This is a genomic window from Streptomyces sp. NPDC002032 (genome assembly GCF_042890765.1).
Taxonomy (GTDB): Bacteria; Actinomycetota; Actinomycetes; order Streptomycetales; family Streptomycetaceae; genus Streptomyces.
Genome location: NZ_JBIASM010000003.1, coordinates 592206 through 704722, shown reverse-complemented (window position 1 = coordinate 704722; position 112517 = coordinate 592206). Strand labels below are relative to the sequence as shown.

The window sequence follows — 112517 nt, the reverse complement described above, 5'->3', positions numbered from 1 at the left end:
CCAAGATCCTTCCGATCGAGGACATGCCCTTCCTTGAGGACGGCACGCCGGTCGACATCATCCTGAACCCGCTGGGTGTCCCGTCCCGAATGAACCCGGGACAGGTCCTGGAAATCCACCTCGGCTGGCTCGCCAGCCGCGGCTGGGACGTCTCCGGCCTCGGCGAGGAGTGGGCCGAGCGTCTGAAGGTCATCGGGGCCGACCGTGTCGAGCCCGGTACCAACGTCGCCACCCCGGTGTTCGACGGTGCCCGTGAGGACGAGCTCGCCGGCCTGTTCGAGCACACCATCCCGAACCGCGACGGCGACCGCCTGGTCCTCCCGTCCGGCAAGGCGCGCCTGTTCGACGGCCGCTCCGGTGAGCCGTTCCCGGACCCGATCTCGATCGGGTACATGTACATCCTCAAGCTCCACCACCTGGTCGACGACAAGCTCCACGCCCGGTCGACCGGTCCGTACTCGATGATCACGCAGCAGCCGCTGGGTGGTAAGGCACAGTTCGGTGGCCAGCGCTTCGGTGAGATGGAGGTGTGGGCGCTGGAGGCTTATGGCGCCGCTTACGCCCTCCAGGAGCTGCTGACCATCAAGTCCGATGACGTCACCGGCCGCGTGAAGGTCTACGAGGCCATCGTCAAGGGCGAGAACATCCCCGAGCCGGGCATTCCCGAGTCCTTCAAGGTGCTCATCAAGGAAATGCAGTCGCTCTGCCTCAACGTGGAGGTGCTGTCCTCGGACGGCATGTCCATCGAGATGCGCGACACCGACGAGGACGTCTTCCGCGCGGCGGAGGAGCTCGGTATCGACCTGTCCCGGCGTGAGCCGAGCAGCGTCGAAGAGGTCTGACGGGCCTGACGGGGGGCTCGCTCAAGAGCCCCCCGTCATCCCCGGGACCGTTCAGACCATGATTGAGACTCGACCCCGAAAGAGGGATTGACGCACAGTGCTCGACGTCAACTTCTTCGACGAGCTGCGGATCGGCCTTGCCACCGCGGACGACATCCGAACCTGGTCCCACGGCGAGGTCAAGAAGCCGGAGACCATCAACTACCGCACGCTCAAGCCCGAGAAGGACGGACTCTTCTGCGAGAAGATCTTCGGTCCGACCCGGGACTGGGAGTGCTACTGCGGCAAGTACAAGCGTGTCCGCTTCAAGGGCATCATCTGCGAGCGCTGCGGCGTCGAGGTCACCCGCGCCAAGGTGCGTCGTGAGCGGATGGGCCACATCGAGCTTGCCGCTCCCGTCACCCACATCTGGTACTTCAAGGGCGTCCCGTCGCGCCTGGGCTACCTGCTGGACCTCGCGCCGAAGGACCTCGAGAAGGTCATCTACTTCGCCGCGTACATGATCACGTTCGTCGACGACGAGCGCCGCACCCGCGACCTCCCGTCGCTGGAGGCGCACGTCTCCGTCGAGCGCCAGCAGATCGAGAACCGCCGTGACGCGGACCTCGAAGGCCGTGCCAAGAAGCTCGAGACCGACCTGGCCGAGCTCGAGGCCGAGGGCGCGAAGGCCGACGTACGCCGCAAGGTGCGCGAAGGTGCCGAGCGCGAGATGAAGCAGCTGCGTGACCGCGCCCAGCGCGAGATCGACCGCCTCGACGAGGTGTGGGCCCGCTTCAAGAACCTCAAGGTCCAGGACCTGGAGGGCGACGAGCTGCTCTACCGCGAGCTGCGTGACCGCTTCGGCACGTACTTCGACGGCTGCATGGGCGCCGCCGCGCTGCAGAAGCGCCTGGAGTCCTTCGACCTCGACGAGGAGGCCGAGCGCCTCCGCGAGATCATCCGTACCGGCAAGGGCCAGAAGAAGACCCGTGCGCTCAAGCGCCTCAAGGTCGTCTCCGCGTTCCTGCAGACCAGCAACAAGCCCAAGGGCATGGTTCTGGACTGCGTGCCGGTGATCCCGCCGGACCTGCGTCCGATGGTGCAGCTGGACGGTGGCCGCTTCGCGACCTCCGACCTGAACGACCTGTACCGCCGCGTGATCAACCGCAACAACCGCCTGAAGCGCCTTCTCGACCTCGGTGCCCCCGAGATCATCGTGAACAACGAGAAGCGCATGCTCCAGGAGGCCGTCGACGCCCTCTTCGACAACGGTCGTCGTGGTCGTCCGGTGACCGGTCCCGGCAACCGTCCGCTGAAGTCCCTGAGCGACATGCTCAAGGGCAAGCAGGGTCGATTCCGTCAGAACCTCCTCGGCAAGCGCGTGGACTACTCCGCGCGTTCCGTGATCGTCGTCGGTCCGCAGCTGAAGCTGCACCAGTGTGGTCTGCCCAAGGCCATGGCGCTGGAGCTCTTCAAGCCGTTCGTGATGAAGCGCCTGGTCGACCTGAACCACGCGCAGAACATCAAGTCGGCGAAGCGCATGGTCGAGCGCGGCCGCACGGTCGTCTACGACGTCCTCGAAGAGGTCATCGCCGAGCACCCGGTCCTCCTGAACCGTGCGCCCACGCTGCACCGCCTCGGCATCCAGGCCTTCGAGCCCCAGCTGGTCGAAGGCAAGGCCATCCAGATCCACCCGCTCGTCTGCACCGCGTTCAACGCGGACTTCGACGGTGACCAGATGGCCGTGCACCTGCCGCTCTCCGCGGAGGCGCAGGCCGAGGCCCGCATCCTGATGCTGTCCTCGAACAACATCCTGAAGCCGGCCGACGGCCGTCCGGTCACGATGCCGACCCAGGACATGGTCCTCGGTCTGTTCTTCCTGACCACCGACGGTGAGCTCCGTGACGTCAAGGGCGAGGGCCGCGCGTTCGGCTCCACCGCCGAGGCGATCATGGCGTTCGACGCCGGCGAGCTCGCGCTCCAGTCGCAGGTCGACATCCGCTTCCCGGTGGGCACCATCCCGCCGCGCGGCTGGGTGGCGCCGGTCGCCGAAGAGGGCGAGCAGGAGTTCCAGCCGGGCGACAGCTTCCGTCTGAAGACGACCCTGGGTCGCGCGCTCTTCAACGAGCTGCTGCCCGAGGACTACCCGTTCGTCGACTACTCGGTGGGCAAGAAGCAGCTCTCCGAGATCGTCAACGACCTGGCGGAGCGCTACCCCAAGGTCATCGTGGCGGCGACGCTCGACAACCTGAAGGCGGCCGGCTTCCACTGGGCGACCCGTTCGGGCGTCACCGTGGCCATCTCCGACGTCGTCGTTCCCGAGGCGAAGAAGGCCATCGTCGCGGGCTACGAGGCCAAGGACGAGAAGGTCCAGAAGCAGTACGAGCGCGGTCTGATCACCAAGGAAGAGCGCACGCAGGAGCTCATCCAGATCTGGACGCAGGCGACCAACGAGGTCGCCGAGGCGATGAACGCGAACTTCCCCAAGACGAACCCCATCTTCATGATGGTTGACTCGGGTGCCCGAGGAAACATGATGCAGATGCGACAGATCGCCGGTATGCGTGGTCTGGTGTCGAACGCGAAGAACGAGACCATCCCGCGTCCGATCAAGGCGTCCTTCCGTGAGGGCCTCACCGTTCTGGAGTACTTCATCTCCACGCACGGTGCCCGTAAGGGTCTGGCGGACACCGCCCTGCGTACCGCCGACTCGGGTTACCTCACCCGTCGTCTGGTGGACGTCTCGCAGGACGTCATCATCCGCGAGGAGGACTGCGGCACCGAGCGCGGCCTCAAGCTCAAGATCGGTGTCAAGGACGAGGCGGGTGTCCTCCGCAAGGCGGACGACGTCGAGACCTCCGTGTACGCCCGCATGCTGGCCGAGGACGTCGTCATCGACGGCAAGGTCATCGCGCCGGCGAACGTGGACCTCGGTGACGTGCTCATCGACGCCCTCATCGCGAACGGTGTCGAGGAGGTCAAGACCCGCTCGGTCCTGACCTGCGAGTCCGCGGTCGGCACCTGTGCCTTCTGCTACGGCCGCTCGCTGGCCACCGGCAAGCTGGTCGACATCGGTGAGGCGGTCGGCATCATCGCCGCCCAGTCCATCGGTGAGCCCGGCACCCAGCTGACGATGCGTACCTTCCACACCGGTGGTGTGGCCGGTGACGACATCACGCAGGGTCTGCCGCGTGTCGTCGAGCTCTTCGAGGCCCGTACCCCGAAGGGTGTCGCCCCGATCTCCGAGGCCGCCGGCCGCGTGCGGATCGAGGAGACCGAGAAGACGAAGAAGATCGTCATCACGCCCGACGACGGCAGCGAGGAGACGGCGTTCCCGATCTCCAAGCGCGCCAAGGTCATCGTGCACGAGGGCGACCACGTCGAGGTGGGCCAGAAGCTCACCATGGGTGCCACCAACCCGCACGACGTGCTGCGCATCCTCGGCCAGCGTGCCGTCCAGGTCCACCTGGTCGGCGAAGTCCAGAAGGTCTACAACTCGCAGGGCGTGTCGATCCACGACAAGCACATCGAGATCATCATCCGGCAGATGCTGCGCCGCGTGACGATCATCGAGTCCGGCGACGCGGAGCTCCTGCCGGGCGAGCTCGTCGAGCGCTCGAAGTTCGAGACCGAGAACCGTCGTGTGGTCACCGAGGGCGGTCACCCCGCCTCCGGCCGTCCGCAGCTGATGGGTATCACCAAGGCCTCGCTGGCGACGGAATCCTGGCTGTCGGCCGCCTCCTTCCAGGAGACGACCCGAGTCCTGACGGATGCGGCGATCAACGCCAAGTCCGACAGCCTCATCGGCCTCAAGGAGAACGTCATCATCGGTAAGCTCATCCCGGCCGGTACGGGCCTCGCCCGCTACCGCAACATCCGGGTCGAGCCCACCGAGGAAGCCAAGGCCGCGATGTACTCGGCCGTCGGTTACGACGACATCGACTACTCGCCCTTCGGCACCGGCTCCGGCCAGGCTGTCCCGCTGGAGGACTACGACTACGGCCCGTACAACGGCTGAGTCGCAGCAGCGCACCAACCGCAGGGCGGTCACCCGAAAGGGTGGCCGCCCTGCGGCGTTGTGCGGCCGCCGTCCCTGCGGGCCCCGTGGGCCCCGCGGGGCCCGGCCCGGGCATGCGGAAGCGCCCCCGGCGGAGACCGCCGGGGGCGCTGTCGTGAGCGGGCCTACGCGCCCGTGCGGCGGCGGCGGGCGAGGCGGGGGAGGAGGGGGACTGCCGCGAGGGCCAGGAGGGCCAGGGCGGCGGCGGCGAGGCCGGGGGCCAGGCCCTTCGGGGTGAAGGTGCAGGAGACCTTGTCGGTGCCCGGGGTCAGGGGGACCGCGAGCAGGCCGTGGAAGGGGCGGACCGGGGCGTCGCACCGCCAGCCCGGGACGGCCGTCGTCGCGAGGACGGCGGTGCCGGTGGCGCCCTTCGGGAGGGTGGCCTCGATGCTGTGGCCGCCCGCGGTGACCTTCGTGGCGCCGGTGTCGGTGAGGTGGCGGACCGCCGTGTCGAGGGCGGCCCGGTCCAGGCAGCCGATGGGGTGGGGGCCGGCGGTGGCGCCGCGGGTGTGGGTGTCGACGGTGACCTCCAGGCGGCCCGACGCGGGGACCGGGCCCAGCGGGAGGACGCCGCTCATGCGGTCCTCCAGGGGGCGCCGCTGGCCGTCGGTGCGCAGGGTGCCGAAGAGCTCGGGGGAGAACCAGTAGGCCTCGGAGCCGGGGGTGCACTGGGCGGCGTACGTCTGGGCGGTGGCGGTGCCGCCGCGGGTGACCTCGGGGACCCGGTAGACGGTGGCGCCGAGGACCGTCTCCTGGCGGGCGTAGACGCTGTCCGCCGGGTTGGGGGAGGCGTACGGGGTGGCGGGGCGGACCGTGACCAGCGGCGGGGCCGGGAACGTCGAGCCCGTCCAGGTGTGCGGGGCGGGGCCGGGGCGGACGCGGGCGCCGATCGAGAAGATCGCGTCGAGCACCGGGTTGTCGGCGCCGAAGAAGGTCCGGCCGTCGTTCTTGAAGCCGTAGCCGAGGGGTTCCAGGGCCTGGTACGTGGCCTCCGGGAGGTAGCTGCTGTAGTACTGCGGGCCCTCGGCGCGCAGGGCGAGGGCGTCGTTGTACGAGGTCTGTGGCGCGCCCGAATCCGTCCGGTAGGCGGGCCAGCCGTCCACCCCTCGGACCGCCTCGAAATGGCGGGTGATCGACTGGCTGGAGGTGGCGGCGGGCTTGGCCCAGCGTTCGCGGGCCCGGCGGGCGTCGGCGTTGGCCGCCGCGACGGCGGATTCGGCGAAGACGACGCCGACCATGAGCACCGCGGCGACGGGGACGAGGCCGCGGCGCTTGTCGCCGAGCGCGAGCAGGGTCAGGGCCAGCAGGGACAGGGCGCCGCCGCCGAGGACGGCCGGCCAGGTCCAGCCGCCGAAGTCGTCGGTGTGGCGCAGCGCGAACGTGGCCACGACCAGCAGGACGGCGGAGAGCGCCAGGTGCGCAGGGCGCGGCCGGGCCGCCAGCGCCAGCCAGGCCACGATGACGACCATCGCGCTGAAGACGAAGGTCTCGCGGTACGGGTTGCCGTTGGGGACGGCCAGCCCGTGCCACACGAACTGGGTCGGCGGGAACTGGAAGGAGGCGGCGACGAGCACCGTCGCGGCCGCCCACACCAGCCGGGTCCGCCGCGCGACCGCCGTGTTGAAGAGGAAGCTGCCCGCCAGGATCAGGCCCAGGGAGGCGACGTACAGCCGCGGCCTGCCGCCCCACAGGTGGGTGGCCGGGAGCATCCCGGTCAGGAACACCTCGATCCGCACCGGGTCGAAGGCGGCGGCCTTGGTGGGCTGCGCGGCGCCGCTGGACAGGAACGCCGGCAGGAGCAGCGGCAGGGTGAGCATGATGCCCACGGCCGCCGCGGAGGCGGCCCGCCACAGGGCGCGCAGCCGCTGCGCGCCGGTCAGGTCCAGGGTGATCAGCCGGATGGCCAGCAGGACGCAGGCGGCCATCGTGGCCATCATCGCGGTGTAGAAGTTCCCGAACCAGGCGAGGGCGACGAACAGCGCGACCCCGGGCCAGCGGCGCTGCTCCAGGCACCATTCGACGGCGATCCCGAGCAGCGGCAGCGCGACCAGGCCCCACAGCCACATCGGGATGTACGAGGCGTCGCTGAGCGCCCATCCGCACAGCCCGTACGTGGCCCCGAGCACGCCCCGCTGCCACCAGGGGCCGGGGTGGAGCTTGCCGAGGTAGACGGTCATCAGGGCGGCGGCGGTGCCCATAGTGACCGGGGTGACGACGAAGACGGCCAGGTCGACGTGGTCGCGGGGGACCAGGACGGCCAGCCAGGAGAACGGGTTGCCGAGGTAGGTGTAGTAGTCGGACAGGAACTGCTGTCCGAAGCCGCCGCTCCAGGTGAACAGGACGTCGCCGGAGGCCTGGCCGTGGACCAGGTCCCACAGGGCCCGGTGGAAGGGCACGTACTGGTTGGCCTGGTCGTTGAGGGCCCGGCCGGCGGGGCCGAAGGGGAAGCTGCCGCGGGCCGCCCAGGCCGCGCAGAAGGCGCCCGAGGTGATGAGGAAGGCCAGCAGGGGCCCGTAGAGGCTGGCCAGCCGCCCCGCGCGGCGGGCCGGCCCGGGGGTCCGGCCGCCGCCGGGGGGCGGGGCGTCCGCCGTCGTCGGCTCGGTGCTGACCGTCCCCAATGTCCTGCTCCTGGCGCTCGTACGTATTTGGTCTGACTCGCTGGGATTCGCTGGAAGTGTAGTTCGCCCGCTCTACCACGCCGGTGCGCGGACCGCACGCCCGCCCCGTCTGTCGGGGTCCTCGCCCGTGCGGCGCCTGAGCTGTGGGGCCTTCGGGGGCGGGGGCCCGGGGCTCATGTTTTGACCGGAGTGGATGCGGTGGGTACGCTCAGACCTTGTGCCTGGGGTGTGCCTGGGCTCCCGTGCGTGTCCATCAACCGCATGCGAGCCCGCATCGGCCACCGCGATCCATGCGTTTCCGTGCTTGCGCGGAGGTCCGCCGGATCCGACACACCCGACCGCGTGGGTCGGCAAAGTTCCAGGTTAGCTTCACTACACGGCACACAGAAACCGGAGAAGTAGTGCCTACGATCCAGCAGCTGGTCCGGAAGGGCCGGCAGGACAAGGTCGAGAAGACAAAGACCCCCGCGCTTGAGGCTTCGCCCCAGCGTCGTGGCGTCTGCACGCGAGTGTTCACGACCACCCCGAAGAAGCCGAACTCGGCGCTCCGTAAGGTCGCGCGTGTGCGTCTGACCTCCGGCATCGAGGTCACGGCCTACATTCCGGGTGAGGGACACAACCTGCAGGAGCACTCGATCGTGCTCGTGCGTGGTGGCCGTGTGAAGGACCTGCCGGGTGTTCGTTACAAGATCATCCGCGGTGCGCTTGACACCCAGGCTGTCAAGAACCGCAAGCAGGCCCGCAGCCGCTACGGCGCCAAGAAGGAGAAGTAAGAATGCCTCGTAAGGGCCCCGCCCCGAAGCGCCCGGTCATCATCGACCCGGTCTACGCATCTCCTCTGGTGACGTCGCTCATCAACAAGATCCTGCTGAACGGCAAGCGCTCCACCGCCGAGCGCATCGTCTACGGCGCCATGGAAGGCCTCCGCGAGAAGACCGGCAACGACCCGGTCATCACGCTGAAGCGCGCGCTGGAGAACGTCAAGCCGTCCCTCGAGGTCAAGTCCCGCCGTGTCGGTGGCGCGACCTACCAGGTTCCGGTCGAGGTCAAGCCGGGTCGCCAGTCGACCCTGGCGCTCCGCTGGCTCGTGGGTTACTCCCGCGCCCGCCGCGAGAAGACCATGACCGAGCGCCTCATGAACGAGCTTCTCGACGCTTCGAACGGCCTCGGTGCGGCCGTCAAGAAGCGTGAGGACACGCACAAGATGGCCGAGTCCAACAAGGCCTTCGCGCACTACCGCTGGTAGTCCCACCCCACATCGAGACCGAGAGAAGACCGAAGCCTTATGGCTACCACTTCGCTTGACCTGGCCAAGGTCCGCAACATCGGGATCATGGCCCACATCGACGCGGGCAAGACGACCACCACCGAGCGCATCCTGTTCTACACCGGTGTGTCGTACAAGATCGGTGAGGTCCACGACGGCGCTGCCACGATGGACTGGATGGAGCAGGAGCAGGAGCGCGGCATCACGATCACGTCTGCCGCGACGACCTGCCACTGGCCGCTCGAGGACGTCGACCACACCATCAACATCATCGACACCCCGGGTCACGTTGACTTCACCGTCGAGGTGGAGCGTTCGCTCCGCGTCCTCGACGGCGCCGTCACCGTGTTCGACGGTGTCGCCGGTGTGGAGCCGCAGTCCGAGACTGTCTGGCGTCAGGCGGACCGCTACGGCGTGCCGCGCATCTGCTTCGTCAACAAGCTCGACCGTACCGGTGCCGAGTTCCACCGCTGCGTCGAGATGATCGAGTCCCGCCTCGGCGCGGTCCCGATCGTCATGCAGCTGCCGATCGGTGCCGAGGCCGACTTCCAGGGCGTCGTCGACCTCGTCACCATGAAGGCGTTCGTCTGGTCCGCCGAGGCGACCAAGGGCGAGATGTACGACATCGTCGACATCCCCGCCACGCACACCGAGGCCGCCGAGGAATGGCGCGCCAAGCTGGTGGAGCAGGTCGCCGAGAACGACGACCAGCTCATGGAGCTGTTCCTGGAGGGCGTCGAGCCCACCGTCGAGCAGCTGCACGCCGCCGTGCGTCGCATCATCATCGGTTCCGGCAAGGGCTCGGGCGCCACGATCACCGCGGTGTTCTGTGGCACGGCGTTCAAGAACAAGGGCGTTCAGCCCCTGCTCGACGCCGTCGTCCGCTACCTGCCGTCGCCCCTGGACATCGAGGCCATCGAAGGCCACGACGTCAAGGACGCGGAGCTGGTCGTGAAGCGCAAGCCGTCCGACGACGAGCCGCTCGCGGCGCTGGCGTTCAAGATCATGAGCGACCCGCACCTCGGCAAGCTCACCTTCGTCCGGGTTTACTCGGGCCGCCTGGAGGCCGGCACCTCGGTGCTGAACTCCGTCAAGGGCAAGAAGGAGCGCATCGGCAAGATCTACCGCATGCACGCGAACAAGCGTGAGGAGATCGACGCGGTGGGCGCCGGCGACATCGTCGCCGTCATGGGCCTGAAGCAGACCACCACCGGTGAGACGCTGTGTGACGACAAGGCACCCGTGATCCTGGAGTCCATGGACTTCCCGGCTCCGGTCATCCAGGTCGCCATCGAGCCCAAGTCCAAGGGTGACCAGGAGAAGCTGGGTGTCGCCATCCAGCGTCTCGCGGAGGAGGACCCCTCCTTCCACGTTCACTCGGACGAGGAGACGGGCCAGACCATCCTCGGCGGTATGGGCGAGCTGCACCTCGAGGTGCTGGTCGACCGTATGAAGCGCGAGTTCAAGGTCGAGGCCAACGTCGGCAAGCCGCAGGTCGCGTACCGCGAGACCATCCGCAGCACGGTCGAGCGTCACGACTACACCCACAAGAAGCAGACCGGTGGCACCGGTCAGTTCGCCAAGGTGCAGATCGCGATCGAGCCGATCACGGACGCCGACGGTCCGGCGTACGAGTTCGTGAACAAGGTCACCGGTGGCCGTGTGCCGAAGGAGTACATCCCTTCGGTCGACGCCGGTGCGCAGGAAGCCATGCAGTTCGGCATCCTGGCCGGCTACGAGATGACGGGCGTCCGCGTCACGCTTCTCGACGGCGGCTACCACGAGGTCGACTCCTCCGAGCTCGCCTTCAAGATCGCCGGTTCGCAGGCCTTCAAGGAGGCCGCGCGCAAGGCGTCCCCCGTGCTCATGGAGCCGATGATGGCCGTCGAGGTCACCACGCCCGAGGACTACATGGGTGACGTCATCGGCGACATCAACTCCCGCCGTGGCCAGATCCAGGCCATGGAGGAGCGCCACGGCGCTCGCGTCGTGAAGGGCCTCGTGCCGCTTTCGGAGATGTTCGGCTACGTCGGAGACCTCCGCAGCAAGACCTCGGGTCGCGCCAGCTACTCGATGCAGTTCGACTCCTACGCCGAGGTTCCCCGGAACGTCGCTGAGGAGATCATCGCGAAGGCCAAGGGCGAGTAACTCTTCCGAGTACACGCTTTAGGCTTGCCACCGGAGCCTCAGGGGCAACAGGAGCAACCCTCCCGTTGCCCCGGGGGAACCGGCTATCCAGCAAAGATCACCTGGCGCCGATGATTCAAGGCGTACAGAACCACTCTCAGGAGGACCCCCGTGGCGAAGGCGAAGTTCGAGCGGACTAAGCCGCACGTCAACATCGGCACCATCGGTCACATTGACCACGGTAAGACGACCCTCACGGCCGCCATTACCAAGGTGCTGCACGACAAGTACCCGGACCTGAACGCGGCTTCGGCCTTCGATCAGATCGACAAGGCTCCTGAGGAGCGTCAGCGCGGTATCACCATCTCCATCGCGCACGTCGAGTACCAGACCGAGGCGCGTCACTACGCCCACGTCGACTGCCCGGGTCACGCGGACTACATCAAGAACATGATCACCGGTGCCGCCCAGATGGACGGTGCCATCCTCGTGGTCGCCGCCACCGACGGCCCGATGCCGCAGACCAAGGAGCACGTGCTCCTGGCCCGCCAGGTCGGCGTTCCGTACATCGTCGTCGCCCTGAACAAGGCCGACATGGTGGACGACGAGGAGATCCTGGAGCTCGTCGAGCTCGAGGTGCGTGAGCTCCTCTCCGAGTACGACTTCCCGGGCGACGACCTGCCGGTCGTCCAGGTCTCGGCGCTCAAGGCGCTCGAGGGCGACAAGGAGTGGGGCGACAAGCTCCTCGGCCTGATGGACGCCGTCGACGAGGCGATCCCGACCCCGCCGCGTGACACCGAGAAGCCCTTCCTCATGCCCGTCGAGGACGTCTTCACGATCACCGGTCGTGGCACCGTCGTCACCGGTCGCATCGAGCGTGGTGTCCTGAAGGTCAACGAGACCGTTGACATCATCGGCATCAAGCAGGAGAAGACCACCACCACGGTCACCGGCATCGAGATGTTCCGCAAGCTGCTCGACGAGGGCCAGGCCGGCGAGAACGTCGGTCTGCTCCTCCGTGGCATCAAGCGCGAGGACGTCGAGCGCGGCCAGGTCATCATCAAGCCCGGTTCGGTTACGCCGCACACCGAGTTCGAGGCCGCCGCGTACATCCTGTCGAAGGACGAGGGTGGCCGTCACACCCCGTTCTTCAACAACTACCGCCCGCAGTTCTACTTCCGTACCACGGACGTGACGGGCGTTGTGACCCTGCCTGAGGGCACCGAGATGGTCATGCCCGGTGACAACACCGACATGACGGTCAACCTCATCCAGCCGGTCGCGATGGAAGAGGGCCTGAAGTTCGCCATCCGTGAGGGTGGTCGTACCGTGGGCGCCGGCCAGGTCACCAAGATCACGAAGTAATTTCGTGCTCTGACCTGGTAGCTCGCGCGAGCGGGCACCATGTTCGGCAGAAGGGCCCCTTCCCCACCGCCTCGGCGGCGGGGAAGGGGCCCTTCTCCGTACCCCCGCCGGGTCCGTGTACGGGCCCTGTGAGAGGCTCACCGACAGTTCGGGGTACAGCGCGGGGGGTTGGGACGCATGGGGCGGCAGGACAGCGGCGGGCCGGGGATATCCGATGAGGAGTGGGAGCGGTTCGCCGGGGAGGTGGCGGGGGAGTCCGCGGGGGCGCCGAAGGAGCCGTCGGCGCGGGCGCGGATGGTGACCGAGCGGCTGCGGCGGGAGGACGAGGAGCGGGCGCGGGCCGCCGGGCGGGGGCGGCCGGGCCGGGGGGCGCGGCCGGGGCGCGAGGAGCCGCCGGGGTGGCGCACCGGGCCGGCCTGGCAGGAACGGGAGGGGCGGGCGCAGCGCAAGCGGCGGCTCAAGGCGGCCGCCGCGGTCGTCCTCATCGCGGGGCTCGCGCTGGTCGTCGTACGGCCGGAGCTGCTGATCGACAGGCTGACGGGCAAGACCGGGGCGCGCGAGCGGGCCGCGGCGGCCGCGCCGCTGCCGGGGGAGTCCGTACGTCCGACCGCGGCCCCGGGGGAGGTGTACCCGGACCGGCCGACGCCGGAGGAGCCGTTCAGGGGGTCCCCGGCCCTCCAGTGGGCGGAGGGGGCCGCCGCCATCGAGGTGCCCCGGGCGAGCGCCGTGGCCGGGATGCCGCAGGAGCGGGTCGCGGACGCGCTCGCGAAGGCGAAGGCCTTCCTGGTCTCCGCCAATCTGGACCCCGCGGTCCTGCGGGGCGGGCGGCCGGAGGCGGCGCTGGCGCTGCTGGACCCCCTGCAGCCCGATGTCCCGCAGAAGGTGCAGCGCTCCCTGGCGCAGCCCGACGCCGGCGACAGCCCCGCCGTGCTGTTCACGCGCTTCGACCCGGCCGAGGTCCGGCCCGTCGGCGACGTGGTCAAGGTGCGCGGCAGCATGCGCGCGGAGGCGGGGGAGCCCGGGGAGCTGCGGGTGGTCACCGACTACACCTTCGTGCACCCGATGACGCGGGCGGACGGGAGCGTGCAGCGGACGATCGTGCGCCGGCAGATCACCTTCTCGGTCCTCGACCCGGCGCGCTGGCAGGCCACCGAGGGCAAGCTCCAGCTGCACACGTACAAGGCGGAGTGGTCGAACGTGCTGTGCGGGACGGCCGGGGGCTTCCTGCACCCGGACTTCCCGAAGGACGGGCCGGCCGGAACGCGCGGCTCCGGTCCGGCGACGGACCCGTACGACCGCAGCGGCGAGATCCACGGCGGGGACTGCGGGACCATCACGCGGTCCTGACCAGGGATCCCCGTCGCGCGCCAGGGTTTGACGTGATCGCGCGGCGGGGTATTCTCTTCGGCCCGATTGGCCAGGTACGTGTCTCGTATGGCAGACTACTCAAGTTGCTCGGTTGAGTGCCGATGCTGTGCGCCTCCCGCCGGGAGGACCGGAAGCGAGTCCCACAGTACTCGTCGTCCTTAATCTGCCTTTCGGGGCAGCAATGAGGACGGACGTACGGGAATCTTCTGGGAAGTGTCAGCACGGTGCCCACCAGGCACTCGGTGGGTGTTTCTCCCCCGATGCGCGGTCCGGGACCGCATCCCCTTGGACGAGGGAATTTCCGTATGGGAATTTTCTGTAGAGGGTGTGCGACACGCCCGACCGCGTGGGTCGGAGAAGAGACTGCGGGAATCCTCCTGCGGCCTACCGGGAGCCAGAGCGTTCCACATACAGACAGGACTACGGAGTAGCCATGGCGGGACAGAAGATCCGCATCCGGCTCAAGGCCTACGACCACGAGGTCATCGACTCCTCGGCGAAGAAGATCGTCGAGACGGTGACCCGCACTGGTGCGTCGGTCGCAGGCCCGGTGCCGCTGCCCACTGAGAAGAACGTGTACTGCGTCATCAAGTCGCCGCACAAGTACAAGGACTCGCGCGAGCACTTCGAGATGCGCACGCACAAGCGCCTGATCGACATCCTCGACCCGACCCCCAAGACCGTTGACTCGCTGATGCGCCTGGACCTTCCGGCCGGCGTTGACATCGAGATCAAGCTCTGAGAGGCGTCGAGAAGATGGCAAAGCAGATCAAGGGCGTCCTGGGCGAGAAGCTCGGCATGACCCAGGTCTGGGACGAGAACAACCGTGTCGTCCCGGTCACCGTGGTCAAGGCCGGACCCTGCGTCGTTACCCAGGTCCGTACGAACGACATCGACGGCTACGAGTCGGTCCAGATCGCCTTCGGCGAGATCGACCCGCGCAAGGTGAACAAGCCCCTCAAGGGCCACTTCGCCAAGGCCGACGTCACCCCCCGCCGCCACCTGGTGGAGCTCCGCACCTCCGACGCCAGCGAGTACACGCTCGGCCAGGAGATCACTGCTGAGGTGTTCGAGTCCGGCGTCAAGGTTGACGTCACGGGCAACAGCAAGGGCAAGGGCTTCGCCGGTGTCATGAAGCGGCACAACTTCCGGGGCCTCGGCGCCGGTCACGGTGTGCAGCGCAAGCACCGCTCCCCCGGTTCGATCGGTGGCTGCGCCACCCCTGGGCGTGTCTTCAAGGGCATGCGCATGGCCGGTCGTATGGGCAACGAGCGCGTCACCACCCAGAACCTGACCATCCACGCGGTTGACGCGGAGAAGGGTCTGCTGCTCATCAAGGGCGCGGTCCCCGGTCCGAACGGCGGCCTCGTCCTGGTCCGTACCGCGGCCAAGGGGGCTTGAGGTAATGAGCACCATTGACATCCTTTCGCCGGCAGGCGACAAGGCCGGTACCGTCGAGCTCCCCGCGGAGATCTTCGACGCGAAGACCAGCGTTCCGCTGATCCACCAGGTCGTTGTCGCTCAGCTGGCTGCTGCCCGTCAGGGCACGCACAAGACCAAGCGTCGTGGCGAAGTCCGTGGTGGTGGCCGCAAGCCGTACCGCCAGAAGGGCACCGGCCGCGCTCGCCAGGGTTCGACCCGCGCTCCGCAGTTCGTCGGCGGTGGCGTCGTCCACGGCCCGCAGCCGCGTGACTACTCCCAGCGGACCCCGAAGAAGATGAAGGCCGCCGCCCTGCGCGGTGCCCTCTCGGACCGTGCGCGTCACTCCCGCATCCACGTCGTCACCGGCGTGGTCGAGGGTGCCGCCTCCACGAAGGCCGCCAAGACGCTGTTCGGCAAGATCTCGGAGCGCAAGAACCTGCTCCTGGTCGTCGAGCGCGCCGACGAGGCCGCGTGGCTGTCCGCCCGCAACCTGCCCCAGGTCCACATCCTGGAGCCGGGCCAGCTGAACACGTACGACGTGATCGTCTCTGACGACGTGGTCTTCACTCAGGCCGCTTTCGAGTCCTTCGTGTCTGGCCCCAAGGCCGACGAGACCGAAGGGAGCGACGCCTGATGTCTGAGGCGACCGTTACCAGCAAGACCTTCACCGACCCGCGCGACCTGCTGATCAAGCCGGTCGTTTCGGAGAAGAGCTACGCGCTGCTGGACGAGAACAAGTACACGTTCATCGTCGCGCCCGGCGCCAACAAGACCCAGATCAAGCAGGCCGTGGAAGCGGTCTTCTCGGTCAAGGTCACCGGGGTCAACACGATCAACCGTCAGGGTAAGCGCAAGCGCACCAAGACCGGTTTCGGCAAGCGCGCGAACACCAAGCGCGCCATCGTGACCCTTGCCGAGGGCAACCGTATCGACATCTTCGGCGGCCAGGCCTCCTAACGGAGGTCTAGTCGTCCGGAATCGGACGAGGACTGAGAAATGGGTATCCGCAAGTACAAGCCGACGACCCCGGGCCGTCGTGGCTCCAGCGTCGCCGACTTTGTCGAGATCACGCGGTCCACGCCGGAGAAGTCGCTGGTTCGCCCCCTGCACAGCAAGGGCGGCCGTAACAACACCGGTCGGATCACCGTTCGCCACCAGGGTGGTGGACACAAGCGCGCCTACCGCGTGATCGACTTCCGTCGTCACGACAAGGACGGCGTGCCGGCCAAGGTCGCGCACATCGAGTACGACCCCAACCGCACCGCGCGCATCGCGCTCCTGCACTACGCGGACGGCGAGAAGCGCTACATCATCGCGCCGAAGGCTCTGAAGCAGGGCGACCGGATTGAGAACGGCCCCACGGCCGACATCAAGCCCGGTAACAACCTCGCGCTCCGCAACATCCCGGTCGGTACCACGATCCACGCGATCGAGCTCCGTCCCGGTGGTGGCGCCAAGTTCGCCCGTTCCGCGGGCGCCTCCGTGCAGCTGCTGGCGAAGGAGGGCACCATGGCCCACCTCCGCATGCCGTCGGGCGAGATCCGTCTCGTCGACGCGCGCTGCCGCGCCACGGTCGGCGAGGTCGGCAACGCCGAGCAGTCGAACATCAACTGGGGCAAGGCCGGCCGCATGCGCTGGAAGGGCGTTCGCCCGTCCGTCCGCGGTGTCGCGATGAACCCGGTTGACCACCCGCACGGTGGTGGTGAGGGCAAGACCAGTGGTGGTCGCCACCCGGTCTCCCCGTGGGGTCAGAAGGAGGGTCGTACTCGCTCGCCGAAGAAGGCTTCGAGCAAGTACATCGTCCGCCGCCGCAAGACGAACAAGAAGCGCTAGGAGCGGGTTTAGATGCCGCGCAGTCTCAAGAAGGGGCCCTTCGTCGACGACCACCTCGTAAAGAAGGTGGACGTCCAGAACGAAGCCGGCACCAAGAACGTCATCAAGACCTGGTCCCGTCGCTCGATGATCATCCCCAGCATGCTGGGTCACACCATCGCGGTGCACAACGGCAAGACCCACGTCCCGGTGTTCGTCACCGAGTCGATGGTCGGCCACAAGCTCGGCGAGTTCTCGCCGACTCGCACCTTCCGCGGCCACGTCAAGGACGACCGGAAGTCGAAGCGCCGCTAAAGGCGGGGTGGTTACGACTATGACTTACACCGAAGGGACAACCATGGAAGCCAGGGCCCAGGCGCGGTACATCCGCGTCACGCCCATGAAGGCCCGCCGAGTGGTGGACCTTATCCGTGGCATGGATGCCACGGAGGCTCAGGCGGTCCTGCGTTTCGCCCCGCAGGCCGCGAGCGTGCCGGTTGGCAAGGTGCTGGACAGCGCCATTGCCAATGCCGCACACAACTACAACCACCCGGACGCCACCACGCTGGTCATCAGCGAGGCGTACGTGGACGAGGGCCCGACCCTGAAGCGGTTCCGTCCGCGTGCCCAGGGCCGTGCCTACCGGATCCGCAAGCGGACCAGCCACATCACCGTGGTCGTCAGCAGCAAGGAAGGTTCCCGGTAATGGGCCAGAAGGTAAACCCGCACGGGTTCCGGCTCGGCATCACCACCGACTTCAAGTCGCGTTGGTACGCCGACAAGCTGTACAAGGACTACGTCAAGGAAGACGTCGCCATCCGCAGGATGATGACGTCCGGCATGGAGCGCGCGGGCATCTCGAAGGTTGAGATCGAGCGCACCCGTGACCGCGTGCGTGTGGACATCCACACCGCTCGTCCGGGCATCGTCATCGGCCGCCGTGGCGCCGAGGCCGACCGCATCCGCGGTGACCTCGAGAAGCTCACGGGCAAGCAGGTCCAGCTGAACATCCTCGAGGTCAAGAACCCCGAGCTCGACGCTCAGCTGGTTGCCCAGGCCGTTGCCGAGCAGCTTTCCTCCCGCGTCTCCTTCCGTCGTGCCATGCGCAAGAGCATGCAGGGCACGATGAAGGCCGGCGCCAAGGGCATCAAGATCCAGTGCGGCGGTCGCCTCGGCGGCGCCGAGATGTCCCGCTCCGAGTTCTACCGCGAGGGTCGTGTGCCGCTGCACACGCTGCGCGCGAACGTGGACTACGGCTTCTTCGAGGCCAAGACCACCTTCGGCCGTATCGGTGTGAAGGTCTGGATCTACAAGGGCGACGTCAAGAACATCGCCGAGGTTCGCGCCGAGAACGCTGCGGCCCGTGCGGGTAACCGCCCGGCCCGTGGCGCGCAGGGCGCTGGCGACCGTCCCGCCGGCCGTGGTGGCCGTGGTGGCGAGCGCGGCGGCCGTGGTGGCCGCAAGCCGCAGCAGGCTGCTGGTGCCGAGGCCCCCAAGGCCGACGCTCCCGCCGCCGCTCCGGCTGAGAGCACCGGAACGGAGGCCTGACCGACATGCTGATCCCTCGTAGGGTCAAGCACCGCAAGCAGCACCACCCGAAGCGCCGCGGTATGGCCAAGGGCGGTACTGAGGTCTCGTTCGGCGAGTACGGCATCCAGGCGCTCACCCCCGCCTACGTGACGAACCGCCAGATCGAGGCGGCTCGTATCGCGATGACCCGCCACATCAAGCGTGGCGGCAAGGTCTGGATCAACATCTACCCGGACCGTCCGCTGACGAAGAAGCCTGCCGAGACCCGCATGGGTTCCGGTAAGGGTTCTCCCGAGTGGTGGATCGCGAACGTGCACCCGGGCCGGGTCATGTTCGAGCTGTCCTACCCGAACGAGAAGATTGCTCGTGAGGCGCTCACCCGCGCTGCTCACAAGCTTCCGATGAAGTGCCGGATTGTTCGGCGCGAGGCAGGTGAGTCGTGATGGCGACGGGAACCAAGGCGTCCGAGCTGCGTGAGCTCGGCAACGAGGAGCTCGTTGGCAAGCTGCGCGAGGCCAAGGAGGAGCTGTTCAAGCTCCGCTTCCAGGCGGCCACGGGTCAGCTGGAGAACAACGGCCGGCTCAAGTCCGTCCGTAAGGACATCGCTCGCATCTACACCCTGATGCACGAGCGTGAGCTCGGTATCGAGACGGTGGAGAGCGCCTGATGAGCGAGAACAACGTGACTGAGAAGACCGACCGCGGCTTCCGCAAGACCCGTGAGGGTCTGGTCGTCAGCGACAAGATGGACAAGACCGTCGTCGTCGCCGTCGAGGACCGCGTCAAGCACGCCCTGTACGGCAAGGTCATCCGCCGTACGAACAAGCTCAAGGCGCACGACGAGCAGAACGCTGCCGGCGTCGGCGACCGCGTCCTCATCATGGAGACGCGTCCGCTGTCGGCGAGCAAGCGCTGGCGCATCGTCGAGATCCTCGAGAAGGCCAAGTAAGCACCTGAGGGGTTTCCCTTAGGTTCGTTCCGCCAGGCTCGGTGGGGGCTGCCGCTCTTCGGAGTGAAGCCCCCGCCGGGAACCGGCAGACAAACAGGAGATACACGTGATCCAGCAGGAGTCGCGACTGCGTATCGCCGACAACACTGGTGCCAAGGAAATCCTTTGCATCCGTGTTCTCGGTGGTTCCGGTCGCCGCTACGCGGGCATCGGTGACGTCATCGTCGCCACCGTCAAGGACGCGATCCCCGGTGGCAACGTGAAGAAGGGTGACGTCGTCAAGGCGGTCATCGTTCGCACCGTCAAGGAGCGTCGCCGCCAGGACGGCTCGTACATCCGCTTTGACGAGAACGCCGCCGTCATTCTGAAGAACGACGGCGACCCTCGCGGCACCCGTATCTTCGGCCCGGTGGGCCGTGAGCTGCGCGAGAAGAAGTTCATGAAGATCATCTCGCTCGCGCCGGAGGTGCTGTAAGCATGAAGATCAAGAAGGGCGACCTGGTTCAGGTCATCACCGGTAAGGACAAGGGCAAGCAGGGCAAGGTCATCGCGGCCTTCCCCGCCAACGACCGCGTCCTCGTCGAGGGTGTCAACCGGGTCAAGAAGCACACCAAGGCCGGCCAGACCGCTGGTGGGTCGCAGACCGGTGGCATTGTGATCACCGAGGCGCCGGTCCACGTCAGCAACGTTCAGCTGGTCGTGGAGAAGGACGGCCAGAAGGTCGTCACCCGCGTCGGTTTCCGCTTCGACGACGAGGGCAACAAGATCCGCGTTGCCAAGCGGACGGGTGAGGACATCTGATGGCTACCACTCCGCGTCTCAAGACGAAGTACCGCGAGGACATCGCGGGCAAGCTGCGTGAAGAGTTCTCCTACGAGAACGTCATGCAGATCCCCGGCCTCGTGAAGATCGTGGTCAACATGGGTGTGGGCGACGCCGCCCGCGACTCCAAGCTGATCGACGGCGCCATCCGCGACCTGACGACGATCACCGGTCAGAAGCCGGCCGTCACGAAGGCCCGCAAGTCCATCGCGCAGTTCAAGCTGCGCGAGGGTCAGCCGATCGGCTGCCACGTCACCCTCCGTGGTGACCGCATGTGGGAGTTCCTGGACCGTACGCTGTCGCTCGCGCTGCCGCGTATCCGTGACTTCCGTGGTCTGTCGCCGAAGCAGTTCGACGGCCGTGGCAACTACACCTTCGGTCTCACGGAGCAGGTCATGTTCCACGAGATCGACCAGGACAAGATCGACCGTACCCGGGGTATGGACATCACCGTGGTCACCACGGCGACCAACGACGCTGAGGGCCGCGCGCTCCTTCGTCACCTCGGCTTCCCCTTCAAGGAGGCGTAAGCGAGATGGCGAAGAAGGCTCTCATCGCGAAGGCTGCCCGCAAGCCCAAGTTCGGTGTGCGTGCGTACACCCGCTGCCAGCGCTGCGGTCGCCCCCACTCCGTGTACCGCAAGTTCGGCCTGTGCCGCGTCTGCCTTCGTGAGATGGCTCACCGTGGCGAGCTGCCGGGCGTGACCAAGAGCTCCTGGTAATTCCCTCTGTCCGCAAGGACTTGAGGAGTACCAGGCACTCTCGGTAAGCATCTGGTCGGCGGATGCCCGGCCGCGCATGCCTTAGGCTTGTGTGGTTGGGCGTCCGCCGCCCATAACGACTTACTACGCCGTAGGTCCCCGCGCCGCACCCGTCCCGCCTCTGAGTGGGGAGAGGGATGGCGCATACAGGAAACCCCGGCGAGAGAGGCCGAAGGCCACTTCATGACCATGACTGACCCGATCGCAGACATGCTCACTCGTCTGCGTAACGCTAACTCGGCGTACCACGACACCGTCGTGATGCCGCACAGCAAGATCAAGTCGCACATCGCGGAGATCCTCAAGCAGGAGGGTTTCATCACCGGCTGGAAGGTCGAGGACGCCGAGGTCGGCAAGAACCTCGTCCTCGAGCTGAAGTTCGGGCCGAACCGTGAGCGCTCCATCGCGGGCATCAAGCGGATCTCGAAGCCCGGTCTGCGCGTGTACGCGAAGTCCACCAACCTGCCGAAGGTCCTCGGCGGCCTGGGCGTGGCGATCATCTCCACGTCCCACGGTCTCCTGACCGGCCAGCAGGCAGGCAAGAAGGGCGTAGGTGGGGAAGTCCTCGCCTACGTCTGGTAGTCGGGAACGGAGGAAAAGCAATGTCGCGAATCGGCAAGCTCCCCATCCAGGTTCCCGCCGGTGTGGACGTCACCATCGTCGGCCAGACGGTCTCCGTGAAGGGCCCCAAGGGTGCTCTCGCGCACACCGTCAAGGCGCCGATCGAGATCGTCAAGGGTGAGGACGGCGTTCTGAACGTCACCCGCCCGAACGACGAGCGTCAGAACAAGGCCCTGCACGGCCTGTCCCGCACGCTGGTGGCGAACATGATCACCGGCGTGACCACGGGGTACGTCAAGGCTCTCGAGATCAGCGGTGTCGGTTACCGCGTCGCCGCGAAGGGCTCCGACCTGGAGTTCCAGCTTGGCTACAGCCACCCGATCCTGATCGAGGCGCCCGAGGGCATCTCGTTCAAGGTCGAGTCGCCCACCAAGTTCTCGGTCGAGGGCATCGACAAGCAGAAGGTCGGCGAGGTCGCCGCCAACATCCGCAAGCTGCGGAAGCCCGACCCGTACAAGGCCAAGGGTGTCAAGTACGCCGGCGAAGTCATCCGCCGCAAGGTCGGAAAGGCTGGTAAGTAGCCATGGCATACGGTGTGAAGATCGCCAAGGGCGACGCGTACAAGCGTGCCGCCAAGGCTCGCCGCCACATCCGCATCCGCAAGAACGTCTCGGGTACGGCGGAGCGTCCGCGCCTCGTCGTGACGCGTTCCAACCGCAACATCGTTGCTCAGGTCATCGACGACCTCCAGGGTCACACCCTGGCGTCGGCGTCGACCCTGGACGCTTCGATCCGCGGTGGCGAAGGCGACAAGAGCGCCCAGGCCCAGGCTGTCGGCGCGCTCGTCGCCGAGCGTGCCAAGGCCGCGGGTGTCGAGACCGTCGTGTTCGACCGCGGTGGCAACCGATACGCCGGGCGCATTGCCGCTCTGGCTGACGCCGCCCGCGAAGCCGGGCTGAAGTTCTAAGCCCCGGTTCCGGGACTCACGGACGTAACAGAGAGAGGTAATCCAATGGCTGGACCCCAGCGCCGCGGAAGCGGTGCCGGTGGCGGCGAGCGGCGGGACCGGAAGGGTCGCGACGGTGGCCCTGCCGCCGAGAAGACCGCTTACGTTGAGCGCGTCGTCGCGATCAACCGCGTCGCCAAGGTTGTCAAGGGTGGTCGCCGCTTCAGCTTCACCGCGCTGGTCGTGGTGGGCGACGGTGACGGCACCGTAGGTGTCGGTTACGGCAAGGCCAAGGAAGTTCCCGCGGCCATCGCCAAGGGTGTCGAGGAAGCCAAGAAGTCCTTCTTCAAGGTTCCGCGCATCCAGGGCACGATCCCTCACCCGATCACGGGCGAGCGTGCCGCGGGCGTCGTGCTGCTGAAGCCGGCTTCCCCCGGTACCGGTGTTATCGCCGGTGGCCCGGTGCGCGCCGTTCTGGAGTGCGCCGGCGTTCACGACATCCTGTCGAAGTCGCTCGGCTCTTCGAACGCGATCAACATCGTGCACGCGACCGTGGCGGCCCTCAAGGGCCTCCAGCGTCCCGAGGAGATCGCGGCTCGCCGTGGTCTGCCCCTCGAGGACGTTGCCCCGGCGGCGCTCCTTCGTGCACGTGCTGGGGCGGGTGTCTAATGGCCCGCCTCAAGATCACGCAGACGAAGTCGTACATCGGCAGCAAGCAGAACCACCGCGACACGCTGCGTTCGCTCGGGCTCAAGCGCCTGAACGACGTCGTCGTCAAGGAGGACCGCCCCGAGTTCCGCGGAATGGTGCAGACCGTCCGCCACCTCGTGACGGTTGAGGAGGTTGACTAATCATGGCTGAGAACAGCCCGCTGAAGGCCCACAACCTCCGTCCCGCCCCCGGCGCCAAGACCGCGAAGACCCGTGTCGGTCGTGGTGAGGCGTCGAAGGGTAAGACGGCCGGTCGTGGTACGAAGGGCCAGAAGGCCCGTTACCAGATCCCGCAGCGCTTCGAGGGCGGGCAGATGCCCCTCCACATGCGTCTGCCGAAGCTCAAGGGCTTCAAGAACCCGTTCCGCACCGAGTTCCAGGTCGTGAACCTGGACAAGCTCGGCGCTCTCTACCCCGAGGGTGGAGAGGTCACGGTGGCCGACCTGGTCGCCAAGGGCGCGGTTCGCAAGAACAGCCTCGTCAAGGTCCTGGGCCAGGGCGAGATCTCCGTGGCGCTGCAGGTTTCGGTTGACGCCGTCTCCGGCTCCGCCAAGGAGAAGATCGCCGCTGCCGGCGGCACCGTCACCGAGCTCGTCTAAGACGAAAAACTCGGTGACAAATAGCTAGAAACCCGACCGGGGATGCCTCACATATGGGGCATCCCCGGTTGGTCGTTCCACGGGGGGCGCAGACGCCGGTAAGGTGGCCTGCACCTTTGCTTGTACGTATTCGTCGATCCCTCAGACCGTCACCTCTGACGCAGTAGCGCGGGGGTCGCAGGAGGCACCGTGCTCACCGCGTTCGCCCGGGCGTTCAAGACGCCCGACCTGCGCAAGAAGCTGCTCTTCACGCTCGGCATCATCGTGCTGTATCGGCTCGGGTCCCACATCCCGGTACCCGGCGTGAGCTACAAGAACGTTCAGATCTGTGTCGACTCGATGGGCACCAGCAACAGCCTCTTCGGTCTCGTCAACATGTTCAGCGGCGGTGCGCTGCTGCAGATCACGATCTTCGCGCTCGGCATCATGCCGTACATCACGGCCAGCATCATCCTGCAGCTGCTGACCGTGGTCATCCCGAAGCTGGAGAACCTCAAAAAAGAGGGTCAGTCCGGCACGGCGAAGATCACTCAGTACACGCGCTATTTGACGGTCGCGCTCGCGATCCTTCAGGGCACCGGCCTGGTCGCCACCGCGCGCACCGGCGCCCTGTTCGGTAGCTGCCCGGTCGCTCGGGAGATCGTCCCGAACCACTCGATCTTCACCACCGTCGTCATGGTGATCACCATGACCGCCGGCACCTGCGTCGTCATGTGGCTCGGTGAGCTCATCACCGACCGCGGCATCGGCAACGGCATGTCGATCCTCATGTTCATCTCCATCGCGGCCGGCTTCGTCGGCGCGCTGTGGACGATCAAGCTCCAGGGCAAGATCGCTGGAGGCTGGGTCGAGTTCGGCGTGGTCATCCTGGTCGGCCTCGCGATGGTGGCCCTGGTGGTCTTCGTCGAGCAGGCGCAGCGCAGGATCCCTGTTCAGTACGCCAAGCGCATGATCGGCCGCCGGGCTTACGGCGGTACGTCCACTTACATCCCGCTCAAGGTGAACCAGGCCGGTGTCATCCCGGTCATCTTCGCCTCGTCGCTGCTGTACATCCCGGCGCTGATCGTGCAGTTCAGCGGCTCGCAGGCCGGCTGGGCGGTCTGGATCCAGAAGCACTTCGTCAAGGGCGACCACCCGTACTACATCGCGGCCTACTTCCTCCTGATCGTGTTCTTCGCGTTCTTCTACGTGGCGATCTCGTTCAACCCCGAGGAAGTTGCGGACAACATGAAGAAGTATGGTGGCTTCATCCCGGGCATCCGCGCCGGCCGGCCCACCGCCGAGTACCTGAGCTACGTACTCAACCGCATCACGTGGCCCGGCTCGCTGTACCTGGGTCTGATCGCACTCGTGCCGACAATGGCGTTGGCGGGCTTCGGGGCGAACCAGAACTTCCCGTTCGGCGGGACGAGCATCCTCATCATCGTGGGTGTGGGTCTGGAAACCGTGAAGCAGATCGAGAGCCAGCTCCAGCAGCGCAATTACGAAGGGTTCCTCCGCTGATGCGAATCGTCCTCGTCGGACCTCCCGGTGCGGGCAAGGGAACGCAGGCCGCGTTCCTTGCCAAGAACCTGTCGATCCCGCACATCTCCACGGGCGACCTCTTCCGCGCCAACATCAGTCAGAACACGGAGCTCGGCCGTCGCGCGAAGGCGTTCATGGACGCCGGTGATCTCGTCCCCGACGAGATCACCATCGGGATGGCCAAGGACCGCATGGAGCAGCCGGACGCCGCGAACGGCTTCCTGCTCGACGGCTTCCCGCGGAACGTGTCTCAGGCCGAGGCCCTGGACGAGATGCTCAAGGGCGCGGGCATGAAGCTCGACGCCGTCCTCGACCTGGAGGTCGAGGAGGACGAGGTCGTCAAGCGGATCGCCGGCCGGCGGATCTGCCGCCTGGACTCCGCGCACGTCTTCCACGTGGCGTACGCGGCTCCGAAGGCCGAGGGCGTCTGCGACACCTGCGGCGGCGAGCTGTACCAGCGCGACGACGACTCCGAGGCGACGGTCCGCAACCGGCTGGAGGTCTACCACACGCAGACCGAGCCGATCATCGACTACTACAAGTCGCAGGGCCTCCTGGTGACGATCGCGGCCCTCGGTGAGGTGCACGAGATCACCAAGCGCGCGATGGACGCCCTGAAGAAGTAGTACCCCCTGTTGTGCAGGTACGGCCGCGGTGTCCCCAGGGCATCGCGGCCGTACTGTTGAGACGACCCGTTCCGAAGCTGGAAGGCACGCCCCCATGGTGCAGATCAAGACCCCCGAGCAGATCGCGAAGATGCGCGAGGCAGGGCTGGTCGTCGCCGCGATCCACGCGGCGACCCGTGAGGCGGCCGTGCCGGGCGCCACGACGCGGGATCTGGACATGGTGGCCCGGAAGGTGATCGCGGACGCGGGCGCCAAGTCGAACTTCCTCGGCTACGGCGGTTTCCCCGCGACCATCTGCACCTCGGTGAACGAGGTCGTCGTCCACGGCATCCCGGACGACAAGACGGTCCTCAAGGACGGCGACATCATCTCGATCGACGCCGGCGCGATCGTGGACGGCTGGCACGGCGACGCGGCGTACACGGCCTTCGTGGGCACGGGGCACGCGCCGGAGCTGATCGAGCTCTCGCGGGTGACCGAGGAGTCGATGTGGGCCGGCATCGCCGCCATGAAGCTCGGCAACCGCCTGGTGGACATCTCCAAGGCGATCGAGACGTACATCCGGCGCCAGCCGCGCCCGTCCACCGGTGAGCACAGCCTCGGCAAGTTCGGGATCATCGAGGACTACGGCGGCCACGGCATCGGTTCGGAGATGCACATGGACCCGCACCTGCTGAACTACGTCTCGCGCAAGCGCGGCAAGGGCATCAAGCTCGCGCCGGGCGTCTGCCTGGCGATCGAGCCCATGGTCTCCCTGGGCACCGCCCAGACGGAGGTCCTGGCGGACGACTGGACGGTCATCACGACGGACGGCACCTGGTCCTCGCACTGGGAGCACTCCATCGCCCTGACCGAGGCCGGTCCGATCGTCCTGACCAGCCCCGACTGTGGCAGGGCGAAGCTGGCGGAGTACGGGGTCACCACGGCTCCGGACCCGCTGGCGTAATGATCTACACTCTGGGGCACACTTTCCGGATTCGTCTTTCTGGGTGCCCTGACGTAGACTGACTCGTCGGCTCTCGTGCACTTCCATGCCTGCATGTGTGGCGCACGAAGCCGATCAAGGTAGCCGATTCGAAGGGCGAAGCGTGGCCAAGAAGCAAGGTGCCATCGAGATCGAGGGCACCGTGATCGAGTCCCTCCCGAACGCAATGTTCAAGGTGGAACTGCAGAACGGTCACAAGGTCCTCGCGCACATCAGCGGCAAGATGCGCATGCACTACATCCGCATCCTCCCGGATGACCGGGTCGTCGTGGAGCTGTCTCCGTACGACCTGACGCGTGGCCGGATCGTCTACCGGTACAAGTAGATCTTGTCCTCATTCCGGCCCGGACATCTCGTCCCGGTGCGGGTGGTGGCACTGACCCGGAGAACCTCACCAACATGAAGGTCAAGCCGAGCGTCAAGAAGATCTGCGACAAGTGCAAGGTGATCCGCCGTCACGGCCGGGTCATGGTCATCTGCGACAACCTGCGCCACAAGCAGCGCCAGGGCTGACGCACGCCGACCGACCTGCCTTCCGCAGTTCTTCGCGCGACGTAAGAAAACGTACATACGCAGAACCCGCCCAGCCCTGAGAGGGGCCGGCGGTACCTCCGGCGGGGGCCGGGGACCCGGGCGTACCATCACTCACTTTCGGGTGGTCGGCGGTCGGGGTCGGTTCTGCGGAAGACCCCCGAACACACAGGAGCCATTGAATGGCACGCGTTTCCGGTGTTGACATCCCGCGCGAAAAGCGTGTGGAGATCGCACTCACCTACGTCTTCGGTATCGGGCGCACCCGGTCCAAGGAGATCCTCGCCTCCACCGGCGTGAACCCCGACACCCGCGTTCGTGACCTGGCCGAAGAGGACCTCGTCAAGATCCGCGAGTACGTGGACGCCAACCTCCGTACCGAGGGTGACCTCCGCCGCGAGATCCAGGGCGACATTCGCCGCAAGATCGAGATCCAGTGCTACCAGGGCATCCGCCACCGTCGTGGCCTGCCGGTGCACGGTCAGCGCACCAGCACCAACGCGCGTACCCGCAAGGGCCCGCGTCGCGCGATCGCCGGTAAGAAGAAGCCGGGCAAGAAGTAGTCCTGTTCAGCGGTCTTGCGCTGTAGGACCGACCACCTCCCGTAGGAGATTTAGATGCCCCCCAAGGGTCGTCAGGGCGCTGCCAAGAAGGTGCGCCGCAAGGAAAAGAAGAACGTCGCTCACGGGCACGCCCACATCAAGAGCACGTTCAACAACACCATCGTCTCGATCACGGACCCCTCGGGCAACGTGATCTCCTGGGCCTCCGCCGGCCACGTCGGCTTCAAGGGCTCGCGCAAGTCCACCCCCTTCGCCGCGCAGATGGCCGCCGAGTCGGCCGCCCGCCGCGCGCAGGAGCACGGCATGCGCAAGGTCGACGTCTTCGTCAAGGGTCCCGGCTCCGGCCGTGAGACCGCGATCCGCTCCCTCCAGGCCACCGGCCTCGAGGTCGGCTCGATCCAGGACGTCACCCCCACCCCGCACAACGGCTGCCGCCCGCCGAAGCGCCGCCGCGTCTGACGCAGCGGACGCACCTGTGCGTCTTTGAGTGTCCGGGCGGTACGAACCCCTTCGGGGGGACGTGCCGCCCGTACCCTTGCTGTACCTGGTTCGACCCGTCGGACGTCAAATAGTGGGCGTCCACGACTGAAGGAACACAGACATGCTTATCGCTCAGCGTCCCTCGCTGACCGAAGAGGTCGTCGACGAGTACCGCTCGCGGTTCGTGATCGAGCCGCTGGAGCCGGGCTTCGGCTACACCCTCGGCAACTCGCTGCGTCGTACCCTCCTGTCCTCCATCCCGGGTGCCGCTGTCACCAGCATCCGCGTGGACGGCGTCCTGCACGAGTTCACCACCGTGCCGGGCGTCAAGGAAGACGTCACCGACATCATCCTCAACATCAAGCAGCTGGTCGTCTCCTCGGAGCACGACGAGCCGGTCGTGATGTACCTGCGCAAGCAGGGTCCCGGCCTGGTCACCGCTGCTGACATCGCGCCCCCGGCCGGTGTCGAGGTGCACAACCCGGACCTGGTCCTCGCCACGCTCAACGGCAAGGGCAAGCTGGAGATGGAGCTGACCGTCGAGCGCGGTCGCGGCTACGTCTCCGCCGTCCAGAACAAGCAGCTGGGCCAGGAGATCGGCCGCATCCCGATCGACTCCATCTACAGCCCGGTCCTCAAGGTCACCTACAAGGTCGAGGCGACCCGAGTCGAGCAGCGCACCGACTTCGACAAGCTGATCGTCGACGTCGAGACCAAGCAGGCCATGCGCCCGCGCGACGCCATGGCGTCCGCCGGCAAGACCCTGGTCGAGCTGTTCGGTCTGGCCCGCGAGCTCAACATCGACGCCGAGGGCATCGACATGGGCCCCTCGCCGACGGACGCGGCCCTGGCCGCCGACCTGGCGCTGCCGATCGAGGAGCTGGAGCTCACGGTCCGCTCGTACAACTGCCTCAAGCGCGAGGGCATCCACTCCGTGGGTGAGCTCGTGGCGCGTTCCGAGGCCGACCTGCTCGACATCCGCAACTTCGGTGCGAAGTCGATCGACGAGGTCAAGGCGAAGCTGGCCGGCATGGGCCTGGCCCTCAAGGACAGCCCGCCCGGATTCGACCCGACCGCCGCCGCCGACGCCTTCGGCGCCGACGACGACGCGGACGCCGGTTTCGTCGAGACAGAGCAGTACTGAGCTTCGGCTCGCAAGGAAGACTTTCCCGGGGCGTCCGCCCCGGGGGAACTGTCACCGGTACCTGACACGGCCGGTGCAGATATGAAGGAGTAACACCATGCCGCGTCCCGCAAAGGGTGCCCGTCTGGGCGGCAGCGCCGCGCACGAGAAGCACCTCCTCGCGAACCTCGCGAAGGCGCTCTTCGAGCACGGCCGCATCACCACCACCGAGGCCAAGGCCCGTCGCCTGCGTCCCTACGCCGAGCGTCTGGTCACCAAGGCCAAGAAGGGCGACATCCACAACCGTCGCCTGGTGCTGCAGACGATCACGGACAAGAGCATCGTGCACACGCTGTTCACCGAGATCGCCCCGCGCTACGAGAACCGCCCCGGTGGTTACACGCGCATCACCAAGATCGGCAACCGTCGTGGCGACAACGCCCCGATGGCGGTCATCGAGCTGGTCGAGGCCCTGACGGTCGCCCAGCAGGCCACTGGTGAGGCCGAGGCCGCCACCAAGCGCGCGGTGAAGGAGGCGGAGGCCAAGGCCGAGGCCCCCGAGACCGAGGCCGCCGAGGCGCCCGCCGCCGAGGAGACCAAGGAGGCCTGATCCCGCTCCGGGATCGAGCTTGCTTGATCGGCTCTGAACGGGCCCGCCCCCTTACCGGGGCGGGCCCGTTCTGCGTTTCCGCACGTTCTGAGAGGATCTGTCACGTGAGTGACGAGGTGGAGCCCGGACACGTCCGGGTCAGGCTGGACCTGAGCTACGACGGCAAGGACTTCTCCGGCTGGGCGAAGCAGCGCACGCTGCGGACCGTCCAGGGCGAGCTGGAGAGCGCGCTGCAGACCGTCATGCGGCTGCGGGAACCGGTCGACCTGACCGTGGCGGGGCGGACCGACGCCGGGGTGCACGCGCGCGGGCAGGTCGCCCAGTTCGACCTCGCCGAGGAGGTGTGGGCCGAGCACCACGACAAGCTGCTGCGCCGCCTCGCGGGGCGCCTGCCGCACGACGTACGGGTGTGGCGGGCCGCCGAGGCCCCCGAGGGCTTCAATGCCCGTTTCTCGGCGATCTGGCGCCGCTACGCGTACCGCGTCGGCGACCACCAGGCCGGGGTGGACCCGCTGCGCCGGGGGCACGTGCTGTGGCACCAGTGGCCGCTGGACGTGGACGCCATGAACGAGGCCTCCGCCGCGCTGCTCGGCGAGCACGACTTCGCCGCGTACTGCAAGAAGCGCGAGGGCGCCACGACCATCCGGACGCTCCAGCAGCTCAGCTGGGAGCGCGGCGGGGACGGGATCGTGACCGCGACCGTGCGGGCGGACGCCTTCTGCCACAACATGGTCCGCTCGCTCGTCGGCGCCCTGCTGCACGTCGGCGACGGGCACCGGCCGGTGGAGTGGCCCGGGCGGGTGCTGGCCGCAGCCGTACGGGACTCCTCGGTGCACGTGGTGAAGCCGCACGGGCTGACCCTGGAGGAGGTCGGCTACCCGGCGGACGAGCTGCTCGCGGCCCGCAGCAAGGAGGCCCGCAACCTGCGGACCCTGCCGGGCAAGGGCTGCTGCTAATCAGTTTGGGTGGATCGGCGCCGGACCGGGACAATGCCCGGCATGGGACATCTCGAAGCCAGCCACCTGGAGTACTACCTTCCCGACGGGCGGGTCCTGCTCCCCGACGTCTCCTTCCGGGTGGGGGAGGGGTCGGTCGTCGCCCTCGTCGGGGCGAACGGGGCCGGCAAGACCACACTGCTGAAGATGATCTCCGGCGAGCTCCAGCCGCACGGCGGCGGGATCACCGTCTCCGGCGGCCTCGGCGTGATGTCGCAGTTCGTGGGCTCCGTCCGCGACGAGACGACCGTACGGGACCTCCTGGTCTCGGTGGCCCAGCCCCGGATCCGCGAGGCCGCCAAGGCCGTGGACCACGCCGAGCAGCTGATCCTCACGGTGGACGACGAGGCCGCCCAGATGGCCTACGCGCAGGCGCTGAGCGACTGGGCGGACGTACAGGGGTACGAGGCGGAGACGCTGTGGGACGTCTGCACGATGGCCGCGCTGGCGATCCCGTACGACTCGGCGCAGTTCCGCGAGGTGCGCACGCTCTCCGGCGGTGAGCAGAAGCGCCTCGTCCTGGAGGCGCTGCTGCGCGGGCCGGACGAGGTGCTGCTGCTCGACGAGCCGGACAACTACCTGGACGTCCCGGGCAAGCGGTGGCTGGAGGAACAGCTCAAGGCCACCCGCAAGACGGTGCTGTTCGTCTCCCACGACCGGGAACTGCTGACGCAGGCTGCGGAGAAGATCATCAGCCTGGAGGCGAGCCCGACGGGCTCCGACGTCTGGGTGCACGGCGCGGGCTTCGACACGTACCACGAGGCCCGCAAGGAGCGCTTCGCCCGCTTCGAGGAGCTCAAGCGGCGCTGGGACGAGGAGCACGCCCGGCTCAAGGCCCTGGTGCTGCGGCTGCGCGGCCAGGCCGCGAGCAGCCCCGACATGGCCTCGCGGTACCACGCGATGCAGACCCGCTTCAAGCGGTTCGAGGATGCCGGCCCGCCGCCGGAGCCGCCGCGCGAGCAGGACATCAAGATGCGGCTCAAGGGCGGCCGCACGGGCGTGCGCGCGCTCACGGTCGAGAACTTGGAGCTGACCGGGCTGATGAAGCCCTTCTCCCTGGAGGTGTTCTACGGGGAGCGGGTCGCGGTCCTCGGCTCGAACGGCTCCGGGAAGTCGCACTTCCTGCGACTGCTGGCGGGGGAGGACGTCAAGCACACGGGTACGTGGAAGCTCGGTGCGCGCGTGATCCCCGGCCACTTCGCGCAGACCCACGCCCACCCCGAGCTCTTCGGTCGCACCCTGGTCGACATCCTGTGGACGGAGGCGGCCAAGCCGCTGGGACAGGCGATGGGCGCCCTGCGCCGCTACGAGCTGGAGCGGCAGGGCGACCAGCCCTTCGAGCGGCTCTCGGGCGGTCAGCAGGCACGCTTCCAGATCCTGCTGCTGGAGCTGGCGGGCACGACGGCGCTGCTGCTGGACGAGCCGACGGACAACCTCGACCTGGAGTCGGCGGAGGCCTTGCAGGACGGGCTGGAGGCGTACGACGGCACCGTCCTGTGCGTCACCCACGACCGGTGGTTCGCCCGCACATTTGACCGTTACCTGGTCTTCGGTTCGGACGGTGTTGTGCGCGAGACTCAGGAGCCCGTCTGGGACGAACGCAGGGTCGAGCGGAAGCGCTGACGAGCGGCCCGCGCGTTCGACGGACGACGGAGCGTGCCGATCGGAAGCGCCGGGGCCGTCACACCCCTGCGGGTCGAGGGGGAGGCGTCGTGGGGCTGCGGCCTAGCATCTGGCTCATGAAGTGGGATCGTCCGTCCGCCGCCGGGCGCAGGGTGGCCTGGCTGCTGGAGCCGGCTCCGCGGTCGTGGCGGGCGCTCTCGCTGGCGGTCCTGCTGACCGTCGCGGTGTCGACGAGCCTGCGGTCGAACTGGGGCTCGGACAACGCCTTCGTGGTCAAGGCGGCGGACGCGCTGCTGGCCGGGGTCTCGCCGTACGAGGACAAGCGGTTCCTGTACCTGCCGAGTGCCGTGATCATGGCGGTGCCGGAGGCGCTGCTGCCGAGGGCGGTGCTGCGCTGGCTGCTGCCGGTGGGGATGACGGGGCTGGTGGGGATCGGCTGGTGGGCCGCGCTGCGGCTGTTCGCGGTGCCGCTGTGCTCGCGCTTCGCGGTGGGGGGCCTGGGGCTGCTGGCGCTGGCCTACAAGCCGTACGCGAACCTCGTGCTGATCGGCAACTGGACGGCGATCTCCGCGGCCGCCCTGCCGGTGGCGCTGCTGCTCGCGCACCGGCGTTCGTGGGCCGCGGCGGGCCTGGTGGTGGGGCTGGCCATCGCCTGCAAGCCGATGCTGGTACCGCTCGGGCTGCTGTTCGTCCTGGCCCGGCAGTGGCGGGGGCTGGCGGCGGCGGTGCTGGTGCCGGGGGCGATGTCGCTGGTGGGGGCGTTGCTGATGCCGAGCCCGACGTTGTTCTTCACCAAGACGCTGCCGTTCCTCTTCCAGGGCCAGGACGCCTACGCGCTGCCCTGGGACGCCTCGCCGATCGCGGCGCTGCCGCGGCTGGGGGTGCCGGAGCCGGCGGCGGTGCTGCTGGCGGGAGCGGGGGCGGCGGCCGGGCTGTGGGGGGCGTGGGTGCGGTGGCGGCGTACGGAGGGCGAGGCCGACGCGGGCGAGCTGAGGCTCGTGGAGACGGCCTGCCTGGTGATGCTCGCCGCATTCCTGGTGTCGCGGCCGTCCTTCGACCACTACCTGCTGGTGGTGCTCCCGCTGCTGCTGGCGTCGGGGGTGCGGGAGGGCTCGTTGCCGCGGTCCCCCTGGTTCTGGGCGGCGCTGGGGCCGCAGCTGGCGGGGATCCCGTGGCCCTCGGAGTTCGAGCACAAGAGACGGGCGTTCCGGGACATGGTGACCCTGTGCGCGCTCGCGGGACTGCTCGGGTGGCGCGGGCTGCGGCCGGGCCGGGTTACCCTGGAATCTGTACGAACTACGGGGTCCCCACCCAGGACCGAACCGGAGTGCGCCGCTACCCCCGTGCAGACGGGGCAGCGGACCGCGTTTTGACCCTTCCAGGTCTTCAGGGGTACCCTGCTGGTTCGTTATGCGTATTGGCTTGCTCATTCTCACGTGAATTTGCCTTACGCCGGTCCACCGGGCCGATGACCAGCGGTACACACGGGTTGCGTCCCCGATGTGAACCAGGGCTGTCGTGATCGTCCGTGGTGACCCATGTCAGGACCCGTCCCTCGGGCTCACCCCCCGGGGATGACCCACCACTGAAGAAGCGAAGGCATACGCGTGCGTACGTTCAGCCCCAAGCCCGGCGACATCTCGCGCCAGTGGCTCGTCATCGACGCCCAGGACGTTGTCCTCGGCCGTCTGGCGACCCAGGCCGCTGCCCTCCTGCGGGGTAAGCACAAGCCGACTTACGCCCCCCACATGGACATGGGCGACTTCGTCATCATCGTCAACGCCGACAAGGTTCACCTGTCCGGCAACAAGGCGACCCAGAAGATGGCGTACCGCCACTCCGGCTACCCGGGCGGTCTCCGTTCGGTGCGCTACGACGACCTCCTGGCGAACAACCCGGAGAAGGCCGTCGAGAAGGCCATCAAGGGCATGCTCCCCAAGAACACCCTGGGCCGTCAGATGCTCTCGAAGCTGAAGGTCTACTCGGGCGACCAGCACCCCCACGCTGCCCAGCAGCCGGTGCCGTTCGAGATCACCCAGGTCGCGCAGTAGTTCCGGCCACCCCCTAAGACGTAGAAAATTCTGAGGAGCATCGTGGCCGAGACCACCGCCGAGACCCCCGTCGAAGAGTTCGAGGGCGTCGAGGAGTACACCACCGAGTCTGAGGTCGTCGTCGAGGGCGACTACACCTCCGAGTCCCTTGCCGGCCGCTTCGGCGACCCCCAGCCGGCCGCCGGCCTGGGCCGTCGCAAGAACGCCATCGCCCGCGTCCGGATCGTTCCGGGCACCGGCAAGTGGAAGATCAACGGTCGCACCCTTGAGGACTACTTCCCCAACAAGGTGCACCAGCAGGAAGTCAACGAGCCGTTCAAGCTCCTTGAGCTGGACAACCGCTACGACGTCATCGCCCGCATCTCGGGTGGCGGCGTTTCCGGTCAGGCCGGTGCGCTGCGCCTCGGCGTGGCCCGTGCGCTGAACGAGGCGGACGTGGACAACAACCGCCCGGCGCTGAAGAAGGCCGGCTTCCTCTCCCGCGACGACCGTGCGGTCGAGCGCAAGAAGGCCGGTCTCAAGAAGGCCCGTAAGGCTCCGCAGTACTCCAAGCGTTAATCTGCGCCTGCTGTTCTGCAACGAAACCGCCCCGGCAGCACTCTCTGTGCTGCCGGGGCGGTTCGTTTACCGCCACAAGCGGCAAATACCTGTCACAAGCGGTCACATTGCGAAGCGTGAACTCGGGAGGACAACAGTGGGACGACTCTTCGGGACGGACGGTGTACGAGGCGTCGCCAACGCGGATCTGACGGCCGAGCTCGCGCTCGGCCTCTCCGTGGCGGCCGCGCACGTACTGGCCGAGGCGGGCACCTTCGCGGGCCACCGGGCCACCGCGGTCGTCGGCCGCGACCCGCGCGCGTCGGGCGAATTCCTGGAGGCCGCGGTCGTCGCGGGCCTCGCCAGCGCGGGCGTGGACGTCCTGCGCGTCGGTGTGCTGCCCACCCCGGCGGTGGCGTATCTCACCGGTGCGCTGGGCGCCGACCTCGGCGTGATGCTCTCCGCGAGCCACAACGCGATGCCCGACAACGGCATCAAGTTCTTCGCGCGCGGCGGCCACAAGCTGGCGGACGACCTGGAGGACCGCATCGAGTCGGTCTACGACGAGCACCGCACCGGCGCTCCCTGGGACCGCCCCACCGGCTCCGGCGTCGGCCGCGTCTCCGAGTACACCGAGGGCTTCGACAAGTACGTCGCCCACCTCATCGCGGTCCTGCCGAACCGGCTCGACGGCCTCACGGTCGTCCTCGACGAGGCCCACGGCGCGGCCTCGTACGTATCGCCCGAGGCCTTCGCCCGGGCGGGCGCGCAGATCGTCACGATCGGCGCCGAGCCCGACGGCCTGAACATCAACGACGGCTGCGGCTCCACCCACCTGGACCTGATCAAGCAGGCCGTGGTCGAGCACGGCGCCGACTTCGGCATCGCGCACGACGGCGACGCCGACCGCTGCCTGGCCGTGGACCACACCGGCGCCGAGGTCGACGGCGACCAGATCCTCGCCGTGCTGGCGCTCGCCATGCGCGAGGCCGGCCAGCTGCGCGAGAACACCGTGGTCGGCACCGTCATGTCCAACCTGGGCTTCAAGCTGGCCATGGAGGCCGAGGGCATCCAGGTCGTGCAGACCGGGGTCGGCGACCGCTACGTGCTGGAGTCGATGAAGGAGCACGGCTACGCGCTCGGCGGCGAGCAGTCCGGCCACGTGATCATCCTCGACCACGCGACGACCGGCGACGGCACGCTGACCGGCCTGATGCTGGCGGCGCGCGTCGCGGCCACCGGGCGCTCCCTGGCCGACCTGGCCGGCGTCATGACGCGGCTGCCGCAGATCCTGATCAACGTCCCGGACGTGGACAAGTCCCGGGTCACGACCTCCGGGGAGCTGGCCGCGGCCGTCGCCGACGCAGAGCGGGAGCTGGGCGGTACCGGCCGGGTGCTGCTGCGTCCGTCCGGTACCGAGCCCCTCGTACGGGTGATGGTGGAGGCCGCCGACATCGAGCAGGCCCGCGCGGTCGCCGGACGGCTGGCCGACGTGGTGAAGTCCGCGCTGGGCTGACCCGGCCGGCCGGCTCAGCGGCCGGGGGCTTTGGCGCCCTTGGCCCGGCGGACCCAGCGACCCCGCTGGGTCCGCCACAGTGCTTTCTGGGCGGACAGGGTCACGATGCCCGCGAGCATGATCCCGCCCAGGTTCAGCAGCAGCTGTGCGGCCGAGCCCCACATCTGGGCGAACTCCCCGTAGCTGAGCGCCACGGCGGCGTTCGCGGCGGCCGGGACGGTGGTCACCGAGATGGCGACGCCGACCATCGCCCCCGACTTCGAGGAGGTCAGGGAGAGCACTCCGGCCACGCCCGCCAGCAGGGAGACCACGAAGGAGAGCGGGTCCGGCTGCCAGATGAAGCCGGTGTTCGGCCGGGGCTGTTCCAGCATGCCCTGCTGGAACTGGCCGATCGCGTCCATGCCCAGGCTGAAGACGGTGGTGGCCACCATGGCCACGACGAAGCCGGCCAGCAGGGCGATCAGGGAGCGCAGGGCGAGGCGCGGCGCGCGCTGCACGACCCCGACGGACACCCCGGCGAGCGGGCCGAACTCCGGGCCGACGGCCATCGCGCCGACGATGAGGATCGCGTTGTCGAGGACCACACCGCAGGCGGCGATCATGGTCGCGAGCATCATGAACGCGCAGTAGGTGAAGGTGAGCGTGGACTCCTCGTGGGTGGCCTCGGTGAGCTGTTCCCACAAGACCGCGTCGGCGGCCTCGCCGGGAGCCTCCTCCTCCGCCGCGTCGGCCCGCTCGGACAGCGACAGGTCGATGTTCTCGACGGCGATCGAGCCGTCCTTGTCGATGCCCAGGTGCTGGAGCGCCTTCAGCAGCTCGTCGCCGGCCTCGCGGGCGACGTCGCACAGCACGAGGTCTCCCGGCGGTACCCGGGCCGCGCCGCGCAGGACGACGAGGTGCGTGGTGCCGACCGTCCGTTCGACGACGGCGACCGCGTCCTCCGTCCGCTCCGGCGGGGTGATCATCCGTAGGTGCAGCATGGCCGCACCCTAGCGGCGCCCGGGGCCCGGCGGCGGTCAGAGCTTGCGCAGGCTCAGCTTTTGCACCTTGTGGTCGGGCCCCTTGCGCACGACGAGGGTGGCGCGGCCGCGGGTGGGGGCCACGTTTTCCAGCAGGTTGGGCTTGTTGATGGTCCGCCACATCGTCTGGGCGTACTCCAGGGCCTCCTCCTCGGAGACCTGGGTGTACTTGCGGAAGTAGGAGAAAGGATTCTGGAACGCGGTCTCGCGCAGCTTCCGGAAGCGGTTGAGGTACCAGCGCTCGATGTCCTCGGGGCGGGCGTCCACGTACACGCTGAAGTCGAAGTAGTCGGCCAGGCCGACCCGGGTGCGGCCGTCCTTGCCGGGCAGGGCCGGCTGGAGGACGTTCAGCCCCTCGACGATCAGGATGTCCGGTCGGCGCACGACGAGCTGCTCGCCGGGGACGATGTCGTAGATCAGGTGTGAGTACACCGGGGCCTTGACCTCGTCCTTGCCCGCCTTGATGTCCGCGACGAAACGGGTCAGCGCGCGGCGGTCGTAGGACTCCGGGAAGCCCTTGCGCGAGGTCAGGCCGCGCCGCTGGAGCTCCTTCATCGGGTACAGGAACCCGTCCGTGGTGACCAGCTCCACCCGCGGGTGCTCCGGCCAGCGGGCCAGCAGGGCCTGGAGCAGACGGGCCACCGTGGACTTGCCGACGGCGACCGAACCGGCGACCCCTATGACGAAGGGGGTGCCCTGCTGGGCGCCGTGACCGTTGCCGGCGTCGCCGAGGAAGGTGTTCAGGGTGCCGCGGAGGTTGCTGGTGGCGCCGACGTACAGGTTGAGCAGGCGGGAGAGCGGAAGGTAGACGTCCCGCACCTCGTCGAGGTCGATGACGTCGCCGAGGCCGCGCAGCCGCTCGACCTCCGCCGCCGTCAGGGGCAGCGGCGTCCGCTCGCGCAGGGCGCTCCACTCGGCCCGCGTGAGATCGACGTAGGGGGAGGCATCGGGCACCCGTCGGGGGCCTGAGCGCTCCGGCCCGGAGCCCGGCGTGCAACGCGTCGGCGATGTGATCACAGAGCCATTGTCGGGGCTGTGTGTCGCACGTGGGTCGTGCGCGGGTGGTGGGGTGGGTCACGTGCGGGCCCGGGCGGGACGGAAGCCGCAGGTGGCGGGGGGTTGTACGCGACCGGGTCTCGATCGGACGCACGTCCCGTCTCATCCGGATCACGATTGGCCCCGGCGCGCCGGGCCGAGGGGGGCCGGGCGGGGCACGGACCGTAGATTGATCGTCACCGCCGCGCCGATCCGGGTCCTGGCGGTGTTCATTTTTTCTGGGGGAGATCCATCGTGCGCACCGCACTCGTCCGTCGTACCGTCCTGACCGCCTCCGCGGTGTCCCTGGCCCTGCTCGCCACCGCCTGCGGCTCCGACAAGGCCGACGGGAAGGGCGACGCCAAGCCGGACGCGCGGCCCTCCGCGGCGTCGAGCGCCCCGGTGGCGGCGGCCAAGGGCAAGACGGACGCCGATCTGACCGCCCTGCTGGTCACGCAGGCGGAGGTGCCGGACTACCTGCTGAAGGCCGACGCGGGCGCCAAGCTCGCCCAGTCCGACCAGACGCCGATCACCACCGACAAGCCCGCCTGCAAGGTCCTGGCGCAGAGCCAGTCCCTCCAGAAGATCGGCAAGCCGACCGGGGTCGCCCGTACCGCGCTGGGCGCCAAGCCGAAGGACCCGGCCGCCGGCGCCTCCGACGAGGAGAAGGCGGAGGCCGTCAAGAAGGCGCTGGGCATCACCACGACGATGACCGGCCTGTCCTCCTACGACGGCCAGGGCGCCCAGGAGACCCTCGCGGCCTTCAAGACCGCCGGGCAGATCTGTGCGGGCGGCTTCTCCGCCACCGCGGGGGGCGAGACCACCAAGTACCAGAGCGTCGCCGCGGGCCCGGCCGTCAGCGCCGGCGACGAGGCCGTCAGCCTCGCCCTCACCATGGACCTGGAGGACGGCGACAAGGCCACCCTGCTGACGGTGATGGCGCGCAAGGGCTCCACGGTGGCCACCTTCAGCTCCATCAGCCTCATGGGCACGGCGGAGTCCCCGAAGACCCTGATCGACACGCAGGTCAAGAAGCTCGGCTGACCCGCCGGCCGGCACCGCCCGGCCCCGGCGTCAACCCCGCTCCGGCGATTCGCCGGGCGGGGTTTCGTCGTGTTCAGGTGCGGGGCACGGGGCCAACTACGGCGTACGCTGCGGCCTATGTGCGGAATTGTGGGTTACGTGGGAGCGCAGTCTGCGCTCGATGTGGTCATCGCCGGACTGAAGCGGCTGGAGTACCGCGGCTACGACTCGGCCGGGATCGCGGTGCTCGCCGACGGGCGGCTCGCCAACGTCAAGAAGGCCGGGAAACTGGTCAACCTGGAGAAGGAGCTCGTCCAGCGGCCGCTGCCGGCCGGCTCCACCGGGCTCGGGCACACCCGGTGGGCGACCCACGGGGCGCCCACCGACGTCAACGCCCATCCCCACCTGGACAACTCCGGCCGGGTGGCCGTCGTGCACAACGGCATCATCGAGAACTTCGCCGCGCTGCGCACCGAACTCGCCGAGCGCGGGCACCGGCTGGAGTCCGAGACGGACACCGAGGTCGTCGCGCACCTGCTCGCGGAGCGGTTCGACGCCGCGGGCGGCCTCGCGGAGGCGATGCGGCAGGTGTGCCGGCGGCTGGAGGGAGCCTTCACCCTGGTCGCGGTGCACGCCGACGAGCCCGACGTGGTGGTCGGCGCCCGCCGCAACTCCCCCCTGGTGGTGGGCGTCGGGGAGGGCGAGAACTTCCTCGCCTCAGATGTGGCCGCCTTCATCGCCCACACCCGGTCCGCGATCGAACTCGGTCAGGACCAGGTCGTCGAACTGCGCCGCGACGGGGTCACGGTGACCGGCTTCGACGGCGCGCCGGCGGACGTGCGGGCGTACCACGTGGACTGGGACGCCTCGGCGGCCGAGAAGGGCGGCTACGACTACTTCATGCTCAAGGAGATCGCCGAGCAGCCGAAGGCCGTCGCCGACACCCTCCTGGGCCGCATCGACGCGAGCGGCCTGCTGACCCTCGACGAGGTGCGCATCCCCGCCACGGTGCTCCGGGAGGTGGACAAGGTCGTGATCGTGGCCTGCGGTACGGCGTACCACGCGGGCATGATCGCGAAGCTGGCCATCGAGCACTGGACCCGCATCCCGTGCGAGACCGAGCTGGCCAGCGAGTTCCGCTACCGCGACCCGATCCTCGACCAGCGGACGCTGGTGATCGCGATCTCGCAGTCCGGCGAGACCATGGACACCCTGATGGCGCTGCGCCACGCGCGCGAGCAGGGCGCGAAGGTGCTGGCCGTCTGCAACACGAACGGGTCGACGATCCCGCGCGAGTCGGACGCCGTGCTGTACACGCACGCCGGGCCGGAGGTGGCCGTCGCCTCCACGAAGGCGTTCCTCACCCAGCTCGTCGCCTGCTACCTCGTCGCGCTGTACCTGGGGCAGGTGCGGGGCACGAAGTGGGGCGACGAGATCGAGTCGGTGATCCGGGAGCTGTCGGAGATCGCCGGGGCCGTGGAAACCGTGCTGGAGACGATGGAGCCCGTACGCGAGCTCGCCCGGTCGCTGGCCGGCAAGAACACCGTGCTGTTCCTGGGGCGGCACGTGGGGTACCCGGTGGCGCTGGAGGGCGCGCTCAAGCTCAAGGAGCTGGCGTACATGCACGCCGAGGGCTTCGCGGCGGGCGAGCTCAAGCACGGGCCGATCGCGCTGATCGAGCAGGACGTGCCGGTGGTGGTCGTCGTGCCGTCGCCGCGCGGCCGCTCGGTCCTGCACGACAAGATCGTCTCGAACATCCAGGAGATCCGGGCGCGCGGGGCGCGGACCATCGTGATCGCGGAGGAGGGCGACGAGGCCGTGGTCCCGTACGCCGACCACCTGATCCGGATCCCGGCGACCCCGACGCTGCTCCAGCCGCTGGTGGCGACGGTGCCGCTCCAGGTGTTCGCCTGCGAGCTGGCGACGGCGCGGGGCAACGAGGTGGACCAGCCGCGTAACCTCGCCAAGTCGGTGACCGTGGAGTAGCGCGCTAGTGGGGTTGTTCTGGTGATTGTCGGTGTGGGGATTGACGTGGCCGAGATCGAGCGGTTCGGCGCCGCGCTGGAGCGGACGCCGAACCTGGCGCGACGGCTGTTCCTCGACGCCGAGCTGACGCTGCCGAGCGGCGAGCGGCGCGGAACCGCCTCGCTCGCCGCCCGGTTCGCGGCGAAGGAGGCCCTGGCCAAGGCGCTGGGGGCGCCCGGCGGGCTGCTGTGGACGGACGCCGAGGTGTACGTGGAGGAGTCGGGGCAGCCCCGGCTGCGGGTGTCCGGGACGGTCGAGGCGCGGGCGCGGGCGCTCGGGGTGAGGTCGTGGCACATCTCGCTGAGCCATGACGCCGGGGTCGCGTCCGCGGTGGTGATCGCCGAGGGGTGAGCGCCTGCCCCGGGCGGCTTCGGGCAGGCTGGGGGCATGCGTACTGCTTACAGCGTGGAGACCGTACGGGCCGCCGAGCGCGAGCTGATGGCACGGCTGCCGGAGGGCGCCCTGATGGCGCGGGCCGCGGCGGGGCTGGCCGCCGTCTGCGCGGGGCTGCTGGGGCGGGTGTACGGCGCCCGGGTGGTCCTGCTGACCGGGCCCGGGGACAACGGCGGCGACGCGCTGTACGCGGGCGCGCGGCTGGCGCGGCGCGGCGCCCGGGTGACGGCGGTGCCGATGGATCCGGCGCGGATGCATCCGGGCGGGCTGGCCGCGCTGCGGGCCGCGGGGGGCCGGGTCGAGGAGTCGGTGCCGCGGCACGCGGACCTCGTCCTGGACGGGCTGGTCGGGATCGGTGGCCGCGGCGGGCTGCGGCCGGCGGCGGCCGCGCTGGCGGAACGGATCCCCGACGGCGCCCTCGTGGTCGCGGTGGACCTCCCGAGCGGGGTGGACGCGGACACCGGTGAGGTGGCGGGACCGGCGGTGCGGGCCGACGTGACGGTGACCTTCGGGGCGTACAAGCCGGGGCTGCTGATCGACCCCGGGGCCTCGCGGGTGGGCGCGGTGCGGCTGATCGGGATCGGGCTGGAGCTGCCGGCGCCGGAGGTGGAGGCCCTCCAGGACGCCGACGTGGCGGCGCTGCTGCCCGCGCCGACGGCGTCCAGCGACAAGTACCGGCGGGGTGTGGTCGGGATCCTCGCCGGGTCGGAGCAGTACCCGGGCGCGGCGGTGCTGGCCGTGGCGGGCGCGCTGCGGGGCGGCGCGGGCGCGGTGCGGTACGTGGGCCCGGCGGCCGACGCCGTGCTCGCGCGGTACCCGGAGGTGCTGGTCGGCCGGGGCCGGGTGCAGGCGTGGGTGGTCGGTCCGGGCCTCGGGGACGGGCGCGGTGCGGAGGTCGCCCGGGCGCTGGCCGACCGGGACGTGCCGGTGCTGGTGGACGCCGACGGGCTGCGGGGGCTGGACCCCGAGGTGGTGCGGGGCCGGCGGGCCGCGACCCTGCTGACCCCGCACGCGGGGGAGGCGGCGGCGCTGCTGGGGGTGCCGAGGGAGTCGGTGGAGGCCGGGCGGCTGGCCGCCGTACGGAAGCTGGCCGGGCGCTACGGGGCCACGGCGCTGCTGAAGGGGTCGACGACGCTGGTCGCCTCCGGCGCCGGCGCCCGGGCGGTACGGGTGAACCCGACCGGCACCCCGTGGCTGGCCACCGCCGGGAGCGGGGACGTGCTGTCGGGGCTGGCGGGGGCGCTGCTGGCGGGCGGGCTGTCGGGGCCGGACGCGGGCTCGGTGGCGGCGTACCTCCACGGACTGGCGGGACGGCTGGCCGCAGACGGGGCCCCGGTCCTGGCGCACGAGGTGGCCGCCGCCCTCCCCCGAGCCTGGCGCACCGCCGGGACCTGACCCGGCCCCGGTCGGCGGCGCCCGGCCCGGGGCGGTCGGAGGGGAGGCGGGGCGGGGGTTCTGAGAGACTGGGGGCGATGAACGAGAGAGCGCCGCGCGTGTACGCCGAGATCGATCTTGACGCAGTACGGGAGAACGTACGCGCACTGCGCGCACGGGCCCCCCGGGCCCAGCTGATGGCCGTCGTCAAGGCGAACGCCTACGGGCACGGGGCCGTCCCGTGCGCCCGCGCCGCCCAGGAGGCCGGGGCCACCTGGCTCGGTACCGCCACCCCCGAGGAGGCGCTCGCCCTGCGCGCCGCCGGCATCGAGGGCCGCGTCATGTGCTGGCTGTGGACCCCCGGCGGGCCCTGGCGGGAGGCCATCGAGGCCGACATCGACGTGTCGGTGAGCGGCCTGTGGGCCCTGGACGAGGTGCGGGAGGCCGCCCGCGCGGCGGGCCTGACCGCCCGGATCCAGCTGAAGGCCGACACCGGCCTAGGCCGCAACGGCTGCCAGCCCGCCGACTGGGCCGAACTCGTCGGCGCGGCCGTCGCCGCCGAGGCGGAGGGCACCGTCCGGGTCACCGGCGTCTGGTCGCACTTCGCCTGCGCCGACGAGCCCGGCCACCCCTCGATCCAGCTCCAGCTCGACGCCTTCCGCGACATGCTCGCGTACGCGGAGAAGGAGGGCGTCGACCCCGAGGTCCGGCACATCGCCAACTCGCCGGCCACCCTCACGCTCCCCGAGAGCCACTACGACCTCGTCCGTACCGGCCTGGCCGTCTACGGGGTCTCGCCCGCGCCCGAGCTCGGCACCCCCGCCCAGCTGGGCCTGCGTCCCGCCATGCGGCTCAAGGCCTCCCTGGCCCTGGTCAAGTCCGTCCCCGCCGGGCACGGCGTGAGCTACGGCCACCACTACGTCACCGAGTCCGAGACCCGTCTCGCCCTGGTCCCGGCCGGCTACGCGGACGGGCTGCCGCGGGCCGCCTCCGGCCGCGGGCCGGTGCTGGTCGGCGGCCGCATCAGGCGGGCCGCCGGGCGGATCGCCATGGACCAGTTCGTCGTCGACCTCGGCACGGACGAGGCCCGCGTCGGCGACGAGGCCGTCCTCCTCGGCGACGCCGAGCTGGGCGAACCCACCGCCGAGGACTGGGCTCAAGCGGCACACACGATCGCGTATGAGATCGTCACCCGTATCGGAGGTCGGGTCCCCCGGGTGTACCTGGGCGGCTGAGGTGAGGACGGTGACGTCGTGAGCGAGAACTGGCGCAAGGCCGGCTGGGCCGGCGCCGCCATCGGTGTCATAGCGGCGGGAGCCGCGGCCGGTGTCGCGGTCGAACGCATCACCGTGGGGCGCGGCATCCGCATGAAGGCGCGCCTCGCGCTGGATGCGGCGGGGGACTACGGCGCGCTGCGCGGCACCGAGGGCACCTGCCGGGCGGAGGACGGCACCGAGCTCTACTACGAGACCGACGAGCCGCCCGCCGAGCCCGCCGGAAAGAAGCGCCGGCTGAGCCGCAAGTCCCCGGCCGCCGGGACCACCGTCGTCTTCTGCCACGGCTACTGCCTCTCCCAGGACGCCTGGCACTTCCAGCGCGCCGCCCTGCGCGGAACGGTCCGGGCCGTCTACTGGGACCAGCGCAGCCACGGCCGCAGCGACCGGGGCCTGGCCCAGGCCGACGGCGAACCGGTGACCATCGACCAGCTCGGCCGCGATCTGAAGGCAGTCATCGACGCCACCGCGCCCGAGGGGCCGCTCGTCCTGGTCGGCCACTCCATGGGCGGCATGACCGTGATGGCCTTCGCCGAGCAGTTCCCCGATCTGGTGCGCGAGCGCGTGCGCGGGGTGGCGCTGGTGGGCACCTCCAGCGGCCGGCTCGACCAGGTCACGTACGGGCTGCCCGCCGTCGGGCTGGGCGCGGTGCGCCGGCTCCTGCCGGGGGTGCTCAAGGCGCTCGGCTCGCAGGTGGAGCTGGTGGAGAAGGGCCGTCGGGCCACCGCCGACCTGTTCGCCGGGATGATCAAGCTGTACTCGTTCGGGTCCCAGGACGTGGATCCCGGCGTCGCCCGCTTCGCCGAGCGGCTGATCGAGGCGACCCCGATCGACGTGGTCGCGGAGTTCTACCCCGCCTTCCAGACCCACGACAAGGGCGCCGCGCTCCAGCTGTTCGCGGACATCCCGGTGACGGTCGTCGCCGGGGACCGGGACATGATCACCCCGGCCGAGCACAGCGTGGCGATCAAGGAGGCGCTGCCGGCCGCCGAGCTGGTCGTGCTGGAGAACACCGGGCACCTGATGATGCTGGAGCGCCCGGAGATCGTGAACGGGCTGCTGACCGGGCTGCTGGCGCGCACCGGAGCCGTCCCCGCAGCGGCTAACGTGGGGACGCATGGAAGAAGTACCGCGGGAAGCACCGCGCAGCCCGGCGGCTGAGGCCCTGGCCGAGGCCGCCGCCGAAACCCTGATCACCGTCGACTCGCCCGCCTCCATGCAGGACCTGGGGCGCCGTATCGCGGGGCTGTTGCGCCCCGGCGACCTCGTGCTGCTGACCGGCGAGCTCGGCGCGGGCAAGACCACCCTGACGCGGGGGCTGGGGGAGGGGCTCGGCGTGCGCGGGGCCGTGACCTCGCCGACCTTCGTGATCGCCCGGGTACACCCGTCCCTGAGCGGCGGCCCGGCGCTGGTGCACGTGGACGCGTACCGGCTGGGCGGCGGCCTGGACGAGATGGAGGACCTGGACCTCGACGTCTCGCTGCCCGAGTCCGTGGTCGTCGTGGAGTGGGGCGACGGCAAGGTGGAGGAGCTCTCCGACGACCGGCTGCACGTGGTGATCGGCCGGGCGGTCGGCCACGAGGAGGTCCTGGACGACGTGCGCGAGGTCGCGCTGCGCGGCGTCGGGGCGCGCTGGGCCGGGGCCGAGCTGGCGGAGCTCGCCCGGGCGGCCGCGCGGTAGGCGTCGCTCTCGTAGGTACCGACAACGTACCGACAAGGCGTCGGGAAAATATTGCGCCGGCACGGGCACCCGTGGTCACATGGTACCGAGCGCTGGTTAGGTCTGCCTAAGTTCGGGCTGAAGCCGGTGTCCCGGGTCTCAGGAGGCAGCCATGCCGGCAGCAGGAGCAGAGCGAGCGCCCGTCGTGTCGATGCGGGCCCTGCTCGCGGCCGGCGCGGCCGCCACGGCCGTCTCGACGCCGCCCGCACGGGCGGCGTCGGGTCCGTGCCCGGAGGCGGAGAGCGGCGCGGCCGGGCACGAAACGGAACGGGCCGCCCCCGAATCGGAAGCGGCCTGATCACCCGTTCGGGTGCAATTGCGGTGCGGTGCGGGGTGCTTCAGAGGGGGTGCGTCCTGCGTCAGAGGACGACGACGACCTTCGAGTTGATCGTGGCGAAGGCCCACAGGGCGTCGCCGTCGGCCCGCGACATCCGGATGCCGCCCGCCTTCTTCGCCGGATCCGGCGCCGGCATCGCGCCGTCCACGCGGGCGCTGAACCCGATCGTGATCCCGTCCGTGCTGGCGAACCGCACGACGTGCTCGATCGGCACCCCGTCCGTACCGGTGACCGTGCCCGAGCGCGAGCCGACCACGTAGGTGCCCGGCAGCGGGTGCACCGTGTTCGGGGTCACCGCGAACGACCGGGGGTCCCGGCCGTCCTCCGCCACCAGCCACACCCGCTTCTGGGACACCGAGTACACGACCCGCATCCCGGTCCCGGAATCGGCCGGCAGCGCCGTCGCCTTCGCGGGGTCCTGCTTGGCGGGGGCCTGGTTCTGCTCCGCGGCCGGGGTCTTCGGAGCCGTGCGGACCGGATGCGCGGGCGCCGTCGCGGAGGCCTGCCAGCCGAGGAAGCCGATGGCGGCGATCGCCGCGGCGGTGAGCCCGGCCACGATTCCCGAGCTGCTGCGTGCCACCTTGCTCCACCTCTCCGCGCCTGCGTCACCGACCGGGGACGCCCGGCCGTGGGCCGGTTCGCACACCGGGTCGAGTCCCGGTCGTGTCCCCGGGTCGAAAGGTAGCAGCCGGGTCCCCCCGCGACCGGCCGCAAGGCCCCGGGGCCGCGGAGTCGTAGGCTGTTCGCGTGCTCTTGCTCGCCGTAGATACCGCCACGCCCGCCGTCACCGTCGCCCTGCACGACGGGGAGTCCGTCCTCGCCGAGTCGAACCAGGTCGACGCCCGCCGCCACGGGGAGCTGCTGCTGCCCTCCGTCGACGCCGTCCTCGCCGACGCCGGGGTCAAGCTCGAAGCCGTCACCGGCATCGTCGTCGGGGTCGGCCCCGGCCCCTACACGGGGCTGCGCGTCGGCCTCGTCACCGCCTCCACCTTCGCCGCCGTCCTCGGCGTCCCCGTGCACGGCCTGTGCACCCTCGACGGCCTGGCGTACGCCGCCGGCGCCGCCGGGATCGAGGGCCCGTTCACCGTCGCCACCGACGCGCGGCGCAAGGAGGTGTACTGGGCGCGCTACGAGGACCCCCGCACCCGCACCGGCGAGCCCGCCGTGGACCGCCCCGCCGACATCGCCGGGCGCGTGGCGGGCCTGCCCGCCGTCGGCCAGGGCGCGCAGCTCTACCCGGAGGTGTTCCCCGACGCCCGCGCCCCCGTCCACCAGTCGGCGGCGGCCCTGGCGGCCCTGGCCGCGGAGCGGCTCGCGGCGGGCGCGGAGTTCCTGCCCCCGACCCCCCTCTACCTGCGGCGGCCCGACGCCGAGGTGCCCAAGAACTACAAGGTGGTCACCCCCAAGTGACGGCCGCGACCGCGGTGCTCCGCGAAATGCGCTGGTGGGACATCGAACCGGTGCTGGAGCTGGAGACCGAGCTGTTCCCCGACGACGCCTGGTCGGCCGGGATGTTCTGGTCCGAGCTCACCCACGCCCGCGGCCCGCACGCCACCCGCCGCTACCTCGTCGCCGAGACCCCGGACGGCCGCCTGGTCGGCTACGCCGGGCTGGCCGCCGCCGGGGACCTGGGCGACGTACAGACCATCGCGGCCGCGCGCGACCAGTGGGGCACCGGCCTCGGCGGCCGGATGCTCACCGAACTGCTGCGCGCCGCGACCGACTTCGAATGCGCCGAGGTGCTGCTGGAGGTCCGGGTCGACAACACCCGTGCCCAGAAGCTGTACGAGCGCTTCGGCTTCGAGCCGATCGGCTTCCGGCGCGGCTACTACCAGCCGGGCAACGTCGACGCGCTCGTGATGCGCCTTTCCGATCCTGCAAGCTCCGTACCCCTACAAGGTGAGACCCATGGCTGACGAACCGCTCGTCCTCGGCATCGAGACCTCCTGCGACGAGACCGGCGTGGGCGTCGTCCGCGGCACCACCCTGCTCGCCGACGCCATCGCGTCGAGCGTCGACGAGCACGCCCGCTTCGGCGGGGTCGTGCCCGAGGTGGCCTCCCGGGCCCACCTGGAAGCGATGGTCCCGACCATCGAACGCGCCCTGAAGGAGGCCGGGGTCAGCGCCCGCGACCTCGACGGCATCGCGGTCACGGCGGGCCCCGGCCTCGCGGGCGCGCTGCTCGTGGGCGTCTCGGCGGCCAAGGCGTACGCGTACGCGCTGGGCAAGCCGCTGTACGGGGTGAACCACCTGGCCTCGCACATCTGCGTCGACCAGCTGGAGCACGGCCCGCTGCCGGAGCCGACGATGGCCCTGCTGGTGTCGGGCGGGCACTCCTCGCTGCTGCTGGCCCCGGACATCACCAGCGACGTACGGCCGCTCGGCGCGACCATCGACGACGCGGCGGGCGAGGCGTTCGACAAGATCGCCCGCGTGCTGCACCTGGGCTTCCCCGGCGGACCGGTCATCGACCGGCTCGCCCGCGAGGGCGACCCCAAGGCCATCAACTTCCCGCGCGGGCTGACGGGGCCGCGCGACGCGGCGTACGACTTCTCCTTCTCCGGCCTCAAGACGGCGGTGGCCCGCTGGATCGAGGCCAAGCGCAAGGCGGGGGAGGAGGTGCCGGTGCGTGACGTGGCGGCGTCCTTCCAGGAGGCCGTGGTGGACGTGCTGACGCGCAAGGCGATCCGCGCCTGCAAGGACGAGGGCGTGGACCACCTGATGATCGGCGGCGGCGTGGCGGCCAACTCGCGGCTGCGCTCGCTCGCGCAGGAGCGCTGCGACGACGCCGGGATCATCCTGCGGGTGCCCCGTCCGAAGCTGTGCACGGACAACGGCGCGATGGTCGCGGCGCTGGGCGCGGAGATGGTCCGGCGCAACCGGCCGGCCTCCGACTGGGACCTGTCCGCGGACTCCTCGCTGCCGGTGACGGACCCGCACGTGCCGGGCAGCGGGCACGGCGACGGCGACGGTTCCGGCGGTGGCCACGGCCATGCGCACGGCCACGGCCACGGCCACGCACACGATCACGACCACGTGCACGAGCTCAGCAAGGACAACCTGTACTCATGAGCACCGTCGCGCTGATGTGGGAGGCCCGGGCCGCCGACGGCCGGGGCAACGAGCTCCTGGAGTGGGCCCGCGCCCAGATCCTGGCCCGGGAACCGCTGCGCCGCGAAGTGCTCCGGGCCCCGCAGGACCGGATCCTGGTGATCACCTGGTGGGAGGCCCCCGAGGGCGTTTCGGCGGAGCTGCCCGAGCTGCCGGAGCCCGCCGCGGACCTCATCACCCGGGCGGTGCACCGCTGGCGGTTCGCATCGGTCGAGGTCACGGGCGGCTGAAGCACCCGTCGAGCGGGACTGCGGCGGGGCTGGAGCGGCCGCCCCTAGGGTCATCGGCATGCCTAGCCGTGAGCTCCCGCCTCCGCCGCCGCCCGCGCACCTGCGCGAGTGGCTGGACGAGTCCGTCGTACGGGCCGACCGCGCGCGCCACCTCGCCGAGCTGAGCCGGCGCGGCCTGGGCCTGCGGCGCCTCGCCCTGCTGTGGGCGGTCGCCGCGGCCTTCGCGCTCGGCTGGGCCTTCGCCGGGCTGGCGGTGGCCTCCTTCGAGGCCGGTGACGCCGTGCGGTCCCTCTTCGGGGTGGTGTACGCGGCGTTCGCGCTGGGCGTGCTGGTCCCCGCCGGGATCTGGTTCGTCCGGGGCGCCCGGCGCGAGCGGTACGAGCACGAGCTGCTGTGCGCCTGGGTCGGGGCCGGCCGGGAGCCCGTAGCCGACCCCGCCCTGCGCGCCCCCGTACGCGGCCTCGTCTGGCTGGCCGCCTCGCTGGCGCTCGGCGCCTGCGGGCTCTGGGTGGCCTTCGCGGCGGCGGCCGGGAGCCGCCCGGGCGTGACCCCGTACGGGCAGGTCTTCGGCCTCGTGGGGCTCGGCATGATCCTGTGGATCACCGGACTGCTGGGCGCCGCCAAGGCCGCCACCCACCACCGCTGGACGGCCCGCGCCACCCGCCCCGCCCCCGCGCCGGCCCCTGCGGGCCGCCGCACGCTGAGTGACCTGGCGGCCTAGCGCCTGGGCCTAGGCCGGCGACCCGATCAGCATCGAGGGGGCGCCCGCGACCCGGGTCAGGAAGACCGTCGCCGAGTTCGGGCCCTGCGGCTTCACCTTCCGGCGCAGCTCCTCCGGCTCGATCGCCGAGCCGCGCTTCTTCACCGTCAGGATGCCGACCTCGCGCTCGCGCAGCAGCGCCTTCAGCTTCTTCAGCCCGAACGGCAGCACGTCCGTGATCTCGTACGCGGTCGCGTACGGCGTCGCGCGCAGCTCGTCGGCGGTGATGTAGGCGATGGTCGGGTCGATCAGCCGGCCGTCCAGGTGCTCGGCCACCTCGGCGACGAGGTGCGCGCGGATCACGGCCCCGTCCGGCTCGTAGAGGTAGCGCCCGACCGGGCCCGCCTCCGGGTCCGGCAGCGGTGCGGCGGTCAGCAGCTCGCGCGGACCGGGCAGCAGGGTGGCGCGCACCGTGCCCGGGGCGGTGCCGAACCACAGCACGGCCTCCTTCACGTCCCCGTGGTCGGAGATCCACTCGGCCTCGGCCTCGGCCGGAACCGCCTCGTGCGGGATCCCCGGGGCGATCTTGATCGCGGCGTGGCGGGCCGCGCGGGCGGTCTCCACGGCCCAGGACAGCGGCGGCGAGTACGACTCCGGGTCGAAGATCCGCCCGCGGCCGCCGCGGCGCGCCGGGTCGATGAAGACGGCCTCGTACGCGGACACGTCGACCCCCGTCACGTCCGCCTCCCGGACCTCGATCAGGTCCGCCAGCCCCAGCGCCTCGGCGTTGGCCCGCGCGACGGCCACCGTCAGCGGGTCGACGTCCACCGCCAGCACCCGGATCCCGAGCCGGGCCAGCGCCAGCGCGTCCCCGCCGATGCCGCAGCACAGGTCCGCGACGCTCCGTACGCCCAGCGCCGCGAGCCGCCCGGCGCGGTACGAGGCCACCGACGCGCGGGTGGCCATCTCCCCGCCGCCGGGGGTGAAGTACATCCGGAACGCGTCCTCGGCCCCGAACTTCGCCACCGCCCGCTGCCGCAGCCGGGCCTGCCCGAGGGCCGCCGACACCAGCGGGGCCGGGTGTTCGCGGCGCAGCCGGGTGGCGAGGGCCAGCTCCTGGGCGGGGTCGTGGTCGCGGAGGGAGTCGAGGAGCGCGCGGCCCTCGGGGGTGAGCAGCGCGGCGAAGTCTTCGGGGGTCACGGTCCCATTGTCGGCCAGTCGGTGGAAGGGCGGACTCCGGCCGTGGTGTCGTCCGCGCCGGGGCGCCGCGCGGTGTAAGGATCCGCAGCTATGCAGCTAGTACGACAAAAGGGAAATACTGCGCAGTATGGTCACCGGCTCGCGGCGCGCCCGCGCGGCCGGTACGGCGTGGCACTGGCCGCACTGCTGGTCGCCGCCCTGGGCACGGGGTGCGGGGCCGGGGACTCGGGAGCGCCGGCCAAGACGAAGGCGGCCGGCGAAGCGGGCCCCGGCGCGGCCGGCGCCCTCGCCAACGCCGCCGAGCAGGCCAAGGCCGCCCAGCAGGCCCGGATCGCGGCCGCGAAGAAGTGGGGTCTGGTCAAGACGCCGCTCATGGCCCCGGCCGCCCCGAAGACGAAGCCCGAGATCACCACGCGCGACGGCTTCGAGGTCGAGGGCCAGGACGAACTGCCCCCGGTCTTCACCACCGTCCCGACCGAGGACAAGGTCGTCTTCCTCACCATCGACGACGGCGCGGAGAAGGACCCCGAGTTCGTCAAGATGATGCAGGAGCTGAAGATCCCGTACACGGCGTTCCTCAGCGACTACCTCGTCCGCGACAACTACCCGTACTTCAAGCGGATGCAGGACGCCGGCGTCACGCTGAACAACCACACGCTGAACCACCGCTACATGCCGGGGCTCTCCTACGAGCAGCAGCGCGAGGAGATCTGCGGCCAGCAGGACACGATCCAGAAGCAGTTCGGCAAGCGCCCGACGCTCTTCCGGCCGCCCTACGGCAACTACAACCAGGACACGCTGCGCGCGGCGAAGTCCTGCGGCATCAAGGCCGTACCGCTGTGGAACGCCGAGGCGTTCGTGAACCGGATGGACTACCGCGAATGGGATCGCGACCTCCACCCCGGCGACATCATCCTGACTCATTTCCGCGGCCGGGAGGACTGGAAGGGCACGATGCCTGACATGATCCGTCATGTCATGAAGACCGTCACGGACAAGGGATACGCCGTGGCCCGCCTGGAGGACTACCTGTGAAGTACGCGCGTCGGTTGGTAGCCGGGACGCTGACGGCCGGCGCGCTCGCGCTGTCCCTGACGGGGTGCGGGAACAGCGTGGATCCCATCGAACGGCTCGGCCGCAAGACCGCGCAGGCGACGGGGACGGCATCGGCCTCCCCGTCCGCGCGGTCTTCCGCGGTCCCCTCGGCCTCCGCTTCCGCGGGGGACGACGCGTACCGGAAATGGGGCCTGAGCGCCCCGCTCCAGTACGCCCCCAAGCCCGCGCAGAAGCCCCAACTGTCCAAGGCGGCCCCGGGCAGGCCGGTCGTGGTGGACCGAATACCCGTCCCGCCGACGGACAAGGTCGTCTTCCTGACCTTCGACGACGGCGCGGAGAAGGACCCCGAGTTCCTGAAGATGGCGGCCGATCTGAAGCTGCCGATCAGCATGTTCCTGACCGACAACATCGCCTCGGCGGACTACTCGCACTTCGAGAAGCTCCGGGACAACGGCTCGGGCAGCACGGTGAACAACCACACGCTGACCCACCCGAACCTGCGCACGCTGCCGTTCGCGGCGCAGAAGAAGGAGATCTGCGGCCAGCAGGAACGCCTGGAGAAGCGCTTCGGAAAGCGCCCCACGCTGTTCCGCCCGCCGTACGGCAACTACAACGACGACACCCTCAAGGCCGCCTCCGAGTGCGGAATCTCCTCGGTCGTCCTGTGGCGCGCGTCGATGCAGATCAACAACTTCCAGTACGCCGAGGGCTCCGCCCTCCAGCCGGGTGACATCATCCTGGCCCACTTCCGCGGCCCCTCGGAGCTCAAGGGCGCGACGGAGATCCAGATGACCACCCGCATGCTCCAGCACATCCAGGAACAGGGCTACAAGATCGGCCGCCTGGAGGACTACCTCTAGCGGGGGTTGGGGTTGGTCGGGGGGTACGGGCGGGGGCGCTGCCCGGAGCTCGGGGCCCGCTGCCCGGGGCCACGGGGGCGGGGTGCAGTGGATCGGGATCAGGGGAGGGTCTGGGGTTTCCCGGCAGTCCACCGTCCTTCCGTGCCGGGCCGGTCCCTCAAGGGCGCTCCTTCGTCGCGTCGCTTCGCGATGGCCTTCGGCCACCCTTGACCGACCGTCCCGTCCCGGAAAGACTAAAGACTGCCGGGAAGCCCCAGAAGGACGGCCAGGGGGCGGTGAGACCGGTCCTATCCTCGTCAGGGAGCCAAACCCCTCCCCATGAGGCCCAGGTGGACCCGACATCCGGCCCGTGCGCCTCGCATTCCGGGCCGGGGGCGGCCAGACCACACCAGACAGCGATACGACGAGCCTGCGGCTCCAGCAGAAGCCCCCGCGCATCAGATCGCTACGCGCTTCGCCCGGCATAGCGTCCGCCGCCCGTCTGTGGCTGGACATAAGCCGCCCAAGGCGAAGAAATGGCCCTACTTGACGAGCGACCGCCCCCCGGCGGACGGAGAGCGGCGACCGCCCCCCCCGCAGACGGAGATCGGCGGATGGAGATCGTCAGATGACGCTCGACAGACCACGATCGCCCTCAACCCGCATGAAAACTCACTCTCGTCGCTCTCTCACTCCAACACGGCCGCAGACGCGTGACTGCCGGCCCTGGACGAGCCTTGGGCGGCTTATGTCCAGCCCCAGACGGGCCGCAGACGCTATGCCGAGAGAAGCGCGTAGCGATCCGATGCGCCGAACGTCCCGCTCGGTTGTTCTGGTCGCTGTTTGGTGTGGTCTGGCTGCCCCTGGCGCCGAATGTGGTCTGGGAGGGCCGGACATCGGGCCCACCTGGGTGTCCTCGGCGGTGGGGGTCTCGGCTCCCTGATGACGATCGGCCAGGCTCTCTGCCCCGTGAACGTTCTTTTGGGGGTTTCCCGGCAGTCTTCGTTTTTCCGTGGCGGGACGGTCGGTCAAGGGTGGCCGAAGGCCATCGCGAAGCGACGCGACGAAGGAGCGCCCTTGAGGGACCGGCACGACACGGAAGGACGATGAGACTGACGGGAGACCACCAAACCCTCCCTGATGCTGCTCCGCGAAGACCCCGCCCCCCGGACCCCGCCCCCCCCCGGACCCCGCCCCCCCACCCCCGCCCCGCCCCCTCACCCCGCCGCGACCAGGGGGGTGATCGTGGTTTCCGCCGGGCCTCGGGCGTCCGCTTCGCGTTGGCGCTCCGCGCTGTCGCTGATGCGCAGGAGCAGGGCGATCATGATCCAGTTGGCCAGGAGCGAGGAGCCGCCCTTCGCCAGGAAGGGCAGCGCCTTGCCGGTCAGGGGGATCAGGCCCGTGACGCCGCCCGCCACCACGAAGACCTGGAGCGCCAGCGCCGAGGCCAGGCCCACCGCCAGCAGCTTGCCGAAGGGGTCGCGCGCGGCCAGCGCCATCCGCAGGCCCCGCTGCACGAGGAGCGCGTAGAGGAGCAGGACGGCCATGACGCCGGCCAGGCCGAGCTCCTCGCCGACCGTGGTCAGGATGAAGTCGCTGCGCCCCGCGAACTTGATCAGCTCCGGGTGGCCCATCCCCAGGCCGGTGCCCGAGACGCCGCCGGTGCCGAAGCTGAACAGCGCCTGCGCCGACTGGTCGGAGGTGACGCCCGGCGGGCGGTCCTTCCAGTAGTAGGACAGCGGCTCCAGCCAGGCCGCCACGCGCGCCTTCACGTGCGGCTCGGTCGAGCCCACCACGAAGGCGCCCACGGAGGCCATGAGCAGCCCGCACACGATCCAGCTGGTGCGCTCGGTGGCCACGTAGAGCATCACCACGAAGACGCCGAAGAAGATCAGCGAGGTGCCGAGGTCGCGCTCGAAGACCAGGACGAGCATGGACACGATCCACACCGTGATGATCGGTCCGAGCTGCCGCATCGGGGGCAGCCGCATGCCCAGGAACTTCCGGCCGGTCAGCGCCAGGGAGTCGCGGTGGATGACCAGGTAGCCCGCGAAGAAGATCGCGATCATGATCTTCACGAACTCGCCGGGCTGGAGCGAGAAGCCGAAGAGGATGATCCAGCGCTTGGCCCCGTACGTGTCCGCGCCGAAGAACGCGGGCGCGATCAGCAGCACCAGCGCGACGGCCATGGTGATGTAGATGAACCGCTGGAGCAGCCGGTGGTCGCGCAGCAGCGCCACCACCAGGATGCAGGCGGCGACCCCGACCACCGTCCACATCAGCTGGCCGGGCGCGTTCGCGTCGGACCCGTACCGCTCGATGTACCCCTGGTCGAGACGGTGGATCAGCACCAGGCCGAGCCCGGTCAGCAGCATGGCGAGCGGGAAGATCAGCGGATCCGCGTACGGGGCGAACCGGCGGATGCCCAGGTGCCCCACCAGGGAGAGCAGCGTCATGCTGATGACGAAGCTGGTGAGCTGCTGCGGCAGCTCCCCGTTCATCGCCAGACCGGCGCTCACATGGCCGAAAACCGCGATGCCGATGACGAGGAGCAGCAGCAGCGCTTCGGTGCGGCGGCGGGCGCCCGAAGCCGTCAGCGGCCTCAGTCCACGCACGGGACGCCGCCGCCGTCGATGGTGCCGGGCTCTTCCCCCGGTGACGGGGGCGACGGCGGTGATGAGGGTGACGCCGACGGCGGTGATGAGGGTGACGCCGGCGGCGACGAGGGGGGAAGGGGAGCAGAGGACATGGCGCTCGGTGCACTCGGGGTGGCAGTGGTCTGGGGACCGATCTGCTCGGCAATGAGGCGCTTTATCTTCATATCATCTACGACGTTGATGTCCTCCCCATGGTTCCTTCCGAACCCCTCGACGGGGAGTGTCGTAAACCGCACTTTTCCGCCGGACAGGTTCTTCGCCTGCTTCACGAACCCCAGCAGGTCCCAGCCCGCGTCCGTCACGACGTCCTCCTTCGCCGTGTCGATCAGCCTGAGCAGCTTCACCGGGTCCGTGAAGGTCCCGGCCGAGTTCAGCTTCTGCGTCGCGCCCGCCAGGAAGGCCTGCTGCCGCTTCGTCCGGTCCAGATCCCCCATGGCCAGCCCGTGCCGCTGCCGTACGAAGGCCAGGGACTGCCGGCCGTTCAGGGTCTGCCGGCCCGCGGGGAAGTCAGCGCCGGAGTACCGGTCCTTCACCGGCTTCTTCAGGCACACCGGTACGCCGTCCAGCGCATCCGCCAGGTGGTAGAAACCGGCCAGGTTCAGCTCGGCGAAGTGGTCGACCGGGACGCCGAGGAAGCCGCGCACCGTGTCGATCTGTGCCCTGCGCCCCGCCTCGCGCCCCTCCTGCTCCAGCCGCCGCCGGTCGCGCACCCCCTGCGCCGACAGCTGGTCCTCCCGGGCCGCCTTCGCCAGCCCGTACGCCTTCTTGACCTTGTCCTTGCCCCGCCCCGGTATGTCCACGAAGTCGTCGCGCGGGATCGAGAAGGCCTGCGCCCGGCCGCCGTCGCCCGGGACGTGCAGCAGGATCAGGGTGTTCGCGTTGTAGCCGCCGATGTCCGAGCTGCCCGCGTGCAGCTGGTCCAGGACCTCCTCGGGCAGCGGGTCGCCGTTCTGGTCGCGGCGGCTGTCCAGGCCCATGAGCAGGATGTTCACGTCCCCGTGCGCCGATTTCTCGGCGCCCTCCAGGGCCTTGGAGCTGCCGATGCTCGATGCCAGGTCCCGGTAGACGTACCAGGCGGTGCCGCCCGCCATCACCGTCAGGGCGCAGCCCGTGATCAGCAGGGTGCGGCCGATCCGCCGCGGCGAGGGCCGGCGGCGGCTGGTCTTCCTCCGTTGCGCGCTCATGCCTGACGATGCTCGCGCAGACCCGCTGAAGGAATCCTGAGCGCGCAGCAGCCCCCCACGCGCCCGCCCCGCCCCGCCCCCTCAGCCTCGCCCCCTCACCCCCTCCCCGGGATCCGCAGCCGCAGCCGCGCTCCGCCGCCCGGCGCCGGCAGGGCGCGTACGTCGCCCCCGTGGGCCCGCGCGATCTCCCGGGCGATGGCCAGCCCCAGCCCGGTGCCGCCGCTCGCGCGGCCCCGGTCGGCGTCGAGGCGCACGAACCGCTCGAAGACCCGGTCGCGGTCCGCCTCCGGGATGCCCGGCCCGTCGTCGGTCACCTCCAGCACCGCCCAGCCGTCCTCGGCGGCGGTCCGGACCAGGACCCCGGTACGGGCGTGCCGCAGGGCGTTGTCCACCAGGTTGGCCAGGGCCCGCTCCAGCCGCGCCGGATCCCCGTACGCCGGTACGGGCGCCCGCGCCTCCAGCCGCAGCGGCACCCGGGGAGCGGACCGCCGGGCCGCGTCCTCCGCCGCGAGCAGCGCCAGGTCCACCGGTTCGGCGGGGCGGGGCGCGGGTCCGCCGTCGAGGCGGGCCAGCAGCAGCAGGTCGGCGGCGATCCGCTGGAGCCGTTCGGTGTCGGCCAGCGCGGCGGCCACCGACTCCCGGTCGGGGTGCTCCCGGGCGAGGGCGATTTCCAGCCGGGCGCGGACGGCGGCCAGGGGGTTGCGCAGTTCGTGCGAGGCGTCGGCGGTGAACTGGCGCTGGCGGGCGTCGGAACGCTCCAGCCGGTCGAGGGTGTCGTTGACGGTCCGGGCCAGCCGGGCGATCTCGTCGGCGCCGCCGGGGTCGGGGACGCGCCGGTCCAGCTCGCTCGCGGTGACGGCGGCCAGCTCGGTGCGGATCGCGGTGACGGGGCGCAGCGCGTGTCCGGTGACCCACCAGGCCAGGGCCGCGGAGAAGGCGATCAGCGGGGGCGCGCCGGCGAGGAGTCCGAGGGCGGTGGCGCGGGTGGCGTCGTCGACGTCGCTGAGCACGGTCATCGCGTACACGGCGTAGGGGGCGTGCGGGTCGTGCGCGCCGGGCGGGCCGGGGGTGGTGACCACCACCGCCGTGCGCCGTTCCGCGCCGGGGTGGGCGGGCGGGAGGACGGTTGCGCGGGAGTCCTGGCCGGGGGCGGGCCGCAGTGCGGTGAGGCCGGGGACGTCCTGGGGGCCGCCGCTGGTGGCGACCGTCCGGCCGGCCGCGTCCCGTACGAGGACCAGGTCGACGCCGCTCTCGGGCGCGGGCAGCCGGCCGCCGGGCGGCAGCGTCCGGGTGTCGAGCTGGGCGGCGACCTTCCGGGCGGCCAGCTCGGTGCGGCCGGTGGTGTTGTCGAGGAGGTTGGCGCGCGTGAGGGTGAACAGCCACAGTCCGCCGGTGGCCAGGACGGCGGCCATCGCGAGCGCGGCGGCCAGGGCGGCCCGTGCGCGGACGCTGCTAACCACCGTCGGGGGCCATCCGGTAGCCGGTGCCGTGGACGGTGAGGATGGAGCGCCGGCCGAAGGGGGCGTCGATCTTCTTGCGCAGGGAGGAGACGTAGACCTCGACGATGTTGGGGTCGATGCCGTGGGGCGCGTCCCAGACCTCGTCGAGGATGTCCTGTTTGGCGACGGCCCGGCCGGGGCGCTCCATCAGGCAGGCGAGCACGCCGAGCTCGCGCGCGGTGAGCTCGATGTCGATCTCGCCCCGGCGGCAGCGGCGGTCCTGCGGGTCGAGGACCAGGTCGCCGGCGCGCAGCACGGTGGGTTCGGGGGCGGCGGCGCGGCGGGCGAGGGCGCGCAGGCGGGCGCCGAGCACGACGAAGGAGAACGGTTTGGTGAGGTAGTCGTCGGCGCCCGCGTCCAGGCCCTCGGCCTCGTCGTACTCGCCGTCCCTGGCGGTCAGCATCAGGACGGGGGTGGGGTCGCCGTGGGCGCGCATCCGGGCGCAGATCTCGGCGCCGCCGAGGCCCGGGAGCATCAGGTCCAGCAGGACGGCGTCGTACGGCCCGCCGGTGAGGGCCAGTTCCAGCCCGCGGTGGCCGTCGCGGGCGACCTCGACGCGGTGGCCGTCGGCGGACAGGCCCTGGCGGAGGGACTCGGCCAGGTTGTCTTCGTCTTCGACCACGAGGATGCGCACGGCTCAACTGTCACACACGGGCTACAGGGCACACACGGGCCAACCATCACATACTGCCCATCTCGCACGCGCCGCCCGGCCGCCGCCGCGCGCCGGCCGGATCACCCTCCCGGACACGCGTGGTCGTCCCCGCCGCCGGCGCACGGCCCGTACGTCCCCCCGTGCCCCGGCGCGCCGTGCCCCGGCGCGGGCGCGGGCGCCGGCCGCAGCTCGTCGCGGGACTCGACGGCGATGGCCGCGGTGCCCAGGAGGATCACCGCGCACACCAGGGCCTGGACGCATCCGGTGACGGGGGCGCGGCGGCGGAAGGCGCGCCCGGAGAGGACGGCGGCGCCCGCGGCCGCCAGCACGAGCCCGCCCAGCACCCAGATCAGGACCCGGCGCCCGCGGCCCTCGTCACTGCCGCCGGGGTCCCAGGCGGCGAAGACCGAGCAGTAGAGGCCCGCGGCGATGACGGCCGCCTCCAGTACGGTCAGCAGCAGGGCCCCGGCGAGGTCCGCGGCCCAGCCGGGCCCGCCGCGCCCACTCGGTGTCGTCGTCATGGACGCAGTGTGGTCCGGGGGCGGCCGCCGACGCCTGAGTACGGGTACTCAGGCTGCCCCGGGGCCGTCCTCGGACCGCCGCCCGGGGGGCTGAGGAGAGGCCGGATCGCGACGCCGCGCGCAGCTGGATTGGCACTCCGCTTGACCGAGTGCTAATCGCCGGAATAGTGTCGCACCTGGCACTCGCCACTGGTGAGTGCCAACGCAGCGACAGGTAGGTCCGGCACCCGCGACGACGGATCGACCTGGTCGCCACCCCAGACAGTTAACCCCGGATCTCCGAAGGGGGAGGTCGGATCGTGACGACCACCAGCTCCAAGGTTGCCATCAAGCCGCTTGAGGACCGCATCGTGGTCCAGCCGCTCGACGCCGAGCAGACCACGGCCTCTGGCCTGGTCATCCCGGACACCGCGAAGGAGAAGCCCCAGGAGGGCGTCGTCCTCGCGGTCGGTCCCGGTCGCTTCGAGGACGGCCAGCGTCTCCCGCTCGACGTCACCGTCGGCGACGTCGTCCTGTACTCCAAGTACGGCGGCACCGAAGTGAAGTACAACGGCGAGGAGTACCTCGTCCTCTCGGCCCGCGACGTGCTCGCGATCGTCGAGAAGTAAGACACTTCTCCAGTTTTTGTTTGAGCTACGCCCCTGGTCACCCCTGCTGATGCCGGGCGGCGAGGGGCGTAGTTCGTTCCAGGCGGTCGCGGTGAGCGGCCGGGGATCGCAACGAGAGGGCTGAACCGCTCCCATGCCGAAGATTCTCAAGTTCGACGAGGACGCCCGTCGCGCTCTCGAGCGCGGCGTCAACAAGCTTGCCGACACGGTCAAGGTGACGATCGGCCCCCGCGGCCGCAACGTCGTCATCGACAAGAAGTTCGGCGCTCCCACCATCACCAACGACGGTGTCACCATCGCCCGCGAGGTCGAGCTGGACGACCCGTACGAGAACCTGGGCGCCCAGCTGGTGAAGGAGGTGGCGACCAAGACCAACGACATCGCGGGTGACGGCACCACCACCGCCACCGTGCTGGCCCAGGCGCTGGTCCGCGAGGGTCTGCGCAACGTCGCCGCGGGCGCCTCCCCGGCCGCCCTGAAGAAGGGCATCGACGCCGCGGTCAAGGCCGTGTCCGAGGAGCTCCTCGCGACCGCCCGTCCGATCGAGGACAAGTCCGACATCGCCGCCGTGGCCGCGCTCTCCGCGCAGGACTCGCAGGTCGGCGAGCTCATCGCCGAGGCGATGGACAAGGTCGGCAAGGACGGTGTCATCACCGTCGAGGAGTCCAACGCCTTCGGCCTGGAGCTGGAGTTCACCGAGGGCATGGCCTTCGACAAGGGCTACCTCTCGCCGTACATGGTCACCGACCAGGAGCGTATGGAGGCCGTCCTCGACGACCCGTACATCCTGATCAACCAGGGCAAGATCTCCTCCATCCAGGACCTCCTGCCGCTGCTCGAGAAGGTCATCCAGGCCGGCGGCTCCCGCCCGCTGCTGATCATCGCCGAGGACGTCGAGGGCGAGGCGCTCTCCACCCTCGTCGTCAACAAGATCCGCGGCACCTTCAACGCGGTCGCCGTCAAGGCCCCCGGCTTCGGTGACCGCCGCAAGGCGATGCTCCAGGACATGGCCACCCTCACCGGTGCCACCGTCATCGCCGAGGAGGTCGGCCTCAAGCTCGACCAGGCCGGTCTGGACGTCCTCGGTTCCGCGCGCCGCGTGACCATCTCCAAGGACGACACGACCATCGTCGACGGCGGCGGCAACAGCGCTGACGTCGCGGGCCGCGTCAACCAGATCAAGGCCGAGATCGAGTCCACGGACTCCGACTGGGACCGCGAGAAGCTGCAGGAGCGCCTGGCGAAGCTCGCCGGCGGCGTCTGCGTCATCAAGGTCGGCGCCGCCACCGAGGTGGAGCTCAAGGAGAAGAAGCACCGCCTTGAGGACGCCATCTCGGCGACCCGCGCCGCGGTCGAGGAGGGCATCGTCTCCGGCGGTGGCTCCGCGCTCGTCCACGCCGTCAAGGTCCTGGAGGGCAACCTCGGCCTGACCGGCGACGAGGGCACCGGCGTCTCCGTCGTCCGCCGCGCCGCCGTCGAGCCGCTGCGCTGGATCGCCGAGAACGCCGGCCTCGAGGGCTACGTCATCACCTCGAAGGTCGCCGAGCTCGACAAGGGCCAGGGCTTCAACGCCGCCACCGGCGAGTACGGCGACCTGGTCAAGGCCGGCGTCATCGACCCGGTCAAGGTCACCCGTTCCGCGCTGGAGAACGCCGCTTCCATCGCCTCCCTGCTGCTCACGACCGAGACCCTGGTCGTCGAGAAGCCGGCCGACGAAGAGGCCGACGCCGGTCACGGCCACGGTCACGGCCACAGCCACTGAGGCTGACGCCGCCTGACGCGTGAGAAGGCCCTGGTCACCGCTGCCGAGCGGGGGTGACCAGGGCCTCTTGCGTGCCCGGCGGGATCGGGCGGGATCCGGGCGGGATCCGGCGGATCCGGGCGGTGGCCGGCTGATCCGGGCGGTGTCCGGCTGATCCGGCGGTGCCCGGCGTCAGGCGCCGCCACCCGTCAGGACGGCCGGCCTTGTGCCATGCCCAGCTGCCGCATCAGCCCGGGGGCGTCGTAGTACCACCAGTCCTCCGCGATCTGCCCGTTCTCGATCCGGCAGGTCGTGCTGCCCGACATGGAGACTTCCCGGGCGGTCGGGGCCATGCCCATGAACTCGCCCCGGTGCGTGCCGCGCCAGTCCCACAGGGTGGTGACGCAGTCCCCTTCGGCGAGCTGGCGCGTCAGGGAGAAGGTGAAGTCGAACGCGTCGCGCCACATGGAGATGGTGCGCCGCACTCCGTCCCGGCCGTTGCCCCGGCCCTCCGTGTCCATCATGTCGTGGCTGATGTAGTCGGCCGCGATGCACTCCTCGATGACGTCGAAGTCACCCTTGACCGCGATGTCCTCGAAGAACCGGTTCGCGACGAGCTTGTTGAGGTACTCGTCGCGGACCACGTCGAGGTTCATGAAGGTGGGCATCCCCTCGCAGAGGGCGACCATCTCCTGGAACATCCGGTCGGTCTCCGGGAGGTGAGAGTTCCTCATGGCCTCCTCGTACGAGGGGAATTCGACGAGGTCCACGTAGTGCGTCCGCGCGTCCCGATCCCGGCCGATCATGGTGTGGGTGACCGTGCGCCTGCCACTGGTCTGTTCCGCGTAGCGGTCGATGAGGGCGTTCATCTCCTCGAACCGCGTGGTCTCGTAATCGATTACCTGTACGAATGTCATCGGGTCGCCTCCCGCGGTGGATGGGACACGTCCAGTTTAGGGAGATTTCACCCGGTCGGCCGGGTTACTGGGGTCCGTACTTGCGGCCCGTACGGGAGGACACCCCGCCGAGCAGCCCGCGCGGCGCCAGCTTCACCACGCCCATCAGCGCCTTGTACCGGGGGTCCGGGATCGACACGGTCTTGCCGCGCGCCAGGTCGGCCAGCGCGGCCGCCACCAGCTTGTCGGCGTCCAGCCACAGCCAGCCGGGGATGTTGTCGGTCCCCATGCCCGCCCGCTGGTGGAACTCGGTCCGTACGAAGCCCGGGCACAGCGCCATCAGCCGCACCCCCGAGCCCGCGAGGTCCTTCGCGGCGCCCTGGGTGAACTGCACGACCCAGGCCTTGCTCGCGCCGTAGGTGCCGCGCGGGACGAAGGCGGCCACCGAGGCCACGTTGACGACCCCGCCGCGCCCGCGCGAGCGCATCGACTCGGTCGCCGCCGAGGTCAGCCGCAGCACCGCCTCGATGTGCACCTTGATCATGGTCAGCTCGTCGGCCATGGAGACCTCGAGGTAGCGGCCCTTGTTGCCGAACCCCGCGTTGTTGACCAGCAGGTCCACGGGGTGCGTACGGTCCCCGAGGCGGGTCTCGACCGACGCGATGCCCTCCTCCGTGGAGAGGTCGGCGGCCAGCACCTCCGCCTCGATGCCGTGCCGGTCGTGCAGCTCCGTGGCCTGCTCGGCCAGCCGCTTGGTGTCGCGGGCCACCAGTACGAGGTTGTGTCCCTGGGCGGCCAGCCGCCGGGCGAAGGCGGCGCCGATGCCCGCCGTGGATCCCGTAATCAACGCAGTCGTCATGTGCGCAACCTAGCCGCCGTCCCGATCGGCGTCCGTACCCGAGCGGGTGCATCCGTGAGGGCCGGGTGCCGCCGGGCGGGTCTGCTCAAAGGGGCGGTGGAACATTGGCGTCGGGGTCAAAGTCTGACTTATGCTCGAAAGGTGATTGAGGCACGCCATCTCCGGGTCCTGCGCGCTGTCGCCGGGACCGGGTCCTTCTCCGCCGCCGCCCGCGAACTCGGCTGCACCCAGCCCGCCGTCTCCCAGCAGATGAAGGCGCTCGAACAGTCGGCCGGCACCCCGCTGCTGATCCGCACCGGCCGCGAGATGCGGCTGACCCAGGCCGGCGAGGCCCTGGTGCGGCACGCCGCCGGGATCCTGGCCGGGCTGACGGCCGCCGAGGAGGAGGTCGCGGCCATCGCCGGGCTGCGCGCCGGGCGGGTGCGCCTGGTCTCCTTCCCGAGCGGCAGCTCGACCCTGGTGCCCACCGCGCTCGCGGCGATGCGCGCCGCGCACCCGGGCACCCGGATCTCGCTGGTCGAGGCGGAGCCGCCGCGGTCCGTGGAGATGCTGCGCGAGGGCGACTGTGATCTGGCGCTGGCCTTCCGCTACGGGGGCGACGGCGGCGGGGAGCGCGGGGCGGCCGCCGAATGGGAGGACCTGGTGGTCACCCCGCTGCTGACCGACCGGCTCGTCGGGCTGGTTCCCGAGGGCCACCGACTGGCGGGGGCCGAGCGGGTCGGCATGGCGGAGCTGGCCGAGGAGCCCTGGATCGCGGGCTGTCCGCGCTGCCGCCGCCATCTGGTGGAGGTGTGCGAGGGCGTGGGGTTCACCCCGCGCATCGACTTCGCCACCGACGACTACCCGGCCGTGGTCGGCCTCGTCGGGGCCGGTCTCGGGGTGGCGGTGCTGCCGGAGCTGGCGGTGGAGTCCGTACGGGCCAAGGGCGTGAGCACCCTGGCCGTGGAACCCGCCGTGGAGCGGGAGATCGTGGCGCTGACGCTGCCCGACCTGGCCCGCGTACCGGCGGTGGCGGCGACCCTGGGCGAACTGGTGCGGGCCGCCGCGCGCTGACCGGGCCCCTCCCGGCGGTGACCGGGGAGGCGGTGCGGCCGGACGCGTGACGGCCCGGACCTGGTGCCGCGAGCCGGCGCTGCCCGGCTGCGGTGAAGAAACCCGTGGTGAAGAAACGTTCCTTCGGGTGTTTCGGCGGTGTCCGGTCAGTGAGGGGCGATGGGGCCGATCGTGGTCGAGGCGGGGATCAGGCGGTGCCGGGCGCGGCCCATCAGCTCCTCGCGTTCGTCTTCGGTGAGGCCGCCCCACACCCCGTAGGGCTCGCGGACGGCGAGTGCGTGCGCGGCGCATTCCGAGCGCACCGGGCATCTCATGCAGACCTCTTTAGCCGAGGCCTCGCGCGCACTCCTGGCCGCGCCCCGCTCGCCTTCCGGGTGGAAGAACAGGGAGCTGTCGACCCCGCGGCAGGCAGCCAGCAGCTGCCAGTCCCAGAGGTCGGCGTTCGGTCCGGGGAGGCGGGAGAAATCTGCCATGGGTAGTCCCTCTTGTGCCGGTACTGAGGCGGATACGGTCCATGTCTCCACACCTACTGTCGTAGTAGATGTAAATATGACTCATTGGGAATCTAGCCTCAGACACATGCCAAACGGAAGAAAAGCCGCCAAATAGGGCATAGCTCCAGATGGAGGACAGATACCTTGCGCCTCCCGTGTCGTGATCGCTTCCTCACGTAGAGTGCCGAAGGTGTCCGTCCGACCCGTAACTCTTTCGAGTGACCGTCGTTGAGAGAGCGAGTGCGGTTGAACCGAGAAGTTCCCGGACAGGTGTCCGAGAGCATCGATCGCACAGGTGACGATACGTACCAGCCTGGAGGCTCAAGGTGACGCGCATCAGCAGCTGCGGAGGGCGGTCATGACATCCGTCCTCGTCTGCGACGACTCCCCGCTTGCCCGAGAGGCGCTCCGTCGCGCGGTTGCCACCGTGCCCGGCGTCGAGCGTGTGACGACGGCTGCCAACGGCGAGGAAGTCCTCCGCCGCTGGGGTGCCGACCGCTCCGACCTGATTCTGATGGATGTACGGATGCCGGGGCTGGGCGGTGTCGAGACGGTCCGCCGGCTCTTGTCCGCCGATCCCGGCGCCCGCATCATCATGCTGACGGTCGCCGAGGACCTGGACGGGGTGGCCCTCGCGGTCGCCGCCGGCGCCCGCGGCTACCTGCACAAGGACGCCTCGCGCGCCGAACTGCGGGCCACGGTCACCCAGGCGCTCGCCGACCCGACCTGGCGACTGGCCCCGCGCCGGCTCCGCTCGGCCGAGATGGGCGCCGCGCCCACGCTCACCGCGCGCGAGATCCAGGTGCTGGAGGGCATGAGCCACGGCCGGTCCAACGCGGAGATCGGGCGCGAGCTCTTCCTCTCCGAGGACACGGTCAAGACCCACGCCCGCAGGCTCTTCAAGAAGCTCGGCGCCTCGGACCGCGCGCACGCCGTGGCGCTCGGCTTCCGCTGGGGCCTCGTCCGCTGATCCGCCGCGGCCGACGGGCGGCCGTCCGGAACGCTCCCGTCCGCCTCTGGCGGACGGGGCGGCAGTTCTCCGGCCGCCGTCGAACGTCCTGTCGTACCCGGTGACCCGCCGGGGATTGGCAGGGCACAATCCGGGGGACGTGTCGCTTCGGGCGCGATGCCGCATCCTTGGTGGTGTGCCGCATTCTTGGAGAGGTCGAGTCCCCGGGTCCCCGGGGGCGACGATTCGGGCCGAGCGGAGGGGAGGGCGCACATGATGAGTTCCGGCGCACCCGCTCATAACGCTTCGATGCACAACACGGACCACGGCGGCGCGAATGCTCCGGCGCCAAGGCACCATGGATTGATGCGCGACGACGAGGCCCTGGGGTCACCCGCGGCCACAGGCCCCACCGGCGCCGCCGGAGGCGGCAACGTCGGGCCCGTCAGCGCGCTCGTACGCCGTGCGGTGGAGGGTGACGAGCAGGCCACGCACGATCTGCTGGCCTTCGTTCACCCCCTCGCGATCCGCTACTGCCGGACCCGGCTGTCACGGCTCCCCGGTGATGCTCGTCACTTCGTGGAGGACCTGGCGCAGGAGGTCTGCGTCGCCGTCCTGATGGCGCTGCCCCGCTACCGGGACACCGGGCGCCCCTTCGAGGCGTTCGTCTTCGCCATCGCCGCGCACAAGGTCGCCGACCTCCAGCGGGCCGCCATGCGGCATCCGGGGAGCACGGCCGTCCCCTCCGACGAGATGCCGGAGCGGCCGGACGACTCGCTGGGCCCCGAGGAGCGGGCACTGCTCAGCAGTGATGCTGCCTGGGCCAAGAAGCTGCTGGCCAATCTGCCGGAGAACCAGCGCGAGCTGCTCGTGCTGCGGGTGGCCGTCGGGCTGACCGCCGAGGAGACCGGGCAGATGCTCGGCATGTCCCCGGGGGCGGTCCGGGTCGCGCAGCACCGGGCGCTGAGCCGGCTGCGGGCGCTCGCGGAACAGTAGGGCCGCCGAGGGCCGCCCGAAGGCCGTCGTCGGCTTGCCGGAGCCTCCGGGCCTTCCGTCGAACGGCGGAATCCTCGTAGGAAACGACGAAACTTCTGCTTGACCTTGGTCGTGGAATGAGACGCGTCGGGATCCCGTTAGCATGGACATCCGCGCTGAGCAAGACCATTTGGGAAGGTGTCATGACCGACAGCGGTTCGACCGGAGTACCCGATAAATTCGCCACGCTCGGACTGACCTACGACGACGTGCTGCTGCTGCCGGGCGCGTCGGACATGTCGCCTGACGCGATCGACACCTCCTCCCTCATCTCGCGCAACGTCCGCGTGAACGTCCCGCTGCTGTCCGCCGCGATGGACAAGGTCACCGAGTCCCGCATGGCCATCGCGATGGCCCGCCAGGGCGGCGTCGGCGTGCTGCACCGCAACCTCTCCATCGCCGACCAGGCCAATCAGGTCGACCTGGTCAAGCGCTCCGAGTCCGGCATGGTCACCGACCCGATCACGGTGCACCCGGACGCGACGCTGCGCGAGGCCGACGAGCTGTGCGCGAAGTTCCGCATCTCGGGCGTCCCGGTCACCGACCCGGCGGGCAAGCTGCTCGGCATCGTCACCAACCGCGACATGGCCTTCGAGTCGGACCGCGGCCGCCAGGTGCGCGAGGTCATGACCCCCATGCCGCTGGTCACGGGCAAGGTCGGGATCTCCGGCGTGGACGCCATGGAGCTGCTGCGCCGCCACAAGATCGAGAAGCTTCCGCTGGTCGACGAGGCGGGTCTGCTCAAGGGCCTCATCACGGTCAAGGACTTCGTCAAGGCCGAGAAGTACCCGAACGCCGCGAAGGACAAGGACGGCCGCCTCCTCGTCGGCGCGGCCGTCGGCGTCGCCGGTGACGCGTACGAGCGCGCCCAGGCGCTGATCGAGGCGGGCGCCGACTTCATCGTCGTCGACACCGCCCACGGCCACTCCCGCCTGGTCGGCGACATGGTCGCCAAGATCAAGTCGAACTCCTCGGTGGACGTCATCGGCGGCAACATCGCCACCCGCGAGGGCGCCCAGGCGCTCATCGACGCCGGCTGCGACGGCATCAAGGTCGGCGTCGGCCCCGGCTCCATCTGCACCACCCGCGTCGTCGCGGGCATCGGCGTCCCGCAGGTCACCGCGATCTACGAGGCCGCGCAGGCGGCCAAGGCCGCGGGCGTCCCGGTCATCGGCGACGGCGGCCTGCAGTACTCCGGCGACATCGCGAAGGCCCTGGTCGCGGGCGCCGACACGGTGATGCTCGGCTCGCTGCTCGCGGGCTGCGAGGAATCCCCGGGCGAGCTGCTCTTCATCAACGGCAAGCAGTTCAAGTCGTACCGCGGCATGGGCTCGCTCGGCGCGATGCAGACCCGCGGCGACCGCAAGTCCTTCTCCAAGGACCGGTACTTCCAGGAGGGCGTGGGCGGCGACGACAAGCTCATCCCCGAGGGCATCGAGGGCCAGGTGCCCTACCGCGGCCCGCTCTCCGCGGTCGTGCACCAGCTCGTCGGCGGCCTGCGCCAGTCGATGTTCTACGTCGGCGGCCGTACGGTCCCCGAGCTGCAGGACCGGGGCCGCTTCGTCCGGATCACCTCGGCGGGCCTCAAGGAGAGCCACCCGCACGACATCCAGATGACGGTCGAGGCGCCGAACTACAGCCGCAAGGGCTGAAGCGCGTGAGGTGAGGGGCGGATCCGGCGGAAGGCGCCGGGTCCGCCCCTCCGCCGTGTGCGCGTACGGTCCGCGCCGGCGGGTGCCTCCGTACCCGCGGGTGCGTCCGTACAGCGGTCACCGCGACGCAAGGCCCCGCCCGTCGGGGATACTGGACGGGCAGACCCACAGGAAAGGCCACCACACGTGACTGAGATCGAGATCGGGCGCGGCAAGCGCGGCCGCCGGGCGTACGCCTTCGACGACATCGCCATCGTCCCCAGCCGGCGTACCCGGGACCCGAAGGAGGTCTCGATCGCCTGGCAGATCGACGCGTACCGCTTCGAGCTTCCCTTCCTGGCCGCCCCCATGGACTCGGTGGTCTCCCCGCAGACCGCGATCCGCATCGGCGAGCTCGGCGGCCTCGGCGTGCTGAACCTCGAAGGCCTGTGGACCCGCTACGAGGACCCGCAGCCGCTGCTGGACGAGATCGCGGAGCTGGACGAGGCGTCCGCGACCCGCCGTCTCCAGGAGATCTACTCCGCGCCGATCCAGGCGGACCTGATCCGCCGGCGCATCAAGGAGGTGCGCGACTCGGGCGTCGTCACCGCCGCCGCGCTCTCCCCGCAGCGCACGGCCGAGTTCTCCAAGGCCGTCGTGGACGCGGGCGTGGACATCTTCGTGATCCGCGGCACCACCGTCTCGGCCGAGCACGTCTCCGGCGCCGCCGAGCCGCTGAACCTGAAGCAGTTCATCTACGAGCTCGACGTCCCGGTCATCGTGGGCGGCTGCGCCACCTACACGGCGGCCCTGCACCTGATGCGCACCGGCGCGGCGGGCGTGCTGGTCGGCTTCGGCGGCGGCGCCGCGCACACCACGCGCAACGTGCTCGGCATCCAGGTCCCGATGGCCACCGCCGTCGCGGACGTGGCCGCGGCCCGCCGCGACTACATGGACGAGTCCGGCGGCCGCTACGTGCACGTCATCGCCGACGGCGGCGTGGGCTGGTCCGGCGACATCCCGAAGGCCGTCGCCTGCGGCGCGGACGCCGTGATGATCGGCTCCCCGCTGGCCCGTGCCACCGACGCGCCCGGCAAGGGCAACCACTGGGGCATGGAGGCCGTCCACGAGGACGTGCCGCGCGGCAAGAAGGTCGACCTCGGTACGGTCGGCACCACCGAGGAGATCCTCACCGGCCCGTCGCACAGCCCGGACGGATCGATGAACATCTTCGGCGCGCTGCGCCGCTCGATGGCGACCACCGGCTACAGCGAGCTCAAGGAGTTCCAGCGGGTCGAGGTCACGGTCGCGGATTCGCAGCACAGCCGCTGACGCGTCGGCGCGACGGTCCTGAGGGCCGGTACCCCGCTGGGGGTGCCGGCCCTCGGGCGTGTCTCAGCCCAGTCCGCGCCCGCGGCGGCGCAGGCACACGCCCCACGGGACGAGAAAGACGGACGCCACGACCCAGGACGCGGCCACCATCGGCCAGCCCAGCGCGTCGGCGGGGTCCGTGTCGACCTCGGCCAGGGTCAGCAGGGCGCAGACGGCGGTGAGGAGCAGGGCGGGGATGCCGAGCAGCCAGAGCACCGCCGTGAGCCAGGCCGTACGTCCCTTCGGCGCGGCGGGCCGCTCCGCCGGGCGGGGCCGGGGGATGCGGTCGGCGTCGCGGGGCGGCATCCGGACCACGGCGGCGGGCGGGACGCCGCCGTCCAGGGGGGCCAGTTCGGTGGCGCCGATCCCGTAGAGGGCGGGTTCGACGGCGAGGGTGAAGCCGTCGTGGCCGACCAGGTGGCGGGCCCCGTCGGGGTAGGCGTGCACGAGGGAGCAGTCGGCGTAGCGGACGGTGACCCGTCCGTTCGGGCCGACGAGGCTGACTCCGTCGCCCGCCACGAGGAGGGCGGTCTTCGGGTCCTCCAGCGAGGTGTAGCGCCGTCCGGTGACCAGGTCGGCGGAGCCGGTGGGCGCCGCGGTGAGCCCGGCCCAGTCCAGGCCCCGGCCGGGGGCCTGCACCAGGGCGTCGGCCCACACCTCGCGGGCGATCCGGTGGAGGTCGGCGACGGTGACCGCCTCCAGCTCGGCGCGGGCCTCGGCGAAGGTGAGCGGGCGGTGTCGCAGCAGCAGGTCCATGGCCTCCGCGGGGAGCCGGGCGACGGCCGGCTCGGGGATGTCGTACCGGGCGAGCGCGGTCGCGCGTACGGAGTCCAGGTCGGCCTGCTCGATGCGGCCCGCGCGGAGCTTGGCGAGGAGGTCGACGAAGGCGCCGACCATCGCGTCCTGCTTCTTGGGCAGGGCGTCGGCGTACGCGGTGACGGTCGCCCGGCCGGTGTCGCGCGGGTGGTACTCGGCGGCGGCGGTGTAGGAGTAGCCGCCCTTCTGGCGCAGTTCGCGGAAGAGTTCCTTGCCGAGGACTTCGGCGAACAGGCTGCCGGCGGTGGAGCGGGGGATCACCGAGCTCAGGACGATTCCGCCGTCGTCGCCCCGGAACCAGGCGGGGGTGGCGGGCAGTGCGGTGGTGGGCTCGGGGGTGGGGCGCCAGGTGCCGGTGGGGAGGGTGAGGTCGAGGCCGTCGGGGACGGTGTCGCAGGTCATCCACAGGACGGCGTTCTCGGCGGTGAACCAGGTGCGCGCCCAGTCGCGGACGTCGTCGGCGCTGAGCCCGTGCAGGCCGGCCTCGGCGTAGCTCGTCAGGCCGTAGCCGCGGGCGCCGTAGCGCCACAGCGGCATGGCGTGGCCGGGGCCGTGGCTGCGGCCGGCGGCCTCGGTGCGCAGGATCTCCTTCTCGGTCTCCAGCCGGTCCATGGGCAGGTCGCGCAGGGCCGCGCACACGCCGTTGAGGTACTCGACCACGTCGGCCGGGGTGCCCGTGACGTGGAAGTGGGTGTGGACGGCGGCGGTGGCGCCGTTGTAGTGGAGGTCGCCCAGGCCGTGGTGGTGCAGGGCGAGGTGCTCGACGAGGTGGGTGACGCCGCTGGTGGCGAGGGTTTCGTCGGCGCGTCCGACCCGGAAGAGCAGGCCCGCGGTGACGGGGCCGGAGCCGGGGGCGAGGACGGTGCGGATGCCGCAGGTGGTGGTGTGCGTGATGCCGTCGGGGGTGGTGTGCGCGGCGGTGTCCGGCGCGGGGGTGCCGGTGGGGGCGTGCGCGGCGGTGTCCGGCGCGGGGGTGGTGTGCGCGGCGGGGGTCTCGGTGGTCATGGTGGCCTTCCTCAGCCCTTGGCCAGTGCGGTCTTGCGGTGACGGGCGAACGCGGCGGCGTGGTCGCCGTTCAGGTAGCCCCAGGGGTAATCGCAGGCGCGGTCGCCGAGGGCACGGAAGTGCGGGGCGGCCTCGGCGTGGCGGCCGGCCGCGCTGTGCACGGCGGCGAAGTCGTTGTGGGCGTTGACCGTGCGGAAGGCGTCGGGGCGGGCGGCGGGGTGCAGGACGGAACGGGCGGCGGCCTCCTGGAGCGCGGTGTGCTGCTCGGGGGCGCGCAGATACGTTTCTGCGGCGCTCTTGCCGTGGTCCTGGCACAGCTCCAGATACCGCTCCATCTGGACCTCGGCGACGAGGGCGCCGTTCGGGCTGCCCTCGGGCGCGGCCCGGGCGCAGACGCGGGCGAAGCCCTGTGCCTCCTCCCAGCCGCCGCCCCATTTGGGGCAGAGCTGCTGGAGCAGTTGGGCCTGCCCGGAGAAGTGGTGGGGGTGGTGCTCGGTGAGCCGCTCGTAGCGGCGCATGGCCTCGCCCTGGCCCAGTTCGAGCCCGCGGGCGGTGGTCAGGCGCAGGCTCCAGGCGGCGCCGAAGTCCGGGTGCGCGGCGCAGACGTCGATGAGCAGGACCTCGGCGCGCCGCAGGTGCGCGTGGAAGGAGTCGAACTGCTGCCGGCTGACGTGCTGCGCACGTGCGGCGCTGCGGATCTCCCAGCCGCGGTGGACCAGCGCGGTGGCGAGCAGGGTGGCGAAGAGCGGGTCGCCGGGGTGGCGGCCGGTGTGGTCCCGGAGGAAGGCCTCGGCGTCGGGCGTCTTCGCGACGGTCCAGCAGGCGAGGGCGCGGTCGTCCTCGTCGGGAAGGGCTTCGTAGGCGGCGGCAACGGATGCCGCGTCCTTCAGCCGGACGGCGGAGCGCAGGGCGGCCAGGGCCGGGAAGTGCTCGGTGGGATCGAGGAGCGGCCGGCCGATCGGCGGCGTGAGTGCAGACACGCGCGGATCATATGACCGGCGCCGTCGCTCCCGACAGGGATTTCGGCGGCCATTTCCGAGGGCGTCTTGCCTGGTCAGAGCCGCGTACGCGGGTGAATCGGAGCGAATCGCTCCGATTCACCCGCGGCGGACGGAGCTCAGTGGGCGCTCTTGCGGGCCGTCTGGAACGCGGCGTAGCCGCCGACGGCGAGGAAGAGGAACGTCATGGCGCTGGAAGCTTCCTTCCAGGCGTCGACCAGCGGGGAGACGCCGAGGTTCAGCACGTCGAGCGTGCTGAGCTGGAGCTGGTCGCCCGCGATCCAGGCGATGCCGTAGATCTGGCCCGCGAAGACGGCCGCCAGGGCGAGCACGACGCTGACGACCGGCAGCAGGGGGTTGGCTCCGCCCACCTTGCCCGCGGCGAAGCCGACCAGGGCGCCGACGCCGACGGCGGCGTAGCCGACCTGGTAACCGGTGGCGCCGATGATCGCGCCGTACACACCGGCCGTGACCAGGGCCGCCACCACGGCGGCGACGATGCCGAGGCCGATGTTGCCGGAAGGCGCGGGAGCCGGCGCGGGCACCTCGGTGTAGGACGAGGGCGCGGGCGGCTGGAAGTTCTGGCTCATCGGAAATCCCCCCCAGGGATCAGGACGCACCTGCGCCGGTCGAGCGTAAGTGCGAGATAAGTGATGCCGCACGCTAACAGGGGGTGCCGACATCCGAAGGGGGGATTTCGGGCGTACGGGCGGGACGGTGCAGGCCGTGACCGGACCGGGACCCGTCCGTGACCCGCGGGCGCGGCGGGGCGCGGCGGGGCGCGTCGCCTGCGCGGCGGGGCGCGGCGGGGCGCGTCGCCTGCGCGGCGGGGCGCGGGGCGGGTCCCGGGGCCGGGTCAGAGGCGGTGGGCCGCCCCGGCCGGGCTGGCGCCCCGGGTGTCGAGGAGCAGCTGCGCCTTCACGGCGAGGCCTTGCAGGTCGTAGGTGCGGTGGTGCTGGAGCAGGATCGTCAGGTCGGCGTTGGCGGCCGCCTCGTAGAGCGAATCCGCGCGCGGCACGGGCTGGTCGCGCACCCGCCAGCCCGCGATGTACGGGTCGTGGTAGCTGATCACGGCGCCGAGGTCGAGGAGCCGGCTGGCGATCTCGCGCGCCGGGGAGCCCTCCTGGTCGGCGAGGTCCTGCTTGTACGTGACCCCCAGCAGCAGCACCCGCGCGCCCCGGGCGGACTTGCCGTGCTCGTTCAGCAGGGCGGCGGAGCGCTGGATGACGTACTGCGGCATCCGGTCGTTGATCTCCTGCGCCAGGCCGACCATGCGCAGCGGGTGGCCCGGGGTGCGGGTGGTGTGGGGGAGGTAATTGGGGTCCAGGGGGACGCCGTGTCCGCCCACGCCCGGGCCGGGGCGGAAGGCCTGGAACCCGTACGGCTTCGTCTCGGCGCACCGGACGACGTCCCACAGGTCGACGCCGAGGTCGTGGCACAGCACCGCCATCTCGTTCATGAGGGCGATGTTCACGTGCCGGTAGTTGGTCTCCAGGAGCTGGACCGTCTCGGCCTCGCGCAGGCCGCGGGCGCGCACCACCTTCTCGGTGAGGCGGGCGTAGAAGGCGTGCGCGGACTCGGTGCAGGCGGGGGTGAGGCCGCCGATGACCTTGGGGGTGTTCGCGATGCCGTGGGTGCGGTTGCCCGGGTCGTGCCGGCTGGGGGAGTAGGCCAGGTGGAAGTCGCGCCCCGCGCGCAGTCCGGAGCCGCTCTCCAGGACGGGGCGCAGGTAGTCCTCGGTGACGCCCGGGGGGACGGCGGATTCGAGGATCACGGTGGTGTGCGGGCGCAGCCGTGCGGCGAGCGCGCGGCCCGCCTCGCCGACGGCGCTCAGGTCGATCGCGCGGTCGGCGCCCAGCTGGGTGGGGGCGCAGATGACGGCGGTGCGGACCCGGCCGAGCTCGGCGGGGTTGGTGGTCACCCGGAAGCCGGCCGCCGACATGCGGCGGATCTCGGCGGCCGTGAGGGTGCTGTCCGTGGTGGGGCCGCTGTCGTAGCCGACGGTCTCGATTCCGGCGGCGACGGCCGCCTGGGCGAGGGGGAGGCCGAGGTGGCCGAGTCCGATGACGGCGAGATCTGCGGGCATGGGGGGCCGTCCCTTCCCTTCCCTGGCATGAGGGGGCGGTGCGCACGCGTTCCCGGGGCAGGGGACCGGAGAGGCCCGCACGCCCCCGGGAGCAGGCGCAATGTCAGACTAGGCGTATATATGACAGATATGTCGCATTGTGCGGCGGTGGCTACCGTTGTGTTGTCCACAGGCGGTGGCTGAAGTCGGTGAGGCCGGTCAGAATCGTGAACGGGAGATGTGAGCGGGATCACCCGCATCGAGCGGGTTCGGCCCGCAGCAACGGGAGGCAGCCGTGAGGACAGCGACACTGGGACCGGTGCAGCGCGCGGAGGCGCTCGCCGCGATGGCCGAGCGCGAGCTGGACGTGCTGGTCGTCGGCGCGGGAGTGGTCGGCGCCGGCACCGCGCTGGACGCCGTGACCAGAGGCCTCTCGACGGGCCTGGTGGAGGCCCGGGACTGGGCTTCCGGCACGTCGAGCCGGTCGAGCAAGCTGATCCACGGCGGGCTCCGCTACCTGGAAATGCTCGACTTCGCCCTCGTCCGGGAGGCCCTGAAGGAGCGCGGGCTGCTGCTGGAGCGGCTCGCCCCCCACCTGGTCAAGCCCGTCCCGTTCCTGTACCCGCTCCAGCACAAGGGCTGGGAGCGGCTCTACGCGGGCTCGGGCGTGGCCCTCTACGACGCGATGTCGGTCTCCAGCGGCCACGGACGGGGCCTGCCCACCCACCGGCACCTCTCGCGCCGCAGGGCGCTGCGGATCGCGCCGGCCCTGCGCAAGGACGCCCTGGTGGGGGCCCTGCAGTACTACGACGCCCAGATGGACGACGCGCGCTACGTCGCCACGCTGGTGCGGACCGCCGCGGCGTACGGGGCGCACTGCGCCAACGGGGCGCAGGTGGTCGGCTTCCTGCGCGAGGGCGAACGGGTGGTCGGCGCGCGGGTGCGGGACGTGGAGGGCGGCGGCGAGTACGAGATCCGCGCCAAGCAGGTCGTCAACGCGACCGGGGTGTGGACGGACGACACGCAGGCGCTGATCGGCGAGCGCGGACAGTTCCACGTCCGGGCGTCGAAGGGCATCCACCTGGTCGTACCGAAGGACCGCATCCATTCGAGCACCGGGCTGATCCTGCGCACCGAGAAGTCCGTCCTCTTCGTGATCCCGTGGGGCCGGCACTGGATCGTCGGCACCACGGACACCGACTGGGACCTGGACAAGGCCCACCCGGCGGCGTCGAGCGCCGACATCGACTACCTGCTGGAGCACGTGAACTCCGTACTGGCGGTGCCGCTGACCCGGGACGACGTCCAGGGGGTCTACGCGGGGCTGCGGCCGCTGCTCGCGGGGGAGTCGGACGCGACGAGCAAGCTCTCGCGCGAGCACACGGTGGCCCACCCGGTGCCGGGGCTGGTGGTGGTGGCCGGCGGCAAGTACACGACGTACCGGGTCATGGCGAAGGACGCCGTCGACGAGGCGGTGCACGGGCTGGACCAGCGGGTGGCGCCGTGCGTCACGGAGGACGTCCCGCTGGTGGGGGCCGAGGGGTACCGGGCCCTGTGGAACGGCCGGGCCGGGACGGCGGCGCGGACCGGACTGCACGTGGCGCGGGTGGAGCACCTGCTGAACCGGTACGGCTCCCTGACGGAGGAACTCCTCGACCTGATCGTGGCCGACCCGGGGCTGGGCGAACCGCTGACCGGAGCGGACGACTACCTGCGGGCCGAGGTCGTCTACGCCGCCTCGCACGAGGGCGCCCGGCATCTGGACGACGTGCTGACGCGACGGACCCGGATCTCGATCGAGACCTTCGACCGGGGGACCCGATCGGCCAGGGAGTGCGCGGAATTGATGGCTCCGGTGCTCGGGTGGGACAAGGGGCAGATCGAGAGGGAAGTCGAGCACTACGAGAAGCGGGTACAGGCGGAACGCGAATCGCAGCGCCAGCCGGACGACCAGACGGCGGACGCGGCGCGGCTGGGAGCGCCCGACATCGTTCCGTTGTAACTCCGCGACGCGGGCGGGGGAACCGTCGGACCCGGGGCTCCCGTCCGATGCGGAGTGAGCAACAATGAGGTTTCTGCCGGGGTGGGTTACCGTCCCCTCCGGCGGCTGCCGGGGCAGCCGGGGCAGGCTGCACGAACGCAGAGGGGACGCATGTCGAAGCCGGAGCACACCGAATCGCCTGCCGGGGCGCCTGCCGGGTCGCCGGCGGCGGAACTGGACGGTGACGCGGCGGACGCGGCCGGGCAGGACGCCGCCCCCGGGGCCGGGAGGGTCCCGAAGGCGCGGTCTGCTGCGCGGGCTTCCGGTGCGCCGGACAACGCCGCTGACGGCGTGTCCGGCGACGCCGTCGAGCCGGCCGACTCCCCGGACCCGGCCAAGCCCGAGGCCGGAAAGCCTGCGGCCGCGAAGCCCGACGCCGAGAAGCGTGGGGCCGCCAAGCCCGACGCCGAGAAGCGTGGGGCCGCGGAGCCCGAGGCGGCGAAGCCTGCGGCCGCTGAGCCTGCGGCCGCGAAGGCTGGGGCTGCGAAGCCCGCGCCCGGGGAGCCCGGTGTGGCGGAGCCTGAGGACGAGAAGCCTGAGGCCGCGAAGCCTGAGGCCGCGGACCCTGGGGCTGCGAAGCCCGTGCCCGGGAAGGCTGGGGCCGCGAAGGCCGTGCCCGGGAAGGCTGGGGCTGCGAAGCCCGCGCCTGAGGAGCCCGGTGTGGCGGAGCCTGCGGCCGAGAAGCCTGGGGCTGCGGGATCTGAGGCTGCGAAGTCCGCGCCGGGAGAGCCTGAGGCCGCGAAGTCCGCGTCTGCGGAGGCTGCGCCCGGGAAGCCCGTGCCTGCGAAGGCTGGGGCCGCGAAGCCTGCGGCCGCGGAGCCTGTGGTCGGGAAGGCTGGAGCTGCGGAGCCCGTACCCGGTGTGGCGGAGCCCGAGGCCGTGAAGCCCGGGCCCCGGAAGTCTGCCGTTGCGACCGACGGCGGCTCGGCAGAGCCCGCGGACGGGCAGGACAAGGGGCGGCTGCTCGCCCGCCGGTACCGGCTCGGGGCTGTGCTCGGCAAGGGCGGCATGGGCACGGTCTGGCGCGCCGAGGACGAGGTCCTCGGCCGGACCGTCGCCGTCAAGGAACTCCGCTTCAGCACCGGCGTCGACGAAGACGAGAAGCGCCGCCTGATCACCCGCACCCTCCGCGAGGCCAAGGCCATCGCGCGGATCCGCAGCGAGGGCGCCGTCACCGTCTTCGACGTCGTCGACGAGGACGGCCGTCCCTGGATCGTGATGGAGCTCGTCGAGGGCGCCTCCCTCGCCGAGTTCATCCGGGAGAACGGCCCCCTGACCCCGCGCCGCGCCGCCGAGGTCGGCCTCGCCGTCCTCGACGTGCTCCGGGCCGCCCACCGCCAGGGGATCCTGCACCGCGACGTGAAACCGTCCAACGTGCTCATCGCCTCCAGCGGCCGCGTCGTCCTCACCGACTTCGGCATCGCGCAGGTCGAGGGCGACCCCTCCATCACCTCCACCGGCATGCTCGTCGGCGCCCCCTCGTACATCTCCCCCGAGCGCGCCCGCGGCCACAAGCCCGGCCCGCCCGCCGACATGTGGTCCCTCGGCGGGCTCCTGTACGCGGCCGTCGAGGGCGTGCCCCCGTACGACAAGGGCTCCGCGCTCGCCACCCTCACCGCGGTGATGACCGAACCGGTGGACCCGCCGAAGAACGCCGGTCCGCTCCTCACCGAGGTCATCTACGGGCTCCTCGTCAAGGACCCCGCCGGGCGGCTCGACGACGACGGCGCCCGGGCCATGCTCACGGCGGTGCTCAACGCCCCCGAGCCGGTGGTCGTGCCCGTCCCCGAGCCGGTACCGCCCGTGGAGGAGACCCGCCCGATATCGCTCACCAAGGCCGATGCCGAGGCCGACAAGGCCGCCGAGAAGGCGGCGAAGAAGGAACGCGAGCGGCGTGAGCGCGAGCAGCGCGAGCGGACCCGCGCCGCGCTGAAGTCGGCCCGCAAGGCCGCGGCCGCCGCCGAGGCCGCCTCGGCCGCCGAGGCCGCGCCGTCGCGGCCCTCGCCGGTGCCGGCCCCGCTCACCGACGTGATGGCGCGCCGGACCATCGCGCTCGCCATAGCCGGCGTGGTCGTGGTGCTGGCGGTGATCGCCTCGCTGATCGTGTACCTGGTCCGCGGCGACGACGACAACGGCGGCCGCAAGAACGAGGGCCGGGGCGGCCCCACCCCCGCCGCGTCCGGCGGCCGGTCCCCGGGCGGTCAGGCCCCCGCGGCCTCCCCCGCCAACTCCCCGGCCGCCTCCGCGGGTTCCTCGCCGGGCGCAACCCCGAGCGGAAGCCCGTCGGGCGCCGCCCCGAGCGGCGATCCCGGCCAGGGCCAGGGCCAAGGACAGGGACAGGGGCAGAACCAGGGGCAGGGCGGCCAGGGCCAGGGAGCCAGCCCCGGCGGCCCCGGCACCCTCCCCGCCGGGTACGCCACGGTCACCGACCTGCGGTACCACTTCTCGATGGCGATGCCCGAGGGCTACCACCAGACGGACACCGCGGGCTCCAACTCCGGCGCGATATACAGCCGCGACGGGGGCTTCCCGCGGATCCAGGTCGACTACACCGACACCCCGGGCTCCGACGCCCGCGCCGCCTGGCTGGAGATAGCCCCGGCCGTCGCGGCCAGCAGCAGCGGATACCGCCTCGTACGCCTGGAGACGGTGGACTACCGCGGCTACCCGACCGTCGCCGACTGGGAGTTCGAGCGGGAGCAGAAGGGCGTCAAGGTCCGGGTCCTCGACCGGGGCTTCCGGATGGACGCCAAGCACGGGTACGCCATCATGATCAGCTGCCCCGCCGACCAGTGGGAGGGCCCCGAGTGCACGCAGCTGCGTGACACGGCGTTCCAGACCTTCCAGTCGTTGGGCTGACGGCCCGCGCAAGGCCGGGACGCGGGCGCCCCGGGCGACGTATCGTGTCAGCGGGGCCACTTGGGGAACCCACCGCACTCGGGGGAGGCGATGTGGAGGAGTACGCGGGCCGGATCCTGGCCGAGCGCTACCGCCTGCCGTTGCCGCCCTCCGACGAGTACGAGCTGATAGAGACCCGCGCCTTCGACACGCGCAGCGGCCAGGAAGTCCTCGTACGGCAGATCCCGTTACCGGAGGTCGTCGACGCCGAGCTGCTCGACGGGACCCGTGCGCACGCCGCGGCGGCCGCGGAACTCCCGGCGGTGCGGCGGGCCATCGCCGCCGCGCAGGCCGCCGCCTCCGTCCCCGACCACCCCCGCCTCGACCAGGTCTTCGACGTGTTCGCGGAGGGGGAGGCGCTGTGGATAGTGAGCGAACTCGTCCCCGCCAGGCCGCTCGCCGCGCTCATCGCCGATGAACCGCTGAGCCCCTACCGGGCGGCGGAAGTGGCCTCGGACGTGCTCACCGCGCTGCGGGTGCTGCACGCGCACGGCTGGACGCACCGCAACATCACGGTCCGGACCGTGCTGATATGCGAGGACGGGCGGGTCGTCCTGACCGGGCTCGCGGCGGGCGCCGCCGAGGAGGCCCTGTGCGGGTACGACCCGGTGCCGGTGCCCGACGACGCGCCCCAGGGGAGCGCGGAGCCGGGCCCGGAGCCCGAGCGGGGCTGGGGCAACCCGCGGCCGGTGTCCCTGCCCCCGACGCCGCCGGCTCCGACGCCGGCTCCGGTTCCCCCGCCGCTGCCGCCCGCGCCCCGGGCCGACGCGCCCGTGTACGCGCCGCTCGTGGCGCCGGGTTACGACACCGGGCCGCGCTACTCCGACCACATCGTGCCGGAACCCGCGCGGCCGCCGGCGGAGCCGACCCCCGCCGCCGCCGACCGGGCCGACCGGGCCGACCGGGAAGCCACCGCCCGGGCGGGCATCATCGCCGCCTACCGGAGCGGAACCCGGGCCGCCGCCGCCGAGGTGGCGCGCGAGCGCGGCGCGCGCGGGCCGGTGGTGGTCCCGCGCCTGCCGCCGACCGGGGCCAACCTGCCGCAGGAGTACGCGTACCCGTACGGCGGTCCGGACACCGCCGCCGCCCCCTGGCACGGGGCCGCCCCCCGCCGCCCGGCGGAGCGGGAGCCGGACGGGATTCAGGACCCGGCACGGGTACCCGGCGCGGGGGCCCTGCCGCAGCCGGCCCCCGAGCCGGATCCCCAGGCGCGGGGGGAGCGGGCTCCGGGCCCGGAAGCCGACCGGTACGCCGCCCCGCGCCCGGAGCAGGAGTGGGCGGGAGAGCCCGGACCCGAGCCGGAGTGGGCGGCCGGGCCGGAGGAGGAGTGGGCCCCCGGCCCCGAACAGGAGTGGGCGCCCGGACCGGAGCCGGAGCCGGACCGGCCCGCGCTGCCCGCGCGGCTCGCCCTCCCGCAGGGGTACCGCCAGGCCGACCCGGCCGCGGCCGCCCCCGTACCCGTGGCCCCCGACCGGCCCCGCCCCGTCCCGGCGCCCGAGCCGCCCGGCGGCGCCTGGGGCGGCGGCGGCCCGCGCACCGGCCTCGACGCCGAACGGGCCCGGCAGACCCGGATGGCCGTCGTCGGCCCCGTCACCGAGCGCTGGGCCCCCGAGCAGGCCGGCCCCGTCCACGGCCACTGGCAGCTGGCCGCGCCCGTCGGCCCGGCCACCGACCTGTGGGCGCTCGGAGCCCTGCTGTACCGCGCCGTCCAGGGGCACGCCCCGTACCCCGAGGACAGCGTCGCCGAGCTCGTGGAGATGGTCTGCGCCGAGCCGCCCGCCTTCGCCGAGGAGTGCGGCCCGCTGCGCCCCGTCGTGGAGTCCCTGCTGCGCCAGGACCCCACCGAGCGGCCCGACTTCGAGGAGCTCCGCGGCTGGCTGCGCTCCCTCGTGCGCTCCGCGCCGGAGCCCGACGGGGGCTTCGCCGCGCTCCCGATGCCGGAGCCGGACCCGGCCCGGCTGCCCGTCGTCCGCCGGCGCGGCGACCTGCACGGGCGCCACCGCAACCCCGCCGCCCCGCGGCGGCCGCGCTCCCTCGGCCGGACCCTGCTGGTCGGCGTACTGGCCCTGCTGGCCGCCGCCGTGGCGTACGGGATGCTGTTCATGCCGCGTTCCGGCGGGAGCGCCGACGGGCAGGCCCAGCAGCCGACGGCCGCGCAGAGCCCGGCGGCGTCCGGTCCGGCCCAGAAGCCCCCGGGCGGCTCCCCCTCGCCGGGGTCGCCGTCCGCGAACCCCGGCGCGAGCCCGCAGTCCAAGCCCGCCTCCGCGCCGCCCGGCTCCGCCCCGGAGGGCTACACCCTGGAGCGGGACCCCGAGCACTTCACGGTCGCCGTGCCCCAGGGCTGGACCCGCCGGAGCATCAACGAGGCCGGTCAGGTCCGCTACGCCCAGGGCGCGTTCACCCTCACCGTGGTCCCCGGCCGGGACCGGGTGGAGGGCAACCCGGACCCCAAGGCGTACCAGCAGGACAAGGAGCCGGAGCTGTCCCCGTACCGCAACTCGACCTGGGCCGAGGCGGGCGACGTCAAGAGCACCACCGTCGGCGGCCAGCTGCGCGTCACCGGCCGCTACAGCTGGATCGACTCCACGGGCCGGTCCGTCCTCGCCCGCAATTTCGTCGTCGCCCTCGGCGGCAGTTACCACGTCGTCCTGGTGACCGGGCCGAAGGACGAGGAGGACAAGGTCACCGACGTCTTCGAGAAGGCCACGGCGAGTTACCAGGCGGGCGGCTGACTGGCCATCAGTACGGCGATTGCGTCACAGTGCTGTCTGACCGGCCCCGCCCGCTTCCGGCAGCGGCCGCAGGCTCCGTAATCTGACCCGGAGTGCACAGAGCGGCGGGAATTCGTGGAACAGCAGACAGGCGCGGGTGCGGTGCTCGCAGGCCGGTACCGGCTCGTGGAGCCCATCGGCAGCGGTGGCATGGGCAAGGTGTGGCGTGCGCACGACGAGCTGCTGCACCGGACCGTGGCGGTCAAGGAACTGACGGCGGGGCTGTACGTGGCCCAGGCCGACCGGGAGGTCCTGCACGCCCGGACCCAGAAGGAGGCCCGGGCCGCGGCCCGGATCCAGCACCCGGCGGTGGTCACCGTCCACGACGTGCTGGAGCACGACGACCGGCCGTGGATCGTCATGGAGTACATCGACGGTCCCTCCCTCGCGGAGGCCGCCAAGGCCGCCGGGCGCATCGAGCCCCGCGAGGCGGCCCGGATCGGGCTACACGTGCTGGGCGCGCTGCGCGCCGCGCACGCGGTCGGCGTGCTGCACCGGGACGTGAAGCCGGGCAACGTCCTGCTGGCCAAGGACGGCCGGGTGCTGCTCACGGACTTCGGGATCGCCGCGATCGAGGGCGATTCGTCCATCACGCGGACCGGTGAACTCGTCGGCTCCATCGACTACCTGGCCCCCGAGCGGGTGACGGGCGGTGCCCCCGACCCCTCCTCCGACCTGTGGTCCCTGGGCGCCACCCTCTACACGGCCGTCGAGGCCCGCTCGCCGTTCCGCCGTACGTCGCCCATCTCCAGCCTCCAGGCCGTGGTCAACGACGAGCCGCCCGTGCCGCGCCAGTCGGGTGCGCTGGGTCCGGTCATCACCGCCCTGTTGCGCAAGGATCCGGCGGAGCGGCCCTCGGCGTCCGAGGCCGAGCGGATGCTGATCGAGGCGATGGAGGGCCGCGAGCCCAAGGCGGCCCAGGCGTACGTGCCCACGCGCGCGGTCGGCGCCGAGGAGCTGCCGCCCGTGCAGTCCCCGCAGCCGGAGCCGCCCGCCGCCCCGGCCCCCGCGCCCGCCGCGACGACCGCCTTCGGCGAGCCCCGGCCCGTCCCGGACGGGCGTCCGGCCGGGCGTCTCAAGCGGGCCGCGGCCGTCGCGCTGGTGGCGGCGCTGCTCGGCGGCGGCGGGGTGTTCGGGGTGCTCACGTACCTCGACGGCAAGGGTGAGGGGGTCAAGGACGCCGGCTCCGCCGACAAGTCCGCCTCGACTCCCGACGGACCGGCCGCGGGCGGCGACGGCGGCGGCAGCGGTGGCAGCGGTGGCACCAAGGCCGGGACCGGGGAGGTGCCCGTGCCGGCCGGCTTCGTGAAGGCCGAGGACCCGGCGGGCTTCACGCTGTTCGTCCCGGCCGGCTGGAAGCGCCAGATGGACGGCAACCAGATCGACTACACCCCCGACAACGGCCGTCACCTGATCCGGATCGCCATCGACACCACCCCGGACTACGAGAACCCGTACGTGCACCTCCTGGACATGGAGAAGCAGCTCAAGGAGCGGATGGACTACAAGCGGGAGGCGCTGCGCCAGAACAGCTTCCGCGACACCACCCGCGCCGGGCTGTGGGACTTCTCCTGGACGGAGAAGGCGCCGCACGCCGGGCCGCGCCGGGCCATCGAGCAGATGTACGTCAGCCCGGACGACGTCGAGTACGCGGTGTACATGTCGGGCCCGGCGAACGAGTGGCCGAAGATCCGGCAGCAGTTCGACACGGTGCTCACCGGCTGGCAGCCCCCGGCGAAGAAGGGCTGACCGAGGGGGCGGGCGCGGGGGCGGCGGAAGCCGCCGGAGCGCCCGCCGGGGCGCTTCGGGGAGCCCCGCGGCGCCGGGATCGCGCCACACTCCGCCGATCGCGCCAGCGATCACTGGCAGACTTGGCAAAATCCGGTTACCCACGGGTACCCAAAGGCCCGCCGGCGGCATACGCTCACCGCCATGACGGACTCGCAGGCCCCCGACGCCCCCCTCCGCACCGCACCGCAGCCCACCAACCCCGTCGCACCGGTCCCGGCCGGCGCCCGCGGCGCCGCCGACGTGGTGACCCCCGAGCTGGTCACCCGGCTGACCCGCGGAGTGATCGGCTCGGGCCGGACCGCCAACCACACCCCCTTCACCGGGGACGTGCTGGCGGAGCTCCCCGAGGCCACCCCCGAGGACGTGGCCACCGCCTTCACCCGCGCCCGCGCCGCCCAGTCCGCCTGGGCGGCGGTGCCCGTACGCCGCCGCGCGGCCGTCCTGCTGCGCTTCCACGACCTGGTCCTGGCCCGCCAGTCCGAGGTCCTCGACCTCATCCAGCTGGAGACCGGCAAGGCCCGCCTGCACGCCCACGAAGAGGTCCAGGCCGTCGCCGTCGCCGCCCGCCACTACGGCCGCAAGGCGCCCTCGTACCTGCGCCCCAAGGGCCACACGGGCGCCATGCCGACCCTCACCAAGGTCACCGAACTGCGCCAGCCGCGCGGCGTCGTCGGCCAGATCGCCCCCTGGAACTACCCCCTCGAACTGTCCGTCGGCGACGCCCTGCCCGCCTTCGTCTCGGGCAACGCCGTCGTCATGAAGCCGGACACCGAGACCGCGCTGACCGCCCTGTGGGCCCGGGACCTGCTGATCGAGGCCGGACTGCCCGCCGAGGTCTTCCAGGTCGTCCTCGGCGAGGGCCCGGTCGTCGGCCCCGAGGTGGTCCGGCACGCCGACTACGTCTCCTTCACCGGCTCCACCCGTACCGGCCGCGAGGTCGCCCAGGGCGCGGCGGCCCGGCTGGTCGGGGTCTCCCTCGAACTCGGCGGCAAGAACGCCATGCTCGTCCTCGCCGACGCCGACGTGGAGAAGGCCGCCGCGGGCGCCGTCCGCGCCTGCTTCTCCTCCGCGGGCCAGCTCTGCATCTCCATCGAGCGGCTCTACGTCCACGCCTCGATCGCCGACGCCTTCGTCGAGCGGTTCGCCGCCCGCACCAGGGCCATGCGGCTCGGCCACGCCCTCGCGTACGGGGCGGACATGGGCTCGCTCGTCGGGACGCGCCAGCTGGAGACCGTACAGCGGCACGTGGAGGAGGCCGTCGCCAAGGGCGCCACCCTCGTCGCCGGCGGCACCGCCCGCCCCGACATCGGCCCCCTCTTCTACGAACCCACCATCCTCGACGGGGTCGAGGCCCCGATGGCCGTCTGCGCCGAGGAGACCTTCGGCCCGGTCGTCTCCGTCTACCGGTTCACCGACGAGGACGAGGTCATCGCCCGGGCCAACGCCACCCCCTACGGCCTCAACTCCAGCGTCTGGACCAAGGACGCGCGGCGCGGCCACGCCGTCGCCGCCCGCCTGCGCACCGGCACCGTCAACATCAACGACGGTTACGCCCCCGCCTACGGCAGCGCCCAGGCCCCGATGGGCGGCATGAAGGACTCCGGCCTCGGCCGCCGCCACGGCTCCGAGGGGATCCTCAAGTACACCGAGGCGCAGACCGTGGCCCACCAGCGGCTGCTGCCGATGGCGCCCTCGCTGGGCATGGACGACGCGAAGTACGCGGAGTTCATGACCCGCAGCCTCAAGGTCATGAAGGCCCTCCGCTTCCGTTAGGAGCACGCCCGTGTCGTACGACTACGACGTCATCGTCATCGGATCGGGCTTCGGGGGGTCCGTCTCGGCGCTGCGGCTCACCGAGAAGGGCTACCGGGTGGGCGTCCTGGAGGCAGGGCGCCGCTTCACCCGCGAGAGCCTGCCCAAGAACAGCTGGGACCTGCGCAACTACCTGTGGGCGCCGGCCCTCGGGCTGTACGGCCTCCAGCGCATCCACCTGCTCGGCAACGTGATGGTCCTCGCGGGCGCCGGGGTGGGCGGCGGCTCGCTCAACTACGCCAACACCCTGTACGTCCCGCCCGCCGCCTTCTTCGAGGACCGCCAGTGGGCGTCCATCACCGACTGGCGCGAGGAACTCGCCCCGTACTACGAGCAGGCCAAGCGGATGCTCGGCGTACGGCTGAACCCGACGCTCACCCCCTCCGACGTCCACCTCAAGGCGGCCGCCGAGAAGATGGGCGTGGGCGGCTCCTTCCACATGGCGCCGGTCGGCGTGTTCTTCGGCGACGGCGAGGACGCCGGCGGAGCCGCGCCGACGGGACCGGGACGGGAGGTCCCCGACCCGTACTTCGGCGGGGCCGGGCCCGCCCGTACGGGGTGCACCGAGTGCGGGGAGTGCATGACGGGCTGCCGCCACGGGGCCAAGAACACCCTGAACGAGAACTACCTGCACCTCGCCGAGCGGGCGGGCGCCGTCATCCACCCCATGACCACGGTCACCGCCCTCTCCGACCATCCGGAGGGCGGCTACCGGGTCCGCACCGCGCCCACCGACCACCGCCGCACGGGCCGGGCCAAGGTGCTGCGCGCCCGGTACGTGGTCGTCGCGGCGGGCACCTATGGCACCCAGACCCTGCTGCACACCATGAAGGACCGGGGCGAACTGCCCCGCCTCTCGGAGCGGCTCGGCGAGCTGACCCGCACCAACTCCGAGGGGCTGGTGGGCGCCCAGACCGACGACCGCCGCTACCGCGAGCGCCACGGGCAGGGCAGCCGGGCGGACTTCACGCGGGGCGTGGCCATCACCTCCTCGGTGCACCCCGACGCCGACACCCACATCGAGCCCGTCCGTTACGGCAAGGGCTCCAACGCCATGGGGTTCCTGACCGTCCTCCAGGTGCCCTACTCCCGCCACCGGGTCCGCGCCTGGTTCGCCCGCACCGCGCGGCACCCCGTACAGCTGGCCCGTTCGCTGTCCAACCGGCGCTGGTCGGAGCGGACCATCATCGGCCTGGTGATGCAGTCCCTGGACAACTCCCTGACGACGTACCGCAAGCCCGGCGGCCTGGGCAAGGGGCTGCTGACCGCCCGCCAGGGCCACGGCGCGCCCAACCCGGTGCAGATCGAGGAGGCCACCCGGGCCGCGACCCTGCTCGCCGAGGAGATCAACGGCTTCCCCGGCAGCAACGTCGGCGAGCTGATGGGCACGCCGCTGACCGCGCACTTCCTCGGTGGCTGCCCGATCGGCGCCTCGCCGCGGGAGGGGGTGGTGGATCCGTACCACCGGCTCTACGGGCACCCGGGCATCTCGGTCGTCGACGGCTCGGCGGTCTCCGCGAACCTCGGGGTCAACCCGTCGCTGACGATCACGGCGCAGGCCGAGCGGGCGATGTCCTACTGGCCGAACAACGGCGAGGAGGACCCGCGGCCCGAGCAAGGGGCGGCGTACGTCCGTCTCCCGGCGGTGGAACCGGTCCGTCCGGCCGTGCCCAAGGAAGCCTTCGGTGCGCTGCGGCTGCCCTTCTTGGCCGTTCCCGCCGTGCCTCCGAGGCAACCGGAACCGGATCACTGACCGCGGTGAGTACCGCGCTCCCCCTCCGAGCGCGGTACTCACCGCGGTACAAGAGAGGACAGGCGGTCGCCGAAGAAGGTTGTACCGGAATCTTTGGGCCGGGTCTGTGGTGTCGGTCACAGGGCCAAGGGCGCAACTGTGGCCGGGGTCCGGTGGTCACAGGGTGCATGAGACAGCGCATCTCCCTGCTGGCCGCCTGCGGCCTGGTCGCCGCGGGGCTGGCCACCGCCCCCGCGCAGGCCGCGGAACCCCTCGTCCCGCCGGCGGCCCCGGCCGCGGACCCCGTCCTGACCCTGGCGGCCCCGGCCGCCCTCGCCCTTCCGCCGCATCCGGCCGACGGCTCGCCGAAGCCGGTGGCCCTGGCCGTCCGGCTGGAGCAGCCGGCCGGCGCCGCCGCCTTCACCGGCCCCGTCACCTTCACCGTCGACCTGGCCAAGGCCGCCGGGGTGGCCACCGTCCGCGAGGTGCCCGCCGCCGGTGCCACGGCGCCCCGGTGCACGGCCGTCGCGAGCACGCTCGTCTGCAAGGACGAGGCCCCGCGCGCGGGCTCCCCGCGCGGCATCGACCTGGAGGTGGCCGCCGCGAAGGGGGCGGCCGAGGGGAAGTCCGGCGAGATCAGGGTGAGCGGCGCCGCGGCCGGGGCCACCGTCACGTCCGCGGTCACCTCGGTCACGGTCGGCGGCCCCGACCTGGTGATGGAGGAGATGCGGCTCAAGCGGGATCCCAAGCCGGGGGAGAGCCAGCCGCTGCCCCTCGCGTTCGCCAACCGCGGCGGGCAGTCGGCGCGGGGCGTGGTCCTGGAGCTGGAGGCCAGCCACGGCCTGGAGTTCGGCGAGCGCTACGACAACTGCACGTACCGCACCACCAGCACCACCACCACCGCGCTCTGCACGGTCGAGGGGGAGTTCAAGGCGGGCGAGAGCTACGAGCTGGCCGGTGACAGCCCCCTGCACCTGAAGGCCGCCGCGCACGCCCGCGCGGAGCTGCTCGGCTACGGCATCTACCCGGCGGCGGCCCCTGCGGCGCAGGCGGGCGCGAACGCGGGCGCCGACGCGAAGCCGCAGCCGGGCGACCCGGCGGCGAAGGATCCCGCGGCGAAGGATCCGGCCGGGAAGGGCCCGGCCGGTGGCCGCAAGCTCACCGCGAAGAAGCGTGCGGCGGCGCTGACCCCGGCCCTGCGCGGCCCGGACCTCAACCCCGCCGACAACCGGCGCGAGGCCGACTTCGCCGTCACCAACACCGCCGACCTGGCGGCCGACGCCCTCGTCGTGAAGGGGAAGGCGGGTGCCACCGCCAAGGCCGTCGTCTCGGTGCGCAACCAGGGCCCGGCCTGGGTCTTCGAGCCCCGCTCCACCGCCCCGGCGGCCGTCGTCGACGTGGTGCTCCCGCCCGGTCTCAAGGTGCTGACGGCCCCCGCGGCCTGCCGGTCCACCGGGGTCGACTCCGCTCCCCGCTACCTCTGCGCCACCGGTACCTCGCTGCCGGAGACCGCGAAGGCCGAGTTCCCCTTCGAGGTGCGGATCGACAAGGCCGTCCCGGACGCCCGGGGCGCGATCACCGTCGGCCGCCCCGGCCCCGGCGGCGAAGTGCAGCGGCACCCCTTCGACCCGGTACTGGCCAACAACCAGGCCGCGTTCACGGTGAACCCCACCGGTCCGGCCCCGAGCCCCTCGGGCACGCCGACGCCGAGCGGTTCCCCCTCCCCGTCCGCCTCCGCCTCGGCCTCGCCGTCGGCCGGCGCGAGCGGCGGCGCCTCGGCCGCGGGCAACTCCACCTCGCGCGGCCCGCTCGCCTCCACCGGCAGCACCGCGGGCCCGCTCGGCCTGGCGGGGGCCGCGCTGGTCCTCGTCGGAGGCGGGCTGTACGTGGCCTTCCGCCGGCGCCGCACGGCGTAGGAACGCGGAACGGCCGGCCCGGGGCGTCCCCCGGGCCGGCCGTCCTCATGGGTGACCGGGCTGCTGTCCCCTGCCGTCCGGTCACGGCGGAGCGAGGTCCCACGACGCACGCCCTCGGGCGTCACGTCTCATCGCTCCTGTGGAGTCACGCGTGGTGGTGCGAACCGCACCTGGCTGACGCGGACTACCCCGAGAACGAAGCCCCCGCGCGGCCGGTCACGGTCCGGAAGGGTGACGAACACCCGTCAGACGCGGCCGCGGCACAGCTCCAGCAGGGTCATCGCGAGGGCGGTGCCGGGCTTGCCGAGGGCGTCGCTCCAGTGCGCGAGCACCTCCATCTCGCGCGAGAGGTGCACCCGGCGCCCGCCCGAGGTGATCCGGGCGTCCTGGATGACGGCCGAGACGGCCATCCGTTCCTGGATCAGACCGATGATCCGGTCGTCGAGCGCGTCGATCCGCTCGCGGCTGGCGGCGATGAGCTGCTCGGGGGTGGTGGCGATGGTGGTCATGTCGTGTCTCCTGGGGGATGGGGCCCGCAGGACGGAGGCACACGCAGAAGCGCCCCGGTCCTGTCGGACCGGGGCGCTCTGGGAAGTCAGCGGCTCAAGCGAGCATCACACGGACCCATGGCGACCGGACCGACCGGTGCCATAGGTAAAGAGGAAGCTCAGCTGCTTGCGCATGGACGGATTATTACCCTCCGCCCCGGCCCCCGGTCAACCGGGCCCACATCCTGAGACGACCCGCGCGTGGTCGCTCCGCACCCGCCGGAACACCTCGTGCCCGCTGCGCCGCGCGTGCCGCAGCGCCCACTCCTCCGCCGCGTCCTCCTCGTCCTGCGGCCCGGAGTCCGCGGGGCAGCAGTACGCCCGGCAGAACACCTCGTAGACGACCCCGCCCTCGGGCACGCGCCTCAACACCGCCCCCGCCCCCGATGCGCCACGATCTCCACGTTGCAGTCCGACACCGCCGAACGGTCCCCCCGCCGATACGCCTCCCGCCGCTCCCGGACGAGCGCCGCACACACGTCACACCCCGGAGTCGGTCTGGGTGCGTCGGTGGGGAGGCGGAGGTGGACGGGCGGGCTCATGGTGGTCTGAGGTGCCATGAACTGGACGTTAGGGACGAAGAGTTGAGGGACGCGAGGGATCATTCGCGATTATGCTCGGGGAGCCCGAGGGTATGCCCTGAAATTCTCACCAGGAGGCCTGAGAGCCGTAGCAGCGGGTGCGCGTACTGCTCGATGCTGGGCGCACCGGCTACGAGAGGGGAAACGCCATGGCGCGTCGACTGCGATTCAACGGCACGGGCAGTGGGGTCAACGGGTGCCCGGCGGTGCACGAGGACCTGGACAGCGGTGAGGTCATCGTCCACGGACCACCGCTCACCGACCCTGAGGACATCGCCCAGCTCAAGCATCTGTCGCCCGGAGAAGTCCCCGTCGTGGTTCCGCGGGAGCTGCTCGTCGACTTCGGACCCAAGGAGGCCGATCGCGTGCCCCGCATCATCGGCCTGGACGAGTTCGACCGGCTGTTCACGAGGTTCGAGCACGTGACGTGGCGGCTGGAGACGCGTCGCCGCTACGCATCGGACGAAGCCACCGAAACCTACGCGCAGTTCACCAGGGGCGAGCCCGTGAACTGGGAGGGGGCGAACCCGGAGTGGTGCGCAGAGCGCCGCGAACAGGTCGCGCTCGGAAAGCGGTTCGAGCGCGTCCGCATCGTTGACGAACCGGCCACGCCCGGGCAGCTCTACCTGCTCAACAACGCCCGCCGCAACAGCGCCCTGGGCGAGGACATCCGCGTCCTCCGGCGCAGCGACGCCGAGCGGCTGCGCCTGCCCGAGGAGGACTTCTGGATCCTCGACTCGCGGACCGTCGCGCTGCTGAACTTCGACGCCGACGACAATTTCGTGGACGTCGAGCTCATCACGGAGCCCGCCGAGGTGCTGCGCTATGCCCAAGTGCGCGATGCGGCCTCGCACTACGCTGTGCCGTACGAGGCGTTCGAGCCCAAGTAGCGGCAATGAGCGGGTACCGGTGAGCACGGACTATCAGCAGGCACGCGAGGCGCTCGGCATACGGCTGCGCGAGTTGCGTCTCGCGGCCGCTGGTGGCCGGCTCACCGGTGCGGCGCTGGCCGGTCGCCTCGGCTGGGCCCAGCCCAAGGTGAGCAAGCTGGAGAACGGCAGGCAGACCGCGACCCCCGAGGATCTGCGGGCATGGGCCGAGGGGACCGGGCAGCCCGAGGCGTACGACGAGCTGCTCGCACGGTTGCGGGGCTTCGAAAGCCACATCCGGTCCTGGCGGCGCCAGCTCGGGGCGGGGCACAAAGCGGTCCAGGACACGCACCTCGCCGCTCACGCCGATGCGGCCGTGCTTCGCGGGTGGGAGCCGGCCATGGTCATGGGGATCCTGCAGACGCCCGACTACGCGCGCTGCATCTTCACCCGGTACGCCGAGCTGCAACGCTCCCCACGGGACGCCGACGAAGCCGTCCGCTCGCGGATGCGGCGGCAGGAGGCGCTCTACGATCCCGGGAAGCGGTTCCACCTGCTGATGTGGGAGGCCGCGCTGCACGCGCGGGTGTGCCCGCCCGCCGTGCTCGCGGCGCAGCTCGACCGGCTGGTCGGGGTGGTCGGTCTCGATACTGTCGAGCTGGGGATCGTGCCGTTCTCGGCGGCGCTGAGGATCCCGCCCGCCACCGGGTTCTGGATCTACGACGACCGGCAGGTGATCGTGGAGACCTGGCACGCCGAGCTGTGGCTGGACGACGCGGACAGCGTGGCGACCCACCTCCGGGTCTGGGACACGCTCCGCGAGTCCGCCGTGTACGGGGCCGACGCCCAGCGGGTGATCGGGCGGGCGCGGCAGGCGCTGTGAGCGGGGCGTCGCGGGGCGTCACCGTGGCGGGGGACTCGGATGGTGCGACAAAACGGGGGGTGGTGCCACCGGTAGAATCGACAAAACAGCCACCCTCTTCCGCCGGAAGGCCGCCCCGTGCCAGAAGCACCCTCCGCCGCCCACGACAGCGCCCCGGACACGGTTCTCGTCGTCGACTTCGGCGCTCAGTACGCCCAGCTCATCGCCCGCCGCGTCCGCGAGGCCCGGGTCTACAGCGAGATCGTGCCCAGCACGATGCCCGTGGCCGAGATGCTCGCCAAGGACCCCAAGGCGATCATCCTCTCCGGCGGACCGTCCTCCGTGTACGAAGAGGGTGCCCCGCGCCTGGACGACTCCCGTGCCCTGTTCGAGGCCGGCGTCCCGGTGTTCGGCATGTGCTACGGCTTCCAGCTGATGGCGACCACCCTCGGCGGCACCGTCGACAACTCCGGCGCGCGCGAGTACGGCCGTACCCCGCTGGCCGTCTCCAAGGCCGGCTCCACGCTGTTCGAGGGCACGCCCACGAGCCAGTCGGTGTGGATGTCGCACGGTGACGCCTGCTCCGCCGCCCCGGAGGGCTTCAGCGTCACCGCGTCGACGGACGTCGTCCCGGTCGCGGCCTTCGAGAACGACGAGAAGCGGCTGTACGGGGTCCAGTACCACCCCGAGGTCATGCACTCCACGCACGGCCAGCAGGTTCTGGAGCACTTCCTCTACCGGGGCGCGGGCCTGTCCCCGTCCTGGACGACCGGCAACATCGTCGAGGAGCAGATCGCGGCGATCCGCGAGCAGGTCGGCGACAAGCGCGCCATCTGCGGCCTGTCCGGCGGCGTGGACTCGGCGGTCGCCGCGGCCCTCGTGCAGAAGGCCATCGGCTCCCAGCTGACCTGCGTGTACGTCGACCACGGCCTGATGCGCAAGGGTGAGACCGAGCAGGTCGAGAAGGACTTCGTGGCCGCCACCGGCGTCCAGCTGAAGGTCGTCGACGCGCAGGAGCGCTTCCTGAACGCGCTCGCCGGCGTCTCCGACCCGGAGACCAAGCGCAAGATCATCGGCCGCGAGTTCATCCGCGTCTTCGAGCAGGCCCAGCTGGAGATCCTCCAGGAGGACGGCCCGGCGGTCGCCTTCCTCGTGCAGGGCACCCTCTACCCGGACGTCGTCGAGTCCGGCGGCGGCACCGGCACGGCCAACATCAAGTCCCACCACAACGTGGGCGGCCTGCCCGACGACATCGAGTTCGAGCTCGTCGAGCCGCTGCGCCAGCTGTTCAAGGACGAGGTCCGGATGGTCGGCCAGGAGCTCGGCCTGCCCGAGGAGATCGTCCAGCGCCAGCCGTTCCCCGGCCCCGGCCTCGGCATCCGCATCGTCGGCGAGGTCACCAAGGAGCGCCTGGACCTGCTGCGCGAGGCCGACGCCATCGCCCGCCACGAGCTGACCGCCGCCGGCCTGGACCGGGAGATCTGGCAGTGCCCGGTCGTGCTGCTCGCCGACGTCCGCAGCGTGGGCGTCCAGGGTGACGGCCGCACCTACGGCCACCCGATCGTGCTGCGCCCCGTCTCCTCCGAGGACGCCATGACGGCGGACTGGACGCGCCTGCCGTACGAGGTCCTGGCGAAGATCTCCACCCGGATCACCAACGAGGTGCCGGACGTGAACCGCGTGGTCCTGGACTGCACGAGCAAGCCCCCGGGCACCATCGAGTGGGAGTAGGGCTCCCGCCCCCGGCCCCACGTGCCTGACGGAGCCGCCGTTCCCCTCCGGGGAGCGGCGGCTCCGTCGCGTGTATGGCCTCTTCGGGCGGGCGCCGGTACCTTGCGCCGCGAGCGACCCCGAGACGAGCGACCCCGAGACGAAGGAGGGGCCCCGTGGCCGAGCGGCCCGTACCCGTGCCCGCGGAGCGGCTCGGCTTCGCGATGCCGCCCGTCTTCGCCACGGCCGGTGAGACCCGGGCGCACCGCAGGGAGCGGCTCGCCGAGGGGCTGCGGCTGCTGGGGCGGCTGGGGTACGAGGACGGGGTGGCCGGGCAGGTCTCCGTACGCGACCCGGAGTTCGAGGACTGCTACTGGGTGAACCCCTTCGGGCGGGCGTTCGGCGCGCTCACCCCCGAGGACCTGCTGCTGGTCGACGGGGAGGGCCGGGTGCTGGAGGGGGAGCGGCGCGTGAACCAGCTGGCCTTCGCCGTGCACGCGGCCGTCCACCGCGAGCGGCCCGGGGTGGTGGCCGTCGTGCGCACCCAGGGCCCGTACGGCAGGGCGCTGGCCTGCCTCGGCGAACTGCTGGCCCCGGTCACGGAGGAGGCCTGCGCCTTCTACGAGGACCACGCGCTGCTGGACGAGTTCGCCGAGGCGCAGGACCCGGCGCGGATCGGGCGCGCGCTGGGCCCGTACAAGGCGCTGATCCTGCGCAACCGGGGCCTGCTGACGGTCGGGGACTCGGTGGAGGCGGCGCTGTGGTGGTTCCTGGCGGCGGAGCGGGCCGCGCAGGTGCAGCTGATCGCGCGGGCGGCGGGGAAGCCGGTGCCCATCGACCACCGCAGCGCGGTCGCCACCCGCGGGCGGTTCGGCTCGGATCTGGCCGCCTGGGTGAGCTACCAGCCGCTGCGGGAGGCACCCGGAGGGGTGACGTCAACATCATGAACGGTTAATCACCTGCTCTGACATCGTGCGCAATCCGGAGCACTGCCGCAGTGGTGCACAATTCGCTGGCATTGCACCGGAGTTCAGAGAGGCAACACGCGCGTGGCTGTCCAAGAGATCCCCCGAAGTACCCACGGCGGCGGCTGCACCTGCGACGACTGCCCCCACGGAGCCCGCGAGGGGCACCGGCGGGCGGTGGCCGCCTTCCTGGAGAAACGCGAGGAGTTCGCCGCGGGGCAGGGCGTCCCGGCCGCCGTGGCCCACTCGCTCGGCGCCTCCCGCCAGTGGGTGTCGGACGAACTGACCCTGTCCGCCCGCACGGTCGCCGACCGGGGCCGCGAGGCCGGGCACTCCTGGCTGTACCTGCTGTCCCGGCGGGCCGTCCTCGCCCTGTGGATCGCCGCCGGGATGCTGCTGGTGGTCCAGGTCGGCACGGCGCTCGGCACCGGCTGGTCCGCCGCCCGCACCGCCGCCCTGCTGGCGGCCGTCGTACTGGCCGGGCTGCTCACCGTCGCGGCGCGGGCCCAGTCGCTGCGCGGCGGCCTGCTGGCCCCGCTGGTCGGCGAGGACAACCGGCTGTCGACCTCCAAGGCGGTCCCCGCGGCCTGGCTGGTGCTCACCGCCTTCGCCGCGCTGCTGCCCGCGCTGCGGCTGGCGGCCTCCTCGCCCGGGCCGGAGCGCGACGCCCTCTACGACGGGCTCGCGCTGGGCCGGGCGCTGCCGCTGCTGGCGGTGCTCGCGCTGACGTCCGGGGTGGCGGTGCTGGTGCGCCGGGTGGTCGCCGTACGGATCCTGGGGCAGCGGCTGCAGAAGCTCCCGGCGGACCGCCCCGCAGGGGCCGACCTGCTCACGGACGACGCGGGCCGGGGGAGTTTCACCGACTCCCAGTACGTGCTGGTCTCCACGGTGGTGCTGGCCTTCGCGGCGGTCTCGCTGGCCCGCTTCCCGGACCGGCTGCCGCGGCTGCCGTGGTCGCTGGCCCTGCTGGTGGCCCTCTCCGCGGTGGTCTACCTGGCGGCGAAGTACGCCGAGGGCAGCCGTCCGCTCGTGCTGTCGGTGGTGCGCAGACGGGAGCCCGGGGACCTGGACGCGGCCGTCCGCCCCGGGGACGACATCGAGATCCGCGGGGTGGGCTTCGTACCGCCGGGGGCGCAGACCCCGGAGATGATGGCCCGGCTGGTGGTGCGGATCGGGGCCGTGCACGTCCACGTACCGCTGGTCCCGGTACCGGGCGGTTTCACCAACCCCTCGGACGCGGTGCTGACCGTGCCGGTGCCGGCGGAGGTCGAGCCCGGCCGCACCGAGATCCAGGTGGTGACCGCCGCGGGGGTGGAATCCAACCGCTACGGCATCGACGTCGCCGAGTGAACGGGGTACACATGGGGCGTGACCCGAACTGACGTGCCTTCAGGGCTGCCGGCCCCGTCCCTCAGAGAGACGGCCGCCCGCCACGCGCTCCTGCCCCTGCGGATCTTCCTCGGCGTGACCTTCGTGTACGCGGGTCTGGACAAGCTGACCGATTCCGCGTTCCTGTCCGCCACCGGCCCCGGTTCCCTCGGCGAACTGATGCACGGGGTGCGCGACACCGCCGCCGTGCCCGCCCTGGTGGACCTGGCCCTGAAGTCGCCCGTCGGCTTCGGCATCGCCATCGCCGTCGGCGAGCTCCTCGTCGGCCTCGGCGCGCTCGCCGGGCTGCTGACCCGGATCGCGGCCACCGGCGGAGCGCTGATCTCGCTCAGCCTGTGGCTCACGGTGTCCTGGGCGGTCAGCCCGTACTACTACGGCAACGACCTGGTCTATCTGATGGCCTGGACCCCGCTGATCCTCGCCGGGGCGCCCTATCTGTCGGCGGACTCGCTCATCCGGCGGTCGGCCGATCCGGTCGCACCCGAGCGCCGGTCCCGCCGGACGGCGTAGGTCACCACCCCGACCACCGCGGCGAGCACGAGCCCGCCGGCCGCCATCGGGACCACCAGGAACCAGGGCAGGTCCGTCTCCCCGGCCGCGTCGAGCAGGTAGAGCACCCCGACCGCGGTCAGGACCAGTCCCGCCAGCAGCCGTCCCGGCTGGAACTCATGACGCCGCACGGTCCACCTCCACCTGTCCCACGCCCGCCTCCAGGCGCAGCTCGATCGTCCCGCCGGCTTCGGTGCCGGCGGTGGGGGGCAGCGTCGCCCGCCGGGTCTCCCCGCCGCTCTTCACGCGGATGTCGGGGCCGCCCTCCCCGGGGAGCTGGATGTCGCCGAGCCGGATGGAGACCTCGGCCCGCGCGGTGACCTCCCGGGGCACGATCACCTTCAGCCGGCCGGCATCGATGGACGCGCTGACGATCAGGGTGGTGCCCTTCGGCACGTCCAGCCGGCTCAGGTCCAGGGTGGCGAGCCCGGTGCCCGACCGGTACGAGGGCCGTACGTCGGCCACCGCCGCCGGGCGCCAGTCGACGTCGTGCCAGTCGGTGCCGATCTCGCGCGGCAGGGCGAGCGAACCCGCGAGCAGACCGGCGGTGATCAGGGAGAGCAGGACCGTCCCGAAGCCGGTGCGCCCCTTGAGGGAGCTGACGGCCAGGCCCAGTCCGAAGACGGCCAGCGCCGAGGCGAGCCCGACCTGGAGGGCGTGCGCGAGGGTGCTGCCGTGCCACACCGACGCCGTGCCGGCCGCTCCGGCCAGCAGGGCCAGCACGAACACCCGGCCCCCGATGCCGCCGCCGGACCGTACCGGGGCCGCTTCGTCCGGCCGCGCCGGGGCCTCGCCGGGCGGCGGCCGGTCCTCGTCGTCGGGGCCCCACAGGTAGCCCGTCGACCCGACGGGGCCGGTGGTGCCGTCCTTGACCAGCGGGTCCCGCCACCACGACGGGGTGCCGGGCACCGGCGGCGCCTGCGTCTCCGGCGGCGCGGGCCGGTGCGCCGCGGGGGCCTCCGCCTCCGCCTCGGGGGCGCGGCGGTGGCGCTGCGACCAGTACGAGGCGGCGCCGAGGGCCAGGACGACCAGGACGGAGAAGCCCCCGATCACCCCGTTGTCCGCCATCGACAGGAACAGGGCGCAGCCCACCAGGGCGCTGAAGACCGCCGCCAGGGTGGCGCCCTCCACCCGGCCGGTCAGCAGCTTCCTGCCCTCGCTGTCCTCCTCGCCGTCCTGCGGGAGCAGCAGCCAGGCGAACCCGTAGAAGATCAGACCGACGCCGCCGGTGACGGCGAGCACGCCCAGCACGATCCGGAACACCACCGGGTCCAGGCCGAAGTACCGGCCGAGGCCGCCGCACACGCCCGCGAGCACCTTGTCGTGCTTGCTGCGGCGCAGGGGCGGGCGGCCGTCCGGGGCGGGCGTCCCGGGATCGGCCGGGGGAGCGTCGTGTACTTCGGTCATGGGTCCATGGTGACGGTCCGCCCGGCCCCGCGGCACCGGTCCCGACCCTGGCGCAACCCTGATATCCCCCCGGACGAACTGGGGGGATGCCCTGATGCCGGGCCCCGCCCGGGCGTGTGACCCTTGGTGCCATGCCCGTAGCCGCCGCGTCCCGCCCACCGCACCCGCCCGAAGCCGAGGACGTCCCCCAGCGCAAGCTCTACCGCAGCGCCGACGGCCGGATGCTCGGCGGCGTCGCCCGCGGTCTGGCCGGGCACCTCGGGCTGCCGGTGATCTGGGTCCGGCTCGCCTTCCTCGGCATGTTCATGTTCGGGGACGGGCTGGGCGTGCTGCTCTACGCGGCGTTCTGGGTGTTCGTCCCGCTCGGCGTCGGCGGCAAGACCGGCCACCACTCCTTCTTCGAGACCCTGCCCGACGGCACCCGGCGGCTGCGCAAGCCCGACAAGGGGGCCGTGTCCGGACTGATCGCGCTGGCCGTCGGCGCGGGCATCTTCTTCTCGCAGCTGCGCGTCGGCGGGGAGAACGGCCGCTACATCTGGCCGACCCTGCTCGTCGGCGCCGGCGTGGTCCTGGTCTGGCGGCAGGCCGACAACGCCCGCCGCGCCCACTGGAGCGCCGCCGCCGGCCGCCACGGACGCCTCCTCCAGGCCGCCCGGGCGCTGGCCGGGGTGGTGCTCGTCGGCGTGGGCCTGACCGTCTTCATCGTCGTACGGGGCTCCGCCGCCCAGCTCGGCAACGTCCTCACCGCCACCCTCGCCGTGCTCGTCGGCATAGCCCTGCTCGCCGGACCCTGGCTGATCCGGATGACCCAGGACCTCTCCGAGGAACGCCTGATGCGCATCCGCGCCCAGGAACGCGCCGAAGTCGCCGCCCACGTCCACGACTCGGTGCTGCACACCCTCACCCTGATCCAGCGGGGCGCCGAGGACGCCGGCGAGGTCCGCCGCCTCGCCCGCGCCCAGGAACGGGAACTGCGCAACTGGCTGTACAAGCCCGAGGGCACCGGCAAGGACGAGGCCGAGGAGCCCGCCACCCTCGCGGAGGCGGTGAAGAAGACGGCCGCCGAGGTCGAGGACCACCACGGCGTCCCGATCGAGGTGGTCGTCGTCGGGGACTGCCCGCTCGACGAGAAGCTGGCGGCACAGGTCCAGGCCGCGCGCGAGGCGATGGTCAACGCCGCCAAGTACGGTGGCGAGGGGGGCCCGGTGCAGGTGTACGCGGAGGTCGAGGGCCGCACGGTCTTCGTGTCCGTACGGGACCGGGGCCCGGGCTTCGACATGGACGCGGTACCGGGCGACCGCATGGGCGTACGAGAATCGATCATCGGCCGGATGCAGCGCAACGGCGGGACCGCCCGGCTGCGGTCCGCGCCCGACGGCGGCACGGAAGTCGAGCTGGAGATGGAGAGGGCGGCATGAGCACCGAGGACAGCGCTGTGAACGAGACCGGGGGCAGGCAGGTCCGGGTGGTGCTCGTCGACGACCACCGGATGTTCCGCACCGGGGTCCAGGCCGAGATCGGGGAGACCGCCCGGACCGGGGTGGAGGTCGTCGGCGAGGCGGCCGACGTGGACCAGGCCGTCACCGTCATCACCGCCACCCGGCCCGAGGTGGTGCTCCTCGACGTGCACCTGCCCGGCGGCGGCGGCGTCGAGGTGCTGCGCCGCTGCGCCCCGCTGATGGCGGCCGCCGAGAACCCGGTGCGGTTCCTGGCCCTGTCGGTGTCGGACGCCGCCGAGGACGTCATCGGCGTCATCCGCGGCGGCGCCCGCGGCTACGTCACCAAGACCATCACCGGCGCCGACCTGGTGAACTCCGTCTTCCGTGTGCAGGACGGCGACGCGGTGTTCTCGCCCCGGCTGGCCGGCTTCGTCCTGGACGCCTTCGCCTCCACGGACGCCCCGCCGGTGGACGAGGACCTGGACCGCCTCACCCAGCGCGAGCGCGAGGTGCTGCGGCTCATCGCGCGCGGGTACGCGTACAAGGAGATCGCCAAGCAGCTGTTCATCTCGGTCAAGACGGTCGAGTCGCACGTCTCCGCGGTGCTGCGCAAGCTCCAGCTCTCCAACCGCCACGAGCTGACCCGCTGGGCCACCGCCCGCCGCCTGGTCTGACCGCCGCCCCGGGCCCCTGCGGTGTGATCCACACCGCAGGGGGCCGGCGCAACCGCGGGGCGGCGCGCCGGACTCTTGGGTGGCGTGATGAGCCTGACGGGGACCCCCTTCTTCGCGACGGCGGTCGCCCTGACCGTGACAGCCGTCGCCCTGCCGCTGGCCCTGTGGGGCAAGGTCCGCGGCCCGGCCGCGCTGCGCCTGGCCGCGCGCGGCTCCATGGTGGTCTTCGCCCAGGCCACCGCCGTGCTGCTGGTGTTCGTCGCGGTCAACCGCGACATGAACTTCTACGCGAGCTGGGGCGACCTCCTCGGCACCGGGAAGTACGTCACCGCCGCCCCCGACCTCGGCCCCGACGGGCTCGGCGGGAAGAAGGCCGAAGAGGTCAAGGCCGCGCCCAAGGTCCGCCAGGAGTTCCAGCCCGTCGAGGGCCTCGGCGGACGCGTGCGCAAGACCGAACTCGACGGGAAGATATCCGGGGTCAAGGGCGACGTCATGGTGTGGCTGCCGCCGCAGTACGACGACCCGGCCTACAAGGACCGCACGTTCCCCGTCGTCGAGCTCATCCCGGGCATCCCCGGGACCGGGAAGTCCTGGTTCCAGGGGCTGAAGGCGCACGAGGTGCTGGAACCCCTGATGAAGCAGGGCAAGGTACAGCCCTTCGTGCTCGTCTCGCCGCGCGCGATGCTGCTGGGCAACGCCGACACCGGCTGCGCCAACATCCCCGGCAAGGTCAACGCGGACAGCTGGTTCAGCGTCGACGTCCGCAAGATGGTCACCGACAACTTCCGGGTCTCCGGCGAGGCCCGCAGCTGGGGCGTGGCCGGCTACTCCGCCGGGGCGTACTGCGCCGCCAAGCTGGCGATCCTGCACCCCGACCGCTACGGCGCCGCCGTCTCCCTGTCCGGATACAACGACCCCGGCCAGGAGCCCTCGTCGCTGGTCGCGCAGGACCCGGAGCTGCGCCGCACCCACAACCTGAAGGCGGTGCTCCAGGCCGCGCCCGCGCCGCCGCCGGTGGCGCTGTGGATGTCGGGGGCGGAGCAGGACGGCTACCTGTCCGGCATGGACCTCAAGGCCCTCGCGAAGGAGCCGACCACGGTGCACGCGGAGAAGGTGACCGGCGGCCACAACCTGGAGTCGTGGTCGAAGCAGCTGCCGCAGACCTTCGACTGGCTCAGCAAGACGGTGAAGGCGCCCTAGGGCGGATCCGCCGGGCCCCGGCCGGCCGGACCGGCCCTACGCGGGGCGGGCGGCGCCCGCCCAGGGCATCGAGTCCACCGGCGCCAGGCGGACCGTCGAGCCGGGGCGCGGGGCGTGGATCATCTGGCCGTTGCCGACGTACATGCCGACGTGCGTGACCCCCGAGTAGAAGAAGACCAGGTCCCCGGGGGCGAGCTGGTCCCGGGAGACCCGCCGGCCGGTGTTGATCTGGGTGTAGGTGGTGCGGGGCAGGGACACCCCGGCCGCCCGCCAGGCCGCCTGGGTCAGGCCCGAGCAGTCGTACGAGCCCGGGCCCGTCGCGCCCCAGACGTACGGCTTGCCGATCGCCGCGTACGCGAACGCCACCGCGCGGGCGGCCCGCGAGCCGTCGGCGGGGGGCGCCGGGGCGGGGGTGCGGCCGCCGAGGGGGACGGCGGCCGCCGGGGCGGCGCCGCCCGGCCCGGCCTCGTACGCCGCCCGCTCCTCGGCGGTGAGGCGGGCCAGCAGCCGGCGGGCGGCGTCGATCTTGCCGTCGATGACGGCCTTCTGCCGGTCCAGCTCGCCCTGCCGGGCCCGCAGGTCCGCGAGCCGCCCGGCGGCCTTGTCGCGCAGCTGCCCGACCTCGTCGAGGCCGCGCCGTACGGAGGCCACCTCGGCGGCGGTGCGGTCGCCGGCCCGGGTCAGCAGGGAGGCGCGCTCCAGGTAGTCCTGCGGGTCGGTGGACATCGCCAGCTGGAGGGCCGGGCCCAGGCCGCCGCTGCGGTACTGGGTGGCGGCCAGCGATCCGAGCGAGCGCCGGGCGGTGTTCAGCCGGTCCGCCTTGCGGGCGGACTCCTCGCGCAGGGCGGACAGCTCCCGCTCGGCCTCGTCGGCCTTCACCTTCGCCCCGTTGTACTGCTCCGTCGCCTCCTCGGCCTCCCCGTACAGCCGGTCGACCTCCGCCTTGACCTGGGCGGGGGTGGGCTGGGGGTCGGCCAGCGAGGTGCCTTCGAAGGCGGTGGCGGTGGCAGCGCCCGCGAGGACGAGGGTGGCGGCGGTCCGTACGGTGCCGCCGGAGAGCGGGCGCTGCCTGGGCTTTCGATGACTGGCCACGCGGGCCTCACGTCCTTCCGTCGGTCTTGGGGGAGGACGCTAGACCGCGAGGTAACGGGACGATGACGAGATGCCCGGAACTGGCCGTCCGTGACCGCGGATGACGGGGAAGGACCGGAAGGGGGTCGTCCGGTGGCGGTCAGTGCCAGAGGACGGCGATGAAGATGTTGGCGACGGTCAGTCCGCCGACCGCCGCGAAGAGGCCCTTCTCCACGTGCTCCTCGTCGCGCTTGACGTAGACGATCGCCAGGATCACGAAGAGGACCGCGAGCTTCACGCCGATCTTGATGTTGTTCAGGGGCGCGCCGTCGCCCATCTCGTGGAAGCCGACCAGCAGGACGCCGGTGACCAGCATGGTCAGCGCGCCGTGCAGCATCGCGGGCACGAAGCGGGCCGTGCCCGCCCCCATGGCCTTCATCTGGGTCAGGAACCCGCCGAGGAGGGCGGCGATGCCGATGATGTGCAGGCCGACGAACACGTGGGTGAGGACAGTCATGCCGCCGAGCGTACGGGGCGGCTCCCGGCGCCCCGACGGCGGTGCTCGCCCCGCCCGCACCGGCCCCCGCCGGGCTCCCGCGGACCGGGGCCGGAGCGTACGGGACCTGCGTAGGGTGAACCCATGCCGCCCGCCCCCGCCGCCGAGCCGACCCACCCCGCAGCCGACCGGATCGAGCTGGCCGCCGTCCTCGCGGCGCTGGGGCACCCCGCCCGGCTGGAGATCGTCCGCAGGCTGGCCGCCGCCGAGGAGTCCTGCTGCGGGGACGTGGTGCCCGACCTGCCCCGCTCCAGCGTCACCCACCACATCAGGACCCTGCGCGAGAGCGGTGTGATCCTCCAGCACCCGCGGGGCCGCAAGCACCTGCTCGCCCTGCGCCGGGCGGACCTCGACCGCCGCTTCCCGGGCCTGCTGGACCTCGTACTGGCCTGCCGCTAGGCGTCCGCCCGTACGGATCCCGGACGATTTTCCGGGGGCGGGACCGGCTGTCGGTCGCGCCCCCTAAACTCGGAAGGCGATGAGCAGCCTCTTTGACGACAGCTTCCTGGCGGACCTCGGCCCCACCGACGACGTCCCGCCGCCGCCCGAGGACCACCCCGCCCCGGAGCCGGGCGCGGACGACCTCTTCGGGGGCCGGTTCGACGTACCCATGAGCGGGGACGCGTACTACCGCGACGGTGCCCCCAAGCCGGTCATCGACCCGGCGGCGCTCCTGGACGGGCTCAACGAGGAGCAGGCCGCGGCCGTGGTGCACGCGGGCACGCCGCTGCTCATCGTCGCCGGCGCCGGCTCCGGCAAGACCCGGGTCCTGACCCACCGCATCGGCCACCTGCTGTCCGCGCGGCAGGTCCACCCCGGCCAGATCCTGGCGATCACCTTCACCAACAAGGCCGCCGGTGAGATGAAGGAGCGCGTCGAGAGCCTGGTCGGCCCGCGCGCGAACGCCATGTGGGTCTCCACCTTCCACAGCGCCTGCGTACGGATCCTGCGCCGCGAGTCGAAGCGGCTCGGCTTCACCTCCTCCTTCTCGATCTACGACGCGGCCGACTCGAAGCGCCTGATGGCGCTCGTCTGCCGCGACCTGGACCTGGACCCGAAGAAGTTCCCGCCGAAGGCCTTCAACGCCAAGATCTCGAACCTGAAGAACGAGCTCATCGACGAGGACGCCTTCGCCGGCCAGGCGGTGGACGGCTTCGAGAAGACCCTCGCCCAGGCATACGCGATGTACCAGGGGCGGCTGCGCGAGGCCAACGCGCTCGACTTCGACGACATCATCATGACCACCGTCCACCTGCTCCAGGCCTTCCCCGAGGTCGCCGAGCACTACCGGCGGCGCTTCCGCCACGTGCTGGTCGACGAGTACCAGGACACCAACCACGCCCAGTACACCCTCGTGCGCGAGCTCGTCGGCCCCGGCTACCCGGACCTGCCGCCCGCCGAGCTCTGCGTGGTGGGTGACGCCGACCAGTCGATCTACGCCTTCCGCGGCGCGACCATCCGCAACATCCTCCAGTTCGAGGAGGACTACAAGGACGCGACGACGATCCTGCTGGAGCAGAACTACCGCTCCACGCAGACGATCCTGTCGGCGGCCAACGCGGTCATCGAGCGCAACGAGAACCGCCGCGCGAAGAACCTGTGGACCCAGGCCGGCTCGGGCTCGGTGATCACCGGCTACGTCGCGGACACCGAGCACGACGAGGCCCAGTTCGTCGCCGACGAGATCGACCGGCTCACCGACGCGGGCGACGCCAAGGCCGGCGATGTCGCGATCTTCTACCGGACCAACGCCCAGTCCCGTGTGTTCGAGGAGATCTTCATCCGCGTCGGACTGCCCTACAAGGTCGTCGGCGGCGTCCGCTTCTACGAGCGCAAGGAGGTCCGCGACGTCCTCGCGTACCTGCGCGTGCTGGCCAACCCCGAGGACAACGTCCCGCTGCGCCGCATCCTCAACGTGCCCAAGCGCGGCATCGGCGACCGCGCCGAAGCGATGATCGACGCGCTCGCACTGCGCGAGAAGATCACCTTCCCGCAGGCCCTGCGCCGCGTGGACGAGGCCTTCGGCATGGCCGCCCGCTCCACCAACGCCGTCAAGCGGTTCAACGTGCTGATGGAGGAGCTGCGCACCATCGTCGACTCCGGCGCGGGCCCGGCCGTCGTGCTGGAGGCGGTGCTGGAGCGCACGGGGTACCTCGCCGAACTCCAGGCCTCCACCGACCCGCAGGACGAGACGCGCATCGAGAACCTCCAGGAACTCGCCGCCGTGGCCCTGGAGTTCGAGCAGGCCCGGGACGAGTCCAACCCGGGCACCCTGGCCGAGTTCCTGGAACAGGTCGCGCTCGTCGCCGACTCCGACCAGATCCCCGACGAGGACGAGGACGGCAGCGGAGTCATCACCCTGATGACCCTGCACACCGCCAAGGGCCTCGAATTCCCGGTGGTCTTCCTGACCGGCATGGAGGACGGGGTCTTCCCGCACATGCGCGCGCTGGGCCAGACCAAGGAGCTGGAGGAGGAGCGCCGCCTCGCCTACGTCGGCATCACGCGCGCCCGCGAGCGGCTGTACCTGACCCGGTCCGGCATGCGCAGCGCATGGGGCACCCCCTCGTACAACCCGCCCTCGCGGTTCCTGGAGGAGATCCCGGCCGAGTACCTCCAGTGGAAGCGGACCGGCGCCTCGCAGAAGCCCGCCGGGCCGATGCGGAGCTCCGGCTACGGATCGGGTCCGGGCGGCGGCAAGGCCTCGTTCGGGCAGTCGCCCGAGGCGTTCCTGTCCTCGTCGCGCACGAAGTCCGGCCCGTCCGGGTTCGCCACGCGCCGGGCCACCGACAAGCCGGTCATCGCGCTCGTCGTCGGGGACCGGGTGACGCACGACCAGTTCGGGCTCGGCACCGTCATGGAGGTCCGGGGGGCCGGGGCGGACGCGCAGGCCACCATCGACTTCGGGGACGACAAGCCGAAGCGGCTGCTGCTGCGCTACGCGCCGGTGCAGAAGCTCTAGCGGGGCCTGGCGGGGCCTACGTCGGGTCCAGGTCGTGGCTGCGCAGCCACGACAGGGGGTCGATCGCGGCGCCCGCGCCGGGCCGCACCTCGAAGTGCAGGTGCGGGCCGGTGGAGTTGCCGGAGTTGCCCGAGTAGGCGATGACGTCGCCGGCCTTGACCTTGCCGGACCGGATCTTGGTGCTGCTGAGGTGGCAGTACCAGGTCTCGGTGCCGTCGGGCGAGGTCACTATGGCCATGTTGCCGTAGGCGCTGTTCCACTGGGTGCGGACGGTGCCGTCGGTGGCGGCCATGACCGGGGTCCCGTAGGACACCGGGAAGTCGATGCCGGTGTGCACCGACATCCACATGCCGCCGGCCTGGCCGAAGCCGGCGCTCAGGCCGTGCTGGGTGACCGGGATCGCGAACTTGGGGCGGGCGGCCTCCTTGGCCGCCGCCTCCTCGGCCCGCTTCTTCTTCTCTTCGTCCTGGCGCTGCTTGAGGTCGATGCGCTCCTGCGTGCGGCTCGCCCGGTCGGCGAAATCGCCCGCGTCGGCGCTGAGCGCGGCCAGCTGGGTGTCGAGCTTGTTGTTCGCCGCGACCGGCTTCACCGAGGCCGGGTCGGCGGCGGCCATGGTGGTCGGCTGCTCGGCCGGCTTGTCGGTGCCGGTGAGCCCGCCGACGGAGGCGGCGGCGACTCCCGCGACGCCCATCACACAGGCGGAGGGGACGGCCACGGTCAGCAGGGCGGACCGCTTGGCGGGGGTGCGGCGGCGGCTGTTGCCGGCCGCGCCGCCCTTGGCGGTGTTCTTGACGTCCTTGCCCCTGACGTCCTTCTTGGCGTCCTTCTTGCCGGCGGCGCGGCGCGCGGAGCGCGGCTCGGCGGGGGTGACGGGCATGGTCTGCGTGGGCAGGTCGTGCACGGCGTCGGTGAAGACCGGCTCACGCTCGGACCCGGCCTCGAACCCGGCCTCGAATCCGCCCTCGGCCGGGAGGGAGAGGGGCTCGAAGACGGAGGTCTCCTCGGCGGCGAACGCGTACGGATCGACGCCCGGGCCGGCCTCGGTGACGGCCGGGACGACCGTCGTGGCCTCGTAGCCGGCGTAGGGGCCGGCGGCGCACTGCGCGGCGCCGCCGCCGTTCCAGGCGGTGGCGTCGTAGCTGCCGGTGTCCTGCCCGTAGCCGGGAAGGGTCCACTGCCCGGTCTGCTCCGCGCCGTTGGGGTCGTAACCGAAGGCGGGGGCCTGGTAGGCGGACTGCGGCTGGGACCAGGCGCCGGTGTCCCACGACCCGGTGGCGTCCTCGGGGACGGTCTGGGCCGGGACGCTGGAGAGGTAGGTCTCCTGCGAGGTCCACGCGGTGGTGTCGTACGAACCGGTCGCGGTGGACGGGTCGTAACCGCCGCCGGTGGCGTAGTCCGTGACGTACTGGTAGCCCTGACCCTGTGTTTCATAGGAAACATATGGCTGGTCACCAGCGAAAGTGGTGGTGGAAAGGCCGTCGTATCCCATTTCGGGGTACTGGCCCGACGTCGGGCGGTCGTTCACCAACTTCTCTTTCGCCTCGGCAGTGGGGGCCTGGGTGGCCGGGGAACTCAAGGTTCCACGGAGGAGAGCAGTGGCGTGACTGTACCCGCCGGTTACTCGCCACGACAATCTTCGGCGGGGTCCCGTCGGGCGGGAACCGGGCATTCGGCGGCCTTTCGGTCGCCGGAACACTCAGCCTTGGCCTGGAGTTCGAAATATGTTCGAGTTCGGGAGTCGGCCGGCGCCGAAATCAGTCGGTGGTGAAGGTGGCCAGCGCCAGCAGCAGGGCGAAGGGCACCGGTATGAGCGCCGCGGAGCGCAGCCACAGGTGGCGCCGCTCCTTCGGCGGCAGGACCGCGTCGACGACGAGGACCGCACCGAGCATCAGCACGCCCGTCACCACCAGCAGGAACAGGACGCCCGTGGAGTGGTCGAGGGTGTGGAAGTCGCAGTTGCGCAGGCCCGGGTCGGCGAGGTCGGCCGTGCTGTGGCAGTCCATAAGCAGGTACTCCGTCGCCACCCACCACAGGCAGTAGAGCGGGATGACGGCGGGCACGCCGAGGGCCAGGTTCGCCAGTGCGGCCGACCGGCCGCCGCGGCGCGGCGCGGCGTCGCTCCCCATGTGCCCTCCCGCCATCTGCCCTCTCCGGGGTGCCCTCCCCGGTGTGCCCGCCCCGGCGCGTCCCCGGGGCGTGCACCCTTCGCAGGCTCAGATGACCGGGCCCTGGCCTTCGGTTCCCGTGGGGCGGAGGTTTCCCGTGGGGCGGGCCGTGGCGTCCCCCGCCGGGTCCGGGGATTCCGCGGTGTCCGCGGCGCGGACCGGCCCGTCGAGGGCGCGCCGGACGGCGGTGATGACGGTGGGGTGGACGGGCAGGGCGAGGTGGCCGATGCCCATGACCTGGATGTTCGTCGCGTCCAGGTCCGGATGGTCCAGGCGGGCGGTGCCGGCGGGCGCCATCAGTGCGTCGAACTCGCTCCAGAACGCGACGCAGCGGGTCCGGCAGCCCGGTACCGGTGCCCGCAGCTCGGCCATCACGGCCGACTCCGGGCGCATCTGGCGGACCAGCGGGTGCGCGTCCATGAACGGGGCCACGCGGGTGCCGTCGTGCGGGGTGCCCAGGGTGACCAGCGTCCGCACGCGCGCGTCCCCGCCCAGGCGCTGGACGTAGTACCGCGCGACCAGCCCGCCCAGGCTGTGGCCGACGAGGTCCACCCGGTCCTGCCCGGACCGCTCGCACAGCTCCTCGACGCGCCGGCCGAGGTGCCGGGCGGTGACGCGCAGGTCCCGCGTGAAGGGGGAGTAGTTGTACGTCTCCACGCGGCGCAGGCCGCCCGCGCCGAGGGCACGGCGCAGCAGGACGAAGACCGAACGGTTGTCGGTGAAGCCGTGCAGGAGCAGCACGGGCGGCAGCTGGACGCCGGCGGCCGGGGCGGGCCCGGGGGTCTCGGCGCGGACGCCGGTGGGGTAGAGGAGCAGGTGCCCGGCGAGCACCAGTGCCTCCAGCACGGCGGCCCGGACGGCGGCCCCCGTGCGCGATACGGGCAGCGGCGCGAGCGTCAGCCCCATGACGGCCTCCCCTGGACCTTTCGGGCTCCGGCCTCATGGGCGCGGGCCTCTCGGGTGCGGGGCCGTGGTGCCGACGAGGCCCCGTCACCGTGCCGTGCGGCTGTCGGCGCGGTGACGGGGCGACCTGGCGGTGGTGAATCAGCGGGCTCCCCCGTGTGATTTCCCCCTCGTGGTTGACCGTGAAACGGTGCCGTGCGCAATGCTGTACTTAACGTTCGTTCACTCGGGAGGCAGTGCGATGGGTGTGACCGGTCCGATCCGTGTGGTGGTGGCCAAGCCGGGTCTCGACGGCCACGACCGCGGGGCCAAGGTGATCGCGCGGGCGCTGCGGGACGCGGGCATGGAGGTCATCTACACCGGCCTCCACCAGACCCCCGAGCAGATCGTCGACACCGCCATCCAGGAGGACGCGGACGCCATCGGCCTCTCGATCCTCTCCGGCGCGCACAACACGCTGTTCGCGCGCGTCATCGAACTCCTCAGGGAGCGCGACGCCGAGGACATCAAGGTCTTCGGCGGCGGCATCATCCCCGAGGACGACATCGCCCCCCTCAAGGCCAAGGGCGTCGCCGAGATCTTCACCCCCGGCGCCACCACCACCGCGATCGTCGACTGGGTCAACGCCAACGTCCGTCAGGCGTAGGCCCCTTCGGGCCCGTAGGCCCTGTCGGCCCCGTCGGCCCCGTCGGGCACGGGCGGCCGGCGCGCGGCCGTGCCCGACGGGGCTCAGACGGGCGGGGTGAGTTCGGCGAGCATCGTGGCGCGCAGACGGAGGGTGGAGACCAGGCGCTGGAAGGCCTCCGCCCAGTACGCGTCAGCCCCCGGCGCGGCGTCGCAGGGCGGTTCGGCGATGGCGGTCAGGGTGGCCAGGCGGGCGGCCTCCGCCGGGTCGAGGCAGCGTTCCGCCAGGCCCATCACCCCGCTGAAGCTCCACGGGTAACTGCCCGCCTCGCGGGCCGCGTCGAGGGCGTCGACCACGGCCCGGCCCAGCGGCCCCGCCCAGGGCACCCGGCACACGCCGAGCAGCTGGAAGGCCTCCGAGAGGCCGTGGCAGCGTATGAACTCCGCCACCCAGGACGCGCGTTCGTCCTGCGGCAGCGTCTCCAGCAGCCTCGCCCGCTCCGCCAGCGAGGCCGTCCCCGGACCGGCGGCGGGCGGGGCGGACGCCGGGCCCAGGAGAGCCTTGGACCACAGCGCGTCACGCTGGCGCACCGCCGCCCGGCACCAGGCCGCGTGCAGTTCCTCCGCCCAGCCCCCGGGCACCGGGAACGCCACGATCCGCGCCGGGGCCAGGCCGCCGAACCGCTCCCGCCAGCACTCCAGCGGGGCGGCCTCCACCAGCTGGCCCAGCCACCAGGCCCGTTCCCCGCGCCCCGCGGGCGGGCGTTCGACCACCCCGTCGCGCAGCATCCCCGCATCGCACTCCGCGGGCG

111 protein-coding genes (2 of these 111 cut by a window edge) are annotated in these 112517 nt (G+C 71.5%); 84 read left to right on the top strand and 27 right to left on the bottom strand.

All coding sequences use genetic code 11. The features are described 5' to 3' along the window. Nucleotides 1–842, top strand: the end of a protein-coding gene (rpoB, locus tag ACFYYT_RS11390) for a DNA-directed RNA polymerase subunit beta (protein WP_351821582.1). Its footprint begins 2641 nt before the window's first position; only the last 842 of its 3483 coding nucleotides appear in the window; the start codon falls outside the window, past its left edge; its stop codon occupies nucleotides 840–842. A 97-nt stretch (nucleotides 843–939) separates the two neighbouring features. Then, the gene (locus ACFYYT_RS11385; protein ID WP_351821585.1) at nucleotides 940–4839 is read left to right on the top strand and encodes a DNA-directed RNA polymerase subunit beta'; all 3900 of its coding nucleotides are present in this window, start codon (nucleotides 940–942) and stop codon (nucleotides 4837–4839) included. 164 nt (nucleotides 4840–5003) lie between these two features. Here ACFYYT_RS11385 and ACFYYT_RS11380 read toward each other — a convergent pair whose 3' ends face one another. Further along, nucleotides 5004–7496: a YfhO family protein gene (locus tag ACFYYT_RS11380; protein WP_351821588.1), complete on the bottom strand. Its 2493-nt coding sequence runs from the start codon at nucleotides 7494–7496 to the stop codon at nucleotides 5004–5006. A 401-nt stretch (nucleotides 7497–7897) separates the two neighbouring features. Between ACFYYT_RS11380 and rpsL the strand changes: the two genes are divergently transcribed. From rpsL to glmM, 41 genes are all read left to right on the top strand, one after another. Next, nucleotides 7898–8269, top strand: coding sequence for a 30S ribosomal protein S12 (gene rpsL, locus ACFYYT_RS11375; protein ID WP_007265893.1), 372 nt, complete (start codon nucleotides 7898–7900; stop codon nucleotides 8267–8269). Between the two features lie 2 nt (nucleotides 8270–8271). After that, nucleotides 8272–8742: a 30S ribosomal protein S7 gene (gene rpsG, locus ACFYYT_RS11370; protein WP_007265894.1), complete on the top strand. Its 471-nt coding sequence runs from the start codon at nucleotides 8272–8274 to the stop codon at nucleotides 8740–8742. 39 nt (nucleotides 8743–8781) lie between these two features. Continuing rightward, nucleotides 8782–10911, top strand: coding sequence for an elongation factor G (fusA, locus tag ACFYYT_RS11365; RefSeq protein WP_351821591.1), 2130 nt, complete (start codon nucleotides 8782–8784; stop codon nucleotides 10909–10911). A 150-nt stretch (nucleotides 10912–11061) separates the two neighbouring features. Then, the gene (gene tuf / locus ACFYYT_RS11360) at nucleotides 11062–12255 is read left to right on the top strand and encodes an elongation factor Tu (protein WP_281204230.1); all 1194 of its coding nucleotides are present in this window, start codon (nucleotides 11062–11064) and stop codon (nucleotides 12253–12255) included. Between the two features lie 177 nt (nucleotides 12256–12432). Then, a complete protein-coding gene (locus ACFYYT_RS11355; protein ID WP_351821595.1) occupies nucleotides 12433–13602 on the top strand; it encodes a hypothetical protein in 1170 nt (389 codons plus the stop codon). Nucleotides 13603–14056: 454 nt separating this feature from the next. Continuing rightward, nucleotides 14057–14365, top strand: coding sequence for a 30S ribosomal protein S10 (rpsJ, locus tag ACFYYT_RS11350; protein ID WP_003948644.1), 309 nt, complete (start codon nucleotides 14057–14059; stop codon nucleotides 14363–14365). 14 nt (nucleotides 14366–14379) lie between these two features. Continuing rightward, nucleotides 14380–15024: a 50S ribosomal protein L3 gene (gene rplC, locus ACFYYT_RS11345; protein ID WP_007265899.1), complete on the top strand. Its 645-nt coding sequence runs from the start codon at nucleotides 14380–14382 to the stop codon at nucleotides 15022–15024. 4 nt (nucleotides 15025–15028) lie between these two features. Continuing rightward, complete coding sequence (gene rplD, locus ACFYYT_RS11340) at nucleotides 15029–15679, top strand: 50S ribosomal protein L4 (RefSeq protein ID WP_030008466.1); 651 nt, start codon at nucleotides 15029–15031, stop codon at nucleotides 15677–15679. Beyond that, nucleotides 15679–16002: a 50S ribosomal protein L23 gene (rplW, locus tag ACFYYT_RS11335; protein ID WP_007265901.1), complete on the top strand. Its 324-nt coding sequence runs from the start codon at nucleotides 15679–15681 to the stop codon at nucleotides 16000–16002. The genes rplD and rplW overlap by 1 nt, the downstream gene beginning before the upstream one ends. 39 nt (nucleotides 16003–16041) lie before the next feature. Further along, entirely contained in the window at nucleotides 16042–16878 is an 837-nt protein-coding gene (gene rplB, locus ACFYYT_RS11330) for a 50S ribosomal protein L2 (protein WP_008739715.1), read from the top strand. 12 nt (nucleotides 16879–16890) lie between these two features. Beyond that, nucleotides 16891–17172: a 30S ribosomal protein S19 gene (rpsS, locus tag ACFYYT_RS11325; RefSeq protein ID WP_008739713.1), complete on the top strand. Its 282-nt coding sequence runs from the start codon at nucleotides 16891–16893 to the stop codon at nucleotides 17170–17172. A gap of 43 nt (nucleotides 17173–17215) precedes the next feature. Continuing rightward, the gene (gene rplV, locus ACFYYT_RS11320) at nucleotides 17216–17563 is read left to right on the top strand and encodes a 50S ribosomal protein L22 (protein ID WP_214946990.1); all 348 of its coding nucleotides are present in this window, start codon (nucleotides 17216–17218) and stop codon (nucleotides 17561–17563) included. Beyond that, entirely contained in the window at nucleotides 17563–18405 is an 843-nt protein-coding gene (gene rpsC, locus ACFYYT_RS11315) for a 30S ribosomal protein S3 (RefSeq protein ID WP_008739710.1), read from the top strand. Before rplV ends, rpsC begins: the two co-directional genes overlap by 1 nt. A 5-nt stretch (nucleotides 18406–18410) precedes the next feature. Then, nucleotides 18411–18830 carry a 50S ribosomal protein L16 gene (gene rplP / locus ACFYYT_RS11310; protein WP_030026326.1) on the top strand — a complete coding sequence of 140 codons (420 nt, stop codon included), beginning with the start codon at nucleotides 18411–18413 and terminating at the stop codon, nucleotides 18828–18830. Next, complete coding sequence (gene rpmC, locus ACFYYT_RS11305; protein WP_008739703.1) at nucleotides 18830–19054, top strand: 50S ribosomal protein L29; 225 nt, start codon at nucleotides 18830–18832, stop codon at nucleotides 19052–19054. Before rplP ends, rpmC begins: the two co-directional genes overlap by 1 nt. Next, a complete protein-coding gene (gene rpsQ / locus ACFYYT_RS11300) occupies nucleotides 19054–19335 on the top strand; it encodes a 30S ribosomal protein S17 (protein WP_136229680.1) in 282 nt (93 codons plus the stop codon). Before rpmC ends, rpsQ begins: the two co-directional genes overlap by 1 nt. A 106-nt stretch (nucleotides 19336–19441) precedes the next feature. Beyond that, nucleotides 19442–19810, top strand: a complete 369-nt coding sequence (gene rplN / locus ACFYYT_RS11295) for a 50S ribosomal protein L14 (RefSeq protein WP_008739701.1) — start codon at nucleotides 19442–19444, stop codon at nucleotides 19808–19810. A gap of 2 nt (nucleotides 19811–19812) precedes the next feature. Beyond that, complete coding sequence (gene rplX, locus ACFYYT_RS11290) at nucleotides 19813–20136, top strand: 50S ribosomal protein L24 (RefSeq protein WP_351821600.1); 324 nt, start codon at nucleotides 19813–19815, stop codon at nucleotides 20134–20136. Continuing rightward, entirely contained in the window at nucleotides 20136–20687 is a 552-nt protein-coding gene (gene rplE / locus ACFYYT_RS11285) for a 50S ribosomal protein L5 (protein WP_030154702.1), read from the top strand. Before rplX ends, rplE begins: the two co-directional genes overlap by 1 nt. Nucleotides 20688–20692: 5 nt before the next feature. Beyond that, nucleotides 20693–20878, top strand: coding sequence for a type Z 30S ribosomal protein S14 (locus ACFYYT_RS11280; protein ID WP_003956452.1), 186 nt, complete (start codon nucleotides 20693–20695; stop codon nucleotides 20876–20878). 222 nt (nucleotides 20879–21100) lie between these two features. Continuing rightward, nucleotides 21101–21499 (top strand): 30S ribosomal protein S8, encoded by a 399-nt coding sequence (gene rpsH / locus ACFYYT_RS11275; RefSeq protein WP_007265911.1) that lies wholly within the window; start codon nucleotides 21101–21103, stop codon nucleotides 21497–21499. A 20-nt stretch (nucleotides 21500–21519) separates the two neighbouring features. Next, complete coding sequence (gene rplF / locus ACFYYT_RS11270) at nucleotides 21520–22059, top strand: 50S ribosomal protein L6 (protein ID WP_351821604.1); 540 nt, start codon at nucleotides 21520–21522, stop codon at nucleotides 22057–22059. Between the two features lie 2 nt (nucleotides 22060–22061). Next, nucleotides 22062–22445, top strand: coding sequence for a 50S ribosomal protein L18 (gene rplR, locus ACFYYT_RS11265; RefSeq protein WP_030026334.1), 384 nt, complete (start codon nucleotides 22062–22064; stop codon nucleotides 22443–22445). Between the two features lie 45 nt (nucleotides 22446–22490). Next, nucleotides 22491–23093: a 30S ribosomal protein S5 gene (gene rpsE, locus ACFYYT_RS11260; protein ID WP_351821608.1), complete on the top strand. Its 603-nt coding sequence runs from the start codon at nucleotides 22491–22493 to the stop codon at nucleotides 23091–23093. After that, entirely contained in the window at nucleotides 23093–23275 is a 183-nt protein-coding gene (rpmD, locus tag ACFYYT_RS11255; protein ID WP_053682614.1) for a 50S ribosomal protein L30, read from the top strand. Before rpsE ends, rpmD begins: the two co-directional genes overlap by 1 nt. Nucleotides 23276–23277: 2 nt before the next feature. Then, nucleotides 23278–23733: a 50S ribosomal protein L15 gene (rplO, locus tag ACFYYT_RS11250; RefSeq protein ID WP_053682613.1), complete on the top strand. Its 456-nt coding sequence runs from the start codon at nucleotides 23278–23280 to the stop codon at nucleotides 23731–23733. 189 nt (nucleotides 23734–23922) lie between these two features. Continuing rightward, a complete protein-coding gene (gene secY / locus ACFYYT_RS11245) occupies nucleotides 23923–25236 on the top strand; it encodes a preprotein translocase subunit SecY (RefSeq protein WP_351821610.1) in 1314 nt (437 codons plus the stop codon). Then, the gene (locus tag ACFYYT_RS11240; RefSeq protein ID WP_351821613.1) at nucleotides 25236–25883 is read left to right on the top strand and encodes an adenylate kinase; all 648 of its coding nucleotides are present in this window, start codon (nucleotides 25236–25238) and stop codon (nucleotides 25881–25883) included. Before secY ends, ACFYYT_RS11240 begins: the two co-directional genes overlap by 1 nt. Before the next feature lie 94 nt (nucleotides 25884–25977). Then, nucleotides 25978–26829, top strand: coding sequence for a type I methionyl aminopeptidase (map, locus tag ACFYYT_RS11235; protein ID WP_351821616.1), 852 nt, complete (start codon nucleotides 25978–25980; stop codon nucleotides 26827–26829). A 142-nt stretch (nucleotides 26830–26971) separates the two neighbouring features. Then, nucleotides 26972–27193, top strand: coding sequence for a translation initiation factor IF-1 (gene infA, locus ACFYYT_RS11230; RefSeq protein ID WP_003956442.1), 222 nt, complete (start codon nucleotides 26972–26974; stop codon nucleotides 27191–27193). Nucleotides 27194–27267: 74 nt separating this feature from the next. Continuing rightward, nucleotides 27268–27381 (top strand): 50S ribosomal protein L36, encoded by a 114-nt coding sequence (gene rpmJ, locus ACFYYT_RS11225; protein ID WP_003956441.1) that lies wholly within the window; start codon nucleotides 27268–27270, stop codon nucleotides 27379–27381. Between the two features lie 200 nt (nucleotides 27382–27581). Next, nucleotides 27582–27962, top strand: a complete 381-nt coding sequence (gene rpsM, locus ACFYYT_RS11220; RefSeq protein WP_351821620.1) for a 30S ribosomal protein S13 — start codon at nucleotides 27582–27584, stop codon at nucleotides 27960–27962. Between the two features lie 54 nt (nucleotides 27963–28016). Next, on the top strand, nucleotides 28017–28421 hold the full coding sequence (gene rpsK, locus ACFYYT_RS11215) for a 30S ribosomal protein S11 (protein ID WP_003956432.1): 405 nt from the start codon (nucleotides 28017–28019) through the stop codon (nucleotides 28419–28421). A 142-nt stretch (nucleotides 28422–28563) separates the two neighbouring features. After that, on the top strand, nucleotides 28564–29586 hold the full coding sequence (locus tag ACFYYT_RS11210; protein ID WP_008739666.1) for a DNA-directed RNA polymerase subunit alpha: 1023 nt from the start codon (nucleotides 28564–28566) through the stop codon (nucleotides 29584–29586). Nucleotides 29587–29683: 97 nt separating this feature from the next. Next, nucleotides 29684–30175 carry a 50S ribosomal protein L17 gene (gene rplQ, locus ACFYYT_RS11205; protein WP_351821623.1) on the top strand — a complete coding sequence of 164 codons (492 nt, stop codon included), beginning with the start codon at nucleotides 29684–29686 and terminating at the stop codon, nucleotides 30173–30175. Between the two features lie 104 nt (nucleotides 30176–30279). Then, nucleotides 30280–31131 carry a tRNA pseudouridine(38-40) synthase TruA gene (truA, locus tag ACFYYT_RS11200; protein ID WP_351821626.1) on the top strand — a complete coding sequence of 284 codons (852 nt, stop codon included), beginning with the start codon at nucleotides 30280–30282 and terminating at the stop codon, nucleotides 31129–31131. 42 nt (nucleotides 31132–31173) lie between these two features. Beyond that, nucleotides 31174–32793, top strand: coding sequence for an ABC-F family ATP-binding cassette domain-containing protein (locus tag ACFYYT_RS11195; protein WP_388607517.1), 1620 nt, complete (start codon nucleotides 31174–31176; stop codon nucleotides 32791–32793). Nucleotides 32794–32909: 116 nt separating this feature from the next. Next, nucleotides 32910–34166: a glycosyltransferase family 87 protein gene (locus ACFYYT_RS11190; RefSeq protein ID WP_351821631.1), complete on the top strand. Its 1257-nt coding sequence runs from the start codon at nucleotides 32910–32912 to the stop codon at nucleotides 34164–34166. Between the two features lie 234 nt (nucleotides 34167–34400). After that, a complete protein-coding gene (gene rplM / locus ACFYYT_RS11185; protein WP_073912858.1) occupies nucleotides 34401–34844 on the top strand; it encodes a 50S ribosomal protein L13 in 444 nt (147 codons plus the stop codon). A gap of 42 nt (nucleotides 34845–34886) precedes the next feature. Further along, entirely contained in the window at nucleotides 34887–35402 is a 516-nt protein-coding gene (gene rpsI / locus ACFYYT_RS11180; protein ID WP_266574493.1) for a 30S ribosomal protein S9, read from the top strand. Between the two features lie 136 nt (nucleotides 35403–35538). Continuing rightward, nucleotides 35539–36897, top strand: a complete 1359-nt coding sequence (gene glmM / locus ACFYYT_RS11175; RefSeq protein WP_351821636.1) for a phosphoglucosamine mutase — start codon at nucleotides 35539–35541, stop codon at nucleotides 36895–36897. A 14-nt stretch (nucleotides 36898–36911) separates the two neighbouring features. Here the strand turns inward: glmM and ACFYYT_RS11170 are convergent, their stop codons facing one another. Together ACFYYT_RS11170 and coaA are read right to left on the bottom strand one after the other, a co-directional pair. Continuing rightward, the gene (locus tag ACFYYT_RS11170) at nucleotides 36912–37877 is read right to left on the bottom strand and encodes a DUF389 domain-containing protein (RefSeq protein ID WP_351821639.1); all 966 of its coding nucleotides are present in this window, start codon (nucleotides 37875–37877) and stop codon (nucleotides 36912–36914) included. Between the two features lie 36 nt (nucleotides 37878–37913). After that, complete coding sequence (gene coaA / locus ACFYYT_RS11165; RefSeq protein ID WP_385314884.1) at nucleotides 37914–38933, bottom strand: type I pantothenate kinase; 1020 nt, start codon at nucleotides 38931–38933, stop codon at nucleotides 37914–37916. Nucleotides 38934–39206: 273 nt separating this feature from the next. On the opposite strand from coaA, the gene ACFYYT_RS11160 reads away from it, so the two are divergent. The 8 genes from ACFYYT_RS11160 (at nucleotide 39207) to ACFYYT_RS11125 (ending at nucleotide 47058) form a co-directional block, all read left to right on the top strand. Continuing rightward, a complete protein-coding gene (locus ACFYYT_RS11160; RefSeq protein WP_351821645.1) occupies nucleotides 39207–39995 on the top strand; it encodes a hypothetical protein in 789 nt (262 codons plus the stop codon). A gap of 117 nt (nucleotides 39996–40112) precedes the next feature. After that, nucleotides 40113–41960 carry a glutamine--fructose-6-phosphate transaminase (isomerizing) gene (gene glmS / locus ACFYYT_RS11155; RefSeq protein WP_351821648.1) on the top strand — a complete coding sequence of 616 codons (1848 nt, stop codon included), beginning with the start codon at nucleotides 40113–40115 and terminating at the stop codon, nucleotides 41958–41960. Nucleotides 41961–41978: 18 nt separating this feature from the next. Then, the gene (locus ACFYYT_RS11150) at nucleotides 41979–42350 is read left to right on the top strand and encodes a holo-ACP synthase (RefSeq protein WP_351821688.1); all 372 of its coding nucleotides are present in this window, start codon (nucleotides 41979–41981) and stop codon (nucleotides 42348–42350) included. Between the two features lie 36 nt (nucleotides 42351–42386). Next, complete coding sequence (locus ACFYYT_RS11145) at nucleotides 42387–43787, top strand: NAD(P)H-hydrate dehydratase (protein WP_351821651.1); 1401 nt, start codon at nucleotides 42387–42389, stop codon at nucleotides 43785–43787. Between the two features lie 77 nt (nucleotides 43788–43864). Continuing rightward, complete coding sequence (alr, locus tag ACFYYT_RS11140; RefSeq protein WP_351821654.1) at nucleotides 43865–45001, top strand: alanine racemase; 1137 nt, start codon at nucleotides 43865–43867, stop codon at nucleotides 44999–45001. 18 nt (nucleotides 45002–45019) lie between these two features. Beyond that, nucleotides 45020–46201, top strand: coding sequence for an alpha/beta hydrolase (locus tag ACFYYT_RS11135; RefSeq protein ID WP_351821656.1), 1182 nt, complete (start codon nucleotides 45020–45022; stop codon nucleotides 46199–46201). Further along, nucleotides 46158–46721: a tRNA (adenosine(37)-N6)-threonylcarbamoyltransferase complex ATPase subunit type 1 TsaE gene (gene tsaE / locus ACFYYT_RS11130; RefSeq protein ID WP_351821659.1), complete on the top strand. Its 564-nt coding sequence runs from the start codon at nucleotides 46158–46160 to the stop codon at nucleotides 46719–46721. Before ACFYYT_RS11135 ends, tsaE begins: the two co-directional genes overlap by 44 nt. A 151-nt stretch (nucleotides 46722–46872) precedes the next feature. Beyond that, the gene (locus ACFYYT_RS11125; protein WP_351821661.1) at nucleotides 46873–47058 is read left to right on the top strand and encodes a hypothetical protein; all 186 of its coding nucleotides are present in this window, start codon (nucleotides 46873–46875) and stop codon (nucleotides 47056–47058) included. 61 nt (nucleotides 47059–47119) lie between these two features. Here the strand turns inward: ACFYYT_RS11125 and ACFYYT_RS11120 are convergent, their stop codons facing one another. Continuing rightward, nucleotides 47120–47677, bottom strand: coding sequence for a hypothetical protein (locus ACFYYT_RS11120; protein ID WP_351821663.1), 558 nt, complete (start codon nucleotides 47675–47677; stop codon nucleotides 47120–47122). Nucleotides 47678–47844: 167 nt separating this feature from the next. Between ACFYYT_RS11120 and tsaB the strand changes: the two genes are divergently transcribed. Genes tsaB through ACFYYT_RS11095 form a run of 5 tightly spaced genes read left to right on the top strand, consistent with a single transcriptional unit; the run spans nucleotide 47845 to nucleotide 51159 of the window. Then, entirely contained in the window at nucleotides 47845–48507 is a 663-nt protein-coding gene (gene tsaB, locus ACFYYT_RS11115; protein ID WP_351821665.1) for a tRNA (adenosine(37)-N6)-threonylcarbamoyltransferase complex dimerization subunit type 1 TsaB, read from the top strand. Between the two features lie 26 nt (nucleotides 48508–48533). After that, nucleotides 48534–49013, top strand: coding sequence for a ribosomal protein S18-alanine N-acetyltransferase (gene rimI, locus ACFYYT_RS11110; RefSeq protein WP_351821691.1), 480 nt, complete (start codon nucleotides 48534–48536; stop codon nucleotides 49011–49013). Then, the gene (tsaD, locus tag ACFYYT_RS11105) at nucleotides 49006–50169 is read left to right on the top strand and encodes a tRNA (adenosine(37)-N6)-threonylcarbamoyltransferase complex transferase subunit TsaD (protein WP_351821668.1); all 1164 of its coding nucleotides are present in this window, start codon (nucleotides 49006–49008) and stop codon (nucleotides 50167–50169) included. The genes rimI and tsaD overlap by 8 nt, the downstream gene beginning before the upstream one ends. Continuing rightward, nucleotides 50166–50438 carry a hypothetical protein gene (locus ACFYYT_RS11100; RefSeq protein WP_351821671.1) on the top strand — a complete coding sequence of 91 codons (273 nt, stop codon included), beginning with the start codon at nucleotides 50166–50168 and terminating at the stop codon, nucleotides 50436–50438. The genes tsaD and ACFYYT_RS11100 overlap by 4 nt, the downstream gene beginning before the upstream one ends. Nucleotides 50439–50496: 58 nt before the next feature. Then, complete coding sequence (locus ACFYYT_RS11095; protein ID WP_351821674.1) at nucleotides 50497–51159, top strand: hypothetical protein; 663 nt, start codon at nucleotides 50497–50499, stop codon at nucleotides 51157–51159. A 9-nt stretch (nucleotides 51160–51168) separates the two neighbouring features. Here ACFYYT_RS11095 and ACFYYT_RS11090 read toward each other — a convergent pair whose 3' ends face one another. Next, complete coding sequence (locus ACFYYT_RS11090; protein ID WP_351821694.1) at nucleotides 51169–52356, bottom strand: methyltransferase domain-containing protein; 1188 nt, start codon at nucleotides 52354–52356, stop codon at nucleotides 51169–51171. A gap of 72 nt (nucleotides 52357–52428) precedes the next feature. Between ACFYYT_RS11090 and ACFYYT_RS11085 the strand changes: the two genes are divergently transcribed. Beyond that, complete coding sequence (locus ACFYYT_RS11085; protein ID WP_385322194.1) at nucleotides 52429–53373, top strand: polysaccharide deacetylase family protein; 945 nt, start codon at nucleotides 52429–52431, stop codon at nucleotides 53371–53373. Then, nucleotides 53370–54254 (top strand): polysaccharide deacetylase family protein, encoded by an 885-nt coding sequence (locus ACFYYT_RS11080; protein WP_351821680.1) that lies wholly within the window; start codon nucleotides 53370–53372, stop codon nucleotides 54252–54254. The genes ACFYYT_RS11085 and ACFYYT_RS11080 overlap by 4 nt, the downstream gene beginning before the upstream one ends. Nucleotides 54255–55450: 1196 nt before the next feature. On the opposite strand, the gene ACFYYT_RS11075 is transcribed toward ACFYYT_RS11080, so the two are convergent. The 5 genes from ACFYYT_RS11075 to ACFYYT_RS11055 form a co-directional block, all read right to left on the bottom strand. After that, entirely contained in the window at nucleotides 55451–56848 is a 1398-nt protein-coding gene (locus ACFYYT_RS11075) for an FtsW/RodA/SpoVE family cell cycle protein (RefSeq protein ID WP_351829685.1), read from the bottom strand. Further along, a complete protein-coding gene (locus ACFYYT_RS11070; RefSeq protein ID WP_351829683.1) occupies nucleotides 56836–58074 on the bottom strand; it encodes an LCP family protein in 1239 nt (412 codons plus the stop codon). The genes ACFYYT_RS11075 and ACFYYT_RS11070 overlap by 13 nt, the downstream gene beginning before the upstream one ends. A 95-nt stretch (nucleotides 58075–58169) precedes the next feature. Further along, nucleotides 58170–59534, bottom strand: a complete 1365-nt coding sequence (locus ACFYYT_RS11065; protein ID WP_351829681.1) for a HAMP domain-containing sensor histidine kinase — start codon at nucleotides 59532–59534, stop codon at nucleotides 58170–58172. Then, complete coding sequence (locus ACFYYT_RS11060; protein ID WP_351829679.1) at nucleotides 59527–60207, bottom strand: response regulator transcription factor; 681 nt, start codon at nucleotides 60205–60207, stop codon at nucleotides 59527–59529. Before ACFYYT_RS11060 ends, ACFYYT_RS11065 begins: the two co-directional genes overlap by 8 nt. Nucleotides 60208–60308: 101 nt before the next feature. Next, nucleotides 60309–60749 carry a DUF6234 family protein gene (locus tag ACFYYT_RS11055; RefSeq protein ID WP_351829676.1) on the bottom strand — a complete coding sequence of 147 codons (441 nt, stop codon included), beginning with the start codon at nucleotides 60747–60749 and terminating at the stop codon, nucleotides 60309–60311. A 299-nt stretch (nucleotides 60750–61048) separates the two neighbouring features. On the opposite strand from ACFYYT_RS11055, the gene groES reads away from it, so the two are divergent. Both groES and groL read left to right on the top strand, forming a co-directional pair. Continuing rightward, a complete protein-coding gene (gene groES / locus ACFYYT_RS11050) occupies nucleotides 61049–61357 on the top strand; it encodes a co-chaperone GroES (protein ID WP_008739621.1) in 309 nt (102 codons plus the stop codon). A 133-nt stretch (nucleotides 61358–61490) separates the two neighbouring features. Beyond that, a complete protein-coding gene (gene groL, locus ACFYYT_RS11045) occupies nucleotides 61491–63119 on the top strand; it encodes a chaperonin GroEL (RefSeq protein ID WP_351829673.1) in 1629 nt (542 codons plus the stop codon). A gap of 188 nt (nucleotides 63120–63307) precedes the next feature. Here the strand turns inward: groL and ACFYYT_RS11040 are convergent, their stop codons facing one another. Both ACFYYT_RS11040 and ACFYYT_RS11035 read right to left on the bottom strand, forming a co-directional pair. Next, nucleotides 63308–64015, bottom strand: coding sequence for an ester cyclase (locus ACFYYT_RS11040; protein ID WP_351829671.1), 708 nt, complete (start codon nucleotides 64013–64015; stop codon nucleotides 63308–63310). Between the two features lie 64 nt (nucleotides 64016–64079). Continuing rightward, nucleotides 64080–64853, bottom strand: a complete 774-nt coding sequence (locus ACFYYT_RS11035) for an SDR family oxidoreductase (RefSeq protein ID WP_351829669.1) — start codon at nucleotides 64851–64853, stop codon at nucleotides 64080–64082. Nucleotides 64854–64994: 141 nt separating this feature from the next. Between ACFYYT_RS11035 and ACFYYT_RS11030 the strand changes: the two genes are divergently transcribed. After that, nucleotides 64995–65906, top strand: coding sequence for a LysR family transcriptional regulator (locus ACFYYT_RS11030; protein ID WP_351829667.1), 912 nt, complete (start codon nucleotides 64995–64997; stop codon nucleotides 65904–65906). A gap of 146 nt (nucleotides 65907–66052) precedes the next feature. Here the strand turns inward: ACFYYT_RS11030 and ACFYYT_RS11025 are convergent, their stop codons facing one another. Beyond that, nucleotides 66053–66379, bottom strand: a complete 327-nt coding sequence (locus ACFYYT_RS11025; protein ID WP_351829666.1) for a WhiB family transcriptional regulator — start codon at nucleotides 66377–66379, stop codon at nucleotides 66053–66055. Nucleotides 66380–66758: 379 nt separating this feature from the next. Here ACFYYT_RS11025 and ACFYYT_RS11020 point away from each other — a divergent pair, with 379 nt between their 5' ends. The 4 genes from ACFYYT_RS11020 to ACFYYT_RS11005 all read left to right on the top strand — a co-directional run bounded on the left by ACFYYT_RS11020 (nucleotide 66759) and on the right by ACFYYT_RS11005 (nucleotide 71347). Continuing rightward, nucleotides 66759–67370 carry a response regulator transcription factor gene (locus ACFYYT_RS11020; RefSeq protein ID WP_003948568.1) on the top strand — a complete coding sequence of 204 codons (612 nt, stop codon included), beginning with the start codon at nucleotides 66759–66761 and terminating at the stop codon, nucleotides 67368–67370. 345 nt (nucleotides 67371–67715) lie between these two features. Next, on the top strand, nucleotides 67716–68345 hold the full coding sequence (locus ACFYYT_RS11015) for a sigma-70 family RNA polymerase sigma factor (protein WP_351829663.1): 630 nt from the start codon (nucleotides 67716–67718) through the stop codon (nucleotides 68343–68345). 182 nt (nucleotides 68346–68527) lie between these two features. Beyond that, the gene (guaB, locus tag ACFYYT_RS11010; protein ID WP_351829660.1) at nucleotides 68528–70036 is read left to right on the top strand and encodes an IMP dehydrogenase; all 1509 of its coding nucleotides are present in this window, start codon (nucleotides 68528–68530) and stop codon (nucleotides 70034–70036) included. Between the two features lie 186 nt (nucleotides 70037–70222). Next, a complete protein-coding gene (locus ACFYYT_RS11005; RefSeq protein ID WP_351829658.1) occupies nucleotides 70223–71347 on the top strand; it encodes a GuaB3 family IMP dehydrogenase-related protein in 1125 nt (374 codons plus the stop codon). Nucleotides 71348–71410: 63 nt separating this feature from the next. Here the strand turns inward: ACFYYT_RS11005 and ACFYYT_RS11000 are convergent, their stop codons facing one another. The 4 genes from ACFYYT_RS11000 to ACFYYT_RS10985 form a co-directional block, all read right to left on the bottom strand. Further along, nucleotides 71411–73207 (bottom strand): insulinase family protein, encoded by a 1797-nt coding sequence (locus ACFYYT_RS11000; RefSeq protein ID WP_351829655.1) that lies wholly within the window; start codon nucleotides 73205–73207, stop codon nucleotides 71411–71413. An 11-nt stretch (nucleotides 73208–73218) separates the two neighbouring features. Beyond that, entirely contained in the window at nucleotides 73219–74187 is a 969-nt protein-coding gene (locus ACFYYT_RS10995) for a hypothetical protein (RefSeq protein ID WP_351829653.1), read from the bottom strand. Between the two features lie 137 nt (nucleotides 74188–74324). After that, the gene (locus ACFYYT_RS10990; protein WP_351829650.1) at nucleotides 74325–74795 is read right to left on the bottom strand and encodes a hypothetical protein; all 471 of its coding nucleotides are present in this window, start codon (nucleotides 74793–74795) and stop codon (nucleotides 74325–74327) included. Between the two features lie 266 nt (nucleotides 74796–75061). After that, entirely contained in the window at nucleotides 75062–76291 is a 1230-nt protein-coding gene (locus tag ACFYYT_RS10985) for a nucleotide sugar dehydrogenase (protein WP_362133620.1), read from the bottom strand. Between the two features lie 274 nt (nucleotides 76292–76565). On the opposite strand from ACFYYT_RS10985, the gene ACFYYT_RS10980 reads away from it, so the two are divergent. From ACFYYT_RS10980 to ACFYYT_RS10950, 7 genes are all read left to right on the top strand, one after another. Next, nucleotides 76566–78272: a glycerol-3-phosphate dehydrogenase/oxidase gene (locus ACFYYT_RS10980; RefSeq protein ID WP_351826781.1), complete on the top strand. Its 1707-nt coding sequence runs from the start codon at nucleotides 76566–76568 to the stop codon at nucleotides 78270–78272. Between the two features lie 150 nt (nucleotides 78273–78422). After that, the gene (locus tag ACFYYT_RS10975; RefSeq protein WP_388607495.1) at nucleotides 78423–81170 is read left to right on the top strand and encodes a protein kinase; all 2748 of its coding nucleotides are present in this window, start codon (nucleotides 78423–78425) and stop codon (nucleotides 81168–81170) included. 92 nt (nucleotides 81171–81262) lie between these two features. After that, a complete protein-coding gene (locus ACFYYT_RS10970) occupies nucleotides 81263–83941 on the top strand; it encodes a protein kinase (protein WP_351826783.1) in 2679 nt (892 codons plus the stop codon). A 114-nt stretch (nucleotides 83942–84055) separates the two neighbouring features. Beyond that, nucleotides 84056–85729, top strand: coding sequence for a serine/threonine-protein kinase (locus ACFYYT_RS10965; RefSeq protein ID WP_351826784.1), 1674 nt, complete (start codon nucleotides 84056–84058; stop codon nucleotides 85727–85729). Between the two features lie 183 nt (nucleotides 85730–85912). Then, nucleotides 85913–87544 (top strand): succinic semialdehyde dehydrogenase, encoded by a 1632-nt coding sequence (locus ACFYYT_RS10960; protein WP_351826785.1) that lies wholly within the window; start codon nucleotides 85913–85915, stop codon nucleotides 87542–87544. A gap of 10 nt (nucleotides 87545–87554) precedes the next feature. After that, nucleotides 87555–89336 (top strand): GMC family oxidoreductase, encoded by a 1782-nt coding sequence (locus ACFYYT_RS10955; RefSeq protein ID WP_351826786.1) that lies wholly within the window; start codon nucleotides 87555–87557, stop codon nucleotides 89334–89336. A gap of 167 nt (nucleotides 89337–89503) precedes the next feature. Beyond that, nucleotides 89504–91231, top strand: coding sequence for an LPXTG cell wall anchor domain-containing protein (locus tag ACFYYT_RS10950; RefSeq protein WP_351826787.1), 1728 nt, complete (start codon nucleotides 89504–89506; stop codon nucleotides 91229–91231). A gap of 245 nt (nucleotides 91232–91476) precedes the next feature. Here the strand turns inward: ACFYYT_RS10950 and ACFYYT_RS10945 are convergent, their stop codons facing one another. After that, entirely contained in the window at nucleotides 91477–91740 is a 264-nt protein-coding gene (locus ACFYYT_RS10945) for a chorismate mutase (protein WP_351826788.1), read from the bottom strand. 207 nt (nucleotides 91741–91947) lie between these two features. Next, nucleotides 91948–92139: a hypothetical protein gene (locus ACFYYT_RS10940; protein ID WP_351826789.1), complete on the bottom strand. Its 192-nt coding sequence runs from the start codon at nucleotides 92137–92139 to the stop codon at nucleotides 91948–91950. Nucleotides 92140–92509: 370 nt separating this feature from the next. Between ACFYYT_RS10940 and ACFYYT_RS10935 the strand changes: the two genes are divergently transcribed. From ACFYYT_RS10935 to ACFYYT_RS10910, 6 genes are all read left to right on the top strand, one after another. Continuing rightward, nucleotides 92510–93250 (top strand): DUF6879 family protein, encoded by a 741-nt coding sequence (locus ACFYYT_RS10935; protein ID WP_351826790.1) that lies wholly within the window; start codon nucleotides 92510–92512, stop codon nucleotides 93248–93250. Nucleotides 93251–93269: 19 nt separating this feature from the next. Then, nucleotides 93270–94112 (top strand): helix-turn-helix transcriptional regulator, encoded by an 843-nt coding sequence (locus ACFYYT_RS10930; protein ID WP_351826791.1) that lies wholly within the window; start codon nucleotides 93270–93272, stop codon nucleotides 94110–94112. Nucleotides 94113–94229: 117 nt separating this feature from the next. After that, entirely contained in the window at nucleotides 94230–95822 is a 1593-nt protein-coding gene (gene guaA / locus ACFYYT_RS10925; protein ID WP_351826792.1) for a glutamine-hydrolyzing GMP synthase, read from the top strand. Nucleotides 95823–95977: 155 nt separating this feature from the next. Further along, nucleotides 95978–96748 carry a class II aldolase/adducin family protein gene (locus tag ACFYYT_RS10920; protein WP_351826793.1) on the top strand — a complete coding sequence of 257 codons (771 nt, stop codon included), beginning with the start codon at nucleotides 95978–95980 and terminating at the stop codon, nucleotides 96746–96748. 102 nt (nucleotides 96749–96850) lie between these two features. Then, complete coding sequence (locus ACFYYT_RS10915) at nucleotides 96851–98116, top strand: hypothetical protein (RefSeq protein ID WP_351826794.1); 1266 nt, start codon at nucleotides 96851–96853, stop codon at nucleotides 98114–98116. 18 nt (nucleotides 98117–98134) lie between these two features. Next, nucleotides 98135–98665 (top strand): DoxX family protein, encoded by a 531-nt coding sequence (locus ACFYYT_RS10910; RefSeq protein WP_351826795.1) that lies wholly within the window; start codon nucleotides 98135–98137, stop codon nucleotides 98663–98665. On the opposite strand, the gene ACFYYT_RS10905 is transcribed toward ACFYYT_RS10910, so the two are convergent. Both ACFYYT_RS10905 and ACFYYT_RS10900 read right to left on the bottom strand, forming a co-directional pair. Continuing rightward, complete coding sequence (locus ACFYYT_RS10905; RefSeq protein WP_351826796.1) at nucleotides 98587–98835, bottom strand: hypothetical protein; 249 nt, start codon at nucleotides 98833–98835, stop codon at nucleotides 98587–98589. The two genes, ACFYYT_RS10910 and ACFYYT_RS10905, sit on opposite strands and share 79 nt — an antisense overlap. Further along, the gene (locus ACFYYT_RS10900; RefSeq protein WP_351826797.1) at nucleotides 98822–100111 is read right to left on the bottom strand and encodes a PspC domain-containing protein; all 1290 of its coding nucleotides are present in this window, start codon (nucleotides 100109–100111) and stop codon (nucleotides 98822–98824) included. Before ACFYYT_RS10900 ends, ACFYYT_RS10905 begins: the two co-directional genes overlap by 14 nt. A gap of 131 nt (nucleotides 100112–100242) precedes the next feature. On the opposite strand from ACFYYT_RS10900, the gene ACFYYT_RS10895 reads away from it, so the two are divergent. The 3 genes from ACFYYT_RS10895 to ACFYYT_RS10885 all read left to right on the top strand — a co-directional run bounded on the left by ACFYYT_RS10895 (nucleotide 100243) and on the right by ACFYYT_RS10885 (nucleotide 103424). Next, the gene (locus ACFYYT_RS10895) at nucleotides 100243–101529 is read left to right on the top strand and encodes a PspC domain-containing protein (RefSeq protein ID WP_351826798.1); all 1287 of its coding nucleotides are present in this window, start codon (nucleotides 100243–100245) and stop codon (nucleotides 101527–101529) included. Beyond that, on the top strand, nucleotides 101526–102224 hold the full coding sequence (locus ACFYYT_RS10890) for a response regulator transcription factor (protein WP_351826799.1): 699 nt from the start codon (nucleotides 101526–101528) through the stop codon (nucleotides 102222–102224). The genes ACFYYT_RS10895 and ACFYYT_RS10890 overlap by 4 nt, the downstream gene beginning before the upstream one ends. An 87-nt stretch (nucleotides 102225–102311) precedes the next feature. Beyond that, the gene (locus ACFYYT_RS10885) at nucleotides 102312–103424 is read left to right on the top strand and encodes an alpha/beta hydrolase-fold protein (protein ID WP_351826800.1); all 1113 of its coding nucleotides are present in this window, start codon (nucleotides 102312–102314) and stop codon (nucleotides 103422–103424) included. A gap of 36 nt (nucleotides 103425–103460) precedes the next feature. Here ACFYYT_RS10885 and ACFYYT_RS10880 read toward each other — a convergent pair whose 3' ends face one another. Then, nucleotides 103461–104516: an NlpC/P60 family protein gene (locus ACFYYT_RS10880; protein ID WP_351826801.1), complete on the bottom strand. Its 1056-nt coding sequence runs from the start codon at nucleotides 104514–104516 to the stop codon at nucleotides 103461–103463. A gap of 139 nt (nucleotides 104517–104655) precedes the next feature. Further along, complete coding sequence (locus tag ACFYYT_RS10875) at nucleotides 104656–105012, bottom strand: hypothetical protein (RefSeq protein ID WP_351826802.1); 357 nt, start codon at nucleotides 105010–105012, stop codon at nucleotides 104656–104658. A gap of 123 nt (nucleotides 105013–105135) precedes the next feature. Between ACFYYT_RS10875 and ACFYYT_RS10870 the strand changes: the two genes are divergently transcribed. Both ACFYYT_RS10870 and pcrA read left to right on the top strand, forming a co-directional pair. Beyond that, a complete protein-coding gene (locus ACFYYT_RS10870; RefSeq protein WP_351826803.1) occupies nucleotides 105136–105450 on the top strand; it encodes a helix-turn-helix domain-containing protein in 315 nt (104 codons plus the stop codon). 79 nt (nucleotides 105451–105529) lie between these two features. Next, nucleotides 105530–108013 (top strand): DNA helicase PcrA, encoded by a 2484-nt coding sequence (gene pcrA, locus ACFYYT_RS10865; RefSeq protein ID WP_351826804.1) that lies wholly within the window; start codon nucleotides 105530–105532, stop codon nucleotides 108011–108013. Nucleotides 108014–108029: 16 nt separating this feature from the next. Here the strand turns inward: pcrA and ACFYYT_RS10860 are convergent, their stop codons facing one another. From ACFYYT_RS10860 to ACFYYT_RS10850, 3 genes are all read right to left on the bottom strand, one after another. Continuing rightward, nucleotides 108030–109682 (bottom strand): M23 family metallopeptidase, encoded by a 1653-nt coding sequence (locus tag ACFYYT_RS10860; RefSeq protein ID WP_388607480.1) that lies wholly within the window; start codon nucleotides 109680–109682, stop codon nucleotides 108030–108032. Between the two features lie 85 nt (nucleotides 109683–109767). Then, complete coding sequence (locus ACFYYT_RS10855; protein WP_351826805.1) at nucleotides 109768–110139, bottom strand: hypothetical protein; 372 nt, start codon at nucleotides 110137–110139, stop codon at nucleotides 109768–109770. Nucleotides 110140–110226: 87 nt separating this feature from the next. After that, nucleotides 110227–111084, bottom strand: coding sequence for an alpha/beta fold hydrolase (locus tag ACFYYT_RS10850; protein ID WP_351826806.1), 858 nt, complete (start codon nucleotides 111082–111084; stop codon nucleotides 110227–110229). Nucleotides 111085–111322: 238 nt separating this feature from the next. On the opposite strand from ACFYYT_RS10850, the gene ACFYYT_RS10845 reads away from it, so the two are divergent. Continuing rightward, nucleotides 111323–111727, top strand: a complete 405-nt coding sequence (locus ACFYYT_RS10845) for a cobalamin B12-binding domain-containing protein (protein WP_351826807.1) — start codon at nucleotides 111323–111325, stop codon at nucleotides 111725–111727. A gap of 83 nt (nucleotides 111728–111810) precedes the next feature. On the opposite strand, the gene ACFYYT_RS10840 is transcribed toward ACFYYT_RS10845, so the two are convergent. Then, nucleotides 111811–112517, bottom strand: the final stretch of a protein-coding gene (locus tag ACFYYT_RS10840) for a DUF5691 domain-containing protein (protein WP_388607476.1). 889 nt of this gene lie beyond the right edge of the window; the window shows 707 of its 1596 coding nt (coding positions 890–1596); its start codon lies beyond the right edge, outside the window; it ends in the stop codon at nucleotides 111811–111813.

What these genes read in the sequence shown, in the direction of transcription:
- ACFYYT_RS10890 (WP_351826799.1), top strand. Translation starts at nt 101,526, where the DNA reads ATGAGCACCGAGGACAGCGCTGTGAACGAGACCGGGGGCAGGCAGGTC.
- ACFYYT_RS11145 (WP_351821651.1), top strand. Translation starts at nt 42,387, where the DNA reads ATGCGTACTGCTTACAGCGTGGAGACCGTACGGGCCGCCGAGCGCGAG.
- rplX (WP_351821600.1), top strand. Translation starts at nt 19,813, where the DNA reads ATGAAGATCAAGAAGGGCGACCTGGTTCAGGTCATCACCGGTAAGGAC.
- ACFYYT_RS10845 (WP_351826807.1), top strand. Translation starts at nt 111,323, where the DNA reads ATGGGTGTGACCGGTCCGATCCGTGTGGTGGTGGCCAAGCCGGGTCTC.
- ACFYYT_RS11210 (WP_008739666.1), top strand. Translation starts at nt 28,564, where the DNA reads ATGCTTATCGCTCAGCGTCCCTCGCTGACCGAAGAGGTCGTCGACGAG.
- ACFYYT_RS11040 (WP_351829671.1), bottom strand. Translation starts at nt 64,015, where the DNA reads ATGACATTCGTACAGGTAATCGATTACGAGACCACGCGGTTCGAGGAG.
- ACFYYT_RS10875 (WP_351826802.1), bottom strand. Translation starts at nt 105,012, where the DNA reads ATGACTGTCCTCACCCACGTGTTCGTCGGCCTGCACATCATCGGCATC.
- ACFYYT_RS11195 (WP_388607517.1), top strand. Translation starts at nt 31,174, where the DNA reads ATGGGACATCTCGAAGCCAGCCACCTGGAGTACTACCTTCCCGACGGG.
- ACFYYT_RS11100 (WP_351821671.1), top strand. Translation starts at nt 50,166, where the DNA reads ATGAGCACCGTCGCGCTGATGTGGGAGGCCCGGGCCGCCGACGGCCGG.
- ACFYYT_RS11095 (WP_351821674.1), top strand. Translation starts at nt 50,497, where the DNA reads ATGCCTAGCCGTGAGCTCCCGCCTCCGCCGCCGCCCGCGCACCTGCGC.
- pcrA (WP_351826804.1), top strand. Translation starts at nt 105,530, where the DNA reads ATGAGCAGCCTCTTTGACGACAGCTTCCTGGCGGACCTCGGCCCCACC.
- ACFYYT_RS11000 (WP_351829655.1), bottom strand. Translation starts at nt 73,207, where the DNA reads ATGACCACCGAGACCCCCGCCGCGCACACCACCCCCGCGCCGGACACC.
- ACFYYT_RS11085 (WP_385322194.1), top strand. Translation starts at nt 52,429, where the DNA reads ATGCAGCTAGTACGACAAAAGGGAAATACTGCGCAGTATGGTCACCGG.
- ACFYYT_RS11015 (WP_351829663.1), top strand. Translation starts at nt 67,716, where the DNA reads ATGCGCGACGACGAGGCCCTGGGGTCACCCGCGGCCACAGGCCCCACC.
- rpsE (WP_351821608.1), top strand. Translation starts at nt 22,491, where the DNA reads ATGGCTGGACCCCAGCGCCGCGGAAGCGGTGCCGGTGGCGGCGAGCGG.
- ACFYYT_RS10895 (WP_351826798.1), top strand. Translation starts at nt 100,243, where the DNA reads ATGCCCGTAGCCGCCGCGTCCCGCCCACCGCACCCGCCCGAAGCCGAG.
- rpsH (WP_007265911.1), top strand. Translation starts at nt 21,101, where the DNA reads ATGACCATGACTGACCCGATCGCAGACATGCTCACTCGTCTGCGTAAC.
- glmS (WP_351821648.1), top strand. Translation starts at nt 40,113, where the DNA reads ATGTGCGGAATTGTGGGTTACGTGGGAGCGCAGTCTGCGCTCGATGTG.
- ACFYYT_RS11020 (WP_003948568.1), top strand. Translation starts at nt 66,759, where the DNA reads ATGACATCCGTCCTCGTCTGCGACGACTCCCCGCTTGCCCGAGAGGCG.
- rplF (WP_351821604.1), top strand. Translation starts at nt 21,520, where the DNA reads ATGTCGCGAATCGGCAAGCTCCCCATCCAGGTTCCCGCCGGTGTGGAC.
- rpmC (WP_008739703.1), top strand. Translation starts at nt 18,830, where the DNA reads ATGGCGACGGGAACCAAGGCGTCCGAGCTGCGTGAGCTCGGCAACGAG.
- rimI (WP_351821691.1), top strand. Translation starts at nt 48,534, where the DNA reads ATGCGCTGGTGGGACATCGAACCGGTGCTGGAGCTGGAGACCGAGCTG.
- rpmJ (WP_003956441.1), top strand. Translation starts at nt 27,268, where the DNA reads ATGAAGGTCAAGCCGAGCGTCAAGAAGATCTGCGACAAGTGCAAGGTG.
- rplB (WP_008739715.1), top strand. Translation starts at nt 16,042, where the DNA reads ATGGGTATCCGCAAGTACAAGCCGACGACCCCGGGCCGTCGTGGCTCC.
- ACFYYT_RS10990 (WP_351829650.1), bottom strand. Translation starts at nt 74,795, where the DNA reads ATGAGCCAGAACTTCCAGCCGCCCGCGCCCTCGTCCTACACCGAGGTG.
- rpsQ (WP_136229680.1), top strand. Translation starts at nt 19,054, where the DNA reads ATGAGCGAGAACAACGTGACTGAGAAGACCGACCGCGGCTTCCGCAAG.
- ACFYYT_RS10945 (WP_351826788.1), bottom strand. Translation starts at nt 91,740, where the DNA reads ATGACCACCATCGCCACCACCCCCGAGCAGCTCATCGCCGCCAGCCGC.
- rpsG (WP_007265894.1), top strand. Translation starts at nt 8,272, where the DNA reads ATGCCTCGTAAGGGCCCCGCCCCGAAGCGCCCGGTCATCATCGACCCG.
- ACFYYT_RS11025 (WP_351829666.1), bottom strand. Translation starts at nt 66,379, where the DNA reads ATGGCAGATTTCTCCCGCCTCCCCGGACCGAACGCCGACCTCTGGGAC.
- ACFYYT_RS11190 (WP_351821631.1), top strand. Translation starts at nt 32,910, where the DNA reads ATGAAGTGGGATCGTCCGTCCGCCGCCGGGCGCAGGGTGGCCTGGCTG.
- rplE (WP_030154702.1), top strand. Translation starts at nt 20,136, where the DNA reads ATGGCTACCACTCCGCGTCTCAAGACGAAGTACCGCGAGGACATCGCG.
- rplD (WP_030008466.1), top strand. Translation starts at nt 15,029, where the DNA reads ATGAGCACCATTGACATCCTTTCGCCGGCAGGCGACAAGGCCGGTACC.
- rpsS (WP_008739713.1), top strand. Translation starts at nt 16,891, where the DNA reads ATGCCGCGCAGTCTCAAGAAGGGGCCCTTCGTCGACGACCACCTCGTA.
- ACFYYT_RS11355 (WP_351821595.1), top strand. Translation starts at nt 12,433, where the DNA reads ATGGGGCGGCAGGACAGCGGCGGGCCGGGGATATCCGATGAGGAGTGG.
- rpsM (WP_351821620.1), top strand. Translation starts at nt 27,582, where the DNA reads ATGGCACGCGTTTCCGGTGTTGACATCCCGCGCGAAAAGCGTGTGGAG.
- ACFYYT_RS10855 (WP_351826805.1), bottom strand. Translation starts at nt 110,139, where the DNA reads ATGGGGAGCGACGCCGCGCCGCGCCGCGGCGGCCGGTCGGCCGCACTG.
- rplP (WP_030026326.1), top strand. Translation starts at nt 18,411, where the DNA reads ATGCTGATCCCTCGTAGGGTCAAGCACCGCAAGCAGCACCACCCGAAG.
- tsaD (WP_351821668.1), top strand. Translation starts at nt 49,006, where the DNA reads ATGGCTGACGAACCGCTCGTCCTCGGCATCGAGACCTCCTGCGACGAG.
- rplQ (WP_351821623.1), top strand. Translation starts at nt 29,684, where the DNA reads ATGCCGCGTCCCGCAAAGGGTGCCCGTCTGGGCGGCAGCGCCGCGCAC.
- rpsC (WP_008739710.1), top strand. Translation starts at nt 17,563, where the DNA reads ATGGGCCAGAAGGTAAACCCGCACGGGTTCCGGCTCGGCATCACCACC.
- ACFYYT_RS10860 (WP_388607480.1), bottom strand. Translation starts at nt 109,682, where the DNA reads ATGCCCGGTTCCCGCCCGACGGGACCCCGCCGAAGATTGTCGTGGCGA.
- alr (WP_351821654.1), top strand. Translation starts at nt 43,865, where the DNA reads ATGAACGAGAGAGCGCCGCGCGTGTACGCCGAGATCGATCTTGACGCA.
- ACFYYT_RS11070 (WP_351829683.1), bottom strand. Translation starts at nt 58,074, where the DNA reads ATGAGCGCGCAACGGAGGAAGACCAGCCGCCGCCGGCCCTCGCCGCGG.
- ACFYYT_RS11055 (WP_351829676.1), bottom strand. Translation starts at nt 60,749, where the DNA reads ATGACGACGACACCGAGTGGGCGCGGCGGGCCCGGCTGGGCCGCGGAC.
- rplO (WP_053682613.1), top strand. Translation starts at nt 23,278, where the DNA reads ATGGCTGAGAACAGCCCGCTGAAGGCCCACAACCTCCGTCCCGCCCCC.
- ACFYYT_RS11125 (WP_351821661.1), top strand. Translation starts at nt 46,873, where the DNA reads ATGCCGGCAGCAGGAGCAGAGCGAGCGCCCGTCGTGTCGATGCGGGCC.
- rpmD (WP_053682614.1), top strand. Translation starts at nt 23,093, where the DNA reads ATGGCCCGCCTCAAGATCACGCAGACGAAGTCGTACATCGGCAGCAAG.
- groL (WP_351829673.1), top strand. Translation starts at nt 61,491, where the DNA reads ATGCCGAAGATTCTCAAGTTCGACGAGGACGCCCGTCGCGCTCTCGAG.
- ACFYYT_RS11035 (WP_351829669.1), bottom strand. Translation starts at nt 64,853, where the DNA reads ATGACGACTGCGTTGATTACGGGATCCACGGCGGGCATCGGCGCCGCC.
- ACFYYT_RS10985 (WP_362133620.1), bottom strand. Translation starts at nt 76,291, where the DNA reads ATGCCCGCAGATCTCGCCGTCATCGGACTCGGCCACCTCGGCCTCCCC.
- tsaE (WP_351821659.1), top strand. Translation starts at nt 46,158, where the DNA reads ATGGAAGAAGTACCGCGGGAAGCACCGCGCAGCCCGGCGGCTGAGGCC.
- ACFYYT_RS10975 (WP_388607495.1), top strand. Translation starts at nt 78,423, where the DNA reads ATGTCGAAGCCGGAGCACACCGAATCGCCTGCCGGGGCGCCTGCCGGG.
- ACFYYT_RS10850 (WP_351826806.1), bottom strand. Translation starts at nt 111,084, where the DNA reads ATGGGGCTGACGCTCGCGCCGCTGCCCGTATCGCGCACGGGGGCCGCC.
- rplV (WP_214946990.1), top strand. Translation starts at nt 17,216, where the DNA reads ATGGAAGCCAGGGCCCAGGCGCGGTACATCCGCGTCACGCCCATGAAG.
- map (WP_351821616.1), top strand. Translation starts at nt 25,978, where the DNA reads ATGGTGCAGATCAAGACCCCCGAGCAGATCGCGAAGATGCGCGAGGCA.
- ACFYYT_RS10885 (WP_351826800.1), top strand. Translation starts at nt 102,312, where the DNA reads ATGAGCCTGACGGGGACCCCCTTCTTCGCGACGGCGGTCGCCCTGACC.
- fusA (WP_351821591.1), top strand. Translation starts at nt 8,782, where the DNA reads ATGGCTACCACTTCGCTTGACCTGGCCAAGGTCCGCAACATCGGGATC.
- ACFYYT_RS11170 (WP_351821639.1), bottom strand. Translation starts at nt 37,877, where the DNA reads ATGCTGCACCTACGGATGATCACCCCGCCGGAGCGGACGGAGGACGCG.
- ACFYYT_RS11280 (WP_003956452.1), top strand. Translation starts at nt 20,693, where the DNA reads ATGGCGAAGAAGGCTCTCATCGCGAAGGCTGCCCGCAAGCCCAAGTTC.
- ACFYYT_RS10870 (WP_351826803.1), top strand. Translation starts at nt 105,136, where the DNA reads ATGCCGCCCGCCCCCGCCGCCGAGCCGACCCACCCCGCAGCCGACCGG.
- rplC (WP_007265899.1), top strand. Translation starts at nt 14,380, where the DNA reads ATGGCAAAGCAGATCAAGGGCGTCCTGGGCGAGAAGCTCGGCATGACC.
- ACFYYT_RS10950 (WP_351826787.1), top strand. Translation starts at nt 89,504, where the DNA reads ATGAGACAGCGCATCTCCCTGCTGGCCGCCTGCGGCCTGGTCGCCGCG.
- guaB (WP_351829660.1), top strand. Translation starts at nt 68,528, where the DNA reads ATGACCGACAGCGGTTCGACCGGAGTACCCGATAAATTCGCCACGCTC.
- ACFYYT_RS10900 (WP_351826797.1), bottom strand. Translation starts at nt 100,111, where the DNA reads ATGACCGAAGTACACGACGCTCCCCCGGCCGATCCCGGGACGCCCGCC.
- ACFYYT_RS10935 (WP_351826790.1), top strand. Translation starts at nt 92,510, where the DNA reads ATGGCGCGTCGACTGCGATTCAACGGCACGGGCAGTGGGGTCAACGGG.
- rpsJ (WP_003948644.1), top strand. Translation starts at nt 14,057, where the DNA reads ATGGCGGGACAGAAGATCCGCATCCGGCTCAAGGCCTACGACCACGAG.
- ACFYYT_RS10960 (WP_351826785.1), top strand. Translation starts at nt 85,913, where the DNA reads ATGACGGACTCGCAGGCCCCCGACGCCCCCCTCCGCACCGCACCGCAG.
- rplR (WP_030026334.1), top strand. Translation starts at nt 22,062, where the DNA reads ATGGCATACGGTGTGAAGATCGCCAAGGGCGACGCGTACAAGCGTGCC.
- rpsK (WP_003956432.1), top strand. Translation starts at nt 28,017, where the DNA reads ATGCCCCCCAAGGGTCGTCAGGGCGCTGCCAAGAAGGTGCGCCGCAAG.
- ACFYYT_RS11240 (WP_351821613.1), top strand. Translation starts at nt 25,236, where the DNA reads ATGCGAATCGTCCTCGTCGGACCTCCCGGTGCGGGCAAGGGAACGCAG.
- rplW (WP_007265901.1), top strand. Translation starts at nt 15,679, where the DNA reads ATGTCTGAGGCGACCGTTACCAGCAAGACCTTCACCGACCCGCGCGAC.